The sequence below is a fragment of the Streptococcus phocae genome (assembly GCF_001302265.1).
GTDB lineage: Bacteria > Bacillota > Bacilli > Lactobacillales > Streptococcaceae > Streptococcus > Streptococcus phocae.
Genome location: NZ_LHQM01000003.1, coordinates 1 through 115,343, shown reverse-complemented (window position 1 = coordinate 115,343; position 115,343 = coordinate 1). Strand labels below are relative to the sequence as shown.

At 37.9% G+C, this 115,343-nt stretch carries 111 protein-coding genes, 7 pseudogenes and 1 riboswitch (1 of these 119 running past the window's edge); of the genes and pseudogenes, 58 read left to right on the top strand and 60 right to left on the bottom strand.

The features are described from left to right. The 4 genes from AKK44_RS08570 to AKK44_RS00840 all read left to right on the top strand — a co-directional run. Positions 1-495: the 3' end of an AAA domain-containing protein gene (locus tag AKK44_RS08570; RefSeq protein ID WP_082385487.1), read on the top strand. 1,128 nt of this gene lie to the left of the window's left edge; only the last 495 of its 1,623 coding nucleotides appear in the window; the start codon falls outside the window, past its left edge; the stop codon is at positions 493-495. 340 nt (positions 496-835) lie between these two features. Next, entirely contained in the window at positions 836-2,062 is a 1,227-nt protein-coding gene (locus AKK44_RS08565; RefSeq protein WP_330218221.1) for a DEAD/DEAH box helicase, read from the top strand. 324 nt (positions 2,063-2,386) lie between these two features. Beyond that, the gene (locus AKK44_RS00845) at positions 2,387-4,474 is read left to right on the top strand and encodes an ATP-dependent nuclease (protein WP_054278152.1); all 2,088 of its coding nucleotides are present in this window, start codon (positions 2,387-2,389) and stop codon (positions 4,472-4,474) included. After that, positions 4,461-6,278: a UvrD-helicase domain-containing protein gene (locus AKK44_RS00840; protein WP_054278109.1), complete on the top strand. Its 1,818-nt coding sequence runs from the start codon at positions 4,461-4,463 to the stop codon at positions 6,276-6,278. Before AKK44_RS00845 ends, AKK44_RS00840 begins: the two co-directional genes overlap by 14 nt. Before the next feature lie 301 nt (positions 6,279-6,579). Here the strand turns inward: AKK44_RS00840 and AKK44_RS00835 are convergent, their stop codons facing one another. The 4 genes from AKK44_RS00835 to AKK44_RS00820 all read right to left on the bottom strand — a co-directional run bounded on the left by AKK44_RS00835 (position 6,580) and on the right by AKK44_RS00820 (position 10,338). Next, positions 6,580-8,295, bottom strand: a complete 1,716-nt coding sequence (locus AKK44_RS00835; protein ID WP_054278108.1) for a phospho-sugar mutase — start codon at positions 8,293-8,295, stop codon at positions 6,580-6,582. A gap of 184 nt (positions 8,296-8,479) precedes the next feature. Next, positions 8,480-9,049, bottom strand: coding sequence for an ECF transporter S component (locus tag AKK44_RS00830; protein WP_054278107.1), 570 nt, complete (start codon positions 9,047-9,049; stop codon positions 8,480-8,482). 61 nt (positions 9,050-9,110) lie between these two features. Then, on the bottom strand, positions 9,111-9,659 hold the full coding sequence (gene coaC, locus AKK44_RS00825; protein WP_054278106.1) for a phosphopantothenoylcysteine decarboxylase: 549 nt from the start codon (positions 9,657-9,659) through the stop codon (positions 9,111-9,113). Next, complete coding sequence (locus tag AKK44_RS00820; RefSeq protein ID WP_330218220.1) at positions 9,652-10,338, bottom strand: phosphopantothenate--cysteine ligase; 687 nt, start codon at positions 10,336-10,338, stop codon at positions 9,652-9,654. Before AKK44_RS00820 ends, coaC begins: the two co-directional genes overlap by 8 nt. A gap of 125 nt (positions 10,339-10,463) precedes the next feature. Between AKK44_RS00820 and AKK44_RS00815 the strand changes: the two are divergent. The 10 genes and pseudogenes from AKK44_RS00815 to AKK44_RS00770 all read left to right on the top strand — a co-directional run. Beyond that, positions 10,464-10,949 (top strand): annotated as a pseudogene (locus AKK44_RS00815) (lipoate--protein ligase family protein); the annotation flags it as partial. Between the two features lie 11 nt (positions 10,950-10,960). Further along, positions 10,961-12,160: an NADH-dependent flavin oxidoreductase gene (locus tag AKK44_RS00810; RefSeq protein ID WP_054278103.1), complete on the top strand. Its 1,200-nt coding sequence runs from the start codon at positions 10,961-10,963 to the stop codon at positions 12,158-12,160. Next, positions 12,157-13,149: an LLM class flavin-dependent oxidoreductase gene (locus AKK44_RS00805; RefSeq protein WP_054278102.1), complete on the top strand. Its 993-nt coding sequence runs from the start codon at positions 12,157-12,159 to the stop codon at positions 13,147-13,149. Before AKK44_RS00810 ends, AKK44_RS00805 begins: the two co-directional genes overlap by 4 nt. 68 nt (positions 13,150-13,217) lie before the next feature. Then, positions 13,218-13,550: a glycine cleavage system protein H gene (locus AKK44_RS00800; protein WP_054278101.1), complete on the top strand. Its 333-nt coding sequence runs from the start codon at positions 13,218-13,220 to the stop codon at positions 13,548-13,550. After that, positions 13,543-14,346 (top strand): protein-ADP-ribose hydrolase, encoded by an 804-nt coding sequence (locus AKK44_RS00795; protein WP_054278100.1) that lies wholly within the window; start codon positions 13,543-13,545, stop codon positions 14,344-14,346. Before AKK44_RS00800 ends, AKK44_RS00795 begins: the two co-directional genes overlap by 8 nt. Further along, positions 14,343-15,230: an SIR2 family NAD-dependent protein deacylase gene (locus tag AKK44_RS00790; RefSeq protein WP_054278099.1), complete on the top strand. Its 888-nt coding sequence runs from the start codon at positions 14,343-14,345 to the stop codon at positions 15,228-15,230. Before AKK44_RS00795 ends, AKK44_RS00790 begins: the two co-directional genes overlap by 4 nt. A 29-nt stretch (positions 15,231-15,259) precedes the next feature. Beyond that, positions 15,260-16,288: a lipoate--protein ligase gene (locus tag AKK44_RS00785; protein WP_054278098.1), complete on the top strand. Its 1,029-nt coding sequence runs from the start codon at positions 15,260-15,262 to the stop codon at positions 16,286-16,288. 127 nt (positions 16,289-16,415) lie between these two features. Beyond that, positions 16,416-18,086 carry a formate--tetrahydrofolate ligase gene (locus tag AKK44_RS00780; protein WP_054278097.1) on the top strand — a complete coding sequence of 557 codons (1,671 nt, stop codon included), beginning with the start codon at positions 16,416-16,418 and terminating at the stop codon, positions 18,084-18,086. A 116-nt stretch (positions 18,087-18,202) separates the two neighbouring features. Continuing rightward, the gene (gene cls, locus AKK44_RS00775) at positions 18,203-19,786 is read left to right on the top strand and encodes a cardiolipin synthase (RefSeq protein ID WP_082385485.1); all 1,584 of its coding nucleotides are present in this window, start codon (positions 18,203-18,205) and stop codon (positions 19,784-19,786) included. A 282-nt stretch (positions 19,787-20,068) separates the two neighbouring features. Next, the gene (locus tag AKK44_RS00770; RefSeq protein WP_054278095.1) at positions 20,069-20,407 is read left to right on the top strand and encodes an ATP cone domain-containing protein; all 339 of its coding nucleotides are present in this window, start codon (positions 20,069-20,071) and stop codon (positions 20,405-20,407) included. Positions 20,408-20,421: 14 nt separating this feature from the next. Here AKK44_RS00770 and AKK44_RS00765 read toward each other — a convergent pair whose 3' ends face one another. Beyond that, positions 20,422-21,702 carry an aminotransferase-like domain-containing protein gene (locus tag AKK44_RS00765; RefSeq protein ID WP_054278094.1) on the bottom strand — a complete coding sequence of 427 codons (1,281 nt, stop codon included), beginning with the start codon at positions 21,700-21,702 and terminating at the stop codon, positions 20,422-20,424. Positions 21,703-21,792: 90 nt separating this feature from the next. Here AKK44_RS00765 and AKK44_RS00760 point away from each other — a divergent pair, with 90 nt between their 5' ends. The 4 genes from AKK44_RS00760 (at position 21,793) to AKK44_RS00745 (ending at position 25,776) form a co-directional block, all read left to right on the top strand. Beyond that, on the top strand, positions 21,793-22,662 hold the full coding sequence (locus AKK44_RS00760; RefSeq protein ID WP_054278093.1) for a pyridoxamine kinase: 870 nt from the start codon (positions 21,793-21,795) through the stop codon (positions 22,660-22,662). Then, positions 22,640-23,179, top strand: coding sequence for an ECF transporter S component (locus AKK44_RS00755; RefSeq protein ID WP_054278092.1), 540 nt, complete (start codon positions 22,640-22,642; stop codon positions 23,177-23,179). The genes AKK44_RS00760 and AKK44_RS00755 overlap by 23 nt, the downstream gene beginning before the upstream one ends. Positions 23,180-23,431: 252 nt before the next feature. Then, a complete protein-coding gene (locus tag AKK44_RS00750; RefSeq protein WP_054278091.1) occupies positions 23,432-24,976 on the top strand; it encodes an ABC-F family ATP-binding cassette domain-containing protein in 1,545 nt (514 codons plus the stop codon). Positions 24,977-25,383: 407 nt separating this feature from the next. Next, complete coding sequence (locus AKK44_RS00745) at positions 25,384-25,776, top strand: hypothetical protein (RefSeq protein WP_054278090.1); 393 nt, start codon at positions 25,384-25,386, stop codon at positions 25,774-25,776. Between the two features lie 55 nt (positions 25,777-25,831). On the opposite strand, the gene AKK44_RS00740 is transcribed toward AKK44_RS00745, so the two are convergent. The 3 genes from AKK44_RS00740 to AKK44_RS00730 form a co-directional block, all read right to left on the bottom strand. Continuing rightward, positions 25,832-26,737, bottom strand: a complete 906-nt coding sequence (locus tag AKK44_RS00740; RefSeq protein ID WP_054278089.1) for a diacylglycerol/lipid kinase family protein — start codon at positions 26,735-26,737, stop codon at positions 25,832-25,834. Between the two features lie 116 nt (positions 26,738-26,853). Then, the gene (trhA, locus tag AKK44_RS00735) at positions 26,854-27,504 is read right to left on the bottom strand and encodes a PAQR family membrane homeostasis protein TrhA (protein ID WP_054278088.1); all 651 of its coding nucleotides are present in this window, start codon (positions 27,502-27,504) and stop codon (positions 26,854-26,856) included. After that, a complete protein-coding gene (locus AKK44_RS00730) occupies positions 27,488-27,937 on the bottom strand; it encodes a DUF1836 domain-containing protein (protein WP_054278087.1) in 450 nt (149 codons plus the stop codon). The genes trhA and AKK44_RS00730 overlap by 17 nt, the downstream gene beginning before the upstream one ends. 184 nt (positions 27,938-28,121) lie before the next feature. Here AKK44_RS00730 and AKK44_RS09170 point away from each other — a divergent pair. From AKK44_RS09170 to AKK44_RS00720, 4 genes and pseudogenes are all read left to right on the top strand, one after another. Further along, a pseudogene (locus AKK44_RS09170) lies at positions 28,122-28,381 on the top strand (hypothetical protein); the annotation flags it as partial. Positions 28,382-28,393: 12 nt separating this feature from the next. Next, positions 28,394-28,522, top strand: a complete 129-nt coding sequence (locus AKK44_RS09325) for a hypothetical protein (RefSeq protein WP_269082422.1) — start codon at positions 28,394-28,396, stop codon at positions 28,520-28,522. Positions 28,523-28,525: 3 nt separating this feature from the next. Next, the gene (locus AKK44_RS00725; protein WP_082385483.1) at positions 28,526-30,085 is read left to right on the top strand and encodes an AAA family ATPase; all 1,560 of its coding nucleotides are present in this window, start codon (positions 28,526-28,528) and stop codon (positions 30,083-30,085) included. Continuing rightward, positions 30,069-30,983 carry a DUF4435 domain-containing protein gene (locus tag AKK44_RS00720; RefSeq protein WP_054278086.1) on the top strand — a complete coding sequence of 305 codons (915 nt, stop codon included), beginning with the start codon at positions 30,069-30,071 and terminating at the stop codon, positions 30,981-30,983. Before AKK44_RS00725 ends, AKK44_RS00720 begins: the two co-directional genes overlap by 17 nt. A gap of 14 nt (positions 30,984-30,997) precedes the next feature. Here the strand turns inward: AKK44_RS00720 and AKK44_RS00715 are convergent. Further along, positions 30,998-31,528 (bottom strand): annotated as a pseudogene (locus AKK44_RS00715) (relaxase/mobilization nuclease domain-containing protein); the annotation flags it as partial. A gap of 658 nt (positions 31,529-32,186) precedes the next feature. Between AKK44_RS00715 and AKK44_RS00710 the strand changes: the two are divergent. The 5 genes and pseudogenes from AKK44_RS00710 to AKK44_RS08555 form a co-directional block, all read left to right on the top strand. Then, the gene (locus AKK44_RS00710; protein ID WP_054278150.1) at positions 32,187-32,492 is read left to right on the top strand and encodes a lactococcin 972 family bacteriocin; all 306 of its coding nucleotides are present in this window, start codon (positions 32,187-32,189) and stop codon (positions 32,490-32,492) included. A gap of 59 nt (positions 32,493-32,551) precedes the next feature. Beyond that, positions 32,552-34,579, top strand: coding sequence for a DUF1430 domain-containing protein (locus AKK44_RS00705; RefSeq protein WP_054278085.1), 2,028 nt, complete (start codon positions 32,552-32,554; stop codon positions 34,577-34,579). Positions 34,580-34,581: 2 nt separating this feature from the next. Beyond that, entirely contained in the window at positions 34,582-35,223 is a 642-nt protein-coding gene (locus AKK44_RS00700) for an ABC transporter ATP-binding protein (RefSeq protein ID WP_054278084.1), read from the top strand. Further along, on the top strand, positions 35,224-35,436 hold the full coding sequence (locus tag AKK44_RS00695; protein ID WP_054278083.1) for a hypothetical protein: 213 nt from the start codon (positions 35,224-35,226) through the stop codon (positions 35,434-35,436). Between the two features lie 540 nt (positions 35,437-35,976). Further along, positions 35,977-36,084: pseudogene (locus tag AKK44_RS08555) on the top strand (IS3 family transposase); the annotation flags it as partial. A gap of 56 nt (positions 36,085-36,140) precedes the next feature. Here the strand turns inward: AKK44_RS08555 and AKK44_RS09420 are convergent. Beyond that, positions 36,141-36,245: pseudogene (locus tag AKK44_RS09420) on the bottom strand (SAG1252 family conjugative relaxosome accessory protein); the annotation flags it as partial. Between the two features lie 36 nt (positions 36,246-36,281). On the opposite strand from AKK44_RS09420, the pseudogene AKK44_RS08550 reads away from it, so the two are divergent. From AKK44_RS08550 to trmFO, 7 genes and pseudogenes are all read left to right on the top strand, one after another. Beyond that, positions 36,282-36,431, top strand: a pseudogene (locus AKK44_RS08550) (DNA-binding protein); the annotation flags it as partial. Positions 36,432-36,505: 74 nt separating this feature from the next. Next, positions 36,506-36,877 (top strand): annotated as a pseudogene (locus tag AKK44_RS08545) (tyrosine-type recombinase/integrase); the annotation flags it as partial. A 240-nt stretch (positions 36,878-37,117) separates the two neighbouring features. Continuing rightward, on the top strand, positions 37,118-37,963 hold the full coding sequence (gene ylqF / locus AKK44_RS00690) for a ribosome biogenesis GTPase YlqF (protein WP_037594386.1): 846 nt from the start codon (positions 37,118-37,120) through the stop codon (positions 37,961-37,963). Next, positions 37,956-38,738, top strand: coding sequence for a ribonuclease HII (locus tag AKK44_RS00685; protein ID WP_054278082.1), 783 nt, complete (start codon positions 37,956-37,958; stop codon positions 38,736-38,738). The genes ylqF and AKK44_RS00685 overlap by 8 nt, the downstream gene beginning before the upstream one ends. Before the next feature lie 93 nt (positions 38,739-38,831). Next, entirely contained in the window at positions 38,832-39,677 is an 846-nt protein-coding gene (gene dprA / locus AKK44_RS00680; protein ID WP_054278081.1) for a DNA-processing protein DprA, read from the top strand. Between the two features lie 98 nt (positions 39,678-39,775). Then, complete coding sequence (topA, locus tag AKK44_RS00675) at positions 39,776-41,911, top strand: type I DNA topoisomerase (RefSeq protein WP_054278080.1); 2,136 nt, start codon at positions 39,776-39,778, stop codon at positions 41,909-41,911. 188 nt (positions 41,912-42,099) lie between these two features. Continuing rightward, positions 42,100-43,434 carry a methylenetetrahydrofolate--tRNA-(uracil(54)-C(5))-methyltransferase (FADH(2)-oxidizing) TrmFO gene (trmFO, locus tag AKK44_RS00670; protein ID WP_054278079.1) on the top strand — a complete coding sequence of 445 codons (1,335 nt, stop codon included), beginning with the start codon at positions 42,100-42,102 and terminating at the stop codon, positions 43,432-43,434. 59 nt (positions 43,435-43,493) lie between these two features. Here trmFO and AKK44_RS00665 read toward each other — a convergent pair whose 3' ends face one another. Beyond that, positions 43,494-43,973, bottom strand: a complete 480-nt coding sequence (locus AKK44_RS00665; protein ID WP_054278078.1) for a PASTA domain-containing protein — start codon at positions 43,971-43,973, stop codon at positions 43,494-43,496. A gap of 200 nt (positions 43,974-44,173) precedes the next feature. On the opposite strand from AKK44_RS00665, the gene AKK44_RS00660 reads away from it, so the two are divergent. From AKK44_RS00660 to AKK44_RS00645, 4 genes are read left to right on the top strand one after another with little or no spacing between them, the layout of a single operon-like run. Next, entirely contained in the window at positions 44,174-44,926 is a 753-nt protein-coding gene (locus AKK44_RS00660; RefSeq protein ID WP_054278077.1) for an ABC transporter ATP-binding protein, read from the top strand. A gap of 1 nt (position 44,927) precedes the next feature. Further along, the gene (locus tag AKK44_RS00655; RefSeq protein WP_054278076.1) at positions 44,928-46,883 is read left to right on the top strand and encodes an ABC transporter permease; all 1,956 of its coding nucleotides are present in this window, start codon (positions 44,928-44,930) and stop codon (positions 46,881-46,883) included. A 43-nt stretch (positions 46,884-46,926) separates the two neighbouring features. Next, positions 46,927-47,592 (top strand): response regulator transcription factor, encoded by a 666-nt coding sequence (locus AKK44_RS00650; RefSeq protein ID WP_054278075.1) that lies wholly within the window; start codon positions 46,927-46,929, stop codon positions 47,590-47,592. Beyond that, entirely contained in the window at positions 47,589-48,536 is a 948-nt protein-coding gene (locus tag AKK44_RS00645) for a sensor histidine kinase (protein WP_054278074.1), read from the top strand. The genes AKK44_RS00650 and AKK44_RS00645 overlap by 4 nt, the downstream gene beginning before the upstream one ends. Before the next feature lie 16 nt (positions 48,537-48,552). Here the strand turns inward: AKK44_RS00645 and AKK44_RS00640 are convergent, their stop codons facing one another. Continuing rightward, complete coding sequence (locus AKK44_RS00640) at positions 48,553-49,101, bottom strand: Gx transporter family protein (RefSeq protein WP_054278073.1); 549 nt, start codon at positions 49,099-49,101, stop codon at positions 48,553-48,555. A 165-nt stretch (positions 49,102-49,266) separates the two neighbouring features. Here AKK44_RS00640 and AKK44_RS00635 point away from each other — a divergent pair, with 165 nt between their 5' ends. The 5 genes from AKK44_RS00635 to AKK44_RS00615 all read left to right on the top strand — a co-directional run bounded on the left by AKK44_RS00635 (position 49,267) and on the right by AKK44_RS00615 (position 54,875). Then, positions 49,267-51,150 carry an NAD(P)/FAD-dependent oxidoreductase gene (locus AKK44_RS00635; protein ID WP_054278072.1) on the top strand — a complete coding sequence of 628 codons (1,884 nt, stop codon included), beginning with the start codon at positions 49,267-49,269 and terminating at the stop codon, positions 51,148-51,150. A gap of 79 nt (positions 51,151-51,229) precedes the next feature. Then, a complete protein-coding gene (locus AKK44_RS00630; protein WP_054278071.1) occupies positions 51,230-52,228 on the top strand; it encodes a polyprenyl synthetase family protein in 999 nt (332 codons plus the stop codon). A 75-nt stretch (positions 52,229-52,303) separates the two neighbouring features. Beyond that, positions 52,304-52,816 (top strand): FMN-binding protein, encoded by a 513-nt coding sequence (locus AKK44_RS00625; RefSeq protein WP_054278070.1) that lies wholly within the window; start codon positions 52,304-52,306, stop codon positions 52,814-52,816. A 63-nt stretch (positions 52,817-52,879) separates the two neighbouring features. Next, positions 52,880-53,932: an FAD:protein FMN transferase gene (locus tag AKK44_RS00620; RefSeq protein ID WP_054278069.1), complete on the top strand. Its 1,053-nt coding sequence runs from the start codon at positions 52,880-52,882 to the stop codon at positions 53,930-53,932. After that, entirely contained in the window at positions 53,922-54,875 is a 954-nt protein-coding gene (locus tag AKK44_RS00615; protein WP_054278068.1) for a 1,4-dihydroxy-2-naphthoate polyprenyltransferase, read from the top strand. Before AKK44_RS00620 ends, AKK44_RS00615 begins: the two co-directional genes overlap by 11 nt. A gap of 44 nt (positions 54,876-54,919) precedes the next feature. Here the strand turns inward: AKK44_RS00615 and AKK44_RS00610 are convergent, their stop codons facing one another. Both AKK44_RS00610 and xerS read right to left on the bottom strand, forming a co-directional pair. Beyond that, on the bottom strand, positions 54,920-55,357 hold the full coding sequence (locus tag AKK44_RS00610) for a NusG domain II-containing protein (protein WP_054278067.1): 438 nt from the start codon (positions 55,355-55,357) through the stop codon (positions 54,920-54,922). 72 nt (positions 55,358-55,429) lie between these two features. Further along, entirely contained in the window at positions 55,430-56,500 is a 1,071-nt protein-coding gene (gene xerS / locus AKK44_RS00605) for a tyrosine recombinase XerS (RefSeq protein WP_054278066.1), read from the bottom strand. A 303-nt stretch (positions 56,501-56,803) separates the two neighbouring features. On the opposite strand from xerS, the gene AKK44_RS00600 reads away from it, so the two are divergent. Continuing rightward, positions 56,804-57,496: a LexA family transcriptional regulator gene (locus AKK44_RS00600; RefSeq protein ID WP_054278065.1), complete on the top strand. Its 693-nt coding sequence runs from the start codon at positions 56,804-56,806 to the stop codon at positions 57,494-57,496. Between the two features lie 72 nt (positions 57,497-57,568). On the opposite strand, the gene ffh is transcribed toward AKK44_RS00600, so the two are convergent. The 3 genes from ffh to AKK44_RS00585 form a co-directional block, all read right to left on the bottom strand. Next, positions 57,569-59,131: a signal recognition particle protein gene (ffh, locus tag AKK44_RS00595; protein WP_054278064.1), complete on the bottom strand. Its 1,563-nt coding sequence runs from the start codon at positions 59,129-59,131 to the stop codon at positions 57,569-57,571. 15 nt (positions 59,132-59,146) lie between these two features. Beyond that, positions 59,147-59,479, bottom strand: coding sequence for a putative DNA-binding protein (locus AKK44_RS00590; RefSeq protein ID WP_235280206.1), 333 nt, complete (start codon positions 59,477-59,479; stop codon positions 59,147-59,149). Positions 59,480-59,547: 68 nt separating this feature from the next. Beyond that, the gene (locus AKK44_RS00585) at positions 59,548-60,246 is read right to left on the bottom strand and encodes a GntR family transcriptional regulator (protein ID WP_037594528.1); all 699 of its coding nucleotides are present in this window, start codon (positions 60,244-60,246) and stop codon (positions 59,548-59,550) included. Between the two features lie 221 nt (positions 60,247-60,467). Between AKK44_RS00585 and guaA the strand changes: the two genes are divergently transcribed. Next, a complete protein-coding gene (gene guaA, locus AKK44_RS00580) occupies positions 60,468-62,030 on the top strand; it encodes a glutamine-hydrolyzing GMP synthase (RefSeq protein WP_054278063.1) in 1,563 nt (520 codons plus the stop codon). 228 nt (positions 62,031-62,258) lie between these two features. On the opposite strand, the gene AKK44_RS09365 is transcribed toward guaA, so the two are convergent. The 3 genes from AKK44_RS09365 to AKK44_RS00570 form a co-directional block, all read right to left on the bottom strand. After that, a complete protein-coding gene (locus AKK44_RS09365) occupies positions 62,259-62,336 on the bottom strand; it encodes a ribosomal protein L7/L12 (RefSeq protein ID WP_408022487.1) in 78 nt (25 codons plus the stop codon). A 29-nt stretch (positions 62,337-62,365) separates the two neighbouring features. After that, complete coding sequence (locus AKK44_RS09150) at positions 62,366-62,545, bottom strand: hypothetical protein (protein ID WP_201777498.1); 180 nt, start codon at positions 62,543-62,545, stop codon at positions 62,366-62,368. 342 nt (positions 62,546-62,887) lie between these two features. Beyond that, positions 62,888-64,111 (bottom strand): aminoacyltransferase, encoded by a 1,224-nt coding sequence (locus AKK44_RS00570; RefSeq protein ID WP_054278062.1) that lies wholly within the window; start codon positions 64,109-64,111, stop codon positions 62,888-62,890. A gap of 153 nt (positions 64,112-64,264) precedes the next feature. On the opposite strand from AKK44_RS00570, the gene AKK44_RS00565 reads away from it, so the two are divergent. Then, positions 64,265-65,743, top strand: coding sequence for a peptide MFS transporter (locus AKK44_RS00565; RefSeq protein ID WP_054278061.1), 1,479 nt, complete (start codon positions 64,265-64,267; stop codon positions 65,741-65,743). A gap of 129 nt (positions 65,744-65,872) precedes the next feature. On the opposite strand, the gene AKK44_RS00560 is transcribed toward AKK44_RS00565, so the two are convergent. The 6 genes from AKK44_RS00560 to gyrA form a co-directional block, all read right to left on the bottom strand. Beyond that, positions 65,873-66,844, bottom strand: coding sequence for a DUF1002 domain-containing protein (locus AKK44_RS00560; RefSeq protein ID WP_054278060.1), 972 nt, complete (start codon positions 66,842-66,844; stop codon positions 65,873-65,875). 171 nt (positions 66,845-67,015) lie between these two features. Continuing rightward, a complete protein-coding gene (locus AKK44_RS00555; protein WP_054278059.1) occupies positions 67,016-67,465 on the bottom strand; it encodes a pneumococcal-type histidine triad protein in 450 nt (149 codons plus the stop codon). Continuing rightward, positions 67,462-68,385, bottom strand: coding sequence for a metal ABC transporter solute-binding protein, Zn/Mn family (locus tag AKK44_RS00550; protein WP_408022486.1), 924 nt, complete (start codon positions 68,383-68,385; stop codon positions 67,462-67,464). The genes AKK44_RS00555 and AKK44_RS00550 overlap by 4 nt, the downstream gene beginning before the upstream one ends. A 121-nt stretch (positions 68,386-68,506) precedes the next feature. Further along, positions 68,507-68,920, bottom strand: coding sequence for an SMU1112c/YaeR family gloxylase I-like metalloprotein (gene gloA2 / locus AKK44_RS00545; RefSeq protein ID WP_054278057.1), 414 nt, complete (start codon positions 68,918-68,920; stop codon positions 68,507-68,509). A gap of 87 nt (positions 68,921-69,007) precedes the next feature. Further along, positions 69,008-69,757: a class A sortase gene (locus AKK44_RS00540; protein WP_054278056.1), complete on the bottom strand. Its 750-nt coding sequence runs from the start codon at positions 69,755-69,757 to the stop codon at positions 69,008-69,010. Positions 69,758-69,762: 5 nt separating this feature from the next. Beyond that, positions 69,763-72,210, bottom strand: a complete 2,448-nt coding sequence (gene gyrA / locus AKK44_RS00535; RefSeq protein ID WP_054278055.1) for a DNA gyrase subunit A — start codon at positions 72,208-72,210, stop codon at positions 69,763-69,765. A gap of 189 nt (positions 72,211-72,399) precedes the next feature. Between gyrA and AKK44_RS00530 the strand changes: the two genes are divergently transcribed. Further along, positions 72,400-73,383, top strand: a complete 984-nt coding sequence (locus tag AKK44_RS00530; RefSeq protein ID WP_054278054.1) for an L-lactate dehydrogenase — start codon at positions 72,400-72,402, stop codon at positions 73,381-73,383. A gap of 70 nt (positions 73,384-73,453) precedes the next feature. On the opposite strand, the gene AKK44_RS00525 is transcribed toward AKK44_RS00530, so the two are convergent. The 9 genes from AKK44_RS00525 to AKK44_RS00485 form a co-directional block, all read right to left on the bottom strand. Then, a complete protein-coding gene (locus tag AKK44_RS00525; protein ID WP_054278053.1) occupies positions 73,454-73,987 on the bottom strand; it encodes a dihydrofolate reductase family protein in 534 nt (177 codons plus the stop codon). A gap of 83 nt (positions 73,988-74,070) precedes the next feature. Next, on the bottom strand, positions 74,071-75,438 hold the full coding sequence (gene nox, locus AKK44_RS00520) for a H2O-forming NADH oxidase (protein WP_037594197.1): 1,368 nt from the start codon (positions 75,436-75,438) through the stop codon (positions 74,071-74,073). A 331-nt stretch (positions 75,439-75,769) separates the two neighbouring features. Beyond that, the gene (locus AKK44_RS00515) at positions 75,770-76,372 is read right to left on the bottom strand and encodes a lysozyme family protein (RefSeq protein ID WP_054278052.1); all 603 of its coding nucleotides are present in this window, start codon (positions 76,370-76,372) and stop codon (positions 75,770-75,772) included. Between the two features lies 1 nt (position 76,373). Beyond that, positions 76,374-77,351: a nucleoid-associated protein gene (locus tag AKK44_RS00510; RefSeq protein ID WP_054278051.1), complete on the bottom strand. Its 978-nt coding sequence runs from the start codon at positions 77,349-77,351 to the stop codon at positions 76,374-76,376. A gap of 2 nt (positions 77,352-77,353) precedes the next feature. Then, a complete protein-coding gene (glyA, locus tag AKK44_RS00505; RefSeq protein ID WP_054278050.1) occupies positions 77,354-78,613 on the bottom strand; it encodes a serine hydroxymethyltransferase in 1,260 nt (419 codons plus the stop codon). Positions 78,614-78,691: 78 nt separating this feature from the next. Next, positions 78,692-79,297, bottom strand: a complete 606-nt coding sequence (locus tag AKK44_RS00500; protein WP_054278049.1) for an L-threonylcarbamoyladenylate synthase — start codon at positions 79,295-79,297, stop codon at positions 78,692-78,694. Further along, positions 79,278-80,117: a peptide chain release factor N(5)-glutamine methyltransferase gene (gene prmC, locus AKK44_RS00495; protein WP_054278048.1), complete on the bottom strand. Its 840-nt coding sequence runs from the start codon at positions 80,115-80,117 to the stop codon at positions 79,278-79,280. Before prmC ends, AKK44_RS00500 begins: the two co-directional genes overlap by 20 nt. Beyond that, entirely contained in the window at positions 80,117-81,196 is a 1,080-nt protein-coding gene (gene prfA / locus AKK44_RS00490; protein WP_037594185.1) for a peptide chain release factor 1, read from the bottom strand. Before prfA ends, prmC begins: the two co-directional genes overlap by 1 nt. Then, positions 81,183-81,818, bottom strand: coding sequence for a thymidine kinase (locus AKK44_RS00485; RefSeq protein WP_037594183.1), 636 nt, complete (start codon positions 81,816-81,818; stop codon positions 81,183-81,185). The genes prfA and AKK44_RS00485 overlap by 14 nt, the downstream gene beginning before the upstream one ends. A 200-nt stretch (positions 81,819-82,018) precedes the next feature. Here AKK44_RS00485 and AKK44_RS00480 point away from each other — a divergent pair, with 200 nt between their 5' ends. Next, positions 82,019-82,201, top strand: coding sequence for a 4-oxalocrotonate tautomerase (locus tag AKK44_RS00480; RefSeq protein WP_037594181.1), 183 nt, complete (start codon positions 82,019-82,021; stop codon positions 82,199-82,201). 51 nt (positions 82,202-82,252) lie between these two features. Continuing rightward, positions 82,253-83,191, top strand: a complete 939-nt coding sequence (locus AKK44_RS00475) for an FAD:protein FMN transferase (RefSeq protein ID WP_054278047.1) — start codon at positions 82,253-82,255, stop codon at positions 83,189-83,191. 145 nt (positions 83,192-83,336) lie between these two features. Here the strand turns inward: AKK44_RS00475 and AKK44_RS00470 are convergent, their stop codons facing one another. From AKK44_RS00470 to AKK44_RS00450, 5 genes are all read right to left on the bottom strand, one after another. Beyond that, complete coding sequence (locus tag AKK44_RS00470) at positions 83,337-84,614, bottom strand: nucleobase:cation symporter-2 family protein (RefSeq protein WP_054278046.1); 1,278 nt, start codon at positions 84,612-84,614, stop codon at positions 83,337-83,339. Then, a complete protein-coding gene (locus AKK44_RS00465) occupies positions 84,614-85,195 on the bottom strand; it encodes a xanthine phosphoribosyltransferase (protein ID WP_054278045.1) in 582 nt (193 codons plus the stop codon). Before AKK44_RS00465 ends, AKK44_RS00470 begins: the two co-directional genes overlap by 1 nt. 80 nt (positions 85,196-85,275) lie before the next feature. Beyond that, positions 85,276-85,371: riboswitch (purine riboswitch) on the bottom strand. 55 nt (positions 85,372-85,426) lie between these two features. Beyond that, positions 85,427-86,410, bottom strand: coding sequence for a GMP reductase (gene guaC, locus AKK44_RS00460; RefSeq protein ID WP_054278044.1), 984 nt, complete (start codon positions 86,408-86,410; stop codon positions 85,427-85,429). A 250-nt stretch (positions 86,411-86,660) separates the two neighbouring features. Further along, a complete protein-coding gene (locus tag AKK44_RS00455) occupies positions 86,661-88,187 on the bottom strand; it encodes an ABC transporter permease/substrate-binding protein (RefSeq protein ID WP_054278043.1) in 1,527 nt (508 codons plus the stop codon). Continuing rightward, positions 88,180-88,908 (bottom strand): ABC transporter ATP-binding protein, encoded by a 729-nt coding sequence (locus AKK44_RS00450; RefSeq protein WP_037594166.1) that lies wholly within the window; start codon positions 88,906-88,908, stop codon positions 88,180-88,182. Before AKK44_RS00450 ends, AKK44_RS00455 begins: the two co-directional genes overlap by 8 nt. Positions 88,909-89,128: 220 nt before the next feature. Here AKK44_RS00450 and AKK44_RS00445 point away from each other — a divergent pair, with 220 nt between their 5' ends. Further along, the gene (locus tag AKK44_RS00445) at positions 89,129-89,812 is read left to right on the top strand and encodes a hypothetical protein (protein ID WP_054278042.1); all 684 of its coding nucleotides are present in this window, start codon (positions 89,129-89,131) and stop codon (positions 89,810-89,812) included. A gap of 87 nt (positions 89,813-89,899) precedes the next feature. Here the strand turns inward: AKK44_RS00445 and pta are convergent, their stop codons facing one another. From pta to AKK44_RS00425, 4 genes are read right to left on the bottom strand one after another with little or no spacing between them, the layout of a single operon-like run. After that, entirely contained in the window at positions 89,900-90,889 is a 990-nt protein-coding gene (gene pta, locus AKK44_RS00440; RefSeq protein WP_054278041.1) for a phosphate acetyltransferase, read from the bottom strand. Positions 90,890-90,899: 10 nt separating this feature from the next. Beyond that, the gene (locus AKK44_RS00435) at positions 90,900-91,796 is read right to left on the bottom strand and encodes an RluA family pseudouridine synthase (RefSeq protein WP_054278040.1); all 897 of its coding nucleotides are present in this window, start codon (positions 91,794-91,796) and stop codon (positions 90,900-90,902) included. Next, complete coding sequence (locus tag AKK44_RS00430; RefSeq protein WP_037594155.1) at positions 91,793-92,629, bottom strand: NAD kinase; 837 nt, start codon at positions 92,627-92,629, stop codon at positions 91,793-91,795. Before AKK44_RS00430 ends, AKK44_RS00435 begins: the two co-directional genes overlap by 4 nt. Further along, positions 92,604-93,275, bottom strand: a complete 672-nt coding sequence (locus tag AKK44_RS00425) for a GTP pyrophosphokinase (protein WP_054278039.1) — start codon at positions 93,273-93,275, stop codon at positions 92,604-92,606. The genes AKK44_RS00430 and AKK44_RS00425 overlap by 26 nt, the downstream gene beginning before the upstream one ends. Positions 93,276-93,368: 93 nt before the next feature. On the opposite strand from AKK44_RS00425, the gene AKK44_RS00420 reads away from it, so the two are divergent. The 6 genes from AKK44_RS00420 (at position 93,369) to AKK44_RS00395 (ending at position 98,223) form a co-directional block, all read left to right on the top strand. Continuing rightward, positions 93,369-93,938: a CYTH domain-containing protein gene (locus tag AKK44_RS00420; protein ID WP_054278038.1), complete on the top strand. Its 570-nt coding sequence runs from the start codon at positions 93,369-93,371 to the stop codon at positions 93,936-93,938. Positions 93,939-94,079: 141 nt separating this feature from the next. Then, positions 94,080-95,054, top strand: a complete 975-nt coding sequence (locus AKK44_RS00415) for a ribose-phosphate diphosphokinase (protein ID WP_054278037.1) — start codon at positions 94,080-94,082, stop codon at positions 95,052-95,054. A 2-nt stretch (positions 95,055-95,056) separates the two neighbouring features. Then, positions 95,057-96,184: a cysteine desulfurase family protein gene (locus tag AKK44_RS00410; protein ID WP_054278036.1), complete on the top strand. Its 1,128-nt coding sequence runs from the start codon at positions 95,057-95,059 to the stop codon at positions 96,182-96,184. Further along, the gene (locus AKK44_RS00405; protein WP_037594145.1) at positions 96,174-96,521 is read left to right on the top strand and encodes a DUF1831 domain-containing protein; all 348 of its coding nucleotides are present in this window, start codon (positions 96,174-96,176) and stop codon (positions 96,519-96,521) included. The genes AKK44_RS00410 and AKK44_RS00405 overlap by 11 nt, the downstream gene beginning before the upstream one ends. A gap of 350 nt (positions 96,522-96,871) precedes the next feature. Next, positions 96,872-97,516, top strand: coding sequence for a redox-sensing transcriptional repressor Rex (locus AKK44_RS00400; RefSeq protein ID WP_037594144.1), 645 nt, complete (start codon positions 96,872-96,874; stop codon positions 97,514-97,516). A gap of 11 nt (positions 97,517-97,527) precedes the next feature. After that, positions 97,528-98,223, top strand: coding sequence for a gamma-glutamyl-gamma-aminobutyrate hydrolase family protein (locus AKK44_RS00395; protein ID WP_054278035.1), 696 nt, complete (start codon positions 97,528-97,530; stop codon positions 98,221-98,223). Position 98,224: 1 nt separating this feature from the next. Here the strand turns inward: AKK44_RS00395 and radC are convergent, their stop codons facing one another. From radC to AKK44_RS00340, 11 genes are all read right to left on the bottom strand, one after another. After that, positions 98,225-98,905: a RadC family protein gene (gene radC / locus AKK44_RS00390; RefSeq protein ID WP_054278034.1), complete on the bottom strand. Its 681-nt coding sequence runs from the start codon at positions 98,903-98,905 to the stop codon at positions 98,225-98,227. Between the two features lie 46 nt (positions 98,906-98,951). Further along, positions 98,952-100,079 (bottom strand): AI-2E family transporter, encoded by a 1,128-nt coding sequence (locus AKK44_RS00385; protein WP_054278033.1) that lies wholly within the window; start codon positions 100,077-100,079, stop codon positions 98,952-98,954. Positions 100,080-100,148: 69 nt separating this feature from the next. Further along, positions 100,149-100,775 carry an SGNH/GDSL hydrolase family protein gene (locus AKK44_RS00380; RefSeq protein ID WP_054278149.1) on the bottom strand — a complete coding sequence of 209 codons (627 nt, stop codon included), beginning with the start codon at positions 100,773-100,775 and terminating at the stop codon, positions 100,149-100,151. A 103-nt stretch (positions 100,776-100,878) separates the two neighbouring features. Further along, entirely contained in the window at positions 100,879-101,529 is a 651-nt protein-coding gene (locus AKK44_RS00375) for an amino acid ABC transporter permease (protein ID WP_054278032.1), read from the bottom strand. Positions 101,530-101,555: 26 nt separating this feature from the next. After that, positions 101,556-102,422: a transporter substrate-binding domain-containing protein gene (locus tag AKK44_RS00370; protein WP_054278031.1), complete on the bottom strand. Its 867-nt coding sequence runs from the start codon at positions 102,420-102,422 to the stop codon at positions 101,556-101,558. 120 nt (positions 102,423-102,542) lie between these two features. After that, the gene (locus tag AKK44_RS00365) at positions 102,543-103,994 is read right to left on the bottom strand and encodes an amidase (protein ID WP_054278148.1); all 1,452 of its coding nucleotides are present in this window, start codon (positions 103,992-103,994) and stop codon (positions 102,543-102,545) included. A 184-nt stretch (positions 103,995-104,178) separates the two neighbouring features. Beyond that, positions 104,179-104,808: an orotate phosphoribosyltransferase gene (pyrE, locus tag AKK44_RS00360; protein WP_054278030.1), complete on the bottom strand. Its 630-nt coding sequence runs from the start codon at positions 104,806-104,808 to the stop codon at positions 104,179-104,181. A gap of 13 nt (positions 104,809-104,821) precedes the next feature. After that, positions 104,822-105,544 carry an orotidine-5'-phosphate decarboxylase gene (gene pyrF, locus AKK44_RS00355; protein ID WP_054278029.1) on the bottom strand — a complete coding sequence of 241 codons (723 nt, stop codon included), beginning with the start codon at positions 105,542-105,544 and terminating at the stop codon, positions 104,822-104,824. A 213-nt stretch (positions 105,545-105,757) separates the two neighbouring features. Further along, positions 105,758-106,690 (bottom strand): dihydroorotate dehydrogenase, encoded by a 933-nt coding sequence (locus tag AKK44_RS00350; RefSeq protein ID WP_054278028.1) that lies wholly within the window; start codon positions 106,688-106,690, stop codon positions 105,758-105,760. A gap of 26 nt (positions 106,691-106,716) precedes the next feature. Further along, the gene (locus AKK44_RS00345) at positions 106,717-107,490 is read right to left on the bottom strand and encodes a dihydroorotate dehydrogenase electron transfer subunit (RefSeq protein ID WP_054278027.1); all 774 of its coding nucleotides are present in this window, start codon (positions 107,488-107,490) and stop codon (positions 106,717-106,719) included. A 165-nt stretch (positions 107,491-107,655) separates the two neighbouring features. Next, positions 107,656-108,192 carry a hypothetical protein gene (locus tag AKK44_RS00340; protein ID WP_054278026.1) on the bottom strand — a complete coding sequence of 179 codons (537 nt, stop codon included), beginning with the start codon at positions 108,190-108,192 and terminating at the stop codon, positions 107,656-107,658. A gap of 164 nt (positions 108,193-108,356) precedes the next feature. On the opposite strand from AKK44_RS00340, the gene AKK44_RS00335 reads away from it, so the two are divergent. Continuing rightward, a complete protein-coding gene (locus tag AKK44_RS00335) occupies positions 108,357-109,265 on the top strand; it encodes a LysR family transcriptional regulator (protein WP_054278025.1) in 909 nt (302 codons plus the stop codon). 20 nt (positions 109,266-109,285) lie between these two features. Here AKK44_RS00335 and AKK44_RS00330 read toward each other — a convergent pair whose 3' ends face one another. From AKK44_RS00330 to rpiA, 5 genes are all read right to left on the bottom strand, one after another. After that, positions 109,286-110,083, bottom strand: coding sequence for a LytR family transcriptional regulator (locus AKK44_RS00330; RefSeq protein ID WP_054278024.1), 798 nt, complete (start codon positions 110,081-110,083; stop codon positions 109,286-109,288). Next, positions 110,076-110,789, bottom strand: a complete 714-nt coding sequence (gene deoD / locus AKK44_RS00325; RefSeq protein ID WP_037594121.1) for a purine-nucleoside phosphorylase — start codon at positions 110,787-110,789, stop codon at positions 110,076-110,078. The genes AKK44_RS00330 and deoD overlap by 8 nt, the downstream gene beginning before the upstream one ends. A 125-nt stretch (positions 110,790-110,914) precedes the next feature. Further along, positions 110,915-111,724, bottom strand: coding sequence for a purine-nucleoside phosphorylase (locus AKK44_RS00320; protein WP_054278023.1), 810 nt, complete (start codon positions 111,722-111,724; stop codon positions 110,915-110,917). A gap of 80 nt (positions 111,725-111,804) precedes the next feature. After that, positions 111,805-113,016 carry a phosphopentomutase gene (locus tag AKK44_RS00315; protein ID WP_054278022.1) on the bottom strand — a complete coding sequence of 404 codons (1,212 nt, stop codon included), beginning with the start codon at positions 113,014-113,016 and terminating at the stop codon, positions 111,805-111,807. Positions 113,017-113,078: 62 nt separating this feature from the next. Continuing rightward, positions 113,079-113,768, bottom strand: coding sequence for a ribose-5-phosphate isomerase RpiA (gene rpiA, locus AKK44_RS00310; RefSeq protein WP_054278021.1), 690 nt, complete (start codon positions 113,766-113,768; stop codon positions 113,079-113,081). Between the two features lie 164 nt (positions 113,769-113,932). Between rpiA and mnmE the strand changes: the two genes are divergently transcribed. Beyond that, positions 113,933-115,309: a tRNA uridine-5-carboxymethylaminomethyl(34) synthesis GTPase MnmE gene (gene mnmE / locus AKK44_RS00305; protein WP_054278020.1), complete on the top strand. Its 1,377-nt coding sequence runs from the start codon at positions 113,933-113,935 to the stop codon at positions 115,307-115,309. The last annotated feature ends 34 nt before the right edge of the window (positions 115,310-115,343 follow it).

Sequence of the window (115,343 nt, the reverse complement as noted above, 5' to 3'; positions counted from 1 at the left end):
AATGAACTCCCACTTTTGTCTGAAATTGATAAAGCATTTCAAACTGATATTAAAGAAGTAGATTATTTTAAAGAAATTATAAACTCAAAAATTTCGTCAGAATGGTCTAAGACTAGTAATGGTAAAACATATGAGAAATTGGAACGAGAAGCTAATCTAGAAACGGAAAAATTCTGGGGTTTAATGTCAATTGAAGGTGGTAAAAAAGAAAATCTTACCCACATTAACACTGTTTTAAAGCATGTTATCAATGATTTAGAAATGGCATATCAGTCAGATGATAAGATTTATGATGTTTTTAAAAGGCGATATGATGAACTAGCATCATATAGGGATAAAAAGCAAAAAATTTACGAAGAAATATCCAATTTAAATGCTCTGAGAGAGAAATTCGCTATTGAAAAAGCAACTTTTTCAGAAGAATTACTTGATAAAAAAGAGTCATTAAAGGCTGAAAACAAAAAAATGAGGAGACAGTTGCACAAAAGCAGTTAGAACTTTATAAACTTCAAAAGCAAGCACAAGAACTTTTGCAAGAATCCAAAGAGTTGAAGGAAAAAAATGATAGCATAAATCAGAGTATAGTTGCTTTAAATTTACAAAAACCAGGTTTCTTTTCTAGAAGAAAAATCAAAAAAACTTTAAAGAAAAGCTAGAAACCTATTCAAATCAACTTCAAGAAGTTATTTTCAGAGAAAGAGAAACTAAAGGAAAAATATCAAAAATTAATAAAAACATTGAAAAACAAAAACAGGATATAGAGAAAAATCAACAACAAATAGAGAAAAACTTTAACTCTTATCAAAATTGGCAACGAAAAGAAGAAAATAATCTTTTGCAAATAGAAACCAGTATTTTACAATCTGAACAGAAAATAGACAAGGTAGATGCTAATCCATTAGATTTTAATCAGACTTATGATTCTTTACAGCTAAGTAATCCATGGTTTGATGAAGAATACAGAATACTTCAATCTAAATTGTTTATTACAGCATTAAGGGTCAGAAAACAATTTTTATATGACAATCTTAAAAATATAAAAGCTGCACGAAGAATTTGGAAAAAGCAGAAGAATCACTTAGATAATAAAATTGTTATTTTTGAAGCTTGGAACTGGATTAACATGGTTATTCCTGTTATTGGGTCAACTTTTGCAAGTTTTTCAAGGATGTTTGCCAATTTGGATAAAGAGACTATAGGTCATTTGTTTATTGATGAGGCAGGTCAGGCATTACCTCAAGCAAGTGTAGGGGCCATTTTTAGAAGTAGATATGTTATGGCTGTAGGCGATCCCTCTCAGATAAAACCTGTTTTAACTTTAGACTCTGGTGTTTTAAACTTTTTAATTGACTATTATGGTATTTCTCAAAAGTATCTATCAGAGAATTCATCAACGCAAACTATGCTTGATGCTGTCAGCCAATATGGTTTTTATAAAGATAGCAACAAAGAAGATTGGATTGGAATTCCTCTATGGGTACATAGAAGATGTCAACATCCAATGTTTGATATCTCTAATGCTATTTCTTATGGAGGCAATATGGTTCAAGGTATAAATAAAAATGGTCATTCTCAATGGATTGATATTCCCGGATTTGCAACTGACAAATATGTTAATGAACAGGCTAAATTTCTCAAAGAGAAAATTAAAGAAATGATAAGTGAAAATCCTGATATTGTAGATAAAACGAAGAAGGATCTCATTTATGTTATTTCACCTTTTAAGAATGTTGCTAACCGTTTAGCTAATATATTAAATGATAAAGACATAAAGTTTACCCGTTTTGGTGCTAATAAAAAACCAACTAATGTAGGAACTGTACATACATTTCAAGGCAAAGAAGCTCCAATTGTGTTTTTAGTTTTAGGAGCAGACAATACAAGCAAAGGAGCTGCTAATTGGGCAATGGGAACTAATCATCCCAATATTATGAATGTTGCAGCCACACGAGCTAAAGAAGAATTTTATATTATTGGTGACAAGACATTGTATTCTGGTTTAAAAAGCGATGTAATAGATAAGACACTTAAGGTGATTAAAAATTTTAATTTGCAAAACTAAGAATGTAAGTTAGTTATGTATAGTTGCTTAATGGTATCAATGGTGTTTAGTTAAAGTAACTTCTTAAAATGTACAACTTCTTATCTAATATTATTTGTGGAAAGAATGGTTGAACACATCATTTAATCTACGAGAGTTATAAGTAATAACTCTATGCTTATATTTAAATTTATCAAAAGGAGAGAATTTTTTGATTCTGATATAGATGAAAATCCGTAGAAAATGATTTTTAAAAAATCTCTTTGGACAATGAGTAAGGTGGAGGAAATACTTAAGTAGAGAAAGATGTGAGTAAATAAATTATTTTAGGAAATGGGAGAAGAAATGAAATTAACAAAAATAATTATTAATAATTTTAGATCGTTTGGAGAAAGTCAAGTTATTAGATTCAACGATCAAACTGTATTAATTGGGAATAATAGTTCGGGAAAAACAACTTTATTACAAGCATTGAGTAAGCTGTTTTCAGACAAACAAAGTGATAGAATAATTCGAAAACATGATTTTCATCTACCAAAGGGATCAAGCCCTGGCGAAAATACTAGAACTCTTTTTATAGAAACTATTTTTGAGTTTGATGAGCTTGATGGAACTGTCGGTGGACCAGCTATCCCATTGTTTTTCGAACACTTTACAGTTTCTCAAGATGATACAAAACCTTTTCTACGAATCAGGTTAGAATCTTCTTGGGAAGATGATGGAACGGTTGAAGGAAGTGTTGATACTCAAATTTATTATATTTCATCTGATGAAGATATTATTAGAGATGAAGACAAGCATCGTGCTCCTAGAAAGGATTTGGATAAAATTAGGGTACTTTATGTACCAGCTTCAAGAACACCTGAGAAGGAGCTGAGTAATGCTTCAGGTAGTATGTTAAGTAAGCTTGTAAATAGTATAAATTGGACTGAGAATGAGATAAATAAAATTACAGATAAAATTGATGAGTTGAATAATACTTTTTTATCTGAAAATGGAGCATTAACTCAGATCAACCAAGAGATTCAGAAATCATGGGAAAGATATCATCAAGATAATCATTTTTCTCAGGCAGAGTTGACTATTAATTCTTCTGAGATGGCGGCAGCCCTCAGACAGATTGGCTTAAAATTTTCACCAACGACCACTGAAGAAGCATTTACAGTTTCAGATTTAGGAGATGGACTGAGATCTATTTTTTATTTTTCACTCGTTAATTCGATACTTGATATTGAGTTAAAGATTACAAAAAATCGTGAAGAAAATTCTAATAATCCAAGATTTAAGCTGATACCTCCAATACTAACGATCTTAGCAATAGAGGAACCAGAAAATCATATTGCTCCACATCACATTGGAAAACTGGTAAAAAGGTTTAAACAATTAAGCAATAATGACAATTCTCAAGTAATTTTAACTTCACATTCTCCAGCTATTGTAAAAAGAATTGACCCAGAAGATTTGAGGTATTTAAGAATTGAAAATAATGGCAGAGTTCTTCAAACCATTGTTTCTGATATACAGCTACCTCAAGCCATAGGTGAATCTTATAAATATATTAAGGGAGCAATTCAAGCTTATCCTGAACTATATTTTGCGAAGTTAGTAGTTCTAGGTGAAGGTGACAGCGAGGAACTGCTATTACCAAAGTTTTTTGATTTACTTGGTAAAGAGATTGATAGCTCTCAGATTTCAATTGTCCCTCTAGGGGGCAGACATGTCAATCATTTTTGGAAATTATTGAATTCTCTCAGAATTCCTCATATCACATTATTAGATTTTGATAACGAAAGATATGGAGGTGGCTGGGGAAGAGTAAAATATGTTATCCAACAGTTACTAGAAATAGGTATTGAGCGTAGTGATTTAGTGAAATTGAAAGGTGGTAGAATATTGAAAGATGAAGACATTGATAGAATTAGTTCTTGGAAGATATGTGATATCTTCTCACAATCATTGTTATCTTGGATAAATCATTTAGAAAAATTCAATATATTCTTTTCTGCACCTCTTGATATTGATTTCTTGATGTTACAACATTATAAGGAACGTTATCTGGGTACGTTATCTTTGAAAGAAGGACCAGTCGTTTCATATGCTGATTCAGATGGGAATAATAAAAAAGTAAAATTAACTGATTTGGATTGTATTGATAAATTGCAGTTAGAAGGTCTCAAAAAACGTATAGAAGAAGCAAGAAGAGCTACTTTAAAAGATAAGAGTGGTTCAGGAGATAGTTTTACTGAAGAGGAAAAGGAACTTATGATTTGGTATCAATATTTCTTTTTAGGTAGAGGAAAGCCAACAACTCACATGCAATTATTATCATCTATTAGTGATGATGAATTAACAACAAATCTACCTCCTGTATTTGAAAAAATGGTTAAACGTGCTGAAGAATTACTTGGAGATATTGAACATGATAAAGAGTGAAGAGTGGTTTCCTAAAGGAGATATCAATTTAGAAGATGCTGCATTAGGAGCCATCAAAGATGTGGATAACTGTCTAGTCATTGCTGGACCAGGTGCGGGAAAAACTGAATTACTAGCTCAAAAGTTAGACTATCTATTTTCTACAAATAAATGCGTTTCTCCGAAAAAAATTCTAGCATTAAGTTTCAAAACAGATGCTGCATCAAATTTGAAAGAAAGAGTTAAGAGACGTTATGGCGATGAATATGCTTCTCGTTTTACCTCTTTTACCTATTCGGCTTTTGAAAAGCGAATTTTAGACCAATTTAGAGATGTTCTTCCTGAGGAGATAAGACCTTCGAAGGACTATATGATTGAAGAAATGGAAGTCATAAAAGAAGTTCTTGACAGAAACGGATTCAATACTACTGGAATGGGGATGAATAGGATTAAGGATACTGCAGAAAGTATTGTTTTGAGTGAGAATGATTCAACTATAAAAAATGATCTGTTAAAGGGTACTCAGTGTAATAAGCCAGTTCTTTTTTATAGACAAATAACTAAGTTAGCTACTCGTATAATAGATAAAAACGAATATATTCGTAAAGCACTTCAAATGACATACAATTTTGTATTTCTAGATGAATTTCAGGATACGACATATGCCCAGTATAATTTATTAAAAACTTGTTTTTTAGGTTCGTCTTGCAAATTGACTGCAGTTGGAGATAATAAGCAAGCCATTATGAGATGGGCAGGTGCAAAGCCTGATATTTTTCCAGACTATATTCGAGACTTTAATTCAAATAAATATCAATTATTGATGAATCACCGCTCTGTACTTAAACTGGTAGAATTTCAAAAAGAGGTTGATCAAATCTTAAATAAAAATACCAATATTTTTCAGATAAATGATTATTCAGAATTTCAAGAGGGTGAGATAACATTATTTGAATTTGACAATGAAATTTCTGAAGCTAAGTCAATTGCAGATGATATTGAATCAAAAATTCAAGGAGGTATACGACCATCAGGAATTTGTATCCTAGCAAAACAGAAGGTTGATGATTATAGTTCAAAATTGATACCTATATTAAGTGGCAAAGGGATTAAAGCAAGAAATGAAAATGAGTATCAAAAGCTTTTAAAAGACCCTACTTGTAACCTATTATTAGATTTAATATCATGCAGTCAAGGAAAACGTGATCCTTTAATTTGGGAAAATATTAGTAATTTTTATGGAAATATCAATGGAATAGATGAATTTACAGATGAATTAACTTTGGCAAAAAACTACAGGGAGATTGATAATATAATTAGTGATGTTACTTCTCTAATTTTAAATTCGATTCCCAATGAAGACAGCATGTTAAATTTAATTGAATGTATTATTAAAAAAATAGGTGATAAAAGAATTATTTCCAGCTTTTCAATATACAATGGGAAAAGTGACCTAGATATCATTGTCAAGAAATTTTCAAAGTTATTATACAAAGAATATTCTCAAAAACAAGATGACTGGATAGATATAGTGTCTAATTTCAAGGGTGAAAACTCAATTCCCATTATGACTATCCATAAAAGCAAAGGGTTAGAATACGGGGCAGTGTATTTTCTAGGCTTGGAGGATTCTGCATTCTGGAATTTTAATGATCAACCAGAAGAAGATAAAAGTGCATTCTTCGTCGCACTTTCAAGAGCAAAAAAACACCTAATCTTTACATATTGCAAAATTAGAGATGGTCGCAAACAAAAGAATAAAAATATTAATGAGATGTATTCATTACTGACTCAATCTAGTTTAGTAGATGTTTGTAAAAGCTAATTGCTATGTCTTGTTTTATCTTTTAAAGCAGTTAAAAATGTTTCAGATATTAATGTTAAAAATAGACTTGTTGAATTTAAGAAATTATTGATATCTCAAAAAATACTCAACTAGAGTCTGATAAATTGTGTTATCAAAACAGTGATGAGGATAAAAAATTGTATCTGAATGAAGTAGACAACAAAGAAGTATGCTTTTGATGTCTCCTATACTTTCTTGAAGTTTTTTCGACCATAAAAAAACACTTCTGACTTTACTAAGTTCAGAAGTGTTTTTTGTGCGTTAATCTAGAAAGGAAGTGTTACCCAAGAAATGCGTTAATTTCAGCTTCGATAGCAGTTATTTTTGCCTCAGCATCCTCTAGGGTATCGCCAACTGTTGCAATATAAAACTTGATTTTTGGTTCTGTACCAGAAGGGCGAACAGCAAACCATGATCCATCAGCTAAGGTATATTTTAACACGTTACTTGGTGGCGTGGTGAGAGATGATTGACCTTCTTTTCTAATAGCTACTTGTTTCAGGAAGTCTTCAGTAAGAACAATTTCTGTTTGATTGATGGTTTCAGGTGCATTGTTACGGAATTTATCCATGATTTTTTTGATTTCAGCTGCGCCATCAACACCAGATAAGGTGACAGAAATCGTTTTTTCAGCGAAATAGCCATATTCTTGATAAATTTCTTCGATACCATCAGCTAAGGTTAAACCTTTTGAGCGATAATAAGCAGCAATTTCAGCGACCATTAAGACAGCTTGAATAGCATCCTTATCGCGGACAAATGGCTTGATTAAATAACCAAAGCTTTCTTCAAAACCAAAGAGATAAGTATAGTTTTCAGTTTCTTCAAACTCTTGTATCTTTTCAGCGATAAATTTGAAACCAGTTAAAACGTTGAACATGGTTGCTCCGTAACTCTCCGCAATTTTGGTAACCAGTTCAGTAGAAACAATAGATTTCGCAAGCGCAGCATTTTTTGGTAATGTGCCAGCTTGTTTATGAGCTTCTAGGATATACTTAGCAATTAAGGCACCAATTTGATTTCCTGAAAGATTTCGGTAGCTACCATCAGCTTGTCGAATCTCAACACCAAGGCGGTCGGCATCTGGGTCTGTGGCAACCAAAACGTCGGCATCCACTTGGCGTCCGAGTTCTTCGGCCATGGCGAAAGCTTCTTGGCTTTCTGGGTTAGGAGATTTGACAGTTGAAAATTCAGGATCAGGCTTTGCCTGTTCTTCAACCACTTGAACGGAGTTAAAACCTGCTTGTTTAAGAGCACGACGAGCAAGCATTTCACCTGTTCCATGAAGCGGTGTGAAGACAATCTTCATGTCATGCCCAAAGTTTTTGATAAGGTCTTGGTTAATGGTAACCTTTTTAACTTCTTTGAGATAGGCAGCATCGATGTCTTCGCCGATGACTTCAATCATTCCTTCAGCTTTAGCTGTTTCAAGATCAGCTAGAGGAATCTCAAAAGGATTATCAATAGCTCGAATATAATTCGTCAATGCGTCAGCATCAGCCGGTGGCATCTGACCACCATCTGCTCCATAAACTTTGTAACCATTAAATGGTGCCGGGTTGTGGCTAGCCGTAATCATAATTCCAGCAAAAGCACCTAAGTGACGAACAGCAAAGGAAAGTTCTGGTGTTGGACGTAAGCTCTCAAAAACATAAGCTTTGATGCCGTGAGCAGCTAGCACTTGGGCTGATTCAAATGCAAATTCTGGAGAGAAGTGACGCGAATCATAGGCAATAGCAACACCAGCTTTTTTAGCAGCTTCACCTTTTGATTCGACTAACTTCGCTAGACCTTCTGTAGCTTGACGAACGACAAAGATATTAATTCTGTTAGTGCCAGCACCGATATAACCACGCATACCAGCTGTACCAAACTCTAAATTAGTATAAAATGCATCTTCTTTTGTTTTATCATCCATGCTGAGTAGTTCGTCTTTTAAATAAACTGGAAGGTTGGGAACGTTCAGCCATTTTTGATAATTTTCTTTATAAGTCATACAAGTCTCCTTTTATATTTTTAACCGCTTTCATTATATCATGTTGAAAAGAAAAAATCACTATTTTTTTGCAATAGTTTCCAAAAGGTTTTTCAATTTTTTCAATAGCTGTAAGTACTCTTTTTTGTGCAATCAAAAAGCCTAGGAACTGTCAGTTAACAGCAACTAGGCCTAGAAAATGATCTTATTTTTTGAAAGCAGATAATCTTGGGACGATTGCAATCACGACAATGGCAGAGATTATCATTTCAGCAATCGCATTTGTTGAAATCACAGCTGCAAGAAGTGCCTTGATATTTCCTCCAAAAACTGAAGAAAAGAAGAAGAAAATACCAGATAGTACAAATAAAGTATTGGTTAAAGAACCTACGATTCCAGATAATAAAAGTCCAAATTTATTATGAATCAAGCGGTAGCAATAATATGGAGTGATACCGATTAAAATACGAGGCACTAGGGCAATGATAATAGAAGCAACATTGCCATTATCTACAAACGGTGAAAAGAGGTAACTTGTTGGTAGTAAAACGATAGTATTTGTCACCATACTGATAAGTCCCATGAGTCCGCCAAGTGTCGCTCCAATACGAGGGCCGTACATGATAGAAGCAATGATGACAGGAATATGAACAAGGGTTGGCTTAATAGGAACTGGCCAAATGGTAAATACGATGCTACTGATGATATGAATCACTAGCATGATGGCAAAAAAGATAGCAAGGCGAGAAATCTCAGATGATTTATGACGGTTCATGGTGGTCTCCAATAGTTTAATGTGATGTAGAAGCTATGTTAGTAAACGTAGCGAGTGATGGTTATTGTGTGAGGAACACTTGTTCAATTGAGGAAATAATATGTTCAAGGTCTGCTAGCGCTCCAGGGCCCGTGTCTCCACATGCAAGTAAACTGGATTTTGGCGGAATTTCCACGAACCCTAGCGGTGCTAGACGCTTGATATTTTCCTGTGTAATAGGATTCAGATACATATTAGTATTCATGGCTGGAGCAATTAGCTTAGGGGTTGACTCGGGTAAGGCTAAGGCAACGCTTGTTACAATATTATCTGCAAACCCATAGGACAGGTGAGCGATTGTGTTGGCACTAGCAGGAGCTAGGATAAATAAATCTGTTTTTTTCGCCAATTCGATATGATTGACAATTTTCACATTGTCTTCTGCCATGACATCCAAGTGAACAGTGTTTTTTGACAATACCTGAAGGGTTAAGGGGGTAATAAACGCGGTCGCTGCCTGGGTCATCAAGACAGTTACCTCGTAACCACGTTTAACCAATTGGCTGGTTAGGTCAGCTGTTTTATAGGCAGAAATACTTCCAGAGACTGCTAGGGTAATCCGTTTAGTCATTGGTTGTTATCCTTTCATATAGTAATTGCGCGATAGCTTCCTTTGTGTCTACAGTGAGAACATCCTGATCACTGACTAGTAAGGCGCGATGTTTTCCATCCTTAATCTCAGTTAAGTCATTGGCCAAGATGTAGTCCGCCTTGTTTTTTGAAAGGCTCTCTCTAGCAACTGCAATGAGCTTATCATCACTCACATCCACCAATAGTTTAAAACCGACCAGGGTAATATCAGGATTCCATTTTTTGACAAATGAAATCACTTTAGGGGTCTTTTTCAAAAACAAGACTTGATAATCTGACTGAGATGAAATTTTTGTTTCAGTGTTAGCCTGTGTCAGGAAAGAGTGGAGTGATTCTGTTTGTACTACAGTCTCAAAATCCGTCATATAAACTGGAGTATAGTCAGAAACTGCCATGCTATGAATCAAGACATCATGCTTTGGCACCAATTGTTCCAAAGTAGTCATTAAGCTGTCTACATTTGTTACCTCATGAAGTGTCAAGTTCTCAGTGATTGTTGGTTTAACAGCTCCTTTTGTGGTTACCAAGGTTACTTCATGGTTGTGTTTTAAGAAGGTTTCAGCAATGATTTTTCCGAGTTGTCCGGTAGAACGATTGGTGATGCCTCGAACAGCGTCAATAGTTTCAGTTGTTCCACCTGATGTGATTAATAGTTTCATAGGCATATTTTATCAGAAAATAAGCTAATAGTAAATCTATTGGAGGTGAAAATTAAATTTACCAAATAAGTCATCATGTTATTTGTTTGCTTCGGACTAGTTAATCAGCATAACACTGATCTGAGCGCATTAGCATCTCAAACGCTTATTTGATGATGGTTGATTTGATCAAAGCCATGTTTTCTGATTTTTACCAACAGATTGATTATTTTGAAATCAGTCAATCTTACTGTCCAGGCAACTATGATCTTAGTATCGATGGGAAAAAATTTGCCGGCATAGCACAAAGACGCATCAAAAACGGCATCGTTGTCTCCATTTACCTCAGTGTCACTGGGGACCAAGAAGCCCGTGGTGAGCTCATTGCTGAGTTTTATAAGCAAGGGTTGGGGGATCAGACGACTACGATTGCTTATCCTGATGTTGACCCTAAGTGCATGGCTAATCTTTCTGAGTTACTAGAAACCCCATTTACCGTAGCTGATGTTATTGACAGACTATCGTTAACCTTGCGGCAAATCGGGTTTACCATTGAAAACACGACAGCTAACCCTGAACTGCGTGTGGCTTTTGAACGCATCTATGAAGGCATGCAGGCACAAATTCGATAGGATGTTATTTTATGAACAATGCATTTATTCCCTTATTTTCTCCATTAACTTTGCCTAATGGCGTGGTGCTATCGAATCGATTTGTTTTGTCCCCGATGGTAACCAACTCTTCAACGGCTGATGGATTTGTCAGTCAGGATGATTTGAACTATGCCAAAAGGCGAGCAGCTTCAGCTCCACTTCAGATTACAGGTGCTGCTTATATTGATGCCCACGGGCAATTGTTTGAGTATGGGTTTAGTGTTTCTAAGGACGAAGACATTGCAGGGCTTAGTCAGTTGGCTCAAACGATGAAAGCACAAGGGGCGAAGGCTATTTTACAGTTGACTCATACTGGACGGTTTGCTAGCCATAGTTTGACGAAGTATGGCTTTGTCTATGGTCCAAGTCCTATGTCCCTAAATTCTCCTCAACCTCATGAGGTTCGCGCCTTATCCACACAACAACTAGAAGAATTGGTAGAGTCTTATGCCAAGGCGACTAGCCGAGCGGTAAAGGCTGGTTTTGATGGTGTGGAAGTGTCCTCAGCGCAACGTTTGCTGATTCAGACCTTTTTTTCGACCTTTTCAAATCATCGCCAAGACGACTATGGGGCTCAAACCCTTAAAAGTCGGTCAAAATTTGGTTTAGAGGTTTTGAGAGTTGTTCAAGACACCATTACAAGAGAAGCGCCCAACTCTTTTATTCTAGGTTTGAGAGCAACTCCAGAAGAAACAAGAGGGCATCAGATTGGTTACTCGATTGATGAATTTAGCTGTTTTATGGACTGGGCTCTTGATATTGCACAGCTGGATTATTTAGCCATTGCTAGTTGGGGACATGATGTTTTTAGAAATAAGGTGAGGGCTGCTGGTCCCCATCAAGGTCGTCTCGTCACACAGGTGATAAAAGAGCAGCTAAAAGGGCGATTGCCCATCATGGCTACTGGAGGGATCAATACCCCTGAAAAAGCAATCGAAGCGCTAGAACATGCAGATTTTGTGGGAGCATCGACCCCCTTTGTTGTTGACCCAGAGTTTGTTTTAAAAATGCAAACAGGTAATGAGGACAAGATTCGTTTAACCATTCGTTTGGAAGACCTAGAGAGCCTGGCCATTCCTAAGGCTTCGTTTAAAGATATTGTCCCTCTCATGGATTATGGTGAATCGTTGCCTTCGGAATCTCGTCAGTTGTTTCGTCAGCTAAAAGATAACTATAAGGAGAAAGAATGAAACTTAGTGTCTTGGATTATGGCCTGATTGACAAAGGGAAAACAGCTTCCCAAGCCCTCAAAGAATCCTGTCAGTTAGCAAAAAGAGCAGAAGATTTGGGATTTAACCGTTTTTGGGTAGCTGAACACCACAATATTAAAGCCCTAGCAACCAGTAGTCCAGAGGTCTTTATGATGCATCTGGCAGACCGGACCAATCGTATTAGGATTGGTTCTGGGGGCGTGATGGCCTTGCATTATAGCACGTTTAAAATCGCTGAAAACTTCCGCATGCTTGAAACCCTTCATCCTAATCGCATCGACCTTGGTATAGGCAATTCCTTAGGAACCCGTCTGGTTCAAAGTGCTTTGTCTAGCATCCATGAAAAAGATGATTATGGTCAGGTCTTAGCCCAATTACAGGGCTACTTGTCGCCAGACAAGCAGGCACCGTTGCCGCTTGACGTTAATCCTAAAAGTGCAAGCTACCCACAACTGTGGCCGCTCAGCAATAGCGAAGAAACGGCTCGCACGGCAGGACAACTCGGTCTGGGGTATACCTTTGGTATTTTTCCTTATATGCCAAAAGATCCGATAGCCTCTGCTAAACAGTCGACTCAAGCCTATCGCGATGCCTTTAGCCCTTCAGCACAACAGCAAGAGCCACAGGTCATGTTAGCTGCTTTTATTATCATTGCTGAAACAGACGATAAGGCTCAAGAACTGGCTAAATCACTAGATATATGGATGCTTGGGAATCAAGACTTCAACGAATTTGACACCTACCCAACTTATTCAGAAGCTAGCACCTATCCCTTGACTGAGAAACAAAAGCTGACTATCGCAGCCAATCGCAATCGTATGATTGTAGGGTCACCACAATTGGTGAAACAACAACTAGAGCCCTTACTTGCCGCTAGTCAAGCAACGGAACTGCTAGCCATTCCGCTAGTGCCAGATATCGCTAATCGTATCACATCTCTTGAACTTTTAGCAGATTTATATTTATAATGAAGTGTTAGATGAACTAATACGAAGCTGACAGTAACGAACTGTCTTATTTAAGAAAGGAACTGACAATGAAAAAAATTGCAAATTATCTATTAATTGAACAGCATGAAGACCATTACACCATCAGCATGACACCAGAATTGCAAGATGATATTGGTACAATTGGATACGCTGAATTCACAACAACAAAAACTGTTGCAGTTGATGACGTTCTTTTAGATTTAGAGGCTTCAAAAACCGTTATGGCAGTATTATCACCTTTGGCTGGTACAATTGTTGCACGTAATGAAGCGGCAACCATAACACCAACCTTGCTTAATTCTGAAAAAGCTGACGAAAATTGGATTGTGACCTTAACAGACGTCGATCCAGAAGCATTTGCTGCTTTAGAAGATGCTTAATCAGAGTGATTTACTGGGAGATATGATTGCGCTTTTGTTGGCGGAGCGTGGGATAGACCATGAATCTGAAACCATAGCCTCCTCACTGTCAGCAAGGCACCATCAGTGGCGCTCTCTTATCAATCAACGTCCTGCCAGTCCTATCTCAGACGCTTATTTGCACCTAGAAGACGCCTATCTAACGAAGTTTCACCAGGGGAAAAAGACTGTTTACCTAAAAGATTGCCAGCCGACGTCCTATTCCAATATTTATAGTTATCATGGCGACATTACAAGTTTAGGTGTTGATGCGATTGTCAATGCAGCCAATAGTCAAATGCTAGGGTGTTTTATCCCTAATCACCATTGTATTGACAATGCCATTCACACGTTTTCTGGTGTGCGGTTGCGTCTAGCCTGTCATGAGCTCATGTTAGCGCAAGGCAAAAAAGAAGCAATCGGACAAGCGAAACTAACAGACGCCTATCATTTACCAGCTAAATACGTCATTCATACAGTAGGACCTCAAATCACAGCAGGACAAGAGGTATCAGCGATTAGGGCAAACTTACTTGCTAAGTGTTATGAGGCTTGCTTGTCTTTGGCGCAGTCGAAACAACTTACTAGTATCGCTTTTTGCGCGATATCAACCGGAGAGTTTGGATTTCCAAAGGCAGAAGCAGCAAGCATTGCTTTTAAAACCGTTTTGAGGTGGCAACAGGACCATTCCTACCCTATAAACATTATTTTTACGACGTTTACCTCAGAAGATTACCACCTTTATCAACAATTATTTAAGAAAGAAGGTTTATCATGACAGTTTGGCAAGCTTATCCTAGCCAGGGACTTGCTCAGGCAGAGCAGTTAGCACAGCTATTGACAGAAGCAGATGCTGTCGTTGTTGGTATTGGTGCCGGGATGTCAGCAGCGGATGGTTTTACTTATATTGGTTCTCGTTTTGAGGAGGCGTTTCCTGATTTTATTTTAAAATATCAGTTTTTAGACATGTTGCAGGCCAGTTTGTTTCAGTTTGAAGATTGGGAAGAGTATTGGGCATTTCAAAGCCGTTTTGTGGCTTTGAACTATTTAGATCAGCCAGTTGGGCAGTCTTATGTCGATTTGTTGCAGATACTCGGTACAAAACCCTACCACATCATCACAACCAATGCTGATAACGCTTTTTGGGCAGCTGGCTATCACCCAGATACGGTATTTCACATTCAAGGTGAGTATGGTCTGTGGCAGTGTAGCCAGCATTGTCATCAACAGACCTATAAAGATGATAACTTGATTCGTCGCATGATTGCAGAGCAGACACAGATGAAAATCCCGAGCCATTTGATTCCTTACTGCCCTAAATGTGGTGCCCCTTTTGAAATTAATAAGCGTAACGAAGAAAAGGGAATGGTTGAGGATGCCGATTTCCAAGCACAACACAAGCGATACGAAGATTTTTTGAGCAAACACGAAAAGGACAAGGTCCTTTATTTGGAAATTGGCGTTGGTCACACAACTCCCCAATTTATCAAGCATCCCTTTTGGAAGCGCGTGATGCAAAATCCAAACGCTTTATTTGTTAGCTTGAATCATAAGCATTATCGTATCCCAAAATCAATTCGACCACAAAGTTTGGAATTAACACAAGACATTTCGTCCTTAATTCATCAGACAAACCAACGGTATTTTTCTCATCTCAAATAGCTTGAGGGGAACAAACGAAAGGAAGCATTATGTATCTTATAGAACCTATTCGCAATGGAAAACGAATCACTGATGGCGCAGTTGCACTTGCCATGCAAGTCTATGTTCAGCAACATATTTTTTTAGACGACGATATTTTATTTCCCTATTATTGTGACCCAAAAGTTGAAATTGGCAAATTTCAAAATGCTGTGGTAGAAACCAATCAAGCTTATCTCAAGGAACACCAAATTCCTGTGGTGAGGCGTGACACTGGCGGAGGCGCTGTTTATGTGGATTCGGGAGCGGTCAATATTTGTTACCTGATCAATGATAACGGTGTCTTTGGAGACTTTAAACGAACTTATCAACCTGCAATTGAAGCCTTGCACGCTCTTGGTGCAACAGGCGTTGAGATGACTGGGCGTAATGATCTGGTCATCGATGGCAAAAAAGTCTCTGGAGCTGCAATGACAATCAGCAATGGCCGCGTTTATGGTGGGTATTCCCTTTTGTTAGACGTTGATTTTGATGCCATGGAAAAGGTATTAAATCCTAATCGGAAAAAAATAGCTTCTAAGGGGATTAAATCTGTGCGTAGCCGTGTTGGTACAATCAGAGAACACCTAGACAAACAGTATCAAGACATAACCGTTGATGAGTTTAAAGATTTGATGGTTTGCCAGTTGCTTGGCATTGAATCGATTAGCCAAGCAAAACGTTACGAATTAACAGAGGCTGACTGGGAGCAAATCGATGAATTGGCTCAAAGCAAATACAAAAGTTGGGAATGGAACTATGGCAATTCACCACAGTATAGTTACCACAGAGACGGACGTTTTACAAGTGGCACCATTGATATTCACTTAGACATTGAAAAGGGTTACATAGCAGCTTGTCGTATTTATGGTGATTTCTTTGCTAAAAAAGACATTACTGAGTTAGAGCAAATACTGATTGGCACCAAAATGGAAGAAAAAGACATATTAGCAGAACTTGAAAAAATAGACCTGACCCCTTATATTGGAAATATAAGTCCAGAGGAACTGGTTGATTTGATTTTTCATAAAAATAAATAGTATTTTCTGCTAAAAATGGTTTTATTGCGATAAATAACGAATGTTTTTAGTTATTAAACTAAATAATATACGCATTATAGCGAATATGCTATAATGTTTTTATTAAGTAAAAATTGAGGAGTTGTCCATGAAATCAGATATAGAAATCGCCCAAAGTGTCACCTTGCAACCCATAACAGAAATTGTTAAAAGCGTTGGTATTACTGCTGATGACATTGAATTGTATGGAAAATACAAGGCAAAGTTGTCATTTGAAAAAATGAAAGCTGTTGAGAGTAATGCTCCAGGCAAATTAATTTTGGTAACAGCAATCAATCCAACTCCGGCTGGAGAGGGAAAATCAACCATGTCTATCGGTCTTGCGGATGCGCTTAATAAAATAGGAAAAAAAACCATGATTGCGCTACGTGAGCCTTCTTTAGGTCCTGTTATGGGAATCAAGGGCGGCGCAGCAGGAGGTGGCTATGCTCAGGTATTGCCAATGGAGGATATCAACCTACACTTTACTGGAGATATGCATGCCATCACAACAGCAAATAATGCTTTGTCTGCTCTGATTGACAATCACCTTCAACAAGGAAACGAACTTGGAATCGATCAACGTCGCATTATCTGGAAGCGTGTGGTTGACTTAAACGACCGTGCCCTTCGTCAAGTTATTGTCGGCTTAGGTAGCCCTGTTAACGGTATTCCTCGTGAAGATGGCTTTGACATCACTGTGGCGTCTGAGATTATGGCTATTTTGTGTTTAGCGACGTCTCTAGCCGATTTGAAGGAGCGCTTAGCTAATATTGTGATTGCTTATCGCTATGACCGCACACCAGTTTATGTCCGTGATTTGAAAGTCCAAGGGGCACTAACCTTATTGCTTAAAGACGCTATCAAACCAAACCTTGTTCAAACCATCTACGGCACCCCAGCCCTAGTGCATGGTGGTCCTTTTGCCAATATTGCCCACGGTTGTAACTCTGTTTTAGCTACCTCAACAGCCCTACGTCTAGCAGACTACACCGTTACTGAGGCAGGTTTTGGTGCAGATTTAGGAGCTGAAAAGTTCCTTAACATCAAGGTACCTAACCTACCAAAAACTCCAGATGCTGTCGTGATTGTGGCAACGCTGCGCGCCCTAAAAATGCATGGTGGCGTGCCCAAGTCAGAGCTAGCTACTGAAAATGTCGATGCTGTGCGTGCCGGCTTTGCCAATCTCAAACGCCACGTCGAAAACATTCGTCAATTCAATGTGCCAACTATCGTTGCAATCAATGAATTTGTTGCTGACACAGACGCAGAAGTCTCAGCCTTAAAATCTCTCTGTGCCGAAATAGACGTCCCTGTGGAACTAGCCAGTGTTTGGGCTAATGGAGCCGAGGGTGGTGTTGAATTAGCAGAAACTGTAGCACGCGTCATTGATGCTAATAAGGCAGACTATCAGCGCCTATATTCAGACGAAGACAGTCTAGAAGACAAAGTAACAGCCATTGTGAAAAAAATCTATGGTGGTAAAGGTGTTCAGTTTGGTCCAAAAGCCAAAACACAACTGAAACAGTTTGCAGAATTTGGTTGGGATAAATTGCCTGTCTGCATGGCAAAAACACAGTACAGTTTTTCGGATAACCCAGCCCTACTCGGAGCACCGACAGATTTCGAGATTACCATTCGTGAGTTTGTGCCAAAAACAGGAGCAGGATTCATTGTTGCTCTCACAGGAGATGTGATGACTATGCCAGGACTACCTAAGGTCCCAGCTGCTATGAACATGGATGTTTCTGATGACGGTGTTGCCGTAGGACTATTTTAATCCTCTCAAAGCTAGATCTAAACGATCTAGTTTTTGACTGCTCTGAGTGCTCACAAACGACGAGTGAGCTTCTTAATCAAAGTGTCTTATGATATAATAGATAAAAAACTGGAGGACTGGTTGTCATCAAAAAGAAAGAAAAAGTGAAATACTTGCTCCACAAAAGTAAGAAGGGCTTACTTTTGAGAGGTATTTTTAGTCGAGCAACAATTATTGCAACGTTAATCTTACTGCAATTAGGATTTTTGTTTCAAACATATGCTTGGGTTGGTCAATATGGTTTTGGTGTCACCGCTATTGAGGCCATATTTGTTGTGGCTATCGTCTTATATTTGGTCAATAGCGATATGGACGCCATCTCTCGAGTGACTTGGTTGATTTTGATTATGATTGCTCCACTCTTAGGCTCTTTATTTTTGATTTATACAAAATTAGATTGGGGTTATCGTGGGCTAAAACAACGCATTAACCATTTAATCGACCAGTCTAGACCTTACCTGAGAGATGATAAGGTAATCATGGATACCTTAAAAAGCAATACCTCAACAACCTATCACTTAGTACAATACTTGGAGCGTAGCCGAGGAAATTTCCCCATTTATCAAAACACAAAAACCACCTATTTTCCAACAGGTGAATCCTTTTTTCAAGAATTAAAAGAGCAACTGGAATCAGCTCAAAAATACATTTTTTTAGAATTTTTTATTATTGCTGAAGGAGTGATGTGGGGAGAAATCCTCAGCATTCTAGAACGAAAAGCGGCTGAAGGGGTTGAAGTCAGGGTTCTCTTTGATGGCATGATTGAATTATCAACCTTATCACCTGATTATGCAGAAAGACTCAAGCAAATAGGCATTCAAGCAAAATCTTTTTCCCCGATATCTCCCTTTATTTCAACTTACTATAATTATCGTGACCATCGTAAAATTGTGGTTATTGATGGTGAGGTCGCTTTTACAGGTGGGATTAATTTGGCAGATGAATACATCAATCATATCCAACGATTTGGCCATTGGAAAGACGCAGGCCTGATGATTCAAGGGGAGGCTTGTGACAGCTTTTTAATTCTGTTTTTACAAATGTGGTCTATTACAGAAAAACAATTATTAATTGAGCCTTATTTGTCAAAACATACCAAGCCAGTTGAAACAGATGGCTATGTTATCCCTTATGGAGACTCCCCTTTAGACACAGATAAAATTGGCAAGAACGTCTATATTGATATTTTAAACCATGCTAGAGAATACGTTTATATCATGACGCCTTACCTTATTCTTGACAGTGAAACAGAGCATGCGTTGCGCTTTGCATCTGAACGTGGCGTTGATGTTCGTCTTATTTTACCAGGTATTCCGGACAAGAAAATCCCCTATGCACTAGCCAAGACCTATTACAAAGGGCTAATGGCATCTGGTGTTAAGATTTACGAATACACTCCAGGTTTTGTGCACTCCAAAGTATTTGTTTCAGATAATAGCAAAGCAGTAGTGGGGACAATCAATCTCGACTACCGAAGCCTTTATCATCACTTTGAATGCGCGACCTATCTTTATCACGTGTCAGTTATTAAAGATATTGTCAATGACTTCAAAGAAACACAAGAAAAATCAACCCTTGTTACCCGCTCTCAATTAAAAAAACGCCCATGGCATCAAAAAATCATTGGCCTTTTAGTAAAAACCATTGCACCTCTCTTGTAAAGTTAACAGTATTATGTTATTATGGGTTTATGCGATGAGTCGATTGTGATTTTTAATCACATTTGCGCTGGGGAGGTCATTAAGGCAGGAGCCGACTTTGATAAATCGTGTGAACCTTTTTATCACATTCAGTGATGAGTGCCCCGCGGAGCTGAGAATTTTCTCAGCTTTTTTTGTATGCAAAAACTCTTCTTTGGGGGAATAAGCATAAAAGCTTGACAAACACTGACAAGATTTGGATAATGTAGAAAAAGACTAACAGAAATGAAATGAGGCTCTCCCATGCAAATTACCAAACGAAATGGACAAGTAGCAGAATTTGATCCTGAAAAAATTTACCAGGCGATTATCAAAGCAGCCAGAACAGTCTATGTGATTGATGACACATGGCGACACAACCTGACTCAAGTGACGAAAAAAGTGGTCATTGACCTTGAAGAAGTGCATGCTGAACGTCCGACCATCAGCATGATTCAATCATTTGTAGAAAACCGCTTGATTGATGCTGGCTATATCAATATCGCTGAGCATTACATCTCTTATCGCCTGCAAAGAGATTTGGAGCGTAATGGTTATGGTGAACGGATTACTGTACACTTACGCTTTGAACAAACGAGTTAATCAAAAAACTAGTCCTAAATTGAAGGACTAGTTTTTTTGATGTCTTGATTTGAGTAAAGTTTTGCCAATTGAGATGCAGTTTCTGAATTAATGTCTAAACTCAGGTATTTCTCTTTGGAGTCTGTAATCAGACGTGACCGTTCTAACTTCATTGCTCGCCCCACTAGATAAGGACTATCTAAGCTGACAATCAATTCCTTAGGAGTGAGGCGATAGGTTAAGCCAGGAGCTAGGCTTTGCATATCTGACTTCAACTCATCTTCTCTTTTTTTAAAGAATTGCTTGATTTGTTTTAAATTTTTTTGGAACATGCCATTATCAAGGTACAGCGACAATGCTTTTTGCATCATCAGATTCGTATCTAAATCAATCATTGATTTATGGTGCAAAAAATTATCTTTTAGGGGCTCTGGTAAAACTAAGGCTCCCAAGCGCAGAGCTGGAAAGACACTCATAGAAAACGATTTTAAATAAATTACTTGGTGATGAGTATCATAGTAATGCAAAGGCGGCTCACTGCTTTTGGCAAAATCTCCGAGATAATCGTCTTCTAATAAGTAGACGCCGTATTGCTGTGCTAATTCAATGAGCTTTTCTTTTTCTTTATTGTTATAAGATAATCCTAGAGGATTTGAAAAGCGAGATATGGTATAAAAAAATTTAATAGACCCTGTCTTAAAAATCTGCTCTAATTCTTGAAAATCAAGTCCCTGAGTACCACGACCTATAGTTTTGAAAGGAATATTTAAAGAGCTAACCAAGCTCTCCATTCGGTGATAGGTTGGTTTTTCTAACAAGACCTCTTTACGACCATTTGGAAAAGGCATTTGAGATAAAATATAGAGTGCTTGTTGGGTACCTGCGGTGACAATGAGTTGACTTTGTGTCGTGTAGATGCCATGATCTGCTAAGTGAGGTAATAAAGACAGTAATAAGTCTTCTAAACCTTCGCCCTGATGATAGTAATTGAAGAGGTAGGCCTCTTTTCCAGCCAGGGCTTCATTAAGACAAAGGCGAAACTCTTCGTAAGCCATATTGTTGTAATCTTTTAGACTAACGGTTGATTGAAGATGGTCATCACCGACCTTACCTAAAATATAGTAGCCACTTTTTGGAACAGAATAAATCAATCGACGATATTTCAATTCTAGTAAGGCGCGTTGAACAGTATCTTTGCTGCAACGATATTGTTGGCTCAAGTGTCGGATAGAGGGTAATTTTTGCCCTTGCTTCAAGACATGTTCTTGGATGTCTCGTTCGATATCAGTGATAATTTGGTGGTATTTACTTGTCATTTTTGTCCCCATACAGTTTAAACTTATCTCTATTGTACTTGAAGATGTTTTTTCTTACAATAGTAAAAACAGGATTAAGGAGATTATCTTATTTTAAAACGTGTAATTATAGCTAATGATATTGTTGGCGTTGGTAAAGTGGCCCTTTCAGCAAGTATTCCGATAATGGCTGTTTGTCAAGTGGAACAAGCTATTTTGCCGACCTGCTTATTGTCACGGCATACTGGAGGAGACCACCCACCTTACCGTCAACATTTTTCAAAAGGCTTACTTAACTTTCTCAACGATTGGGAGTCTGCTCAGATAAACTTTGACGGCTTTTTTGTGGGCTATCTTGATCAGCCTAGCGACGCTCTGCCCATAATAGACTTTATTGAAAAACATAAGCTTCCCTTGGTGCTAGACCCGATAATGGCTGATAATGGTAAATTATATGCCTCTTTAGGTCTCGAGCATCTACAGGCTATGAAAACATTGGCTAAAAAGGCTCAACTGATTTTGCCTAACCTAACAGAAGCCTGCCTCTTGGCAGATTACCCATTGCTAAAAGCCCCCTATACGCCACAAAACATTGAAGGATTGCTCACGGCCTTGGCTAAACTAGGTCCACAAGACATTGTTTTGACTGGTGTTTCTTTTTCTGACAACCAGATTGGCTTTGCTTATTATTCAGAGACATCTGATCAGATTAGCTACCATATGGTACAGCACCATCCGCATCATTTCTATGGGACAGGGGATGTGGTTTCTGCCATTGTCACAGCAGGTTATATGCAGGGCATTAGCATTCACAAACTATTACCACTCTCACTTGAGTTTTTACAGCAATCACTAGTCACAACACTGCATCTAAATAGAGAGTTGTCGCTTGGCATCTGCTTTGAACCTCATCTAGGTGATTTGATCACCTCATTTAAAACATTATTGGAGACATCACATGACATCACAAAAACTTGCTAATCAAATCGAACTTAGCCTTTTTGCAGCTTTGATTTTTATATCCGTAGAATTACTTAGAATACCTGTCGGACCTCAATTTATCCATTTGGGAAATGCTTTAGTTGTGATAGCTGTTTTACTATACGGGTCGAAAAAGGGAGCTTTAGTAGCCACTATCGGTTTAGGCATTTTTGATGTGATGAATGGCTATGCCGCAGTTGCTTGGATAACCATATTAGAGTCTTTGATGATTTGTTACCTTTTGCATCTTTTTTATGAAAAATGGTTACGTTCAAATGACAAAACTAGCAATATTATTTCTGTTGGAATCATCGCTGCAGTCGCTAAATTGTTGATTAATCTTATCAAATACACCCTCATCGGTTATTTAGGAGGAAATCTGCCTGTCCAAATAGCCTTAGCGACAGCTATTGGGAAAATTGGAGGTAGCTTTGGAAGCTCTCTAGCAACTGCCATAGCTGTTCCTATCTTATACCCTATCTTTAAACAACTCAAACGACGCAGAGCTTTTAAGTAGACCGTCAGATTTATCTTATTTTTAATCTATGATAAATTAAATTTTTGTTTTATGTTGGGGTTTTATAGGAGCTAGTGAGAGTTAGAACTGTAGAAAATCTTATTGCTTAAATTGATAAGATATCGATTAATCTCAAACTCAAACACGGACCCAATCCAAAGAGAATTGACAAAAGGTGACATTTTTGCCATAATTGATAAGAAGTATAAGCCGTTTTTAACGGCTTTTTTGATGATAATTAAGGAAGTAATCATGAGTATATTAGAAGTGAAACAGCTAAGTCACGGTTTTGGTGACCGTGCGATTTTTGAAAACGTCTCTTTTCGCCTGTTAAAAGGAGAACATATAGGACTCGTTGGAGCTAACGGTGAAGGAAAATCAACCTTTATGAGTATTGTTACCGGACAATTGCAGCCGGATGAAGGGAAGGTTGAATGGTCAAAATATGTCACAGCAGGCTATTTAGATCAGCATACTGTCTTGGAAGCAGGGCAAACCATTCGTGATGTCCTCAGAACGGCTTTTGATGAGCTCTTTAAGACAGAACAACGCATCAATGAGATATATTCCTCTATGGCTGATGAGGGAGCTGATATCGATGCTTTGATGGAAGAAGTCGGAGAGTTGCAAGACCGTCTTGAAAGTCGTGATTTTTACACTCTAGATGCAAAGATTGACGAAGTGGCACGTGCTCTTGGGGTAATGGCATTTGGGATGGACACACCAGTCACAGAATTATCTGGTGGCCAACGTACAAAGATTCTATTAGCCAAGTTGTTACTTGAAAAACCAGATATTTTACTACTTGACGAACCTACCAACTACCTTGATGCTGAGCATATCGATTGGCTTAAACGCTATTTACAAAACTATGAGAACGCCTTTGTCTTGATTTCACACGATATTCCTTTCTTAAATGATGTTATTAACATTGTCTATCATGTTGAAAATCAAGATTTAGTGAGGTATTCTGGAGATTATTATCAGTTTCGTGATGTTTATGAAATGAAAAAATCACAACTAGAGGCAGCTTATGAGCGTCAACAAAAAGAAATAGCTGACTTACAAGACTTTGTTAATCGTAATAAGGCTAGAGTAGCTACACGAAACATGGCCATGTCACGTCAGAAAAAGTTAGATAAAATGGACATTATCGAACTACAATCTGAAAAACCAAAGCCAAGTTTTTCATTTAAAGAATCTAGAACACCGAGTCGTTTTATTTTCCAGACAAGAGATTTGGTGATAGGTTATGACAAACCTCTGACTAAAAATCCCTTGAACCTCACTTTTGAACGCAATCAAAAAATTGCAATCATCGGTGCTAATGGTATTGGGAAATCAACCCTTCTCAAAAGTTTGCTAGGAATTGTCCAGCCACTTGAAGGAGAGGTCGAAAAAGGAGATTTTATTGACCTAGGTTACTTTGAACAAGAAGTTCCTGGAGGTAATCGAAAAACGCCTTTAGAGGCTGTTTGGGATACTTTTCCTTCCTTGAATCAAGCAGAAGTTCGTGCCGCACTAGCACGCTGCGGATTGACCTCAAAACATATTGAAAGTCAAATTCAAGTATTGTCTGGAGGCGAACAAGCCAAAGTACGTTTCTGTCTACTGATGAGTCAAGAACACAATGTTTTGGTGCTTGATGAGCCTACAAACCATTTAGATGTCGATGCCAAAGAAGAATTACAAAGAGCTTTGAAAGCCTTTAAAGGTTCTATTCTTATGGTCTGTCACGAACCTGAATTTTATGATGGGTGGGTCACTGATATTTGGGATTTTAACACCTTAGCCTAATGTATTATCCAAGGATTTCTTCCTTGGATTTTTTGCACACATGCAAAAAACTTGACGAGAACTCAATAAGATAGTATAATGACAATATAAGTTGATACATGTGTTGTCACTTTAAAATCCCTTATCTAAAGCTTATTTTGATGATTTATTCTAAAAGTGGCTATAATAGATTTATGACAACCCTTTTTTAAAAAAGTGTCGTCACTTTACAAGAAGAGTCACGAAAATACCTAGCCTTAGTTCGTAGAGGAGTGTTTGGTTTCACCAAAATAAAAAAGGAGTGAATGTGTAATGAAAAAAACAAAAACAAACTATATGGACGTGTTACAACTTGTTTTACTTGTTGTACCAGCAGTAAAATTAGCTAAAAAAATAATGAAAGATCGTAAAGGAAAGTAGGTTATCTCATGGGACAAAAAAAACACGGATTACTATTAGGTTTAGTTCTGGGAACAACTGCCGCAACAGTAGCTTATTTAAGTTTATCATCGTCTAAAAAAGATCAGTTATTAAAAGAGAGTGCTCAAAAGATTGATGAGCTGAATGCTTATATTCAAACTAAGAGCAAGAAAGTTCTAGATACTGTATCTGATAAAGTTCAAGAATCTAAGGATGCAGTTGAGGTTTACGGTGGCATTGCTGCTGAAACAGTTGGTGAAAAATGGCAAGAAGCCAAAGATACCGTAGAGGTCTATGGTGGTATTGCTGCTGAAACAGTTGGTGAATCCATCGGACAAGCTAAAGAAACCGTAGAGTCAGTAGCAGATGACTTGGTTACAAAAAAAGATAATGATGCATAAGTTCAGTTTAAGCAACAAAAAAAACAATGGTATTTTACCATTGTTTTTTTGTTACCTAATTAGCTACAATAATCGAAACCGCTTTTGGAATCACGGTTAATGTGATTGGCAAATAGTCGCTTTTATCACCGTCTACACGGCTTCTCGGAACAGCAGATTTACGCTTATGACGTGGCAACAGTTTCAAACTAGCCGTCTGAAAATGACTAATGTCATCTACTTTTGAAAAATCCCCTCTCCTAAAATCATTGATGTGCCGTAAAAATGTGACAAAAGAGAGTTTTTTGAGTGTGTACACTTGGAAAAGGCCATCATCAGGTTGAGCGTTAGGAGAAAAAGAGGGAAAGCCAGCAATAGAGTTTGTCATCGTAATTAATAAAAACTTGGTTTTGAGGGTCAACGTATTTTCGGGACTTTGCAAGCTAATCTCATAACTCTTGTTTCGTTTTAGTATGCTAAAGCTGTCTTTTAAGAAAGCCAGGGGCCCTAATTTTCGCTTTTCTTCTGCAGTGACATTAGCTGCAATATCAGCAAGTAATCCCAAGGTGAGGCTAGAAATCATGTAAGAGTCATTAGCCTTACAGATATCGACTTGTTTGAGATGTCCAGCTAAAATAGTCTCCAACGCCTCGGTAACATCGAGTGGAGTGTTCAGAGCCTTGGCAAAATTATTTACCGTGCCAGATGGCACCAAACCAATCACCGAATGACTCCCGCCTTCATAAATCCCACCAATCACCTTGTTCAAAGTACCATCCCCACCAAGAGGAATAATAAGGTCAATCTTTTCTTGAGAGGCTTTTTTAGCCAGAGCAAAAGCGTCCTTGGCATCTTTAGGAGTGATAATCGTAACAGCTTCTGGAGAAAAACCATGTTGAAGGAAATAATCTTTTACATCTGTTGATAATTGATCTTCTTTTTTTCCTGAGTGAGGGTTATAAAAAATATGGACTGTTTTCATGGGCTGTCTTCTCGCTTCTAGAATAATCAATACTATTATTATAGCACTTATCAAAAGATGTGTCTCCAATGCAAGCAAAAGAAAGCATATAAAAAGTAGTCGTAGCTACTCAGTAATCATAACATGTAAAAAACAATTGCCATAAATTGCAAAGCTGAAGCCAGTAGGATAAAAAGGTGCCAAATCATGTGATAAAATGGTTTTTTCTTAGCATAAAAACCAGCTCCAACAGTATAAGCCACTCCTCCTAAAAGCATCAAACTACCGAATGGAAGACTTGTCTTCTGGATAATCACAGGCAAAATCAAAATCACTAGCCACCCCATAACGATATATAAAGCAAGGCTAAATTTCTCATTAATGGTTTTGGCAAAAATTTTATAAAGGATACCAAAGATGGTTATGCCCCACTGAAGAATGATAATGGTGTAACCTAGCCAGCCACCAACCAAGGATAAAGCAACAGGAGTGTAGCTACCTGCAATAGCAATATAAATCATACTATGGTCAATAATTCGCAAAATGTATTTATGAGGTGTTCCTGGTGCCATGGCATGATAAATCGTTGAGGATAAAAACATCAGAAAAAGGCTAATGATAAAAATAGAAACACCAGTAGCAGCTTTGGCATCGTGTACTTGATAGGTATATATCGCAGAAATAGGCAAGAGCACAAGCATCGCGAGAGCCCCTATAGCATGGGTGACACTATTTGCAACTTCTTCAACGAAGGATAAAGGGAAGTTTTGTTTAAAGGTTTGATTCATGATAAAGCATCTCCTGAGATAAATCCATGGTTAAGTGATAACATTTTATGGTCTGACAAGCATAACTAATCAGATTGATAGGCAAAGCCGTTGATTCTACGTTCCAATAGTGAACAAATGTATTGTAGAGCGTCTCGGAATCAGATGCATCCTGTAGATTAGCTAGGACACGGCTGATATCTTGAATGGAAAAAGAATGCTTTAAGATACTGATTGCAATCAACCGAGCAATATGTTTTTTGTGATATTTTTTTTTGTAGGGTTTTTCAATGTAGCCATGCTTAACATAATTATTAATCATTGATGCCGTGAGCAACTTAGCGTCACTAGTGTCCTTGAACCGAGTGACTTGATTAACATAGAGTAAAACTTGATCCAAATACAACTCTAAATCTGGTAGTTGGTCCCAAGGAGGGAGTTTAGGAAATTCCATTTATAGATACCTCTATATCTAGTCTTGATAACTAGATTATATCTTTAATAAAATAAAAAAGCAATTAAAAAGTAAATTGATCACTCTAAAAGTTAATTCTATAGGCAACGAGAAAAAGTTTTTATCATGTGAAAATATTCACTTTTTGTTTATTGTATGCTATTATAATGTCCAGAGATTGCTCGAAGCAAGGGCAATCCTCAAAGAACATCATGATACGATGTCGAGTATTTGGCTGATAATCTAAGGGAGTTAGAAAACGATAATCTTTTTGACCAAATTCAAATTTATCAAAGAGACAGAAGTTACATCTTTGATTCTTAAACTAATGAAGGTTCATCGGCTGATGTTCTACAAGGATACCTCTTCAGGAAATGGTGCATGGTAGAAGAAGAGATGTTGAAGATGGAGCAGAAACGATTTAGGAAGCTATATGATAAGTAAAAGGAAAAACTTATGGAAATTAAAAAAATTTATGTTCAAAATTATCGTTTATTGAAAGATTTTGCCTTAGAGCTGAAAAGTGGTTGGTGGATGATGAAAATAATTGATTATGTAATAGAATCGATAAAAGTAAAGGAGTAAAAAATGAAATTTGAAAAATATACTAAGATAGATGATTTATCTAGACAATTTGCTTTGACAAATGAACAATTGCTGGAATATTTATTTTTAAATGATATTGAAATATTCAGCGAAAATGATGATATAGATTTATCGGACCAAAAAATAAAAGAACTTCTTAAAAGACTTAATGCTACAAAGAAAAAAAATCACAACAACAAATCTGGACTTAAATCTATAAAAATAGAAGGGTTATTTGGCAAATATGACTATAGTCTTGATTTTAGAAATGATATAGCAATATGGATTTCTGAAAATGGAGTTGGTAAAACAACAATATTAACTATAATAGTTGCTATTTTAACAGGAGATGCAAGAACCTTATATGATATTAATTTTAAAAAAATTTCAGTTAATATATCAAATAATAACTATATTATTGATAAACAAAAGCCTACTTCATCATTCAAAGATAAAGATAGCATTGAATATATAAATCGACATATGATGTATTTATTAGAGGATTTGGATAGGTATCTTCCTAGAAATTTTTCTCTAAAAATTAGAAATGAGATAATACATAATAGATATATTGATCCATCTATGTTGGATGAAATAATCTCTAGGCTGCCATATGATGAAAGATTCAATAATGATAGGTTAGATCAAATCATACATAAGATTAAAGATTTACAGTATAGTGATTTGTATGATGAGATTTATAGAATTAAAGATATATTAAGGGAAGAAATTGTTTTTTATCCTACATACAGGCGAGTGGAAGTTGGCTTTGAAAAAGTATTTTCTACTAATCCAAAAAAATATGTAAACAGAGAGTTAACTACTAAATACATGGGATTTGGAATGAGTGATGTGAAAAACAGGATAAGAAATCTGTTAGAGAAATTGCGTAAAGATGCAAATGCAGCATATATAGAGATGAATGCGAATATTATTAGTGAATTGTTAGCAGATCGCATAGGTAATTATATAGATGATTTTGGAAATATTGATATGCACAAAGTAGATGTAGTTATTAAAAGGATAGGTGAAGAGAGGATAGACAATATTGATAAGCTCAGACCATTTTTAACATCTAAAAAATTTAATGAAAATAATTCTAATATAGAATTTTTGATTTATTATTTGCAAAAGCTAGTGAATATATATAATTCACAGGAGGCTATTGATAAAAAATTAAGTAAGTTTGCTCAGGTTTGTTCTAAATATCTTTCTGGGAAAAAAATAGAGTATGATGAAACAATGCTGACTATGAATGTATTTGATAATGATGGATTAAAAATTGATTTTGATGATCTTTCATCCGGAGAAAAGCAAATAGTTTCAATATTTTCTAAAGTTTACTTAGATGTCACATCTCCTTGTATTTTTATAATCGATGAACCTGAAATTTCATTATCTATCGAATGGCAAAAAGAATTTTTAAAAGATATATATGATTCAGAAAAGATAGCGTTACTTATAGCGACTACTCACTCTCCATTTATATTCAAAAACGAATATTTAGAGTATGTAACAGAATTAGAAATGTATAAGGAGAAGTATAATGTCAAGAAGAGATAAAATGAGAGAGGAGTCTGACTGTGTAGAGGCGATTCTTTTGAGTTATATTAATACAAAATCATATCAATCAATGTACCTGTTTTTTGAAGGAAAAGATGATTTTAAATATTATTGCCCAAGAGTATTTAATATTTTTCATATGGAAGAGTATGAAAAATATGATTGTAATGGAAAAGAAAATGTTATCAAAATACATGATTTAATTAAAAAGAAGACCTCAGATGATCATAAAATTGTAAAAATGTTTTTTGTAGATAAAGATTTTGATGATAATTCTTTATTGGATGATGATATTTATGTAACACCAACATATTCAATTGAAAATTTATATTTCACAGATTACGCCATAAAAAATATGATTAAAGGAGAAATGGGTTTATCTAGTCATTCTAAAGAAGATGAGGCGGATTTTCATGTGGCATTTAATTATCTTAGAAAATGTCGATATGAGATTATTAATAACATTATTTATGGTAATGCTTATTATTCATTACAAATAAAAAAAGCATACATTTTAGGTGTCGATAAACCTAATTTAGTTCCAATTAAAAAATATGATGCAATAAAAAATATTTTAAGTGTAGAAGATGTTAAAGATAAAGTTAAAAACTGCATTGAAATAACAGAAGATGAAATAAAAATGGAATGTTCAAGATTGAAGAGTGAGCCAGTTAAACTTTTACGTGGTAAATATCTTCTAGAGAAAATGCCAAAATATATAAATAAAATAGTTGAAGAATCAAATAAAGGGATAAAGTGTGCAGATCATATGTTTTCAAAAAAACGACATATGTGTTTAAATACCTCAGAATCAACATTAATTTCAGATTTATCAAATTATGCAGAAACTCCGACATGTCTAATTAATTATATACAAGAAAGATGCTCTGTTATATAGAGGAGATAAAAAGATTATCTCTCCATATCCTTGCCCATGTAAATTCCATAGTTCTTTCGTATTTGATACAGCTCGTCCATTGTAGTTTTTGAGGAAGAATACTCTTGCATCAGAGTATTCTTTTTTTTTTGCAGTTTATCAAGTTTATCTAAAATATCCTTTGAATTCGGTAGCTTTGAATAGGATTTTTTTAGCTTAGATAGAGCAATTTTATAGCGGGTAATTTCAGCTTTATGCTCTTCAAAAAATGCCTTGTCAGACGGATTTGCCCTATATTCTTTATAGTAGGCTCGATACTTTTTAACAGTATGAACTTGCTCCATAGTATCAGAAAGCAGTTGCATATCCTTGTCAAATTCTTTAATTTTATCTTGTAAGTTCTGTCTTTCTTCAGCACTTTTTTGAATATGTTCATCAAGTTGTTTAATGGATTTAATGCCATGTTCTCTGATGAAAATAACTGACTCAGCCATTGTGTTTAAGTTATGTTTGGTTGCCCAATACTCATAACCTTTGCTCTCTTTCACCTTGGCATTGGTATTCATAAGATTGAGATTGTTTGGAAATTTGATGGATAGGATTTTTGAACATATAATAGTAACATACGGAGCAAATATTATTGGATAAAAAATGAAAAATTATGTATCCAATACTTGACACAAGGGTGTCAAGTATTCTATAAATGTAGTCTCGATTTTCTTTAATTTCATAATGTAAGGTTTTGATAAAAATAATAGGCTTAGTGAAATTAATTGTTTCAATATTTTTTTGATTTTATTTTACTTCATGACCATTTAATTTTTCTCTTTCTAGACTACATTTTTTAATACTTTTTGTATTAGAGCTTTATAAAAAACGTGACTGTTTAGATTTTACCAACAGTTACCATCCATTTAACAAGATAAAGATTAGTTTTGTTAAATTGCAAAAAAATAAAAAATGAATAATAATACAAATAACATTGACAGGTATAACTTAAAATGATAAAATAAACTCAACAAATTAAAGGGTTACAAAAAAAAGATGTTTTATAACTAATTATCATCAATTACTCAATAGATTAAATATTTGGAGGTGGAATTATGGATTTTTTCTTATACTATTTCTCGCTATTAATTTAATTAGCGAGAAGTTATTCAAATTTTCATGCTAGCAGAATTTGAAAAATTGTTTTTTATCACACTTAATAAAGGGGGGAAGTCTATGAAAACTTCATTAACGAAAAAAATTAAATCACTTACAGTTGCAGCCGCAATTCTTACAACAGTAGCAACTGCTGCTGGAGCAGCTGCCGCTACTCAGTATCCTGGTGGTGGTGTATGGACATACGGAGCAGCAAATGGCGGTGCATATTCTAATTACTATCATGGTTCTAAACATCATAGTTCAACTGTAGTTAGCCGTAAAACGGGTGCATCTAGCAAAGGATATGCTGATGCAGGTCAAACATCTCGAGCTTGGATTAAAACAAGCTGGGGAGAGAGAGCAGCATTTTACTATAATTATTAGTTTTGAAACTAAATTAGGCTGATAGCAGATATCAGCCTAATTTTTATAGGAGGATATGTATGAAGCGTATATTCGTTTGGGTGTCTACTGTTTTAATATCATTGTTTTTATTATTAACAATTTACACTAATAAACACGTTATTATTTTTTCAAGTTATGAATCAGTCAATATTGTTGGTAAAAGGGATGATATGAGAATAATTTCTAGGGAAACTTTCACATCTACTTTGAATGAACTGGCTGAAAAATCAGAAAGTATCATTGCTAGGAGGATTGTAGAGCCACAGCGAGATGGTAAAACTCGGTTTGCATATGACATCTATGGTGAGGGGGAGTTACCTAAAGAAATTCAAGTTGCTTCAGAACAAACATCTTTGACAAGTGATTTAGTTAGTAGTTACCTTATATTAGTTCCTGGCTCATTGTCTAGTCAGAAATTATCAACCGACATTTATGAACTGGGTTTTAAAAATGTTATTTTCCCTTCCGAATCCCCAATTAAAGCATTGATATCAGTTTCAGTTAACGAAACATCTATTATTGGATTGGTTTTGTTACTTTTAACCTGGATTTCAATAGTGCTTATTTATAGTATTAAAGATCTTAGGGCAGCAGGAATTCGTTATATTTCGGGATGGGATTATTATAAGATTTTGTCTCATGCTATAACATCTGATATTCAACTAATTTTTATAGCGAGTGCAGTCTCAAGTTTACTTGGTGTTTTTACTTTTATCATTACAAATAATTTTCAGCTTCACATGATGGCAATATTTCTCCTAGGAATACTCGCTTATGCGGTTTTGTTAGTTTTACTTTCTGTAGTGCTAAGTTTAATCTACATCATTAATTTGAAAGGATCAAATCTTGTAGAAATTTTAAAAGGAAAACTACCATTAAAACGATTATTGTTTTTACTCTTGATTGGGCAATTATCTTCTACCGTTGCTGTAGGTTGGACATTTAATAGTTTATTAAATCATCATAAAGAGATAGCAATAAAAGAAAAGGCTGCGAGAGATTGGGAAAGAAATAAGGATTACTTTCAGTTAACATTTAGCTATAGTGCAGCAATGGGCGGGGAAAAAGCAGAGCAGAAACTGACTAAAAAGTGGTATGACTTTGCTCGTGAAACGATAGATAAGGATAATTCACTATTTATTTATTCGGCTATTGAACAGTTATATTATGAAAATATTTTTAACAAAGAACAATCTGTAAATTCTCATCAAGATGACCCAATTATTTTTGTTACTCCAAATTATTTAAACGAAGCCAAAAGTAATTTTAATGAATCTTTTATACAAAAAATGAACAAACTTTCTCTGGGAGAATTTGGACTTGTTATTCCTGAGCGATTGAGTAGTCACAAAGCTGATATAGAAAAACTTGTTGAAAAAAGAATGTCTGGATTTGCAAGTGTAGATTTGTTTCCTGAACATGAACATTTATTTAATGTAGAAGCAATAACAACTATAGCAAAGAAATCAAGAAATTATTTTATCTACAATACCAGTCAAAGTGTAAGTACTCAATATTTAGAAGATCCTATTATTATTGTGACAACACCACAAGCAATGGGAGATACTCCAAGTAGTCATCTTTTTTGGGGTGCTAACATTGCAACTTCATTACATATGAAAAATTATGACAGAATTGAGGAAAAACTTAAAGAGTCGGGACTTTATCAGTCAGTAGCCTATATTTTAAATGACCGCCTATCTTACCTAACAGTATTGAATGATAATCGTTTAGCATTTGCAATACTAACTGTAGGTACACTATTAGGTTTTTTAACATCAATTTTACTCTTCGATACAATGCATTTACTATATTTTGAACAGTTTAGAAGGGATATCTTAATTAAACGCTTAGCAGGTTTAACTTTTGGAGAAATTCATAAGAATTATTTGCTGTTACAAACAATAACACTTTTTATTGGTGGAGTAATACTATCTTTTATTTCACGTCAAATAATTATTGGGACCTTGGTTCCTTCACTATTTGTGCTTAATACTATCTTAATTCTTTATGTTAAGAGTATACGTGAAAATAAAGTAGCTATTACTGTTTTGAAAGGAAAGTAAAAATGTTAGAAGTTAAAGAAGTAAAAAAATCATTCTCGGATAGAATTATTTTAAATAATATAAGTGTTAACTTTGAAGAAGGTAAGGTTTATGCTCTTACTGGCGAGAGTGGTAGTGGTAAAACAACGTTGCTTAATTTGTTAGGAAAACTTGAAGAAAGCGATTCTGGACAGATATTATATAACAGTCAGGACATACAGACCTTATCATCTCATAAGTTCTATAAAGAATATCTTGGTTATTTATTCCAAAATTTTGGTCTTATGGAAAGTCATAGTATTGATGAAAATTTAAATTTAGGTTTGGTTGGCAAAAAAATATCCAAAGAGGACAAAAAACGAGTGAAATTAGAAGCACTTAGAAAAGTTAATTTATCACACCTATCATTAAAACAGCCGATATTTGAATTATCAGGAGGTGAGGCGCAACGGGTGGCTCTTGCCAAAATAATACTGAAAAACCCCCCCATTATTCTAGCTGATGAACCAACAGCTGCACTAGATCCTAGAAATTCTGAAGAAGTTATGGAAATCCTATTGTCTTTAAAGAGTCAAAATAGAATTATTATCATAGCTACCCATAATCCCATTATTTGGGAAAAAGCTGATGTTGTTATTAAAATGGACGATTTATTAGAGGTATAAATGGGAAAGTTTAACTATTATAGAATAAAACGACCACAGAAAACAGATAAAGATGAAGAAGTTATAATTTTTGAGAATTTAATAGATGATATTCAGGCAGTCCAGATATTAGTAAGAAATCAAATAATTGACTTAGTAATACTTCATCCATTTCAAAAATTTTATTATTCAATTCCTGATAATTATCTTGGTGAAAAATTAATAGTTCTATAAAAATTTTCTAAAACATAAGTTTATTGAGTTTTATTAAATGGATGAAAAATCGTACATTTTAAGATATTTACTTGTAAAATGATTACGAGCTTGCTATAATAAAGTTAATATAGCGACTAGTGTCGTGACATTTTTCTGATTTTTAAAGTAGCTTTTATTTGCTTTAGCAAATAGAAAGAGGAGTTGTTTAGAATGAATAAAACAAAACTAATTTCGTTAGTCGTAACAACAGGATTCCTTATGGTGTCAATATCTAATTTTTTTAGAGAGTTATCACCGATACTCTTCACGTTGAATATTATTGGATTTTCTTGCTTCCTATTATTGCTATCAGTCACTATTAAGCGCCTCATTTTAGAGAAGTGATTTATCGACACCAGTTTTGGCTGGTGTTTTTTTCTGTGGTAAAATCCTAAACTGTCAGATGGTATGCTTAGGTTATGCCGCAAAAAAGGGTAACACGCATGATTGATAAAACCAAAAAACTTACTCTCATGGCAATGGATTTTAGTTTAGGGCGACAGAGTGGTATCGAAAATCTTCCACTCGCTGGAAGACCTAAGTCTTAAAATCAAGAACGATATCCACTGGTGGAATCATCACCGAATTCATAGCAGTATCAACTACCAAACACCAATGACTAAGTGAGTCATCGATTAACAAAAACACTCTATAAAATTTGTATAGAAAAGTAAAGACTACTCAATCAAAACCTCATGCATATCTCGACTAATCTGCTCAAACTTTTGAGATTGCCAAAGGGAGAACCACTTTGTGGCAGCTAGCTGTTTATCATCAGTCATGATTATTAGCTATAAAATAGAGTGGTACTCTATCTGCCATGATCACAATATACACTGAATAGATGGTTAGGTGAAATGAGAGATAATAAGCAGTTTTAAGATTATGTGATTAGCCCAACTTATAAATTGGTCTTTGTTAATTTAGAAGGATTTGAAGGGTTTTTAAGATGGAAGCAAAGAGCGGTAAAATAAAGAGAATCATGATATAATATAGAATGGTTATATTTCTATGATTGATTTTTCATTCCAAGTTTAAGGAAACCAAAATGTACTATAGAACAAAAACTAATTCAAAAGGAATTAGTCGATATGAGGTTGTAGATAAACATAAGGATTACTAACTGGCATGTAGAAGACAGCTGTTGTAAGTTATCATAAAAACACGAGTCGCGCTCGAAGATAAAATTGAGATATTAATTAATAGCAGTGAAGCCCAATTTAATTCCCAGTTGATAAGAATTTTCGGAGAGTTAAAGATGAGTTGGCTAGAAACCTGGTCAGTATCTGTCAAGCCTCAGACAGTAAAAAGAGAATTCCTTGTGATAGAACGTCTTGGTGAAATTATTGGTGGTGATTATTTACTCAAACGTCTAACAGCGTTGTTGATGAAAAAGTGTTTGACTACCTATAGGGAGAAAAGCATTAGATAAATTTATTGATAGGAATCATTTTAGATTTGAAACATTAAAAGCTTGGTCTAGTAAATATTCCAAAATATTAAAATAGAAAATAATTTTGATTCAAAAATACTTGAATTTTCTTTAGCTGATTTTAGAGAAAAACTTGGTGAATACAAAATCTTGGTGCCTGTTTGGTGCCTAGTAGACAACAGGCAGGTTTTAAGTATAAAAAACTGCTACGAAAGGAATTATAAACTTATGGCTACTATTCAGTGGTTTCCTGGACACATGTCCAAAGCAAGAAGACAAGTACAAGAAAATATTAAACATGTTGATTTTGTAACTATCTTAGTAGATGCTCGTTTGCCTTTATCAAGTCAAAACCCTATGTTGACTAAAATTGTTGGCGATAAGCCAAAACTCATGATTTTAAACAAGGCTGATTTAGCAGACAGTACAATAACAAAAGAGTGGACAGATTACTACGAGAGTAAAGGAATCAAAACACTTGCCATTAACTCTAAGGAGCAATCTACGGTTAAAAAAGTGACTGAAGCTGCAAAGATATTGATGGCTGACAAAATTACGAGACTACGAGAACGTGGGATCAATAAAGAGACCCTTAGAACAATGATTATTGGTATCCCAAATGCTGGGAAATCAACTCTCATGAATCGTCTAGCTGGTAAAAAAATTGCCGTTGTCGGCAATAAACCTGGCGTGACTAAAGGGCAACAATGGCTAAAATCAAATAAAGAACTTGAAATTTTAGATACTCCAGGAATTTTATGGCCTAAGTTTGAGGATGAGTTGGTCGGTTTAAAATTAGCATTGACCGGCGCTATTAAAGATCAATTGTTACCGATGGATGAAGTGACTATTTTTGGCTTAAATTATTTCAAAAAACATTACCCAAACAGGCTTCAAAAACGATTTAAAATGCTTTCTCTGGACGAAGATGCTCCAGACAATATTATTAATATGACGCGTCAGTTAGGGTTTAAAGAAGACTATGATCGATTTTATGATTTATTTGTCAAGGAAGTTCGTGATGGTAAATTAGGGCAATACAGTTTAGACCGTATTGAGGATATGAATGACTAATAGTATTAAAGACATTAAAGCACAGCTAGATAAGATTACTAAACCAGATGATCCTTTTTTAACAGAGCTAGCATCTGATGCTCGAATCGGTGTGCAAAAAGCCCTCATAAGACAAAAAAAGATTATCGCAGCGGCCATAGCTGAAGAAGCAAGGCTTGAGCGTTTATTAACCTACGAGAGACAACTCTACCAAGAAGGCTTTAAAGCTATCGCAGGTATTGATGAAGTTGGGCGTGGCCCTTTGGCAGGACCGGTTGTCGCAGCCTGTGTTGTTCTCCCTCAAAACTGTAAAATTAAAGGGCTAGACGACTCTAAAAAAATACCAAAATCAAAGCATGATGCCATTTACCAGGCTGTTTTAGAAAAAGCAAAAGGAGTAGGTGTCGGGATCATTGATCATGATACCATTGATCGTGTTAATATTTATGAGGCAACTAAATTAGCTATGATTGCTGCGACCGACCACTTAAAGGGTGAGGTTTCTCAGCCGGATTATCTTTTGATTGATGCCATGTCGCTCAATCTGCCGATTCCTCAGCAATCTATTATTAAGGGAGATGCTAACTCATTATCAATTGCTGCAGCATCTATTGTCGCCAAGGTCACCAGAGACCATTTGATGGCTGATTATGATAAACAATTTCCTGGTTATGACTTTGCTCAAAATGCTGGCTATGGGACCAAAAACCATTTGTGTGCCATACAAACTCTAGGTGTCTCTCCGATTCATCGAAAGAGTTTTGAGCCGATAAAATCATTCATAAGTAAGGATTAATTCTAGAATCTTATCAAACCTTTTTTAACGATTGAAAACAAAAAATTCTGATTTTCAGAATTTTTTCGAATAATCAGTTAGAGAGGTAGATGAATGAATAATTTTGAATTGTATAAATTAAAAAGAGCTGGTCTAACAAATCTGAACATCCTCAATATTATTGACTATCAAAAATCCAACCAAAAGTCTTTGTCTCTAAGAGATATGGCAGTGGTGTCTGGATGCCGAAAACCAGCGCAATTTATTGAGAATTACAAGCAACTAAATCTTAAAACCTTACGAGAACAATTTAGAAAATACCCAACTGTGTCAATTTTAGAAACGTCCTATCCTTTAGCTTTAAAAACAATCTATAACCCACCTGTTTTACTTTTTTACCAAGGTGATTTATCGTTACTAGAAAAACCCAAATTGGCTGTGATTGGCTCGAGAAAATCTAGTGATATCGGCACCCAATCCGTCACTAAGATTATCAAAGAGCTCAATAATCACTATGTTATTGTTAGTGGTTTGGCCAGAGGAATAGACACTAGCGCTCATCTTTCTTGTCTTAGAAACGGCGGGCAAACCATTGCTATCATCGGAACTGGATTGGATAGGTACTATCCAAAAGAAAATCAAAAAATACAAGACTATCTCGGTAAAAATCACCTCGTTATCACTGAGTATGGTCCAGGAGAAGAAGCCTTGGCTTATCATTTTCCAGAAAGAAATCGTATTATTGCTGGCTTGAGCCGCGGAGTCGTTGTGGTTGAGGCTAAAAAGCGATCAGGATCTTTGATCACATGTCAATTAGCTATGGAAGAAGGGCGAGACGTTTTCGCCATTCCAGGAAATATCATTGACGGAAAATCAGAAGGCTGTCTGCAATTAATCCAAGAAGGTGCAAACTGCATCACAAGCGGTCATGAAATCCTTTTAGAATACCAAAATTATTAATCTTTCTTCCTATTATAGATTTTTTTATTGACAGTTCCTAAAAAATGGGATATTATTCTATAAGCTTTAACCATTACTGTTATAGGAAGTGTGTCGAATTGGTAACAAAAACTACAACTAAGCCAAAAAAAGGGACCAAAAAGTCCCCAACAAAAAAGAAAACTAGTGCAACTAAAAAAAATCTAGTAATTGTTGAGTCTCCTGCCAAAGCTAAAACGATTGAAAAATACTTGGGACGCAATTACAAAGTCGTGGCCTCAGTTGGTCATATCCGTGATTTGAAAAAATCATCAATGTCTATTGACTTTGATAATAATTATGAACCCAATTACATCAATATCCGTGGTAAAGGTCCTCTCATCAACTCGTTAAAAAAAGAGGCTAAAAAATCTGCTAAAGTCTTTCTTGCAAGTGACCCAGATAGAGAAGGGGAAGCAATTGCTTGGCACTTATCACATATTTTAGGGCTAGATGAAGAAGACAACAACCGTGTTGTCTTCAATGAAATTACAAAAGATGCCGTAAAAAATGCTTTTGTAGAGCCTCGAAAAATTGATATGGACTTGGTGGATTCTCAGCAAGCACGTCGTGTTTTAGACCGTATCGTTGGGTACTCGATTTCACCTATTTTATGGAAAAAGGTGAAAAAAGGCCTTTCAGCAGGTCGTGTGCAATCTGTTGCACTGAAATTAATCATCGACAGAGAAAATGAAATAAAAGCTTTTGTTCCTGAAGAATACTGGTCTATTGATGGTTTCTTTAAAAAAGGGAACAAGAAGTTTCAAGCAAGTTTCTATGGCCTTGATGGCAAAAAAATGAAGCTTGAAACAAATGATGATGTTAAACTAGTTCTTTCTAGAATCACTCATGATGAGTTTTCCGTGAATAAAGTTGAAAAGAAAGAGCGTCGTCGTAATGCACCAATGCCTTATACAACCTCTTCGTTGCAGCAAGATGCCGCCAATAAAATTAATTTTAGAACACGTAAAACCATGATGGTTGCCCAACAACTCTACGAGGGGATTAATTTAGGTTCTAATGGCACACAAGGTTTAATTACCTACATGCGTACCGACTCTACACGTATCAGTCCGGTTGCTCAAAATGATGCTGCTCAGTTTATTAGCGAGAAATTTGGCACCAACTATTCAAAACATGGTAATCGTGTTAAAAATGTCAGCGGGGCTCAGGATGCCCATGAGGCTATTAGACCCTCCAGTGTTCAGCATACTCCTGAATCCATTGCAGCATTTTTAAACAAAGATCAGTTAAAATTGTACACACTAATCTGGAATCGCTTTGTAGCTAGTCAGATGACCCCTGCGGTTTTTGACACTGTAAAGGTAACCTTAGAGCAAAATCAAGTGACGTTTATTGCTAATGGTAGTCAAATGAAGTTTGATGGCTATATGGCAGTTTACAATGATTCTGATAAAAACAAGATGCTTCCCGACATGGAAGAAGGGGAAGTGGTCAAAAAGGTCTCAACCTCTCCAGAACAGCATTTCACACAACCACCAGCACGCTATTCAGAAGCTACTTTAATCAAAACCCTAGAAGAAAATGGTGTTGGCAGGCCCTCAACCTATGCACCAACTCTTGAGGTTATTCAAAAACGTTACTATGTTAAATTAGCTGCTAAACGTTTTGAACCAACAGAACTAGGTGATATTGTCAATCAATTGATTGTGAATTTCTTCCCTGATATTGTTGACGTTAAGTTTACCGCTGAAATGGAAAACAAACTTGACCAGGTAGAAATCGGGAAAGAAAAATGGCAAAAGGTTATTGATGAGTTTTACAAACCATTCACCAAAGAATTAACTAAAGCAGAAGCTGAAATTGAAAAAATTCAAATTAAAGATGAACCTGCTGGTTTTGATTGTGACCTATGTGGTCATCCGATGGTTATCAAATTAGGCCGCTATGGGAAGTTTTATGCTTGCAGTAATTTCCCTGAATGCCGAAACACAAAAGCCATCACCAAAGAAATTGGAGTTACCTGTCCGATTTGTCAAAAAGGACAAGTCATCGAACGCAAAACCAAACGAAACCGTATTTTTTATGGATGTGATCGTTACCCTGAATGTGAATTTACCTCATGGGATTTGCCAGTCGGACGATTCTGTCCTAAATCTGAGGATTACCTCGTTGAGAAAAAAGTACGCGGCGGTGGCAAACAAGTCATTTGTAGCAATGAAAATTGTGATTATAAAGAAGAAAAAATAAAATAGTTTTACGACATGATAGAGCCAACGAAAGCAAAAAGACATTTTTGATTTTGTTGGCTTTTTGAGAGTTTTTTATCAGATGTATTCTTTTGCTTTATGCTGATTTTTGATATAATAGTCAAAATAAAATATATTAGAAAGATTTGTGAGTATGGGAGCTACATCGCCATTCTCAAAGAGGTATTAGTCTATTGTCTCAATCTTATATTAATGTTATTGGTGCAGGTCTTGCAGGATCTGAGGCTGCTTATCAAATTGCTAAGCGTGGTATTCCAGTCAAGCTATATGAAATGCGAGGAAAAAAAGCAACCCCTCAGCACAAGACAACCCATTTTGCTGAATTAGTCTGTTCAAACTCATTTCGAGGGGACAGCTTAACAAATGCTGTCGGACTTTTAAAAGAAGAAATGCGTCGCTTAGATTCATTGATTATGCGAGCAGGTGAAGCTCACCGTGTGCCAGCAGGTGGTGCTATGGCAGTTGATCGCGATGGGTATGCAGAGGCTGTTACCGCAGAAATTAGTGCGCATCCGTTGATTGAGGTCATTCGTGATGAAATCAAAGATATTCCTGATGATGCCATCACAGTCATTGCAACAGGTCCCTTGACATCAGATGCCTTGGCAGAAAAAATTCATGCTTTAAACGGTGGCGAAGGATTTTATTTTTATGATGCGGCTGCACCGATTATTGACAAATCAACCATTGACATGAATAAAGTTTATCTCAAATCACGCTATGATAAGGGAGAAGCGGCTTACTTGAATTGTCCAATGACCAAAGATGAGTTTATGGCTTTCCATGAAGCTTTAACAACTGCAGAAGAAGCCCCTTTAAATGCTTTTGAGAAAGAAAAATACTTTGAAGGTTGTATGCCTATTGAGGTCATGGCTAAACGTGGGATTAAAACCATGCTCTATGGACCGATGAAGCCTGTTGGCTTAGAATACCCTAAAGAATATGAGGGACCTCGTGACGGAGACTACAAGACGCCTTACGCAGTTGTTCAGTTGAGACAAGACAACGCTGCTGGTAGTCTCTACAATATTGTAGGTTTCCAAACGCATTTAAAATGGGGAGAACAAAAACGTGTTTTTCGCATGATTCCAGGACTTGAACAAGCAGATTTTGTTCGCTACGGAGTGATGCACCGCAATTCATACATGGATTCACCAAATCTATTAACAGAAACATTTCAATCACGCGCTAATAAGCAGCTCTTTTTTGCGGGTCAAATGACAGGAGTTGAAGGTTATGTAGAATCTGCAGCGTCTGGTTTGGTAGCAGGAATTAATGCTGCTCGTCAGTTTAAAGGGCAAGAGCAGGTCATTTTCCCCCACACAACAGCTATCGGTAGTTTGCCTTACTACGTTACTCATGCTGAAAGCAAGCACTTTCAACCAATGAACGTGAACTTTGGCATCATCAAAGAATTAGAAGGCCCACGTATTCGCGACAAAAAAGAACGCTATGAAGCCATTGCTCAGCGTGCTTTAACAGATTTAAGTGATTATTTAGAAGTGTAGCAAATGATAAAAAAGCCAGTTGAGAAATAATCTCAACCGGCTTTTTTTGATGACTCTGTTTATTTTTTAGCAAATGGTAACTTTATTTTCTTGAGGGAGTCCACAGTGTCAGCTAATTTTTGATTGCGTTCGACCGCTCGAAGGTTTTCTTGATCAAGCAGTTCCTGACTTTTTTCAATCACGTCTAGGGTGACATAGTATAACTTAACTAGACTTCCTATGCGATGTTTTCCTGACTTGGGAGACATGGCAACGACCTCATTGATATGAGCAGTTACCCATTTTTTATGTGGCTTAATCGGCAACGTTGCCACAACAAAACCTAATCGCTCTAAGTGTTCCTGTGCTTTATCGACAGGCAAATTAATCACGTCATCCAAATGAGTGATGTTCATGGTTTTTGCATGCTGATATTCCATATGTTTTTCTATAATAGGGCGAGTGTTATCAATGGTTTTTCCAATAATTTCAGTTGTATCAGGAATGAATGAAATTAATTTTCCAACAGCACCTAGTGATTTTTTGATTTTTTTTCCCATTCGTGTATCTCCTTCATGCATGTCATTGCTATTATTATACCAAAAGGATGTCAAAATCATCAGATAAAACTTACGAATCTGTAAGCTTTTTGGCGAATCTTGTAAGGTGGGAGGAGGAAGTTTGAGATATAATAGACTTATCAAAAAGGATTCCCATATTAATGCATTGATAAAGACAGAATCACGACAAAGGAGCTTATATGTTATTAGAAATCAATCACTTAGAAAAAGTATTTCGCACACGATTTTCAAAAGAAGAAACAAGAGCCTTACAAGATGTTGATTTTAAGGTCAATAAAGGAGAATTTATCGCAATAATGGGTGAATCCGGATCTGGAAAAACAACCCTTCTCAATATTTTGGCAACTTTAGAAAAACCAACAAAAGGTTCTATTCGGTTAAATGGAATTGATGTTGCAGCCATCAAAGATGGTCAGTTAGCTAAGTTTCGTCTGCAAAATCTAGGCTTTGTCTTTCAAGACTTTAACCTCCTAGATACCTTATCCATTCGTGACAATATTTTCTTGCCCTTGGTGTTAAATCGCACACCTTTGAAACAAATGGAACAGCGCTTGCAACAACTGGCATTTAAGTTACGAATTGAACCGCTATTAGATAAACGGCCATTTGAAATTTCTGGTGGGCAAAAACAAAGAGTCGCCATTGCTAGAAGCCTCATGACAAATCCTCAATTATTGCTGGCTGATGAACCAACTGCTGCACTTGACTACCGCAACTCAGAAGATTTGCTGAATCTTTTTGAATCAATCAATAAAGAAGGACAGACCATTTTGATGGTTACTCACTCTGCTAATGCAGCCAGTCATGCCAATCGTGTTCTTTTTCTCAAAGATGGCCGTATTTTCCATCAAATTTATCGAGGCAATAAATCCAACATTGAGTTCAGCAAAGATATTTCTATGGCCATGACAGGGCTTTTAGGGGGTGAGTAGCATGTTCTATTTCAAATTAGCTTGGAATAACTTGCAAAAATCGTTATCTGTTTTTGCGCCCTTTTTAATGGCTAGCACTGTGTTATTTATGTTGAATTGTATTGTTTTCATCATTGTAAAAAGCCCAGCCGTGGCTAATATGCGATGGGAAAAAATACTTTTAGAATTCTCCAGTATTGTTCTGATTTTATTTTCAATTATCATGGAAATATATAGTTATCGATTCTTACTCACACAACGGACTCGTGAATTGGGGCTTTATAATATTTTAGGAATGAACAAAAAACAAATTACTGGTATAGCCACACTTGAGCTATTGATGATGTTTATAGGGACACTTATTATAGGAAGCCTCTTTTCAGCAATATTTTCACATGTGTTTTACCTTGTATTTATAAACATTTCGCATATCGAAATCTTTGAATTATCATTCAGCTTGGCACCGTTTCTGACAACTGGTTTGGTATTTTTAGGCATTTTTATCCTACTAGCCATAATCAGTGCCTTCAAAGTACATCAGACATCTCCTTTGATGTTGCTTCATGATCAATCTAAAGGGGAAAAAGAGCCTAAAGGAAATCTCTTATTAGCTATTTTATCTATCATAGCTCTGAGCACAGGGTACTATATTTCTCTAAGTTCATTTCATTTATCAGCCTTTGCAAGCCTTAGTCGCTTTTTTGTAGCTGTAATTTGTGTCATCTTTGGAACTTATCTCTTTTTCATCTCGTTTATGGCCTGGTACCTCAAGCGTCGTCGTCAAAATAAAGAGTACTTTTATCAGCTAAATCATTTTGTCACAACCTCACAAATGATTTTTAGGATGAAACAAAATGCGGTGGGACTTGCAAATATTACTTTGTTAGCTGTTATGGCATTTGTAGCTATTGAAACAACAACAGCCCTGTATACCAATACAGAGAGCATGGCTAATCAATTGTTTCCTAAAAACACCAAAATAATTTTTGAAAATAAACAGTTAAACCCAAATAATGACATCTTGCAGGAAACAGGACTTGATAAATTAGAAAAACCCTTATCTGATTTCCAGATTTATAGGGATGCCATGATTACCATTAAAATACCTAACGCCTCTCGACTTAAAGTGACAAAAGATGATGTGTTAAACCCTAATATAAGTGATCTCGGTTTTGTTTATGTTGTCCCCCAAGATGATTTTAGAGCCTTAGGAAATTCCTTACCAAAACTTCAAGCTAATGAAACCGCCTTTTTTAAACTAAAAGGAGATAGCCGTTTAACGGAAATAACCCTTTTAGGGCATCGTTTTAACAATATTGCTAATTTAAAATCCGTTCGGTTTCCACCAGTAAATAATACCTACAATCCAGGTGTCTTAGTTGTTAGTGATGTTTCTGTCTTAAAATCAATTCAAAAATCGTTTACTGACATTGAAGGTGTCAATGTTGAATACTTAACTACTGTTCTTGCCGACCTCACCAAAGGAGAAATTAGCCAGATTGTCGACCAGAAGGGGACTATTAGTAAAAATGATCAGGTTATCGGTCAATTAGCGTTCAAAGAGGACTATCGCCAAGGAACCTATAGCCTCAGTGGTGTATTTCTCTTTAGTGGATTTTTCTTAGGCCTTAGTTTTATTCTCGGAGCCGCTCTCATCATTTACTACAAACAATACTCTGAAGGACAAGAAGATCAAAAATCCTATCAAATATTACAAGAAGTTGGAATGAGTAGTGACCAGGTCAAGAAAACCATTAATTCTCAAATTATGCTTGTCTTTTTCATGCCAATTATGATGGCTGTGAATCATTTTTGCTTTGCTCTTCCGATTCTCAAACAAATGTTGCTATTTTTTGCAGTAGAAAACGATAAAATGGTTTATCTCGTGAGTGCAATAACCATCAGCATTATCATTATTATTTACTTGACCATCTATAAAATAACCAGCAAAACTTACTACACTATTATTGAAAGATAAGAAAAGTGGCGATTTTTCGCCACTTTTTTGCTAAAATAACTATATGAATAATCATCAGAAAATTTATATCATTGAAGACGACGAAACCGTACTATCTCTCTTGAAAGAGTATCTCTCACAAAATTATCACATTAATACGGTTTCCAATTTCAGAGACATCAAAAAAGAAATGACCAGTTGGAAACCTGATTTGATTTTAATGGATCTTAAGCTACCATTTTTTAATGGCTTTTACTGGACTACAGAAATCAGAAAAGACTTTACAACCCCTATTATTTTTATTTCTAGTAGTAATGATGAAATGGATATGGTCATGGCACTTAACATGGGTGGCGATGATTTTATTTCAAAACCATTTTCTTTAAAACTGTTAGATGCCAAAATTACGGCTTTTTTACGGCGTTCACAACAGTTTATTAATGATGATATTATTTTAGACCAGTTTATTTTAAAGTTCGATGGCACTTTATCCAATGGTGAGGACAGCGTCATTCTTTCTCCCACAGAGCACAAAATACTAACCTTGCTCATGATGCATACGAAGCAAGTCGTTCCAAAAGAAGAAATCTTAGAAAAACTCTGGGAAGGAAACGAATTCATCGACCAAAATACTTTAAATGTTAATATGGCACGATTACGAAAAAAAACTGCTGCCATTGGGTTTCATCGCATTCATACGGTCAGAGGGGTAGGGTATCTTGTTAAATGATTAGGGCATTTTTTAAAGAGTATCGGTTATGGTATTATCAATACGCATTAGTGATGGGTCTTTATTTACTCATTTTTTGGCTCTATCATCTCCCAATCAAACGGTTTGCTGTTGCAAGTGTGTTAGCCGTTAGCCTGTTGTTTCTTTTTAGTTTATGGAAATATTATCAATTTCATCGTAAGATCAATATGTTACAGAAATTTATTTATGTAAATGAATTAGATTCATTAACCTCGCCTAGTGAACAAGCTTACCAAGCTTTAATCATGAGTTTGCAACAGGCACAGGCAAATGAGTTAGTTGTGCAAGAAAATAGACAAAAGAAACTAGAAGGTATTGTTAAAATGTGGGTTCATCAGATGAAGATTCCCCTATCAGCCATATCACTCATGACCCAGATCACTAACATAGATACAAAGGAGTATCGTTTGCAGGTCAATCGTATAGAAGATTACCTCAATAATTTACTCAATTATTTAAAATTTAGGCAATCCAAAGATGATTTTCGATTTCAAGAGTGTTCAATGAAAGAAATTGTCTTGCCAATTATCAAAAAATATAGCCATGTCTGTATCGCTAAAGGAATCAGCATCAGTGTCAAAGGAGACTGGCAGTTTAGTTCAGATAAAAAGTGGCTAGCCTTTGCCTTGACCCAACTGATTGATAACGCAGTAAAGTACTCAAAAAAAGATGGGCATATAGAAATTATTATTTCTAGAAAAAGTATTGTCATATCAGATAATGGTATCGGGATACTAAAAGAGGACTTGCCCCGTATTTTTGAAGAAGGTTTCACGGGATTTAATGGTCATGAACATCAGAAAGCAACTGGCTTGGGTTTATCCATTACTAAGGAAATTTTAGAAAATCTGCACCTATCAATTGATATTGACAGTCAGGTCGGCTTAGGGACAACGGTCCGCCTAGCCCCACTCGGTGATTAAAACGAGGCGAAGGGACTCACCTGTTGAATTGCCACTCATCTAGTAATTCTTGATGAAATTGTTTCAAAGGTTGAACTTTAACAAGTAAGTAGTTTCCTGTCAATCCAACAAAGAAACCTGAAAAAATTCCACTTAATGATAGTAAGGGAAGGTAGTTTAAAACCAACAAAGACTTAGCAATTAGTGCAAAAACAAACAACTGCCCCACATTGTGCATCATGCCACCTAGTATTGAAATACCAATCACACTAACACGTTTGGGTCCTAGTTGTTTTAAGGATAGCATTGTCGCAAAGCTCAATAGGGTGCCAGAAAAACCATATAAAAATGTGGAAAATCCACCACTGATAAGCGTCGCAATCATAAGCTTCAAAAAAACAACTTTTGAGCTATCGGCTGGTTTAAGAGTGAAAATGGCCAAAATTGTGATTAAATTTGCCAGACCAAGCTTAGCCCCTGGGACAAAGGCAAATGGTGTTGGAAGAAATCTTTCACAAAAGGAGATAACCACTGCCTGGGCAGCTAGCATGGTGATAAAAACAATTTTTTGGTGTTTCTTATGCATAGGAGATTGTCACTTTCTAAAGTACTGTCTCATTATTTTACCATAAAGAGTAGAGGAAGCTAGCTAGCACAATACTGGCAATGCTATTCCTTTGAATCTTGGTTATGTTGAGTGTCACTAGATAGTATGATATAATATTTTTGAAAACGTTAACGGAGGATACTTATGACCAAAAATATCGTTATTGTTGGAGCTGGTTTCGCAGGAATCACTTCCGCAAGGTATTTAGCAAAAACATTTAAGCGCCATAGTGATGTCACCATCACTCTTATAGATAAAAATTCATTTCAAACTTACATGACAGAGCTACACGAAGTAGCGGCTGGACGAATTGAACCTGAAGCAATCAAGTATGACTTGCAGCGGATTTTTAAGAAGTACCCAAAAGTGGACTTGGTTACAGATACCGTCATCTCTATTGACTATGATAAAAATCAAGTTATCGCTGAAAATAATACCCTTGATTTTGACTACCTTATCCTTGCAATGGGGGCAGAGGCCAATGACTTTGGAATCCCAGGCGTTATGGACAATGGCTTTACTTTATGGTCCATTGAAGCAGCTGAAAAATTGCACGACCATATCCTTGACGCTTGTTATCAAGCAATGAAAGAGCATGACCCAAAAAAACGTAAAGCACTGCTAACCTTTACAGTTATAGGAGCAGGTTTTACTGGAATTGAAATGATTGGTGAGCTCATAGACTGGATTCCTATCTTAGCCAAACAGTTTAAGCTGAATCCGAATGAGTTTTCATTAAAAGTGGTTGAAGCCTCTGACAACATCTTAAACATGGTAACAGAAAAAGAGCAAAGCAAAACCACTGCCTATTTGTCTAAAAAAGGTGTCGAATTAATCTTGTCTGATGGGGTTGAGCGAATTGAAAAAGATAGTCTATACCTCACTTCAGGTAAAACAATTCCTACCTATACCTCTATTTGGACAGCAGGGGTAAAAGCAAATAGTGATGCTAGTGATTTTGACATTGCTAAAAAACCTAATGGACGATTGAATGCTAATCAATACATGGAAACTTTAGAGCATCCAGGAGTCTATGTCGCGGGAGATCTTGTTTATTATGAAGACAGTACCCAAGGAGGAAAACCGACCCCTCAAATCGTTCAAGCTGCTGAGCAAACAGGAAAAGTCGCAGCCCAAAATATTGCCGCTGCAATTAACCAGACTGAAAAAGTCAGCTACAAAGGGAAATATGATGGATTTCTTGTGTCCATTGGAGCTAAGTATGGTGTCGCCTTTTTGATGAATAAGTTTCATCTTTCTGGATTTTTAGCCATATTAGTGAAGCATTTTACAAATATCCTATATTTCTTTACGATTCGTAGCTTCTTCAATATTGGTGCTTACGTTAAGCATGAATTTTTCGATATTAGACACGGTAGAAATATCTTTGGCAGCAATTTATCAAGTAAGGGAAATCGCTTATGGTTATTGCCTTTACGTTTATTCTATGGTACATTATGGTTATATGAAGGCGTCAAAAAAGCATTTGGACTTTTTGGCACTGAATCATGGTTTGGAGACAAGGTAGTATTCCCATTCCCTTGGTTACATCAAACAGCAGAGGTTACTTCTGGAGCTTCTGAGACTGCTGCAGGAGCTGGAAATGAAGCTGCCAAACAACTATTTAGCTTAAGTTATACTTATGGCGAAGAGCCTATGCAGGTCTTTAAGGAAATGCCCCATTGGTTTGAAGCAATCATGAGGTTTTTGATGCCAACACAAGATGTTGCCCTGTTTATGCAAAAAATGATGACCTGTATCGAAATTGCTATAGGTCTAGCACTTATTGTAGGTGCCTTTGTTTGGTTGGTAAGCGCAGCTACAGCGGCTATGGTCGTTATGTTTAGCTTATCTGGCATGTTTTTCTGGGTTAATATATGGTTTGTCCCAGTTGCTATCGCTTTGATGTCTGGTGCTGGTCGAACATTTGGGTTAGATTATTGGATCATGCCTTGGCTGGGTAGAACATTGGATAAATGGCTTTATGGAAGGCCTAAACACCTTTACCTGAAAAAAAGAGACTCATAAAAAGCAAGCGCTGTGTATGGTAAATAGTTAATGATTTACGATATGCAGCTTCTTTTTATCTAAAAAGGAGAAAATATTTTTGGTACACGCTATTTGGAAACGACACGATGACCTTGATGCTGCTTTGTTGGCTGTCAAGAAAATCATGATGTCTGAACTATCCACCATACATCCCGATGTCAAACAAAAAATAATAGACTATATTAATGCTCCTGGCAAATACCTTAGAGCAGGGCTTTGCCTTTACTTAGCAAAGGAAGTAGAAGGTCATATCTCGAAAGGCAAACTATATCTGGCTGCTTCTATTGAAGTGCTACACCTAGCAACTTTGATTCATGATGATGTTATTGATGAGGCGGATTTAAGAAGGACGCTTGAGCCTTTTCACAAAACCCATACCAATAAAATTGCCATCTATGCTGGCGACTACCTGTTAGCCTATGCTGGTAGACTATCAAACAAAGGCTATCGACTCCTTGAGCCAGCAAATACAAAAAGCATGGACATGATGCAGTACCAATTGATTGAACGCATCTTAGTTGGTGAATTAACCCAGTTAATGAATCAAAACAACCTATCTATGACAATGAAAAGCTACCTGAAACAAATCAAGGGTAAAACGGCTTTTTTATTCGGCATGGCTTGTCAGCTAGGCGCCTGGAATCCAAGGCTCTCTAAAAAAGAATTGCAAGCAGCACGTCGTATCGGTATTTATCTTGGCATGGCTTTTCAACTGTCTGATGATTTGATTGACTTTCGTAGTCCTAAAAAACAATCAGGAAAACCTCGTATGCAAGACATCCAAAATGGCATTTATACCGCCCCAACGATTATTGCGATGCAAGAATCATCAGAGGTTCGAACCTTACTAGGTACTAAGCAAAATAAGCAGTGGGAGCAGTGGGAGCTAGATGCTTTCTATGATCATTTAGTAAGTCTTAACAGTTTTCATAGAACAGAAACCTTACTTGAAAAGTACATTGATAAAATTCAACATAACGTCCATCTTTTGCCAGTCAAAAACCCTGAACCTTTCCTGGCTTTTATTAAAAACATCTTGATTGGCAAAACATCATGAAGGTTTTCAGGCATTAGACAAGTCTATTAGCTTGTGATATAATAATTTTGTAATTTAGAATGGAGGTTCTTTTTGATGAAAAAGAAAATGTTAACAGGTTCACTGTTAGTAGCATCGCTCATAACACTTGCTGCTTGTGGCAACAAGGCTAATGATAAAAAATCCTCTTCTTCAGAAGCAAAAACTGAAAAAGTTTCTAAATCGACTGAAGAAAAAGTAACCCTTAAAGATGGCAACTACAAGGCTGAATCAGAATTTGATAAGCATGGTTGGAAAGTTGTTCATACCATCACTGTGACAGATGGACTCATCACAGCATCGGATTTTAACTACGAAAACAAAGATGGAAAATATAAAGCTGACGATGACGAGTACAATAAAAAGATGAAGGCAAAATCAGGTACATCGTCTAAAGAAGCAACCGAAAAATTAAATGATCAATTGGTTAAAAAACAAACTATTGATGATGTCGAAGTTGTGTCAGGTGCCACACACACCTCTGCTAATTTCAAAGCATCTGCTAAGGCACTCTTAAAAGCAGCCAGCAAAGGACAAACTGAGACTATTTTAATTGATTTACCAAAATAAAGCTGTGGGTATCATAGAGAGTTGAGTTTGGCTTAACTCTCTATTTTACATCAAGGAGCATTTATGAAATACCTAAACTATTTATTGGTGTCGATGTTGTGTCTTGTTTTGTACGGTTGTCACCATACCTCTCGGAACACTTCCCTTGAAGTGACCAACCAACCACTGGTTCGTAGCGAATCGTTACTACATACCGTTGTGCAACTAAGCATTTACCACAAACATCAAGAAAAAACTATGGAACAAGCCATTTCCTACATCAAAGAGATGGAACAATTGCTCTCGACAAATCTCAAAGGTTCTGACGTCTATCGAATCAATAAAAGCGCTGGAAAAAAAGCAGTAACTGTTGATCCAAGGACCTTTAAAATCATCAAAGAAGCTCAAAAAATATCAAGAGCTAGCCATGGCAAGTTCGATATCACAATTGGAGCCATTACTAACCTATGGCGTATCGGAGACAAAGAAGCCCGAAGACCTGATGACTTAAGCATTCAACAAGCATTGCCGCATATTGATTTCCGAAAAATTCATTTAGATAAAAAGAAATCAACGGTTTTGATTGAAAAAGGCATGACCTTAGAGTTGGGAGGGATTTCCAAAGGTTTTATTGCCGACGAGGTAAAGCAAATCTTTTTGAAAAATAAGATTAACACGGCAATTATCAATCTTGGCGGTAATGTTGTTGTTCTTGGAACATCACCAAACCACAAAGAAGGATGGAATGTTGGGGTACAAAACCCTGATGACGTCAGAGGAGATACGGTCGGCACCGTCAGGTTGAAAAACCAATCTATCGTAACCTCGGGAATTTACGAGCGTTATCTCGAAGTAGATGGTATCAAATACCACCATATTATGGACCCAAAAACAGGTTATCCTGTCGATAATAATATTTCAGGGGTAACGGTATTTAGCAGAACGTCTTTGGAAGGAGATGCTCTATCCACGGCTGTTTTTTCACTAGGCATCGAAGAAGGACTGGCTTATATCAATCAAATGGATCATGTTGAAGCGGTCTTTATTGATAAAAATAAGGGAGTTCATCTGAGTAATGGGCTAAAAAACACATTTCATTTAACACATAAGGAGTATCACATTACCAATGAAACATAATCCAATCACTGTCCCTATTTTTTTAGAATTTGTTGATATTAAAACAAAAGTCGCTAGTGTATTTCCTATGCTGATTGGTTTTGTTTGGGCACAGCTCCATTATCACAATTTTAACGTCGCAAATAGCATTTTGTTTGTCATAGCTGTTATATCCTTTGACATGTGTACCACAGCCATTAATAATGCTATGGACTTTGCTAAAGCTTACGACACTACCTACCAAACTCAAAGTAATGTCATTGGCAAATACCAGCTAGACTATCAGACAATGCTAAAAATTATTTATGGCCTATTAATATTTTCATCACTCATATCGCTAATTCTGGTTTTTAAGACTGATATCTTATTATTGCCGATTGGAATTATTTGCTTTTTAATTGGTATTTTTTACACCTTTGGTCCATTACCCTTATCAAGACTGCCTTTAGGTGAGATTTTTTCAGGAATCACTATGGGATTTGGTATTTTTTTCTTAGCCGTCTATGTTCAAGATCCTCAACGATTACTTTATTCTCAGTGGAGTGGAGATAGTTTTTTAATTACAGCTAAACTGTTGGAAATTGTCAAAATTGCTATCATGTCAGTTCCTTTGATGGCACTGATCGCAAATATCATGCTAGCCAATAACATTTGCGATTACCCCCAAGATATTCTCAATAAGCGCTATACCCTGGTTCACTATATTGGAAATAAAGCAAGTCTGAATTTATATGCTTTCTTGCATACCATCGCCTGGGGCATGCTTATTGTCTACGTGATGCTAGGCTGGTTACCTTTAGCAACTTTAGCCCTGTTTATCGCTTATCCTATTAGCTTAAAAGGCCTATTAGCATTTCTGAAGCAACAAACAAAAGAAGGTACTTTTCTTGAGTCTGTAAAAAACTTTATTCTCTTTAATGGTCTGTACTTATTGTTACTGAGCTTTTTAGCTATTTATCATTAAAAATAGAAAAACCCATTGCTGGATATCATATCCAACGATGGGTTTTATAATGGAAGAATCAGGTCATCTTCTTGTTTGGGAGATTTTTGAGGACGATTGGTTCCCTGTATTTCAATGATCAATTGATGCGGTAAACAAACAGACAATTGACCAGGGGTATCAATCCATCCTGTTTTAACAGCAATTTGATCAGGGCTGTTATCTTCTTTGACTCTAATCTGATTACCTTTAACCTCTATGATATTATAATGCCCTTTTTGAGGGTAATAAGTTTTTTCGATATGGGGACCATCTGTCTGTAATGAAAAGCGATCAACAATTTTCCCGTTGATTTTAACAATCGCAACAGTAGCATCCGTCACGCTAGAACCTTTGTAGGACGTTATAATGAGTGGTAAGCAAGAGATAACAATCGAAAGAAGAAGAAAGATGTAGTCATAAGGTTTGAAATAAGAGATTATTTTTTTAAATGTCGTTTTCACAGTATTATTTTAATGAATTCTTTCTAATTTGTAAACCACTATAATATTTACGTAAATATATTTATGTAAATATTATAGCTTATCCAGAGCATTTTTTTGCTCATCATTAACGATATGAGTATAGAGATCCGTGACTTGGGTAGAAGCGTGTCCTAATTGATGACTAACCAAGACTTGTGATTTAGAAGCGTCGTATAATCTAGTTGCTAAGGTGTGACGTAATTTATGGGGGGTCACTCGAATCTTGAAGCCTTCTGAATATTTGGCGACCATTTTTTCAATGCTGGAAGCATCTATTCGATTTGGAAGACCTCGATAATCTGTTAAAAAGAAAGCCAAATCTTGCTTTTCAGCCTTGTAACGTTCTTTGCGAATCGCTAAATAGTTCTCCAAATAAGGCTTAGCAAAAGAAGCAATATTCACAGCATCTCTTTTGCCACCTTTTCGAGTTACTTCAATCATCATCATCTTAACATTGACGTCTTTAAGGTCAAGGTTAACCGCCTCAGATAAACGTATCCCAGAAGCAAGTAGTAGGGCTATGATGGCTAAGTCCCTTTCCTTATTTTTTTGAAAAGATACTTTTGCACGATTAGATAGTTTTCCAACATAGCTGTTTTCAATATAGTCTAAAAAACCAAGTGTTTCGTCCCCCAAAAAAAGCCTTTGCTTGATGTTTTCTGCCCTAGATGCCAGGGTTTCTTTTTTCTTTTTTGTAGCTACTTTTTTCATGACATTTCGGTAGAAATATGGCTCGCCCACCTCATTTTCAACCTCTTCTGTCAGGTATTTATACAAACTGGATAAGGCTGACAGGGTACGATTAATTGTTGTCTGAGAAACCCCCTCTTTATTGGAGTAAGTGTTTAGAGATGGGCGTTCCCTGAGATATAAAATAAAGGACTCCATATCTTTTTTACTCAGTTTCTCCAAGGTTGTCAGCTCAATGTTAGCAATGGACGAAGCTGTTGTGAGATCAGCATCTATAAGCCAATCAAAAAAACGTTTGTACTCTTTTAGATACTCATAAAGCGTTGTAAAACTATAAGGTACTGATAATTTTGATTGGTAATAATCACAGACAAACCAGGGCATGATGTTTTTATAGCTTTCAATTTTTTTTAATAGTAATTCTCGTCTCATAATTATCCTCGATAGCGATTGATTTTGTTTAATAGTAGTATACCATAGCGATGTGCATCTTTCAAGAAAATTATAGTTTTTCGGAAAGATGTGAAGAAGGACTTATCGAATGGAGCATTTACGCTTTCGCAGACTCTTTGACTATTGTCTCAACATGATTTGTAACTTCTTGATTTCTATTTGCTAGTAACAACTCATTTTATTTGTGAGGTCATGTTAACTCCAAATAATAACTTGAATAACCAGATGATTTTTGTTATAATTTAGTAACGTTAAAACGTTACTAAATTTAGGAGCTAATACATGTTCGCTGGAAAACAATTGAAAAAAAGACGCTTGGCGCAAAAAATGAGCCAAGCCCAATTAGGCGCCTTGCTAGGGGTTAATAAGATGACTATCTCTCACTGGGAAAATGGGCAAAATAATCCCAGTCAAAAGCACTTTGATCAGTTACTCAAGTTATTTAATGTCTCAGCAGATTACTTTAACCCACATCATCGCCTACTACTTCCTTATCATCAATTGACCACTTTAAACCGAGAAAAAACCATTCGCTATGCTGAGGAGCTTCTCCTAGAACAATCAAATACTTCTCTTGTAACCAATAAACAACCAAAACGATACCCTTATCGTGTCTATGAAAGTCTATCTGCTGGAACTGGTTACTCTTATTTTGGAGATGGTAATTTTGATTTGGTTTTTCACGATGAGCAATTAGACTATGATTTTGCTTCTTGGGTTTTTGGAGATTCGATGGAGCCGACCTACTTAAATGGTGAAGTGGTTCTGATTAAACAGACTAATTTTGATTATGACGGCGCTATTTATGCTGTCGAGTGGGATGGGCAGACTTACATTAAAAAAGTTTACCGTGAGGAAAACGGGCTACGGCTAGTGTCTTTTAATAAAACATACTCTGATAAATTTGCCCCATTTGAAGAAAATCCTCGCATTATTGGTAAGATTATTGCCAACTTTATGCCATTAGAGATTTGATTCGTTTACCTTTTCAAATAAATGAATATAAAATTGCCTTGTCAAAACTAGCTGACAAGGCAATTGTTGTGCTTATTTTCGTTTTTTCTTTGCTTTCTTAAGTTTATTTACTTGGCGCTTCATGGCTTGTTTCATCGCAAATTGACCAACTTTTCCTTTTAAACCACCACCAAATAATTGGCTCATATCCATATCCGCTCCCAGGTCAGGCATGTTAGGAAGACCACCTTGTCCCATCATACCTTCTAAGGCAGACATGTCTGGCATACCTGCAGGCATGTTTTTTTGCAAGTTATTGGGATTAAGTCCCATTTGTTTCATCATTTTGGTCATGTCACCAGACATCATCCCTTGCATCATTGCTTTTGCCTGATTAAAGTCTTTAATAAACTTGTTTACTTCCACAAAACTATTTCCTGAACCTGCAGCAATACGACGTCTACGGCTTGGGTTTAATAATTCAGGATTTTCACGTTCAGCAGGTGTCATGGAAGACACAATAGCTCGTTTTCGAGCAATTTCTTTTTCATCAACTTTGATATTAGCTAAGGCTGGATTACCAGACATCCCTGGAATCATTTTAAGAAGATCTTCCATAGGGCCCATATTTTGAACCTGATCTAACTGATCAATGAAATCATTGAAATCAAAGGTGTTTTCTCGCATCTTCTCAGCTAGTTCTAATGATTTTTTTTCGTCATATTCTTGACTAGCTTTTTCAATGAGAGTGAGAAGATCCCCCATTCCTAAGATACGACTAGACATACGGTCTGGGTGGAAGGTCTCAATATCTGTGATTTTTTCACCTGTACCAGTAAACTTAATCGGTTTACCTGTGATTTCACTAACTGATAGAGCAGCTCCTCCGCGCGTATCACCATCAATTTTGGTTAAAACAACTCCTGTAATGCTCAACTGATGATTAAACTCATGAGCTACATTAGCTGCCTCTTGACCAATCATGCTATCAACAACTAAGAGAATTTCATGAGGTTGTGCTAATGCTTTGACATCACGAAGTTCTGCCATCAAGGCTTCGTCAATTTGCAGACGACCTGCGGTATCAATTAAGACATAGTCATTACGATTGTCACGTGCTTGCGCCAATCCTTGTCTGACAATCTCAACAGCTGAGTGGTCTGTTCCCATCTCAAACACAGGAACGTTAATTTGTTGCCCAAGTGTTTTTAACTGATCTATAGCTGCTGGACGATAAATATCTGCTGCAATCATCAGTGGTCGAGCATTGTCTTCTTTGACTAATTTATTGGCAAGTTTTCCTGCAAACGTTGTTTTACCAGCCCCTTGCAAACCTACCATCATGATAATCGTAGGAATCTTAGGTGATTTTTCAATCTCAGCTGTTTCAGCACCTAAAATGTCGGTCAGCTCTTCATTGACAATTTTTAAAATTTGCTGTGTTGGGTCAAGGGTTTCGATAATTTCATGACCGATAGCACGTTCGCGAACACGCTTAATAAAGGTTTTAACAACTGGCAAAGCAACGTCCGCCTCTAGCAAGGCTAGACGGATTTCTTTAGTGACTTCTTGTACATCAGATTCTGATAATTTTTTCTTACCACGAATGGTCTTAAACACATCTTGTAAGCGTTGGGTTAAGCTCTCAAAAGCCATAAATAGTTACTCCTCTTACTCTCTATTATCAATACTGGTTAAAATGGAAATTTTTTCTTGCAAATACTGATCATTGGGATAATTTGCTATGATTTCATCAAAAATTTCACTACGAACAATGTAATCTGAGTACATGTGTAATTTCATTTCGTAAGCTTCAAGTGTTTTTTCTGTTCGCTTAATATTATCGTAGACCGCTTGACGACTGACACCAAATTCTTCAGCAATCTCAGCCAAGCTATAATCATCAGCATAGTACAACTCAATGTAATTCATTTGTTTATCTGTTAATAGTGCGGCATAAAACTCAAACAGAGCATTCATGCGATTCGTTTTTTCAATTTCCATAACCTTAATTTTACCATAATTAAAGCTGTTTTAACAGTAGTAAAACGCTGGAATATTCCTTCAAATCATCAGTTATTTTCTAAATAAAATTCAAAGCGGTCCCCAACGTATTGGCTACGAACATATTCAAATGGCTTACCGTCGGTAAAATAAGAAACTTGCGTTAGGGCCAAAATGGCATGGCCTTTTGCAATTCCCAAATAAGAGGCGACCCGTTCACTGGCTGTTTTGGCATAAATGGTTTGTTTGCTTTTTCCAATATGGTAACCGCTAGCTGTTAACGTGTTAAAAAAATGTTCCGTGATGTCTGTTCGATCAATGGTTTTGATTAGTTTTTCTGGGATAGAGGCAGTTTCGTAGACCAGAGGAATATTGTCAGCATATCGTATCCGTTCCATGCGTATGACATAATCTGTTTTATCAAGATTTAGTTCTCTGGCTTCTGTATCACTCGCTACTTGTTTTTGGTAGGAGATTAGCTTAGACGAGGGAACTCTTCCTTGTGAGTGAACAATCTCTGTGAAACTGGTTGTCCCTCGCATCTTTTCCTGAACACGATGACTAGCAACATAGGTGCCACTTCCGACACGTCTTTCTAATAGCCCTTCTTCGACAAGCAAGGTGATGGCTTGCCTAAGCGTCATTCTACTGACAGCAAAATGGTCAGCCAAGTCTCTTTCACTAGGGAGGCGACTGCCAATGGCCCAAATACCGTCATCAATATCTTTTTTGATTGCATCGTGAATTTTTATATAAGCTGGTAGCATGCCTTACTCCTCAAGTCAATTATTAGTTTATTCTACCATATTTTCCCTAAAAAGACAGACCAGATCAACAAAAGACCTACAAGTTCGGATTAACAACACGCTATTTTCAGTACTACTTTTTCTCCTGTTTGGTCTAAAATGCTGTGCTAATTTTCCGAAAATGTGCTACAATTAGTTGAAAACTATCAACCAAAAGGTTGGTATAGAATGAAAGGATTACAATGACTGAAATTTCAATTTTGGATGATGTTCAAAAGATTATCGTTCTTGACTATGGTAGCCAATATAATCAACTTATTGCTAGACGTATTCGAGAATTTGGAATCTTCTCTGAACTAAAAAGCCATAAAATTACCGCTCAGGAGCTACGTGCCATTAATCCAATTGGTATTATTTTATCTGGTGGACCAAATTCTGTATATGCAGACAATGCTTTTGGGATTGATCCTGAAATCTTTGACCTCGGAATTCCTATTCTAGGAATCTGTTACGGCATGCAGTTAATTACCCATACCTTGGGAGGTAAAGTGCTTCCTGCTGGTCAAGCAGGAAACCGTGAGTACGGACAGTCAACCCTTCGCTTGCGCAAACAATCAGACTTGTTTGCAGGCACACCTGATGAGCAATTGGTTTTGATGAGCCATGGCGATGCAGTTACTGAAATTCCTGATGGTTTCCACTTGGTTGGTGACTCTGTTGATTGCCCTTACGCAGCTATAGAAGACACAACTAAACGCTTATACGGCATTCAATTCCACCCAGAAGTTAAGCATTCGATTTATGGCAATGACATTTTGAAAAACTTTGCTGTTAACATCTATGGGGCTCGTGGTGATTGGTCAATGGATAATTTTATTGACCTTCAGATAGAAAATATCAGAAAACAAGTCGGCGATAAAAAAGTACTTCTTGGTCTTTCTGGTGGAGTGGACTCATCAGTTGTTGGGGTCTTGCTCCAAAAAGCTATCGGAGACCAGCTAACTTGTATCTTCGTTGATCATGGTCTACTCCGTAAAAATGAGGGTGACCAGGTTATGGGCATGCTCGGTGGTAAGTTTGGTCTTAACATCATTCGAGTGGACGCTTCAAAACGCTTCCTTGACCTATTAGCTGATGTTGAAGATCCTGAGAAAAAACGTAAAATCATTGGTAATGAATTTGTCTATGTGTTTGATGACGAAGCAAGTAAGCTTAAAGGAGTAGATTTCCTTGCCCAAGGAACTCTCTATACAGATATCATTGAGTCAGGCACAGACACCGCACAAACAATCAAATCTCACCACAACGTGGGAGGATTACCTGAGGACATGCAATTTGAGTTGATTGAACCGCTCAACACTCTCTTTAAAGACGAAGTGCGTGAACTTGGCCTAGCTTTAGGCATGCCTGAGGAAATTGTTTGGCGCCAGCCTTTCCCAGGACCTGGACTAGCTATCCGTGTCATGGGAGCTATCACTGAAGAGAAATTAGAGACCGTCCGCGAGTCTGATGCTATCCTTCGCGAGGAAATCGCTAAAGCAGGCTTAGATCGCGATGTTTGGCAATATTTCACTGTCAATACAGGCGTGCGTTCTGTAGGTGTTATGGGAGACGGTCGTACCTATGATTACACCATTGCGATTCGTGCGATCACTTCTGTCGATGGAATGACTGCTGATTTTGCTCAAATACCTTGGGAAGTTCTTAAGAAAATCTCAGTTCGTATCGTCAATGAAGTTGACCATGTTAACCGTATTGTTTATGACATTACCAGCAAACCACCTGCAACAGTTGAGTGGGAATAATATATAAGAGTAACTTTGGCTAATAACCCTTGATTTAACAGCATTTTAACTACTATAAAATGAGATAAATATATTTGGATTGTCTCCAGAGTTTAACAAAAAAGAAGTTCTTTTCAGAACTTCTTTTTTGTTATATCAATTAATAACGTGATTTTTCACTTTTCTCATCAATCTGTCCATTTACATCTGTTAAAAGTGTAACTTTTCTTGATTGAAAGTGAGGTCTGTCTAAATTTTATCAAAATATTCTTTTGCTTCTTTAAGATCTAACCCTGTTAATTCCCTTATCTTTTTTATTGCTTTCACATCTTTACCGGTATTTTTAAAATGCAAAATCAACTCTTTTTCCTCCGTAGATAAATACGTGGATACAAGTTCTTTATGTCAATTAATTTACATAAATCATCTATCTGATTTTGCATCTTTTTTATCTGTTCTTTTTGTTTTGCATCATTTAATGTTCCTATAAGAAAAATTGCAAATAACATCCCTATTAAAGGATATGTCGTATCCATATATTACCTCCTAAAAATTAAAATTTACTCATTATATTATATCAAATATATCAGGACAACATAAAGTCATAACATAAAATATTATAATCTTGTACTTACTATAGCTCTATTTATCTTTTAACGTCTTGACTTTCTGGATAGACACTTCAAAAGTAACAGACCTCAATAATGGCAAGTTTGTATCATTATCTATCTTTTAATCTCCAATCTGCATTTGGAGTATACCAACTTAGTTAATCTTTAATGCCTAAGAAAGTTGAATTGGCTGACTTAGGATTGAGTGGGAATAATATCAAAAAGCCTAAAGTTCTTTAAAAAAGGATTTAGGCTTTTTTTGACTCTTTAAGACTTATGACGAAGATATTTTCTGATTTTATAAAAACTATTAGCTGCATGGTAAAAAGGACTCACTGGAATGTTGAATTCGCCAATAAATTCCTCAATGGTCGGATTAAAGTTAGCTTTAAATTTCGTTAAGCCATCGTCAAGTGTCCCTTCAACGCCTCCCATGTTTGCCCAAATGATTTGATGCTCGTGAGCGTCTTTAAAAACTGTTGGATAGAGTAAATACTGTGGATAGCATTTCTTAAAATCAGCATTCATACCAGCATATAACATTTCCATGACATTTCCATAGGATATTGATAAAATACCTGCAATTGCTACCTTATCTGGATAGGTTACTGCATAAGTCTCAAATTCTGAAATGTATTTTTGCAATGATTGTTGTTGATCTTGTAATTTAGACAACCTCTTTTTTTGATGAGGGTCTGTGCTTGCAATATCTTGCTCGATGCCTATCAATTGGCTTTTGTAGTCTGCTAATTTTTGAGAAATATTGATGGTTGCAATATGCAAATAAGCATCATCACCGTAGATATCCATGATGGATTTAAAATAAGCTTCGTTACGCAAAGAAATCTTTTGACGTTCTTCAGTCAGGCCAACTAATTTGGAGAACGTTTCAATATCAGATTGATTTCCTCGATAAGTTTCGACCCCACGGCGTTTCGCATCCTTCATTAAACGCTTGGTATGCTTTGCAAATGTGTTTTCGATATCATCTTGGGTATGAATATTCGCCTGAAATCGCGGTTGGATGCTCTCTGAAATAGCTGTCGTTAAACCTGTCCAATACGCTCCTGCTTTTTTTAGATGCTCTATGGCTTTTAGTCCGGCTGGAAGTTCACTGGATGTTTCTCCTATCTGATATTGCTTTAACAAAATAGCCGGATCACATTTGATAAAAAGTGCTTTATGACCTTTTCCATAAGTTTTTAACGTTTTAATTGTAAATTTGACCAATTCAAGATTGTCATAATCCATAACGGGTCCTCTCGGAATATAGATAAGACTGAATCCCATTGGAAGAGGTCTTATCAAGACAGACATTGAAGCTACTTGTTTGTCACCTTGGTAAATACCAATGCGCTCGTTTTGCCATTGCTTTTTAACCGATGCCCAGGCACTACTTTGCAATAGGTTAATTTGTGGGTGTTGTGTCACAAATTGATCATGCTCTTTGGCAGAGATGCCAATTTTGGCGTAAAATGTTGAGTTTGTCATTGCATATCCTCGTTCTTATTGTTGGGAAAGTCTAGATTTCTTCACTTATTTATTCGAAATTATTGTCATGATTGCCTGTAATTTCTGACAATTTGACATAATTAATTTATTAAGGTAAAATATTTTTTAGTCATTTCAAGGAGTTATGTCACAATGAAAACTAAAGAAGAAAAAACATTTTTAGGACACCCTCGTGGTCTGTCTACACTCTTTTTTGCAGAAATGTGGGAAAGATTCTCATACTATGGTATGCGAGCAATCTTGCTATACTACATGTATTATAGTGTTTCTGAGGGCGGTTTAGGGTTTGATAAAGCAACTGCTGCTTCTATTATGGCCATTTACGGTTCTTTGGTCTACTTATCCTCTGTTATTGGAGGATTTATTAGTGACCGTATCCTAGGGAGTCGCAAAACGGTTCTCTATGGTGGGATTCTAATCATGATTGGTCATATTGCACTAGCGACCCCTTTTGGTAGCACAGCCCTATTTCTTTCTATTGCACTGATTATTTTAGGAACAGGTCTTTTAAAACCAAATGTTTCGGATATGGTCGGAAGCTTGTACGAAGATAACGATCCGCGCCGGGATGCTGGATTCAGTATTTTTGTTTTTGGGATTAACTTAGGAGCCTTTATTGCGCCAGCAATAGTTGGTTACTTAGGGCAACAGGTCAATTTTCACCTAGGATTTTCACTTGCAGCTATTGGTATGTTTTTAGGATTGGTCAAATACGTGAAAGACGGAAAGAAATACCTGTCTGAACAAAGTTTAACACCAACTGATCCACTTAATGACCAAGAAAAAAGCAAGCTCCTAAAACAAATCGGAATCGTAGCATTAGCGACTGTTGCTTTACTCATTGTGCTTCATTTGGTTAATTTATTAACCATCAATAGCATTATTAATGTGTTTACCATCATCGCACTTGTAATTCCTATTTATTACTTTGTCACCATCATCTCTAGTGACAAAATCAGTAAAACTGAGCGCTCACGTGTCTGGGCCTACATCCCGCTCTTTATTGCCTCTATTTTATTTTGGTCTATTGAAGAGCAAGGTTCTGTGGTATTAGCACTATTTGCTGATGAACAAACACGTCTGTACTTTACCCTTTTTGGACACCAGATTCATTTCCCATCTAGCTATTTCCAAAGTATTAACCCACTCTTTATCATGCTTTATGTGCCATTCTTTGCATGGATTTGGTCTAAATTAGGAAATAGACAGCCATCTTCATCTAAAAAATTTGCTTATGGACTATTTGCTGCAGGGCTATCATTCTTATGGATGATGCTTCCTGGAACACTCTTTGGAGTTAACGCCAAAGTAAGTCCTTTATGGCTAATCATGAGTTGGGCTATTGTTATCGTCGGAGAGATGCTAATCTCACCTATTGGTTTGTCAGTAACCAGCAAATTAGCTCCAAAGGCTTATCAAGCACAAATGATGTCAATTTGGTTTCTAAGTAATGCTGCGGCACAAGCTATTAACGCACAAATTGTTAAATTCTACACCACTAATCATCAAGTCACTTATTATGGTGTTGTAGGAGCAACTACTATTGTATTTGGTCTCCTCTTATTGCTTTATGCACCACGTATTGAAAAATTAATGGCTGGTATTAGATAAAAAAGAGCAATTGCTCTTTTTTATCTAGCCAATCCTTGTTAGCTTTCAACGAACCTTACCATTATACCACTAAATCAAAAAAAATAGACTTAAGGATTAAGTCTATTTTTTTATTATATCCTACTTTATTTAATTTCCTTTGAGTTCATCAATAAAGCCTCTCAAAGCGTCCATTAATTGATGCCACAAGCTTTGCCCTTTTTCTAGAGCTTGATTGGCATCAAAATGCAAATCAATCCCCTTAAAAGTAGAGCCTGCCTTAGAAACAATGCTGTCTTTCAGTGAATCTAGAGTTTTGATAAAATCACCATTAAAAATCACTTTACTATTTGATAAATTGATAGCAAAATTAACAATTAGATTAATCTGGTCAGCAGTTACTGCATCTGATAATCCATAATGGTCTAAGGTTTTGTCAACAACTTCTCTTACTTGCTCTTCACTAATGTTACGGCCTTCCTTGGCGACAGCTGCCTTAATATCTGTTAGTGCAACATTTAATTTATCAGCATCATAGCCTGCTTTGCCTGTATTAGCTGCATTAATGTCTGAAAGAGCTGCTAGTTCTTCCTGTGCTAATGCTTTAGACTCTACAGGAATCGAGGCGCCATTTTCTTCGAGAGAATAGTAGATACCTGCCAAGGCTGACTCACCTGTAACAGGGATAGGTGATGCCACACTGATGTGCGCGTGCTGAATCCCAAGAGTGATGGCTGCGTTACGATACATGTCTGGTGTGACTTTAATGATGTTTTCTGGTGTTAAAATAGTGACCGCTAGGGTTTCTCTTGCCCCTAGTTTTTTAATTTTTACTGATGAATAAAGCTGTAAACTAGGATCATCTGCCACATTCATAATTTGCGCATAGGCTGTTGTATTAAGCGTTTTTAATTTAGCAGCTGAGTTTTCTTGATACCCTAATATAGATAAGGTTTGATTGCGCTGGTCTGCCGATAAAGAATAGCCCAACACATAATCAGGTTGAACATAAGTTTCATCAATCACTTTTTGAACATTGTTCGTTGCTGCATGGATTGTTTGTACAGTCGTTAGCGAAAAAAATGCTAATAACATTACTAAAATGGATTTACAATATTTCATTTTGACCTCGTTGATACTAAAATTGATTTATATCTTATTTTTAATGGTCTTATTTTAGCACGTTTTTCAAAATAAGACCATTATCTAATGTTTACTCCTACTAAAAAACATGATTCCCTGGTATTTTAAGGAAATCATGTTTTTTATAATACTCTGGTAATGTGCTTTTGATCACTCGTTTTCTTGTCTTAGATTATCCGCCTGCTCTTTATCGGTAAAATAAACATAGTAGTGATCATCTAGCTTAATCACGTAGCCGTTTTTAACATCATTGATAATATCACTCGTATTAAGCGAATAATCCTCTGGTGCTAACACCTCTGATGAAAAAATACTATCAAATGGGACATTGCCATTGTAAAAATGGTAATGGTCACCGTGAGAGGTGACAAATCCATCGTCAGAAATAGACACTACGACTTGTTCAACGTCAATGCCTTCTTCCTTATCAATTTGATCAGGTGTTTTAGTATTTGATTTGCCAGCTTTTTCTTGCTTATGGGTCGTTTTTGCAGTTTTTGAAGTGTTGTGATGGTTTGTTTTAGTTTGAGATGCTTGACAAGCTGCTAAAGCGATGACAGTTAATAGTAAACAAACAGATAAATAAGCTTTTTTAATCATTTTTCATTCTCCAATGTGCGATAAAGTGTCTTAAGGTTGGTCTCAAGATTTTCCAAATAAGATTTATCGTTGTCAGGTGCTGTTTCTAGCGGCTGCAAAACCTCGATAGCAACACCACTACTTTTAGCCAAAGTTTTTGCCAGCTTGTCCGATTGGTTATTTTCTACAAATATGGTTTTAACCCCGTATTTGTTAATAAAACGATCAATTTCTGTTAACTGACGAGGACTAGGCTCTTGTTCAGGTGATATCCCCGCAATTCCTAATTGTTTTAGCCCAAATCGCTTCGCTAAATAAGAAAAAGCGGTATGTTGGGTGACAAATGTTTTTTGGGAGACCTGTTCAAATTTTGATTTATAGTCAGTCACTAATTGCTCTGCCTTTTTGTGAAAGAGTTTGGCATTTTTTAAGTAAGTGGCTTTATTTTCTGGATCTTTTTTTGCTAAAAGCTTTGCGATACTCGTAGCTTCTTGACTGGCTAGGATGGGATCAGTCCATGTATGAGGGTCATTTAGAGAAGAGGCATCCATCCCTTTTTTGACTTTGACATGTTCTAATCCTTGAACCCTATTTAGTTTGAGATGTGATGCTCCTTCTAAAACGGTCACCTTTTTAGCTTCAAGTTGTGGTGCCAAATCCGCAGCCCAAGATTCTAAAATGTTTGAATGGTAAATAAACACATCAGCATCGTATAGGCGTGCAACTGCTGTAGGACTAGGCTCATAAGAATGGATACTAATATTTTTAGCCACCATATGCACGTCGTTTAAGTCTCCTGAAATTTCTTTAACCATGGCATAAATGGGATAAAAGCTCGTTTTAATCACTAGCCCTTTTTGTTTTGATGCAGCTCCCCCTTGGCAAGCTGATAGGACCATTAAGCTCGCTAATAAAACTAGCGACAAGAACCAATTAACTATTTTTTTATTCATGATGTCTCTCTTAATTTATTTTAATAACTGCTAAGATAACACGCTTTTCTAGCCTTGTCAACGTGCTATTTTTTTACTATTGGTCACCATTAACCTTTTAACTTTGTGGCTACTCATGTAATTCTAGCGGAAGACCGTCTGGATCAAAAAAGAATGTCATTTTTTTACCAGTATAATCATCTCGTCTAATTGGTTCGGTAAAGATTCCCAGAGCTGATAATTCCTCAACTGTTCTTTCAATGGACTCAACCTGAAAAGCTAAGTGTCTCAGACCGCAGGCCTCTCTGTCATACTCGGGTCTCCCAATGCGCTTTGGAGGAGCTTGATAGTGAGGATCAGTCGTTGAATTTCCAAAAATTTCTAGCTCAACAGAACCACATTTTAAATCTAATTTATAATCATGCCTCTCTGGTCTGTGGTTTTCACGAATAATCTCAAAACCGAGTTTATCAACGTAAAAGGCTTTTGACCGGTCATAATCTGAAACAATAATGGCGACGTGATGGATAGCGTCTAAACGCATCTTTTCTCCTTTCAAGCATAAAAAAGAACAAAAGCAAGTATCACATGATTTTGTTCTTTTTATGATGGTGTCCTGCACACAATAAACCTAGCTGGACACTTGGTTATAAGAATGATTAAATGCTTCTAACACTTTTGCAGGAGCTTTACTGAACTCGTATTCTTTTTGTAGTTGGCCCTTAACGATAATCCGCTCCGTTGCCTCAAAGTCTGTACAAGTCACTAAAGTCACTTCCTTGCGACCTGGTGTATTGTCGATAACATCAATACGATCAGGGGTAACCGTTGCAACGGTGTCAATGACATACTCATAAATACGATCCTTGTCCGTTAAATAGATTACCATACCATCTTTTGCTCTTTCTAAAGGTGAGAAGAGCATTTCAGACGAACCGACCAATCCAAAGATATGATGGCTAGCTAATGAGTAATTGTTATCGCCTCCCATGACTTGGTCTTCCTTCATGGTTCCTGCACCGTAGATTAATTCAACATTTCCTAGTCCCTTGAAAATTGGTAGGTTAATACCAAGTTCTGGTATTGCTATTCCACCGATGACTGGGAGCTGTTGTGCTGCCATTTGCGCCTGTAGCACACTTTCTGTGCTGACTGGTGCCACGGCATTGAAATCAAACGTGGATTTCGCTTCTTTATTTTTTTGGATTTGCTTTTTAGTCACCTTGCTAACTTGATATTTATTAGAATTCCAAGCAATCAAGGTGTTTCTAATCGGTTTATTAAAGAGAAGAGCCAAGCCAACAATCAGTAACATAACCACTATGGTTTTTCTGAGAACCGACATTGATCTTCTTTTCCGAGTTTTTTGACTTCTTGACATCTCGTTTACTCCTCGCTATCTTCTGCGAATTCTTCTGCTTCGACTAGAGCAAAGGTCACAATACTAGAATCAGCATCTAAGCGCATGACCTTAACACCTAAGGTTGCACGGCCTGTTTGAGAAATATTAGTAACATTAGTACGAATAATCACGCCTTTATCAGTGATAACCATGATATCTTCTGTGCCATCTACTGTCATAAGCCCCGCCAGTTGACCATTTTTAGCGGTGATATTAGCGGTTTTAATCCCTTTTCCACCTCTACCTTTTGTCGGGTATTCAACCGCACTAGTACGCTTGCCGTAGCCATTTTCAGTGATAATCAGAACTTCTTGGTTGTCCTGGATGCGAGAAGCTCCCACAACCACATCGCCATCACGAAGTCTCACCCCACGAACTCCCGCAGCTGAGCGTCCCATGTGACGAATGGTGTCTTCCTTGAAACGAACGGAGTAAGCTAAGCGTGTACCAATAATAATGTCTTCTGTGCCATCTGTGAGCAACACATTAATCAACTCGTCTCCGTCTTTAAGCGTTATCGCCCGTAATCCGTTTTGACGGATATTGTGGAATTCTGTAACACTTGTTCGTTTGACCACACCTTGTTTTGTGGTAAAAAAGAAGAATTTATCTAAGACGTCTTGTTTTCTAGCATTGATAATGGTTTGAATGGTTTCACCGTCATCTAATTTTAACAAGTTGACAATTGGTAGTCCTTTGGCGGTACGTCCATATTCAGGAATCTCATAAGCTTTTAGGCGATAGACACGGCCAAAATTTGTGAAAAACAGTAGCGTATCGTGAGTACTAGTTGAGACCAGTTCACGAACAAAGTCATCATCGTTGACGCCTGTTCCTTGAATACCACGTCCTCCACGTTTTTGAGCACGAAACTCATCTTGCGCAAGACGCTTTATGTAGCCTTTATTTGAGAGAGTGATTAAAACATCTTCTTCTTCAATAAGGTCTTCATCTTCTAGTGAGATAATTTCTCCAACCATTAGCTCTGTACGACGAGGATTTGCATATTTGCGCTTAATTTCATTCATTTCTTCTTGAATGATAGTTTTAACACGTTCTGGTTTAGCTAAAATATCCATCAAGTCTGAAATCAAAGCAATTAAATCATCATATTCTGATTGGATTTTATCTCTTTCCAAACCTGTTAGACGGCGTAAACGCATGTCTAAAATGGCTTGGCTCTGACGCTCTGACAGGTCAAAGCGAGTCATTAACTCACCTTGAGCGATGACATCTGTCTGGCTATTACGAATAATCGCAATCACTTCGTCGAGATGGTCAAGTGCAATCAGCAAACCTTCTAAGATATGAGCTCTTGCTTCTGCTCTGTCCTTATCGAACTGTGTGCGACGTGTGATAACTTCTTTTTGATGCAGAATATAGTTGTCAATAATTTGTCTGAGTGAGAGAATTTTTGGCACGCCATTTTCAATGGCGAGCATGTTAAAGCTAAAATTAGTTTGTAAACTAGTTAGTTTAAACAGATTGTTCAAGATAACATTTGCTGAAGCGTCACGTCTCACCTCAATAACAAAACGAATCCCTTCACGGTTAGATTCATCTCGAACAGCTGTAATACCTTCGATCCGTTTTTCTTGAGCCAAACGAACGATGTGCTCGTGAACCTTTGTTTTATTGACACCGTATGGAAATTCTGTGACAACAATGCGTTCACGCCCGTTTTTTTCGGTTTCAATCTCCGTACGCGAACGCACAACTATTGACCCTTTTCCTGTGTCATAGGCTCTGTAGATTCCTGAGCGTCCCATAACCATGGCTCCTGTTGGAAAGTCAGGTCCTGGAATGACTTCCATTAGGTCTCTCGTTGTACACTCAGGATTGTCCATAACAAGCTTAACCGCATCAATGGACTCTGCTAAGTTATGGGGTGGAATATTGGTAGCCATACCCACAGCTATCCCTGTTGCACCATTAACTAATAGATTAGGAAAACGAGCTGGTAAAACTAAGGGCTCTCTTTCGTTACCATCATAGTTATCTTGGAAATCAACAGTATTTTTGTTAATATCTCTCAGGAGTTCAAGAGCGATTTTGCTCATGCGGGCTTCTGTATACCGCTGCGCCGCAGCTCCATCACCATCCATAGAACCGAAGTTTCCATGTCCGTCAACAAGCATGTGGCGATAACTCCACCATTGTGCCATACGAACCATAGCTTCGTAAATTGAGGAGTCCCCATGAGGATGGTATTTACCCATAACATCACCAGTGATACGGGCTGATTTTTTATGTGGTTTGTCCGGAGTGACTCCGAGCTCATTCATCCCATAAAGAATACGGCGATGTACTGGTTTTAAACCATCACGCACATCTGGAAGCGCCCTTGCTACAATAACACTCATAGCATAGTCAATGAAACTTGTCTTCATTTCGCTTGTCAGATTAACGTCAATTAAATTTCTATCTTGCATTTAAGGAATGCTCCTTTTCTAGTCAAAACTCATTACAATTATACCACAAATCCCTTATTTTTTCCTTTTTTACAGCGCTACCAAAAACTATTTTTATTATTTTGTATAATTCCATGACAAAAAAATCACAATGTGGTAAAATAAAATCGTAAGGGCTTTGCCCTAATAAATATAAGGAGATGTTTAGACATGACTGCAACTAAACAACACAAAAAAGTTATCTTGGTCGGCGATGGTGCCGTAGGTTCATCTTATGCATTTGCATTGGTAACCCAAAATATTGCGCAAGAACTTGGTATCATCGATATCTTCAAGGACAAAACCCAAGGGGATGCTGAAGATTTGAGCCACGCACTCGCTTTTACATCACCTAAAAAGATTTATGCAGCTGAATACTCAGACTGTCATGATGCTGATTTAGTTGTTTTAACAGCTGGTGCACCACAAAAACCAGGTGAAACTCGTCTTGACCTTGTTGAGAAAAACCTTCGCATTAACAAAGAAGTTGTAACACAAATCGTAGCTTCAGGCTTTAAAGGTATTTTCCTTGTTGCTGCTAACCCTGTTGATGTCTTGACATACTCAACATGGAAATTCTCAGGTTTCCCTCAAGAACGTGTTATTGGATCAGGAACTTCTCTTGACTCAGCTCGTTTCCGCCAAGCTCTAGCTGAAAAAGTTGGTGTTGATGCGCGTTCTATTCATGCCTACATCATGGGTGAGCATGGAGATTCTGAATTTGCTGTATGGTCTCATGCTAACTTTGGTGGTATTAAACTTGATGACTGGTTGAAAGAAAACCGTAACATGAGCGACGAAGACTTGAACGACCTCTTTGTATCAGTTCGTGATGCTGCTTACTCAATCATCAACAAAAAAGGTGCAACCTTCTATGGTATCGCTGTTTCTCTAGCTCGTATCACAAAAGCTATTCTTAATGACGAAAATGCAGTTCTACCTGTATCTGTTCTTCAAGAAGGTCAATACGAAGGCGTTACAGACTGCTACATTGGTCAACCTGCAATCATTAATGCTTATGGTATCGTAAGTCCAGTTAACATACCATTGAACGAATTAGAAACAAAACAAATGCAAGCATCTGCTAACCAATTAAAAGCTATCATTGATGAAGCATTTGCAAAAGAAGAGTTTGCTTCTGCAGTTAAAAACTAAAGTTATCTCTTCTTATCAAATATAAATAAAAACCCTTTATTTCCTGAAACAGGAAATAAAGGGTTTTTGATTACTCTCTAGGGTCATACCTTAACATTGCAATGCCGTCCAATGCTGTTGACTCAACAAGCTTTAGCTCAATTGATTTTAACATTGTTGAAAATAGGGGTTTTCCCTGTCCTAGTAAAATAGGAATAATCCCGATGATATAATGATCTATCATGCGATACTCTAAAATGGTTTGCACTAACTGGCCACCACCAAACAACCAAATCAGTCCTTCTTCTTTTTTTAACTGTTTAATTAGCCTGATTGGGTCTTTCTCAAGAGTAACAAAGCTGGGAAGGTCGTGGTTTTGCCATTTTCTACTGATAACATAAACTTTTTTGGTTTTAAAATAATCGATTTCATCAATCGCACAAGCTTCAAAAGCCTTTCTTCCCATAACAACAGTATCACAACTGTCAAGAAATGCTTGATTATCAAATTGTAAATCTGTGTCATAGACGGCCGTTCCATGCCCTCTAATCCAATCGTAACTGTCATCTTCTCTAGCGATAAAACCATCTAAACTCATTGCAATATTCAATACTAATTTGGCCATGCCTTCTCCTTATCAAAAAAGAGTGATTAACCACTCAAGTGGCATCACTCTTTTTCGTTATTTAATCTTTATTTCACAACTGATTATTCTGCACCTAGAGCAGCCATTGTGATGTAGTTGTATGGTTTATTGAAATGTGGTAAGAAGAAAATGTCAGTTAGGGCTAATTTTTCAATAGTAACCCCTTCTTGGATAGCAAGTGAAAACATGTGAATACCCATTGAGATATCTTCACGAGACACCATTTGTGCACCAAGGATACGACGTGATTCTTTATCGTAAACAATCTTAATTGTAACTTCAAAGTTGCCATGCTCAATAAACTCTGGTTTTTGATTGTCAGTATACTCAGTAACAGCTGCATCAAATCCTAGACGTTTTGCTTTTTCAAGTGTCAAACCAGTTGATACCATGTGTAGGCCATAAATTGAAATACCGTTAGACCCTTGAACACCGATACCTTCTAGATCTGTACCACATGCGTTATGAGCCGCTACGATACCTGTACGAACTGCGTTTGATGCTAAAGCGATGTAGCTTGTGTCGCGAGTTGCATTGTCATAGATTGTTGCACAGTCACCAATAGCGTAAACACCTGGCATTGATGTTTCTTGATGTTTATTAACCACGAATGCACCATTACGGAAGAGTTCTAATTTGCCGCCACCAAGCGCTGTGTTTGGACGGAAACCAACTGCAAGGATAACCATGTCAACATCGTATTCATTTTTATCAGTAATGATTTTTTCAACTTTGCCATCACCAGCAACTTCTTGAACAGTTTCACCAAATGCCAATTGAATGCCGTTGTCTTCCATGTTTTTAGCCATCATTTCAGTCAAGTCACGGTCATAGTAGCCTGCAAGACATGTTTCAGCAACATCGATAAGAACAACTTCTTTACCTTTACGTTGGAAAGCTTCTGCTAATTCTACACCAATGTAGCCTGCACCGACAACTGCTACACGGTTAACATCTTTGTTTTTCAATCTCTCAATAACGTCTTGTGAGTTTTGATACAATTTAACGAATTGAAGGTTTTCAAGTGTTGCTTCAAACTCTAAAGAACCTTCTTTGATAGCAGCACCTTTGATTGGAGGCAAGATTGGTTGTGAACCAGTCGCAAAGATTAATTTGTCATATGATTCAGTATGTTCTTTGCCTTCTACAAGAGCAGTAACTGTTTTGGCATCATAATCAATAGATTGAACTGGAGACTGCATGTAAATTTTAGCACCGAGTGACTCTAACTCTTCTTTGTTTGAGTAGAATAGCCCTTCAGGACCAGCAATTTGCTCACCAATCCAAAGTGCCATACCACAGCCTAAAAATGAGATATTTGAGTTTTGGTCAAATACAACAATTTCGTTAGCATCACCATAGTTTGTTAGCATCGTTTTAATACAAGCTGTACCGGCGTGATTTGCACCAACAACAACAATCTTACTCATATTTCGTTCCTCTTTTCACATTATTTATATTAGGACTCTATTATATCACATATGAAAAGCGCTTCCAAATATATTGCTTCGTTTTTAATAGATTTATTTTTTAAAAAAATTCTATTTCTTTGAACTAAAAAACTATTGTTCCTAAATAACTCATGAATTATGAGTATTTAACAACAATAGTTAGTAATTTTTGGATTTAGAAGAGCTTCTAAATATATTTTATCGAAAAATAACGACTTTTTCCTGAATTTTTAAAAAATGTTCTAAAAGTAATCAATGTAGCTTATTATTCTTTTATTTGCCGTTTTTTGGCTCCAAACGACCTAATTACTCAAAAAAGGCTCATGAGTTCAATCAAATAAAGATTAAAGTGCACTTCTCTTGAGTAATAAATATTACCACCATTTTTATAGAGTTTTCCACCGGATACTAGGGCTAAGGGGTGATAATAAAAATACGTTTCTCCGGAATGGTTCCCCAAACTAGGAGCAACAACATCTTTTGAGTAAGTTTTCGCCAGTTCCAAAGTGTTTTCACCACCATTATTAGCCACGTAATTAATATAAGCAGTCCCGAAGTTGTATGCTTGGACCGCTGTCCAAGAGTCGACTCCTGCTTCTTGTGCTAAAACTAAATTATGAGACAGTAAAGCGACCCCTGATTCAATACTTGATTGGCTATCGGTGATTGATCCGGTTTCCCCTGATTCGCTTTCACTCGATTGCATCACATCTACTTGACCGCCCTTGGTCTCTGTATAAATCATGGCTAGAACAAGATCCACATTTCCTCTGATATGACTCTCTGATAGTGAGTGCTCCACCATTTGCTTATACTGTAAGACTCGGTGGACACTTTCTCGGATAGTCATCACTTGATGAATTGCAAAGACCAAACCAGCTAACAAGATGATACGCTTTATCCATTTTAACATGTTATTTATTCTTAATATCCTCTATGTTCTTGATTAATATAGAATAAGTGCCATTATCATTAAGAATGAACTCAACTGACTCCGCATCTTGGTAAATAGCATTTGGAACGATTAATTCAATGCCATTTGACAGTGATAATTTTTGGTTTTCTCGCTTTTTAATCTGCCTAGAGTGATCAATATCACTGACTGAAATAGGTTCAGGAATGACTTCTTTAACTTGATCTACAAAAGATAAGCGGGCTGTCAGGTTATTATCGAATAATTGATCAGCCAGCTTTTCAGGAGACAACTGCGCATCTTCATCTAAATGTTTGCAAATAGCAGTTTTCATTTTGGATTGAAATGCAAAATCGTCTTGATTGAAATTATCGGCGATTTTTTGAGCTGTTTGCTCAATCATTGTGATGCTTTTTTTAACAGATTGCTCTGGAGAAACCTTGAGTAGGTTTTCCGAAAAATAATTGGCAAAGCTCCCGTTATGTTTGATACGTTTCTCGATGAGGTAATAGTGTCTGTTACTCAAATGCACCACCAAGGCTTCATCAGGACTCTGTGAAGGGCTTGGAAGATTGTTTTGAGTCATGGTTATTGGATTTTCATGATCATTGGGTAAATGTGCAAAGTTTTCTTTGAGTGACAATCTCAAAAAAGCCAGATAGGACTCGCCATCTTTATCAAACTGAATAAAGACGAGATCATTTGTCTTTTGATCTTCTGAAATCACAAATTCCTTTTGCCATAAGCCAGCTATTGTCTTAGAAACTGGCAAAAGGTCTCCTGTCAAAGAGTTAAAGAAAGCATTGTCTGTTTCAAATTGTCCACGTTTAGCCTCATCAGAAAAAACTTTAGCCAGCTTTTTCCTAAAATAGTCATCAATTCTTGGTGTAATGGTGACTAGGCTATCTGACAAAATCAATGAGGTATCGCTAGGAGTAAATTGGTGAATGACCAATTGTCTAATATAAATGTCTAACATAGTTATTTCTTTTGATATAAAGGAAAGGCGTCCGTGATGGCACGAACATCTTGACGAATGCTCTCAAGGATAAGATGATCATCATGGTGCACCAAAGCTTTTATGATCAAATGAGCAATAGCTTTACTTTGTTCAACACCCATGCCACGGCTCGTAATTGCTGCGCAACCAATACGAATGCCAGATGTTTTAAAAGGAGACAGGGTTTCAAAAGGGATAGAATTTTTGTTTAAAGTGATATTGACATCATCAAGTAACTGTTGAGCTGACTTACCGCTTTCAATCACTCCAGTAACATCCACCAGAAACACATGATTATCTGTCCCGCCTGAAATTAAGCGAAAACGGCTATCTTTCGCAAAAACCTCTGCCATTGCTGCTGTATTTTCCAAGACCTTGTTTACATACGTTTTGAAGGCTGGGTCTAGAGCTTCTTTGAATGAAATGGCTTTTGCCGCAATCACATGCTCCAAAGGACCACCTTGTAGTCCTGGAAAAACAGCAGAATTGATTTTTTTAGCAAGAGCTTCATCATTTGTTAAAATCAAGCCACCACGTGGTCCACGAAGGGTTTTATGGGTCGTTGACGTGGTAACATCTGCATAAGGGATAGGATTTGGATGTAGCCCAGCGGCTACAAGACCTGCAATGTGTGCCATGTCTACCATCAAGTATGCCCCAACTTGGTCTGCAATCTCACGGAACCGTTTAAAATCGATGGTGCGCGAATAAGCTGAAGCTCCTGCCACAATTAGCTTAGGTTGGACCATTTTAGCTTGCTCTAGGATAGCGTCGTAATCTAACATTTCAGTGTCTTTATCGACTGAATAAGCCACAAAATTGTAGGTTTTCCCAGAAAAATTGACTGAAGATCCGTGGGTTAGGTGCCCCCCTGCAGCCAAATCCATGCCTAAAACAGTATCTCCAGGCTCAATCAAAGCCCAATAAGCCGCCGCGTTTGCTTGACTTCCTGAGTGGGCTTGTACGTTAGCATATTTAGCGCCAAATAGTTCCTTAGCACGGTCAATAGCTAGATTTTCAATAATATCAACGCATTCTGTACCACCGTAGTAGCGTTTTCCAGGGTAACCTTCTGCATATTTATTGGTTAATACAGAGCCTTGTGCTTGCATAACAGCTTGTGACACAATATTTTCAGAAGCAATGAGCTCTATGGTGTGCTCTTGTCTTTCTTCTTCAGCATAAATAGCATCCCAGAGTTCTTTGTCGTATTGTTTATAGTTTTCATTGTTAAAAGTCATTATTTTCTCCTTTTTCCCTCGGGGAATGGAACCTGGTCCCTGCTATATTGCCTGATAATTCGTTGCCTATCAACTGAATCAGCTATTATCAGCAAATGGTATCTCTGGCACTTTTGCCAGTAAATCGTCTTTGGTCAAGCTGCCTTGCCTTAAAATTTTAGCCACATCTCCTGATAGGTCTAAAATAGTTGAATCTTGTCCCAAAAGGAACTGGTCATCCTCATAGCCAATAACTTGATGATGAAAATCGACCAAAATGTCTTTTAGCTGTTTTCCACTATCCTTTCCTGAAATATTTGCCGAAGGGCCAATCAATGGTCCTGTCTGCTTAATAATATTTACAGTGGCTGGATGGTTGGGCAAGCGAAACCCAACTGTTGACATGCCTGAATTAATCCACTCAGGCACCTTGTCATTTGCTTTTAAAATAATGGTTAGGGGTCCTGGTAAAAACGCATCATAAAGTTTTTTTAGATATGCCGGTTGGTCTTTTGAAAAGGTCAAAATGCTGTCAAAATCTGCTACATTTAAATTCATAGCCTTGACGCGTGACCTTTGTTTGAGTTGGTAAACATGATCAACGGCTTTTTCATTGAGAGCTTGTGCAAATAAACCATAGACGGTCTCTGTTGGCAACACAACTGAACCTCCTGATTTAATGGTTTCAATCAGTTCTTGGATCATCTGCGACCACCATCCTTTCTTTACCAAAAAAATCTGTCAAAATACGAACCCTTTTTTGCGGGAATGATTGATTAATAAGATGCTTAATGTCAAGTCCTTGCTTGTAACCAATCTCAAAATACAGTTTTCCATTTGGTGCGAGATAAGAATGGGCTGTTTCGATAATCTGACGATAAATGGCTAAGCCGTTCTCATCTGCAAATAATGCCAAATGTGGCTCTGAATGATAAACATTCAATCCCACTTCTTTTTGATCTTGGTGAGCAATATAGGGGGGATTAGAGACGATTATATCAAACTGTCCTGAAATGTGTTCAAAGACATCCGATTGGATAAAGGTCACATCAACTTGTTGAGCTACCGCATTTTTCCGAGCAACTGCTAGCGCATCTGTAGAAATATCAGAAGCCGTAACCTTCCAATCAGGTCTTTCTTTTTTGAGTGCAATGGCAATCGCACCGCTCCCTGTACCAATATCTAACACTCTGACAAAACGTGATTTATTTTCTGCTAAAATATGCTCCACGAGCTCTTCTGTCTCTGGTCTAGGAATCAACACACGGTCATCAACGGCTAGTATCAGGTCTCTAAAATAAGCTCTGCCTGTAATATACTGCGGTGACTTGTGCTGACTTAGAGCTGAAAATATTTGTTCTAGCTTTTCAAGATCTTCAGCTGTCACGGGTTGATTTTGGTGCAAAAGGAAATCCAGACTAGTCCACTGTTTGAGTTCTTTAAAAACATAGGCGAGGTTTTCTTTGTCCTCACCTAGTTGTTCCAATTTGTCTTCGTAGAAACGGATTTGTTTGGCGTAATTCATTAGTTATTTAGTGATTCTAATTTTTGTGTTTGGTCATACATGATAAGAGCATCGACAATTTCATCCATCTTACCTGATAAAATCGTGTCTAATTTTTGCAGGGTTAGACCGATACGGTGATCGGTGACACGGTTTTGTGGAAAATTATAGGTGCGAATTCGCTCAGAACGGTCACCTGTACCGATGGTGGATTTACGCTCAGCATCTTGTTCGTCTTGGGCGATTTGTGCAAAGTGGTCAGCCACGCGCGCTCGGATGATTTTCATAGCCTTATCTCTATTTTTTTGCTGAGTCCGTTCTTCTTGCATTTCAACTTTTATATTGGTTGGAATATGAACGATACGAACAGCTGTTGCAACCTTATTGACGTTTTGTCCGCCGGCACCTGACGCGTGGTAGATATCAATGCGCAAGTCTTTAGGATCAATATCGTATTCAACATCCTCGACTTCTGGCATGATCAAAACTGTCGCCGTAGAGGTGTGAACTCGCCCTTGGCTTTCTGTGACAGGAACACGCTGAACCCGGTGCGCTCCTGATTCATACTTCAATTTTGAATAAACGGCTTGTCCTGAAACCATTGCCACCACTTCTTTGATGCCGCCAACGCCATTATACGAAGCTTCCATGACTTCAAAGCGCCAGCCTTGGCTCTCTGCAAATTTTTGGTACATGCCCAATAAATCTCCTGCAAAAAGTGCAGCCTCATCACCACCTGCTGCCCCACGAATTTCCAAGATAATATTTTTGTCATCGTTGGGATCTTTTGGCAATAATAGAATTTTTAATTTGTCTTCGTACTCTTCTTTAGCTGCTTTTGACTCTTTGAGTTCTTCTTTAGCCATCTCTTCAATTTCAGGATCGCCGCCAGACTCTTTAATCATCTCCTCAGCATCTGAAATAGATTGGATAATGTCCTTGTATTTACGATAAGCAGCCACTGTTTCGCGTGTGCTTGCTTCTTCTTTTGACAGGGTCATAAAGCGCTTGGTATCTGAAACAACTGCTGGGTCACTAAGCAGTTCCCCTAACTCCTCATAGCGATCCTCAACAGATTGTAATTGATCATAAATACTCATTATTAGTGTGCTTCTCCTCTTCTATTTTTAATGATGTTCCTTGCATGCTAGTTAATGCAGGTGGATGGAAATAGTGCTTGCGACAAACTGAAATATAGGTCTCGTTACCACCAATTTGAATTTGTGCACCCTCATAGACAGGTTTTCCATTATCTGTTCTTAAAACCATTGTAGCTTTTTTGCTACAATACTGACAGATGGTCTTTATTTCTTCGATTTTATCAGCTAAGAGCAACAAATACTTAGAGCCCTCAAATAGTTCGTTTTGAAAATCATTTTTCAAGCCAAAAGCCATTACTGGCACCTCTAACTCGTCTACAACACGTGCCAATTCATAAACGTTTTGCTTACTTAAAAACTGGCTTTCATCAATCAAAACACAATAAGGCAATGGATTTATCTGAGCTACATAATCAAAAATATCCATATCGTGTGTGACTGGGACAGCCTCACGACGCATACCAATTCGGCTCGAAACCACACCAAAACCATCTCGAGTGTCAAGCGCACTAGTCATAATAACGACTGGCTTTCCTTGTTCCTCGTAGTTATAAGCTACCTTCAATATTTCAATGGTTTTGCCTGAATTCATTGTCCCATATTTATAATAGAGTTGAGCCAAAATGGAGAACCTACCTTCTAGTTTTATCCTATCCATTCTATCATATTTGTCATTATTTGGCGATTACTGCACTTGAAAATATAGCATATCATTTTCAAGTTTTTTGACATAACTGCTGTCATTTTGGGAAAACGGGTTTCCTCATAGTCATTTCAGGATGAACATGATAAAATAGAATTATCAAAAAAAGGAGAATGCACATGCCGTTTATTAAAATCGATTTGTTTGAAGGACGTAGCCAAGAGCAAAAAGTAGAACTTGCTCGCGAAGTCACTGAAGTGGTTTCTCGCATTGCTAAAGCACCTAAAGAAAACATTCACGTTTTCATCAATGACCTTCCAGAAGGGACTTATTTCCCACATGGTGAGATGAAAACCAAATAATTATCTTTTCCCACTATTTTGGTGGGTTTTTTATGTCTCTTTGGAGGAAATATGTTTGTCACTGATCAAATAAAATTAATGGGAACTGTTATTGATATTCAGATAATGTCCCAAAGAGCTCCGCAGCAATTAATCAAGGTCCGGGACTTGTTAACGCTCTATAAAAATCGATTTTCTGCTAACGATGCTACCTCGGAGTTAATGGCAATCAATCAGGCAGCGGGCATTAAGCCAATCACCGTACACCCTGATTTATTTGTCCTAATCAGCCTTGGGAAAAAGCACAGTCTAGCAGACTTTAGTAATCTAAACATCGCTATTGGTCCACTGGTTCAAACTTGGCGGATTGGTTTCTCAGATGCTAAGGTCCCTAGTCAAGATGTCATCTCGAAACAATTGGCATTGACTGATCCTAGCCAAATTTTGTTGAATAAAAAGCAACAAAGTGTCTATCTGAGACAAAAGGGAATGGCTCTTGATTTGGGGGCCTTAGCTAAGGGGTATATTGCAGATCAAGTCATGACTTACCTTATTGAGGATGGTATTGATGCTGCCATGATTAATTTAGGGGGAAATGTTCTCACTCATGGGCTAAATCCTAAAAGAACGGACGGTCTTTTTTATATCGGCATCCAAAAACCGAATGCCGAAAGAGGCAAACACCTTGGTATTCTTAAAACAAACAATCAATCAGTTGTAACTTCTGGCATCTACGAGAGGCATTTTCACGTTCAAGGCAAGAATTATCATCACCTGTTAGACCCTCATACAGGCTATCCCATCAAAACAGATATGGCAAGTTTGACAATTGTTGCGCCATCAGCTACCGAAAGCGATACTTGGGCAACACGTTTATTTGGTCTCGATACCAGACTTGTTTTGTCCTTTTTAAATAATCGTGATGACTTAGGTGGCATTATCATCACTAGAAATCATCAAATACTGGTTTCTGATGGCCTACAAAAACAATTCCGACTGCTTTACAGCTAAACCTAACAATTTCTATTCACAAAAAATATGATATGCTTTGTGACAACACCTGTTTTTTTTACAAACAAAAATGACCTAGCTCTGTATAAAGCTAGGTCATTTTTCGTACAACTTTTTGAGTCAATCTATTGACTTATGAATGAGATTAGGACTTGTCTTTGCCATTTAGGATAAGGTTTAAGGTGACAGAGGTCAATGTCGCTATCACAATACCATTTGTTAGAAACATTTGAGCTGTTGCTGGCAAACTTGCAAAGAGATTCGTGCCGTTAAACCCTAATCCTGCAGAAATGGAAACCGCAGCAATAATAAAATTGTGTTCGTTATGTTGAAAATCAACGCGATTGAGCATTTGCATCCCTTGTAGGGCTACCATTCCAAACAATACCAACATAGCACCACCAAGAACAGGACTCGGAATCATTTGAGCCATGGCACCAAATTTTGGCAATAATCCAATAACCACTAAGATAGCTGCTGCATAGTAGATGGGACGACGCGTTTTAATCCCAGAAATCTGCACCAGGCCAACATTTTGTGAAAATCCGGTATATGGAAAAGTGTTAAATAAGCCACCGAGTAATACGGCAATCCCCTCAGAGCGATACCCGTTGCGTAAACGTGTTTCATTTAATGGGTCTTGTGTCAAATCAGAAAGTGCCAAATAAACACCGGTTGACTCAACCATGGAAACTGTCGCAATAATACACATCATCACAATCGAAGTGATTTCAAACGTTGGCATGCCAAAATAAAATGGTGTTGGAATATGAATCCAAGTCGCTTGAATAACTGGTGTGGTGTCAACCAATCCCATAAAGGCAGCAATAACAGTTCCTACAACTAGTCCAATGAGGATAGAAATGGATTTGACAAACCCTTTGGTAAACTTTTGAACCAATAAAATCACTAAGATGGTAAGCAAGGACAGTACCATGCTTTGAGCACTTGGTGATTCGGCATTATCTCCCATATTGCCCATCGCTACGCCTACCAAGCTTAGTCCAATTACAGTAATAACTGATCCTGTGACAATAGGAGGGAAAAAGCGAGCAATTTTTGAGAAAATACCAGCTACAAGGATAACGTAAATCCCTGAGGCAATTAAGGCACCAAACATGGCACCAGAGCCCTGTTGGGCTCCAATAATTGATAATGGAGCCACAGACTGGAAAGCACATCCTAATACAACAGGCAATCCTACACCAGTGTGTTTTGTGAGTTTGAGTTGTAGCAAGGTCGCAATCCCACACATGAAAATATCAGTTGAAATCAGATAGGTTAGCTCTTTTGCTGAGTAACCCAAAGCCCCTGCAATCATGATTGGCACAAGTATGGATCCTGCATACATAGACAACACATGTTGCAAACCAAGAACTGCTGACTGTGAATGTGAATGATCTTGTTTAATGGAATGTGTCATTAGGCATCAGCTTCCATGAACTTTAATGTTCCTTGTTCAAATGACTTGATGCGCGCTAATGATGTGACCTCAACTCCCATATCTTCGAGCAATTGACGACCATCTTGGAATGATTTTTCAATGACAATACCCACTCCAACTACTTGGGCACCCGCTTGATGAATAATCTCTATCAACCCTTTTGCTGCCTGACCATTGGCCAGGAAATCATCAACAATTAAGACCCTGTCTTCTTGTGATAAAAACTTACCTGCAATAGAAACGGTGCTGGTCACTTGTTTCGTAAAAGAGTACACTTCTGCTGTCAAGATACCTTCAGTCATGGTGATGTTTTTGTGTTTTTTAGCAAAAATCATCGGCACTTCTAAAGCTTCTGCTGTATAAACTGCAGGTGCAATTCCTGAAGCCTCAATCGTCACTACCTTGGTAATACCAGCATCAGCATAACGCTCAGCAAAAACGTTGCCGATTTCTTTCATCAGTCGGTAATCAACCTGGTGAGTTAAAAAATTATCTACCTTCAAGATGTTGTCTCCTAAAATATTGCCATCAGTTAAGATGCGTTCTTCAAGTAATTTCATAAGTCTCCTTTGATAAAATAGAAAAAAGCTTGCCGCAAAGCGATATCCAAAGATATCTGCTTTGCAAGGTTAATACCAAGCAAGCTTAAAAGCTTACTTATTGTTAGACATTAAGGTGTCTTGTAGAGACGCTGCGCCAATTCACAGCATAAATAAGTAGTCGTTATTCAATTTATTGTGATAACAATGTTAATATTGTATCACGATTATGATTTTTTTCAATAGGAAATCTTAAATCGTATCACCATTCCAAATAGAGTTTTTCACTACCACATAGTTAACATGGCGCAGACTCTCTAGTTCTTTGCCCCCTGCGTAAGAGATAGCAGACTGCAGGTCTTGTTGCATTTCTTGTAGGGTGTCTGCCAAATGCCCCTTAACTGGGAGCAAAATCTTTTTACCCTCGACATTTTTATGCTCCCCTTTTTGATACTCAGAAGCTGAGCCATAGTATTCTTTAAAGGACTGGCCATCACTTTCAACCAGTTTTCCAGGACTCTCTATGTGCCCAGCAAAGAGCGAGCCAATCATGACCATACTAGCTCCAAAGCGAATAGATTTGGCAATATCCCCATGAGTTCGAATCCCACCATCGGCGATGATTGGTTTACGAGCCGCTTTGGCGCACCAGCGTAGGGCTGCTAGCTGCCAACCGCCTGTCCCAAAACCTGTTTTAACCTTAGTGATGCAAACCTTTCCTGGCCCAATGCCAACCTTGGTAGCATCTGCACCTGCATTTTCCAACTCACGTACGGCTTCGGGAGTGCCTACATTTCCTGCAATTACAAAGGTATCAGGCAAAACTGCTTTGATGTGCTGAATCATCTCGATAACACTTGTCGCATGACCGTGAGCAATATCGATGGTGATAAACTCTGGCGCATCATCTGCTAACGATGATACAAAATCATATTCTGCTCGTTTAACCCCTACTGAAATAGAAGCAATCAACCCCTGCGCGTGCATCCGTTTAATAAACGGTTTGCGACTCGCTTCATCAAAGCGGTGCATGATGTAAAAATATCCCGATTTTGCCAGTTGCTCTGCAAGAGCCTCATCAATAATAGTTTGCATATTTGCAGGAATTACCGGTAATTTAAAGGTGTGCCCTCCTAAGGTCACTGTCGTATCTGCTTGCGACCGACTGGTGATAATGCACTTGTTTGGAATTAACTGAATATCCTCATAATCAAATACGGGCATGTCATTAAACATTTCTGTTCTCTTTTTCGTCGTCTGCAATACTTTAAACGACTGTATCTGTAATGACCTTCCTATAACCTCTAATAAAAGAGGCATCGCTAGATAAAACTTATCTTTCCATTTTAATTTTATGATTTTGTTTACATATTGTCAAAAAATGATTTAAAATTCAAAAAAATGTTCGTTTTTTATGCAAAAAACCTCACCCTGAATCAGGGGGAGGTTTAACGCATCATATGAAAACATTGCCACCAATTTCCTTTTAATCGGAAATCAGCTTTTCCTTTTGCAAATATTCACGCGCCACATTTTTAGCAGATTCTCCCTTAACAGAGACTCTATAATTCATGTCTTGCATCTCTTGTTCTGTGATTTTACCTGCCAATTGGTTTAAAATCGCCTTTAACTCAGGATGTTTTTTGATTAACGTCTCTCTCATTAATGGAGCACCTTGATAGGGCGGAAAGAGTTGTTGATCATCCTCTAAAACTTGCAAGTCATATTTTTTGAGCTCTGCATCTGTAGAGTAGGCATCCATGATTTGAATGTCACCAGACTGTATGGCTTGGTAGCGAAGAGCAGGCTCCATGGTAACAACTGATAAGTCTAACCCATAAGCTTCTTTCATGCCCCTGTAACCATCTTTGCGGTCCTTAAATTCAAGGGTAAAGCCAGCTTTAAGTTTATTACTATGAGATTTTAAATCAGAAATTGTCACGATGCCATAATCGCTAGCTAATTGTTTAGGCATGGCAACAGCATAAGTGTTTTGATACCCAAAAGGTTTTAATAACACCAACTGATCTTGTTGTGCAACACCTTTTTTAGCGTCTTGATAAACTTTCTCAGCGCCCTTTGACAAACCTGGTTTATCTTTTAGTAAGCTTGATACGATAGTTCCTGTAAATTCAGGGTATAAATCAATATCGCCTGACTTTAGAGCTTCGTATAAAAAACTGGTTTTTCCGAAATTGGATTTTAAGGTCACTTGTATGTCCGATTTTTCTTCAATTAATTCCTTATACAGATTAATCAAAATATCAGGCTCTGCTCCCAATTTTCCTGCAATCACAATAGTGTCTGTTTTAGCCATCATTTGCTTATGGATAACAGGGAAATAAGAAGCTAGTAGCCCCAGTAAAATCAAACAAAAAGAAGCAACAATGCGTTTTAAAGACGCTTTTTCCAAATAATGTAGGAGACTGTTGAAAAAAATGGCCAGTAAGGCTGATGAAATCGCTCCTATTAAGATTAAATCCGCATTATTGCGATCAATGCCTAATAAAATAAATGAGCCCAAACCACCAGCTCCAATTAGAGATGCCAAGGTGGCCGTCCCAATAATCATGACTGCAGATGTCCTTACTCCAGACATGATAACAGGCATGGCAATTGGTATTTCAAAGGTTTTTAGCCGTTCCCACTTGTTCATGCCAAAAGCTATCCCTGCTTCAACTAAACTAGAGTCTATTCCATTTAAACCAGTAATGGTGTTTTGTAAAATTGGAAAAATCGCATAAATGACGAGAGCTGTTACAGCAGGTATGGTCCCGATTCCCATCAGTGGAATGAACAATCCTAGTAAGGCTAATGAGGGAATGGTCTGAAAAACGCCTGTGAGTTGCAAAACAATATCTGACCATCGTTTGCTTTTACTCAATAAAATAGCCAACGTAATACCGATAAACAAGGCAATCAGCAAAGAAAGCAAGGAAATTTGCAAATGCTCTCCAAGAGCTCTAAGCCACTCGCTAAACCGTTCTTGAAAGGTTGTAAATATACTAGGCATGATTGGCACCTCCAAACAAGCTAGCTACAAAATCATTAGCAGGATGTGCCATAATAGTTTCAGGCTGATCTAACTGGACAATTTGACCCTCATTCAACACCGCCACACGGTCCCCAAGTTTTATAGCTTCGTCAATATCATGCGTGACAAAAACAATGGTCATGTCAAATTCTTGATGCAAGCATAACATCAAGTCTTGTAATTGCTTGCGTGAAATCGGATCTAAGGCTGAAAAAGGCTCATCCATTAATAAAATCTTTGGATGAGAAATAATGGCTCTGACAATTCCCACTCGCTGTTGCTCCCCACCTGACAAGTCACTTGGATAGCGGTTGAGATAGTCTTGTGAAGGCAAACCAACTTTATCTAGAAGCTCCTTGGTTTTCTTCAGAATGTCTGATTTTGACCAGTTTTTCATCTCTGGAATAATCGCTATATTTTCTGCCACAGTCAGATTAGGAAAAAGAGCAATTTGTTGAAGCACGTAACCAATTGATAATCGCATTTTTCGCAGAGGTAATTGACTCTGTGGCTCATTATTAAGTAAAATCTCGCCAGAACTTGGCTTAATGAGGCAATTAATCATCTTGAGTAGAGTTGTTTTGCCTGAACCGCTTGGCCCAACGAGGACAAAAAACTCGCGCTCTCTAATTTGAAAGGTTTGTTCCTGAAGCACTTTGGTTTGTCCAAATGTTTTAGAAACGTTATTAAACTGTATCATAGTTTCTCCAATAGTTTGGTGTGAAGATGCAACTGAGTAGTAGAATGAACCAGCTTTTAGCACAATAACATCTGAAATATCGTTTGTTTTATTATAGAAAGTTTATAACCATAAGTCAAACACCTTGGCTGTTTTAGCTAGCGTCGATTCGGTTTGACGCTAGATTGGTAGGACAATCATAATCATTGCCAAACCTAAAAAAGATAAGTATGATAGACTTATGAAAAAATCGCTTTATATTTTAGCACTGATTGAGTCAGGCAATGCCCATCAACAAACTTTTTTTAACAGTTTATCTCATCATTTTGATAACCTATTTCATATAGAAATAAGTGACCAACTAGAAAGTCATGCACTTGAACAGGCTGATGCCATATTTTCTTTTGAAAGTCTTTCAATCCAACTCCCAATATTGTATTTTAGTGAGACTGGGCAGACAAAAGGTTTTGACACTAGTGGCCCATTAATGATAGACAGTCATAGACTGTTAAAACTGACCAAATACCTGACTGTTTTTTACCAATCGCTAGAGACTAATTTTCTCCGCTACCTCCCCTTACAAGTTCGGTTAGCTGATTCTAGCGGTGAAATCCTTTGGACCAACAACCAGTTTGATGGTACTTTTTTCTCAGAAGACACGTCTAAAATCGAAGACTGGGTCATCCAAGACTTAAAAGAAACCCCTCATGGTAGCCGAGTATTCTTTTTACCGTCTGGGTCCTTAGACCACATTTATGTACAGCATTATCAAGCGCTACACGGGCCTTCTGATCAATTCTTAGGGGTTTATGACCAAACCTTAGACTTCAAACCCCTCCTAAAGCATTATCTAGAAGAAACTGGACAAGCTATTGTGGGCTGGTCTGATGTCACCTCAGGACCATCTATTAGTAATGACGATTAAAAAAAGCAAGCTAGGGCATGCCCTAACTTGCTTTTTTTGCGCACTAATCACGAGGCTCGGTCTAAAATGGCTAGACTCCTGTCACAATTAGTTTTCTAACGCTTGCGCTGCTGTAATGATTGCTAGTTTGTAGATATCTTCTGCACTTGAACCACGAGACAAGTCGTTAACTGGTTTATTCAAGCCCTGAAGGATTGGTCCAATGGCATCAAACATTCCTAGACGTTGAGCAATCTTATATCCAATATTTCCAGATTGCAAGTCAGGGAAAACAAATGTGTTAGCTTTACCTGCAACACTTGAATCTGGTGCTTTAATAGCTGCTGTTTCTGGTACAAAGGCTGCATCAAACTGTAACTCGCCATCTAAATTCAGCTCAGGGTTAAGAGTTTTCGCAATTTGAGTTGCTTCGGCAACTTTGTCAACTTGAGGTGCTTTTCCTGAACCTTTTGTTGAAAAGCTTAACATTGCAATTCTAGGATCGATATCAAAGATTTTAGCTGTTTCTGCAGTATTGACCGCAATTTCTGCTAACTCTTGAGCGTTAGGGTCAATGTTGATTGCACAGTCGGCAAAAACATAGCGTTCACTCGTGTTTTCACGGTTCATCAAGAAAACACCTGAAGTTCTTGAAATACCTGGTTTGGTTTTAATGATTTGCAAAGCAGGACGAACAGTATCAGCTGTTGAGTGAATTGCTCCTGAAACCATACCGTCAGCCAATCCCATTTTGACCAACATAACACCAAAATAGTTGACATCTCTAAGGATTTTATCCGCATCTTCAAGAGTTGATTTGCCTTTACGAATTTCAACGAACATTTCTTTCATTGCTTCGAATTCTGCGTAATCATTTGGATTGATGATTTTATAGTCTTGATCAGCAAACCCAAGTTTTGTCAGAAGGCTGCGAATGCTTTCTGCTTGTCCTAAGATGATCGGCTCAACAAGTCCTTCAAATTTCAAACGCGCTGCGGCACGAACCACACGCTCATCGTTTCCTTCTGGAAAAACAATCTTCATGTTTTTGCCAACAACTTTTTCTCTTAAGCTACCGAATAAGTTACGAATACCCATTATTTAACCTCTATCTATTTTTCTCTAAATCTATGATAACGCTATCAAAGTCATCTGTCAAGTTTATTGTGTGATGACTTTGACGTTCTGTAAATGGGTGTTTGAAGCTAATATAATGGCAATGCAACGCCTGACGGGTAATTCCAAGATCCATACGCCCACCATATAAATCGTCTCCCAGCAGTGGGAATCCTATATGAGAAAAGTGCACTCTAATTTGATGGGTCCGTCCTGTGTGTAAGCGAATATCTACCAAGTGGACGTTTTCAGCATAGCGGCCAACAACCTTATAGCTGGTTCTGGCATATTTCCCCATGGGGTCAACAGTCCTTGTGATAATACTGTCTGCGGATCTTCCTATCGGAGCGATAATCTCGCCTTCGTCAGGTAAGTTACCTGATCCTGCGACTAGCGCGTAATATCGTTTTTCAATAGCTTTTTGTTGAAGTTGCTTATCTAAACGAGCATGAGCATAGCCGTGCTTGGCAAATAGCATCAGTCCACTGGTATCACGATCTAACCGTGTGACGATGTGAACCTGTTGATCAGGATAATTTTTATTAACATAATAAGCCTTGATAAAATTGGCAATAGTGTTGGAATGGATGGCACTCGGAATGCTAGCATATCCTACAGGTTTATTGAGTAGTAAAAAATGGTCGTCTTCGTATACAATATCAAGGTCATGGCTGATAGCCTCTAACTTTTCAAAAGGCTCTTCATTAGGAATGTCTATCGTCACCACATCACCAACGTCTAATAAATAAATGGCATTTTGTTCAATGCCATTTACTAATATATTGCCGCCTTTATACTTGATTTTAGCAAGTAAACCTTTTGAGACATCGTGTCCTTTTAATAAGGTTTTGACCTTCGTTCTACGGTCTGCTGTAAATTGAAATCTCATGATTCTATTTCTCCAATAAAGGCATCTTTAACCCTCTCCCAAAAACTCGTGTGGCTTGGCGAGGACACAAAATGAATCTTTTCATCATCGATGAAATACTCCACTTTGACCACATTTTTAAGGTTATACGTTTTGTTGTCAATAGAAATGGTATAAATGCCCAGTCTCTTTGGCACTAGTTCAATCTTATCTTTTTTAGGGATAATCACTGATGAGCCAAGCGTGCGAAACACACGGTTGTTTAAACTTGAAATCTCTGTTAGCTGAAGCGCTTCTATAGTGGGATGTAAAACAGCGCCCCCTAAAGACTTATTATAGGCAGTGCTGCCTGTCGGAGTTGAAACTGAGATGCCATCACCTCGAAAACTTTCAAACTTCACACGATTAATAATAACATCTGCGACCATTGTTTTCTCAATACGCTTAACAGTAGCTTCATTTAATGCTTTAGCTTTGATTACTCTGCCACTATCTAGTGTAATTTCAACTTTTAAAATTGGATAAGAAATTTGCTCTCCTCGGTCATTTCTCAAATTATCGATTAATTTATCAACCTCAAAATCTCGATAATCCGTGTAAAAACCAAGATGGCCCGTATGAATACCAACAAAACGGACCTTATCTAATTCTTTTTCATACATGTGAAAGGCTGACAAAAGCATGCCATCGCCTCCTATTGAAATAACAATATCTGGATTTTTCTTTGAAAGGTAGAAATCAGGATCATCCTTAAATACGGCAAAAAGCTTAGAGGCAACCCTTTTGCTCTGATATTTACCATTGGTAATAATAGCTACTCGCTTTGCCTTATCTGTATAATTCATCTGTGTCATCACTGTTTCCTACACCATCACTTAAATTACGATTTATGGGATCAAATAATAATTGAGCCTCTCGAATGTCTTCTCTAATTTTACGCATTTCCTCATCAAGGTCAAACGCAATTTTGGCTGTTGACTCTAGCCTTTTTCTAATTTCTTCTGGGAAATCACCGCCATACTTATAGTTTAAAGAATGCTCAATGGTTGCCCAAAAATTCATCGCCAAGGTTCTAATCTGAATCTCTGCTAGTACCTTTTTTTGACCTTCAATCGTGTCAACGGGATACTCCACCACAACATGGTAAGAACGATAGCCACTTGATTTCATGTTTCTGATATAGTCTCTCTCATAGACAATTGTCATGTCTTGTCGCTGGCGCAACAAGGTCAAAACGTCTTCAACATCATCTACAAACTGGACCATAATCCTAAGTCCTGCAATATCTTGAATGTCTTGTGCGATGTTTTCTTCTAAAACACCTCGCAAAGCCATTTTTTCTTTGATGCTCTCAATCGATTTCACTCTACCTGTCACAAACTCAATAGGAGAATATCGGTTTTGCTTGCGAAATTGCTTGCGGATGCCCCGCAACTTTATTTTTAATTCACCTACAGTTTGTATATAAGGATCCAAAAACTCTTCCCAATCTAAAGTCATATTACTTCTCCTTTCTTGTCAAACCCAGGATATTAATATAAAATTGAAATAACAATTTATTATAGCATAAAATGATTTTAAAAGGAATTCCATATGACCGACCTAGAAATTGAATACAAGACCCTACTTACCAAGGATGAATACAGTCGACTCCTATCCCAATTATCACACGTTACTCCGGTCACACAAACTAATTACTACATCGATACCGAAAACTTTGAGCTTAAAGCGAATAAAATGTCTCTTCGGGTTCGCACCTTTGTAAACAGTGCAGAGTTGACTTTGAAAGTTCCAGAAGAGGTTGGTAACCGTGAGTACAATGTATCACTTGACCTACAACAAGCCAAAACTATTATCAAATACGGTCAGTTACCTGACTCGCCTGCTCTTGATATTATAAAACAAACTGGCATAAACTTAAATCATCTGAAAACTTTCGGAAATCTCACAACCATTCGTCGCGAAACCGACACACCAATCGGCAAACTAGCGCTCGACTACAACCAATATGCAAGCATTAAAGATTATGAATTAGAGCTAGAAGTGACCGACCCTGTTCAGGGCAAGATTGACTTTGACCACTTTTTAGCGCAGCATAATATCGCCTTTAAATATGCTAAAAGTAAGGTGGCTCGTTTTAGCAAGACGCTAAAAAAAAGCTAACCCACTCATAGACACAACAGAATGCATTTTTTCTGTTTTTTTGTTAGAATAAGAATATCAATTCATAACCCCGAATAGACTGGAACATTCTTTCCAAAATTTATTCTCTGTTCAACCTAATAATAAGGAGCTAAAACTATCATGACTGAACGATATGCTGACAAGCAAATCAAACTGTTCTCACTTACTTCAAATCTGCCAATTGCGGAAAAAATTTCCGAAGCTGCTGGTATCCCTCTCGGGAAGCTGTCATCTCGCCAATTCTCCGACGGTGAAATCATGATTAACATTGAAGAAACAGTTCGTGGTGATGATATTTATATCATTCAATCTACCAGTTTTCCTGTGAATGATAACCTTTGGGAACTACTCATTATGATTGATGCTTGTAAGCGTGCAAGTGCCAACTCTGTTAATATTGTCCTGCCTTACTTTGGCTACTCTCGACAAGACCGTGTTGCGAAACCACGTGAGCCAATCACTGCTAAATTAGTCGCAAACATGCTAACAAAAGCTGGCATTGACCGTGTTGTAACGCTTGATTTACACGCTGTTCAAGTACAAGGTTTCTTTGATATTCCAGTAGATAACTTGTTTACAATCCCTCTTTTTGCAAAGAACTACTGCCCACTTGGTTTGTCTGGAGCAGACACTGTTGTGGTTAGCCCTAAAAATTCTGGCATTAAACGTGCTAGGCATTTAGCCGAGTATTTAGACTCACCAATTGCCATTATCGATTATGCACAGGATGATGCTGATCGTGAAGAAGGCTATGTGATTGGTGATGTTGTTGGCAAGAAAGCTATTCTCATCGATGATATTTTAAATACTGGAAAAACATTCGCTGAAGCCGCTAAAATATTAGAACGTGCTGGTGCAACTGAAATCTATGCCGTAGCAAGCCATGGGCTTTTTGCCGGAGGGGCTGCAGATGTTTTAGAAACAGCTCCTATCAAAGAAATTATCGTGACCGATTCTGTTCAAACTAAAAATCGTGTCCCTGCCAATGTTAGGTACGTTAGTGCCAGCGAGCTAATCGCCGAAGCTATTATCCGTATACACGAAAGAAAACCATTAAGCCCTCTGTTTTCATACACCCCTAAAGGCAATAACTAACAATGATTTATTTTGACAATGCAGCGACAACTCCGCTTAGTTCCTCTGTAATTAGTACGATTACAGAAAGCATGCAAACTTATTTTGGAAACCCTTCTAGTATTCATTCTTATGGGCGTGACGCAAACAAGTGCCTCAGAAATTGTCGGCTATCCATTGCCAAACATCTGGACATCCAAGAGCGTCATATTGTGTTTACCTCTGGTGGAACTGAAAGTAATAACCACGCCATCAAAGGCTATGCCCTTGCCAATCAAGCTAAGGGAAAGCATTTGATCACTACAGCTATTGAGCATCACTCGGTGCTTCACACCATGAGCTACCTTGAGCAACGATTTGGCTTTGAAGTCACCTACCTTGCGGTAAAAGATGGTCAGATAGACTTGGATCAATTAAAGGCTGCCTTAAGAGAGGACACCATTTTAGTAAGTGTCATGTTTGCTAATAATGAGACTGGAGATCTTCTTCCTATTAAAGAGATTGGCGATATCCTCCGTAATCATCAAGCAGTTTTTCACGTTGATGCGGTACAAGCCATCGGAAAAGTCCCTCTTCACCCTGAGGACCTTGGCATTGATTTACTATCTGCGTCAGCTCACAAATTCCATGGCCCCAAAGGCGTTGGTTTTCTCTATCAGAAAGACTTGAAGCTTGATGCACTGCTACACGGCGGTGAACAAGAAGAAAAACGTCGGGCTAGCACCGAAAATCTTTTGGGTATTGTCGGAATGGCAAAAGCTTTAGATGAGGCAATGTCCAATATGTCTCAAAATAATGAGCATGTCCAATACTTATATCAACTCTTACTAGATCATTTGTCTGGCCTTGATTTTTATATTAATAAAGGCAAACACACACTTCCCTACATCTTAAACATTGGCTTTCCAAATCAACAAAATAGCATCTTGCTAACCAAACTTGATTTAGCAGGTTTTGCGGTATCAACTGGTTCTGCTTGTACTGCTGGTACGGTTGAGCCGAGCCATGTTTTAGAAGCTTATTTTGGAAAAAATTCCTATCACTTGTCAGAATCCATTCGCATCAGTTTTTCTGAGCAGAACACTCCTGACGAAGTGAAGGCATTAGCAAAAAAACTGAAAGAAATCTTAGGAGGATCTTATGGCATTTGAAAAAGAAATCGCCCTTAAGGACTGTAAATATAGTTATCACATTAGCCCTAATATCAAAAAGTACACTTTGCGAGATACAACCTTTAGCCAAACTGCCATTGGGCATTATCAACTAACGCGCTTATTGGAAAAAGTTCCTAATTCTGGCGATGGTTTTCCTCTTAAAATAACTGTTCATAAAAACCTAGATGCTTTTAAACTAGCCATCACTGACCAAACTGGTCTACGTTTGGTTAATATTTTCAAATCTGAAGATAACCATATTTTACAAGAGAAATTTTATTTCTTGATGGATAGTCTAGTAGAAAGAGATATTTTTATCAAAAAAGAGCGTTAATCAAATGAACTAAATCGTTAACGTCTCAAACTGATTTAAATCAACAGCACATTACCTAAGCTAAACAAGATAGGGTTCAACTGCCTTGTCGTAATGATGTTACTCTTTACAGAATACGTCAGCCCCTGCTTTGGGTAAATTTGTATGTTCTACGACTTTCTTTAAAAGAAGACTTAAGCCTATTACTAATGGCATAAGCTAGGAAATCATAGCCTAGCTTATTTTTTTATCTGTTGCAAAAGTCATCAAGAGATGATAAACTAATCAAAAAACTACATATTTCACAAAGTATTTGTTACAATAGTAACAATATAAATTTAAGAAACATATTATTACAAGGAGCTACTCAAGTGGTTATCGACAAATCTATTCCCAAAGCGACTGCTAAGCGCTTATCATTATATTACCGTATTTTTAAAAGATTTCATGCAGATCAGGTTGAAAAAGCCAGTTCCAAACAAATTGCTGATGCCATGGGCATTGATTCGGCTACCGTCAGACGTGATTTTTCCTATTTTGGGGAACTCGGCAGACGAGGATTTGGCTATGACGTCTCTAAGCTAATGAATTTTTTTGCTGACTTGCTAAACGATCATTCCACAACTAATGTTATCCTAGTCGGATGTGGAAATATCGGACGCGCCCTGCTTCGTTATCGTTTCCATGACAGCAATAAAATGCGAATCACCATGGGCTTTGACCTCGATGATAATCCAATCGTCGGCACAAAAACTCAAGATGGGATTCCCATCTATGGGACATCAACTCTCAAAAGTCGTTTAGAGTCTGAAAACATAGACACTGCAATTTTAACCGTTCCAGGCACTCATGCCCAAGAGGTTGCTGAGCAACTGATTGATGCTGGTATTCGTGGTATTCTCAGCTTTGCCCCAGTTCATTTGCAAGTCCCTAAAGGAATCATTGTGCAATCCGTTGACTTAAGCAGTGAGCTACAAACATTATTATACTTTATGAACCAAAATCAACTAGATTAAGGGAGGATATCATGTCCAAACCAATTATTGGAATAACTGCCAACCAAAGATTAAACATCACTTTAGATAATTTACCTTGGTCCTATGTTCCTGCTGGATTTGTCCACGGAGTAACAGAAACAGGTGGTCTTCCCCTACTTTTGCCCATTGGAGATGAGGCAGCGGCAAAACGTTATGTCTCCATGGTAGATAAAATCATCCTCATTGGAGGACAAAATGTCCATCCTCAATATTATCACGAGGAAAAAAACGCTTTTGACGACGATTTTTCTCCAGAACGCGATGCTTTTGAACTAGCTGTCATCAAGGAAGCCATTTCTCAAAACAAACCCCTTCTTGGGATTTGTCGAGGCACCCAATTAATGAACGTTGCTCTAGGTGGAACTTTGCATCAAAAAATCGAAAACCATTGGCAAGAAGAGCCCTCTGATTTTCTCTCGCATGAAATGGTGGTTGACGAAGAGTCTGTCTTGTACCCCATCTATGGCAACAAATCTCTCATTAACTCGTTCCATCGTCAAAGTTTAAAAGAGGTCGCAGAAGATTTAACGGTTATTGCCCGTGATCCTAAGGATGGGACTATTGAGGCTGTGGTATCACATAATCCCGCCATCAAGTTTCTCGGCGTCCAGTGGCACCCAGAGTTACTACAAGCCAGTCGTCAAGAAGATTTAGAGCTTTTTCGTTTTTTTGTGAATCATTTTTAAATTAAAAAATATCTGATTTTTCACGAAAACTATAATACCCAATATGACTAACGATAATGTGATCTAGGCAAACCAAGCCTAGGTAATCACAGGATCGTTTTATTTTTTCCGTAAACTGATAGTCATTTGGACTGGGTTCTGTCACCCCAGAAGGATGATTATGCACTACAATCAAACTAGTTGCCATATTTTTACAGGCATAATAAAGGATTTCACGCGGCTCTGCGATAGACCTGCGAACAGTTCCTATAAAAATTGTTCTTTCTTCGATGATGCGATTTTGACTATCAAGATAAAGGGCAACGAGATGCTCTTGCTTTTTATCACCAAGTGTCAGCATCATTTTTTCAGCAACTTGTGCGCTTGATAAAACACGATCAGTCATCACGTGCTCTGCTTGTTGGATACGATTAGCTAACTCTAACATGGCTTTGATTTCTACTGCCTTAACTTTGCCAATACCTGCTAAGGTTTGCAACTCCTGTAAAGATAATTTTTTTAAGTCTGATAAGCTCTCTAATGTCTCTAAAAGGTAGGCAGATAACTCTAACACATGCTTGTCCTTATTACCAGTTCTGAGTAAAATAGCTAGTAATTCCTGGTTGCTTAGGCTATCTGCACCAAACCTTGTGAGCCGTTCTCTTGGCATCAATTTACTGTCATCAGATGTGATTGAATACATATAAGACCCTCCATCACATGTATTCGATAAAAAAACCAGTTTCTGATTAAGAAACTGGTTCTTTTTGTATGGCTTGTTTTTTACGCACATGATCTTTAACCATTTGATACAGTGTTGCGGCTAATGGTACAGCAATAATCATCCCAACAATACCTCGTAAGGATGCTCCGATGGTGATTGCCATCAAAACCCACATGGCTGGTAAGCCAATAGAGCCTCCAACAACCTTAGGATAAATCAGATTTCCTTCAATTTGCTGTAAAATAATCAAAAAAATGATAAAGACAATCGCTTGCGACATTGATTGCGTCATAATTAAGACAAAGCCGACTGCTGCGCCAATAGAGGCTCCAACTACAGGAATCAAGGCGGTAAAAGCGACTAAAACTCCTATTGTCCCTGCAAATGGCAACTGCAATAAAAACATGCCAATGGCTGTCAAAGATCCTAAAATCATGGCTTCCAGAGTTTGACTCACAAAGAAACCTCTGAAACGATGGTGTAATAACTCAACCACATAATGAATCTTTCTAGCGTATTGTCCTGTATAGGTGTTAATTAAGGTATTGACTTGTTTCCCTAAGTCTTCTTTGCTAGCAAGTACGTATAGTGAAAAGACAAAACTAATGAAAACGTTAATGATTGCTGAAGCAACGGCTGTTACAGAGGTCAAAATATTAGTTAAAATGCCCAAAAATTGTCGTAGCAATTGCTGACTGTAGTTAGTGATGGTCTCTGTTAATTTGGCATCACCACCAATATAATCAATCGACCGAGCTAGTAATTTGTTATGATTCAAATCATGAATGACTTGTTTAATTGCTGTCGTGTCAAATTTTGTCAGGGTGCTAATGCTTGCAATCAAATCTGGTATCACAATCGAAATAATCCAGATAATGAGCGCAATAAAGGTCAAGTAGGCTAGAAGCATACAAATGCCTCGCTTGGCTTTTAACGCCAATGAAGACCGTTTGAAAACATAGCTATAAGCTTTTTCATAGGCACTCATCACAATATTGATGATATAAGCTAATGCTGCACCATAAAGAAAGGGCAGACTCGTTTTATAAATCGTGGTTACAATGCTCGTTCCATTCTCCCAATTTGCTTGGATAGCGTAGCAAAGTATAAAGGCTAGAACGACATAAAAGACTTGTTTTTTTTCAAATTTCATAAAAACTCCTTCTTATCTATTATACACTAAAAAGGTTAGGATGATTCCTTCTTTTCATATTTTATCTGATTAGCCTAATGTTGAAAATGATTGCCTCAAGCGCTTAGAAATAATTTCATAGGCAAGGCCATTAAGGTGTAGGCCATCTAATGTATAGTGGTCTGCCAAGCCACCATTCTCATCTTTTAACATGCTGTTAAGGTCTATAAAATCAACAGCTGGAATCATCGCTAACTCCTGATTAATGGCATCAATCACCTCGTTCGTACGTAATTTCACTGTCTGTTGGTATTGAGGATTTTTAGAAACAGGTAAGAGGGATAACAGATGGATAGTGGTATAAATAGAATGGCTACGAATACGATTAATGAGGTCAACGATGGTTTTAACAATATGAGAAAGCTCAAAACCTAATCCAATATCGTTACACCCAATCAAGATAAACACTTGATCTGGCTCTAGCGCATTAACCTGAGTATCACAATGGTCGTATAACCACTGACTATCGGTACCTGCAATTCCTCTATTATGAAGAGGGAGTTTGGTCCCAAAGTACTTTGTTAACGGGTAAAACTCAATTAAGGAATCGCCTGTAAAAACAATGCCTCCCTTACTAGCGCGTGCATTTTTTTGTTCATACTCGGCCAGTTTTTTGTAGTGGTACTGCCGCAACTCTTCTGAAATAACTTCTAACATGTTCGTTTCCTTTCCATTATCTTTTATCATATAAAAAATCATTACCAAATCCTTGATATTAAAATCTTGAAACAGTAAAAAAGTGACCATTAAAGTCACCTTTTTATTGGTATTGTAGTTTCTTCTCCAATACGCCTTGAGCTCGTTCTAATACAAAAGCTATTGTCCAGTAAATCAGAGCAACTAGGACATACATTGACATGTAATCCCACTCTCTGCCTCCGATGATTTTAGCATTTTGAAAAATATCTGGAACGGTAATCATGGCTGCCAGAGACGAACTCTTAACCATATCAATCACCACATTCCCCAGTGGAGGAACGGCTATTCGAAAGGCTTGGGGCAAGATAATCTTTGTCGTAATACTAGAATAAGATACCCCCAAGGCCTTGGCAGCTTCCCACTGCCCCTTATCAATAGCATCAATAGAGGACCGAAATATCTCTGCAATATAGGCTGCACTGACCAGTGAAAAACCGATGTAGGCACAAAGCAAAGCTGGTAACTCTAATCCATAATAGGGAAGTCCAAAATACAAAACAAATAGCACGACTATCATCGGCACGCCACGCATGACCGAAATATAAGCCCGAACCAGGTGGTTGATAAGTTGATTTTTGCCTCTTGAAACCAAGGCCAAACACAAGCCTATTAACAGACCTGATACAAAACTTAGACCTGAAATGCCTAAAGTATAAGGTAACCCTGCTAAAACAAAGCTTAAACTATCAGCTATCAGCTTAAGGTTAATCATAGCTGCATTGCTCCTTTGCTAAGTGGTTACTCCACATCACTGGTGTCAATAACAGGGAGTTTCTTTGCTTTGTCAAAAGGCACTGTCAAATCTTGACCAGCATAATAGGCTTTTGAAATTTTGGCTAGGCTACCATCTTTTTTCATGTCTTTGATGATGGCATCAATCTTTTGTTTCAAAACTTTATTTGATTTTGACATGACAATGCCTTGCTCTGTTGGATTGTACTGGATATCACTCATCTTGACATTCATGTCGGGATTTTTCGACTTGATGTAATCCACAAATAATTTTTGAGCTGGAAAATCATTTGGAATAAAGTCTGTTCTACCATTGGCAACATCATTGAGGTAAACATCACCTGTGACATTGTCATAAGTTACTAACTCTGCCCCTTGCTTTTTAGCAATCTTCATAAATTCTGTCCCAGAAGCGCCAGCAGCTTTTTTGCCTTTCCAGTCACTCAAATCTGCTTTTGAGATGTTGGAACTGCCATCCGCTCGGACAATCATACCACCAACACCATATTTATAAGGGATTGAGAGGTTGTATTTTTTTTGACGCTTAGGAGTAATGTCAAAGTTATTTAGCGATAGGTCAACGCGTCCACTATCAACAGAGGTAAACGCCTGGTCGTAACCTATTTCAATGAATTTCACTTTGACGTCTAAACGCTTGCCAATTTCTTTGACCATGTCAATTTCATAGCCAACCAATTCATTTTTATCGTTATAATATGATGTCGGTTGATAAGTTGCCGGTGTCGCAACCTTTAAGACACCTTTTTCTTTGATTTTATCCCAGCCAGTATCCTGGGCTGATTTTTGTGGTGAACAGGCAGTTAATAATAGACCTGCAAGTCCGATAGAAAGCAAAGCAATTTGTTTTTTCATAAAAACTCCTTTTTTCTTAATAGACCTAGTATAACACTAGAGTGAAGAAATTCTGTCTGGAAACGCTCACACTTTTTGAAAAGTTACTGTATAATAGATGAACTGTTTTATAACATGATTCTAGGGCATCTGAAACAGTCCTGAGCGCTCAAATTGTTCTGCTACTGCTAAGAGCAAATCTTCTCTTCCTTTACTGGCCATAAACTGAATCCCCATCGGGAGACCTTGGGCCGTTTGATAAGTTGGCAAACTGATGGCTGGTTGTCCTGTTAGGTTGGCTAGGGCGGTATAGGGATTAATTCCTAAACTCTTTTCAAACATGGTCTCAACCAGTTCCAACTGTTCCTGAGAAGGCAAGGTCTCAGCCTGTGCCAGTTTTGATAACAACTCTGAACTAGGTGTTAAATCACCATGTTTGGGGGCTGGGGTATTAGTTGTAAAGGTCAAGAGCAAGTCATATGTATCATGGTAGCGTGCCATCTGAACAGCGTATTGATCCCATTTTTGCAAGACCTGAGAATAGGTCGTAGCCATTACTTTTTTTCCTGCCTGATAAATGGCCCAGGTCATGATTTCCATGTCTTTTTTTGTCATCACACGTTTCATTGACGCTTCAATGGTTGCAAACATGGCTGCTGTCTCAACACTGTTCATGATATAGTAATCACGAATCACTTGTGACATGTCAACAGGAAACTGCTCTAACCTAAAAACGTCATGCCCCATATCAATCAACTGCTGGCAGGCTTGCTCCAGAGCCTGACTAGCATCTTTTGAAATAGGACTGCCATCGATTAACCGATCGTAAACGGCTATTTTTAAAGAGCGCTTATTGGGAGTAAAAAGTTCCTGGGCAGAAAGTTTCGATAAAGGGAAGGGGCTTTCTAGCTGATAGGTCTGTAAATGATAGAGGAGTTGTTTGGTATCTCGAACTGATTTTGTCAGAGCAAAATGAACAGAAGCTCCTTGCCAACCACGGTAAGAGCCAGGCCCAACAGGTACTCTTCCCCGACTCGGTTTTAAGCCAATCAGGCCATTAAAAGAGGCTGGAATCCGAATGGAACCTCCCCCATCACTGGCTGGGGATAATTGGGTTATCCCTGCAGAAAGTAATGCCGCTGCGCCACCAGAAGACCCTCCTGCATTTCGCTTCACGTCTTGGGGCAGATTGACCGGTCCATGTAACTGACTATCACTAATATTTTTAAAGCCAAACTCTGGGGTATTGCTGCGACCTAAAATAATAAATCCCAGCTCTTTGAGACGTTGGACATAATGGTCTGTTTTTGTCGCACGATAGTGCTCAAATAATTTAGACCCAGAGGTTGATAATTGGCCTAACTGTTCTTGACCTAAATTCTTTAAAAAAATGGGTACTCCCACAAAAGGTTGGTCTGTGACTACCATGTGCTTGGCTTCGTGCAATGCCTCTTGGAAGCGTTCTGAAGTAACAGCATTAATAATCGGGTTGATGGCTTGAGTTTTTTTTATGGTTTCAGAGACTAATTCAAAAGGTGTTACTTGGCTTGTTTTGACTGCCTGAGACATTGCTGTTGCATCTTTAAAATCAATCATATCAATACTTTCTAATCACGCGCTAGATTTATAAGGTAACCTGCTAACCGTTAGTTGAGACAAACTCAAATCGGTTTTTTAGGCGAGATAGTTTTCTTTTATTTAATCATAAAAGAGCTAAAATATCGAATGAGAAAGCTTTTTGCTAACCAAAAATTGTACGCTCCTGGTTGCTGGCTTACTACTGTTGCCAGTCAGCTTGATTTTCTTTAAACTTTTGCAACAAGGTCAATCCATCATCATCAATATAGCCTTGGGCTTTAGCCACGGTGATTAGGGTCGAGTAATCGGTTAACGTGTGCAAGGTGACATCAGCGTTTTCAAAATTAGACAGAGCCTGTGGCAATTCATAGGTGAAAATAGCTACTACCCCAAGGACCTCTGCCCCCTCTCGTCTAGCTGCTGAAGCTGCTGCAAGTACAGAACCTCCTGTGGAGATTAAATCCTCAACGATAACCATTTTTTGTCCCTTGAGCACACGCCCTTCTATTTGGTTACCAGCTCCGTGGTCTTTTGGCTTGCTACGGATATAAGCAAATGGCAAAGCCATCTTATCAGCTATAATAGCCCCATGGGGAATACCTGCTGTTGCTGTTCCTGCAATCACCTCAACTTCTGGGAAACTTGACTGTATGAGCTCAACAAATCCATTTTCAATAAGTGTTCTTGTCTTAGGATAAGACAAGGTGATCCGATTATCTGTATATATGGGAGACTGAATCCCTGACGCCCAAGTAAATGGAGCTTCTGGTTTTAAGTAAACAGCCTGAATGTCTAGTAAATCTGATGCAATGTGTTTGGCTAAAGTCATAGGAAACCTCTCTTTATTTCTGTGATAGGGTGTGTTGGGTAGGGGATGCATTCCATTCTGCCTTAATGGCTTGGTAGGCTGACAACGGATCAAGTGCTTGTGTGATAGGGCGACCAACAACAATGTAATCACTCCCAATTGCCCTAGCCTGACTAGGGCTCATCACACGCTTTTGGTCGCCAACTGCTGTGCCTTTTGGGCGAATACCTGGTGTTAAGCAGACAAAGTCAGAAGAGGTTGCTAGTTTGATGGCTTCTACTTCTTGGGCTGAGCACACCACGCCATCTAAGCCAGCCTCGACAGCACATTTAGCATAATGCACGACGGATTCTAAAAGGGTGGACTGGATATTTTGTTCCTTTTGCATCTGCTCTTGGCTAGTTGAGGTTAGCTGGGTCACCGCAATCAAGGTGGGACCATTTCCGAGACCTTGTCGCGCCGCCTTCATCATATCGATACCTCCTGCCGCCTGAACAGTGGTCATGTCAATGCCCAATCTCCCTAAAACGTTCATGGCTGAAGCAACGGTATTGGGAATATCATGCAGTTTCAAGTCTAAAAAGATCTGATGCCCTAATGACTTGACATACTGCACGATGCTTGGACCTTCTGAATAATAGAGTTCCATCCCAATTTTGACATACAAGGATTCGGTCTCTGGAAATCGTGCTAAAAACGTCTTGACATCAGCTGCTGATGGAAAATCTAAAGCAATAATTGGCCTTGGTTCACGCATAATCAATCCTTTCTCATTTGGCTTAGAAATAAGCGTCTAAGCAACTAAAAAACCCCACTTCCAAAGAAGCGAGGCTACACGAAATTAAGAGGGCATTCCCCTCTACTTTACTTGCGGACCTTGTTCGCCTCTCTGGACTCACTTAAAGGTAACTAAATTTTAACCATTATAACTTTTTTTATGGACCGTGTCAAAGGCTTTCTTTCAAGAAGGCTACAAATGGCAACGAACGTCTTGACTTAATGCCGAAAGGGTCGACACACCGTACTGATCCATAACATGAGGAAGTTCAGCAATGATGTTCGGACAAGCTAATGGATTTGTGAAGTTAGCTGTCCCTACACCCACCGCCTGCGCGCCAGCTAATATCATTTCAAGGGCAGCTTCTGCTGAATCGACACCGCCCATTCCAATAATTGGTAATCGACTAGTTTGTGCAACCTGATGAATAAGCCTTAGTGCGACTGGAAAAATAGCGGGGCCACTCATGCCACCAACCCCATTTGCAAGAATTGGTTTTTTCGTTTTCAAATCAATCCGCATGCCTACCAAGGTGTTAATCATGGTAAAGCCAGCAGCTCCAGCAGTCTCTACAACTTTGGCAATGCTAGTAATATCAGAATCACTAGGAGTTAACTTGACATAGACTGGGACTTGTGACTGCCTAACACTGGCTTTCACAGCCTCATAAGTTAAATCAGGTACTTGCCCAATTAACAGACCAGCATTGCCGTGATCGACATTTGGACAAGAAATATTAAGCTCAATTGCCGCCACGTTAGGAGCTTTTGATAAGTGATGAGAAAGGTAGCCATACTCTTCATTTGAAAAACCTGCGACATTGGCAATAATGGGCAGTTCTGGATAATGCTGCGCTAACCAAGGGAGCTTTTCGGACAAAACCACGTCTAAACCTGGGTTTTGTAAGCCGATAGCATTAAGCATGCCCGAGGGGGTTTCAGCCACTCGAGGCGTCTCATTGCCATAGCGAGGCTGTCGGGTAGTCGCTTTTATCATAATAGCCCCTAATTGATTTAAATCATAGTACTTGGCGTACTCTTGACCAAAACCAAAGCAGCCCGAAGCAGGTATGATGGGATTTTTCAACTTTAGCCCAGGCAAGGTAACCGCTAATCGATTGCTCATATTTTCTTCCTTTCTCTCAATGCAACTCACAACACGATACGCCCTGTCTTAAAGACTGGACCATCTTCACAAACCCTTAAACTGGCAGCATGGTCTTGATTTTTCAAGTGTACAACACAGGCATAACAAGCTCCCATGCCACATGCCATGCGACTCTCTGTAGAGAGGTAGGCATGTGGATGATCTGCAAAGCATCGGTCAATATAGGTTAACATCCCCTTGGAACCACAAGCGTAAACAGCTGACCAGCTAGCATCAAAAGACTCAATAATCTTTGAAACAGTTCCTTTTGTCCCATAACTACCATCATCTGTGCTGACGTCAACCCTGCCAAATTTCAGAAAATCATCAACCAAAATGACTGCCTCTTTATTGCTAAACCCTAAAACAGTTCTTATCTCCATCCCTTTACGAGCCAAGTCTTCAGCTAGAGCTAGCAATGGAGGGGTGCCGATACCACCACCAACGAGGAGAACTTTTTGCCCTTTCTTGAGAAAATCGGTGTCAAATCCATTCCCCTGAGGCCCCATGACGCTAAGAGTGGCGCCTTGTTTCAGTTGAGAAAAAATCTTGGTTCCTTGTCCTTCTACACGGTAAATCAATGTCACGTGATGTCTTTGACGATTGATTTTCGCAATCGAGAGTGGCCGACGTAGCAATCGACTCGAATCGGGTACCAATAAATGCAAAAATTGCCCTGCCTTAAGTTGGGACACTAGCTGTCCTTGCAAGGTCATTTGAAAAACACCTTTTGCCAACTCCGTCTGATTAACCATCACCATCTGTTCAACACTTGCCATAGACCCTCCAAAAAAACCTCACCCAAAGAGGGTGAGGTACGACAAAATATAGGCAGAATGATTCACACCTTTTTTGGAACACCCTTTTTAGCCTCTCTGGACTCAATTAAAGGTTTTATTTTTTTGATTTTCATTTTACTCTTTTTAAGGACCGCTGTCAATGGTCTAAATAGAATCTAGGGAGGCTTTTTTCATCTCATTGTACTGTACCATGAAGGATTCTTCCTCAGCATTTACCTTATCAATATGATGAGATAGCGTTTTTGGAAGCGGCATTTCTTTCAATGACATGACAATGATTTTTAATGACGAAAAGACATCAATCAAAACACCAAACACACGAATTCTTTTATCTCCTAAAATGGCTTGGAACACTTCTTTTGACTGGCAAAGCAAAATCAGGTCATCGACCCCTTTGATCCAGTTGTCCACAATATTCAAGGTTTTATTCATGAGTTTAAAGGCCGACTCCTCATACCAAAAGGTCGATTCAATCAGGCGTTGTTGCTTGTGCAAGGCATCAACCATCTCGACCATATCTGTCAGCTCTATCTGTACCAAATGAGCAGGAAAATCACTCCCTAAAATAGACGGAGTTTTCTCAACGAGCACCAACTCATTTCTAAATAAGGTCAAATAGTGAATACTGACTAATAATTTCTGGATTAATTTTTGATGACTACTTTTTTCAGCGACATTCACGCGACCACCACCTTTTGTTTCACTCTATTCATATCTACACATACTACTAATATAGCACAAGAAAATTAAAAGGGCAATCAAATGCAACAATTCTCTCATCAATAAAAAAAGCCTTATCACAGAAGATACTTGATTCTTTGGACTGTTTGGGATAGACTGTGGGTATGAGAATTCAACAACTACAGTACCTGATTAAAATCGTCGAATGCGGCTCCATGAATGAAGCTGCTAAGCAGTTATTCATCACACAACCCAGCCTGTCCAATGCCGTGAAGGATTTGGAAAAAGAGATGGGCATTACTATTTTTAACCGCAATCCTAAAGGCATCACACTAACCAAGGATGGGGTCGAATTTTTATCCTATGCTCGGCAAATCATCGAACAAACCTCGCTTTTAGAAGACCGCTATAAAAACAACAATGCCAGTCGTGAGCTGTTTAGCGTCTCCTCACAACACTATGCTTTTGTGGTAAATTCCTTTGTATCATTGCTTAAACGAACAGATATGACACAGTACGAGCTATTTTTGCGCGAGACAAGGACCTGGGAAATCATTGATGACGTCAAAAATTTTCGCTCAGAAATTGGGGTGCTCTTTATTAATGACTATAATCGTGACGTGCTAACAAAACTATTTGAAGACAGCCACCTGACTGCCACTACTCTGTTTAAGACCCACCCTCATATCTTTGTGAGCAAATCTAATCCTCTGGCTTCCAAAGAAAAATTGTCCTTAGAAGATTTGATTGATTTTCCATACCTAAGCTATGACCAAGGCATTCACAATTCTTTTTATTTCTCTGAGGAGATGATTTCTCACATTCCACACCACAAATCCATTGTGGTCAGCGACCGTGCCACCTTGTTTAATTTGATGATTGGTTTAGATGGTTATACTGTTGCTAGTGGGGTTTTAAACAGTAATCTCAATGGTGATCACATTGTTTCCATTCCACTGGATGTTCCTGATGAGATTGAGATTGTTTACCTCAAGCATGATAAAGCTAATTTGTCTAAAATGGGAGAGCGTTTCATCAAGTACCTGGGTGAAGAAATTGCCTTTAATCACTAAAAAACATGGAGAGGCCTAGCCTACTCCATGTTTTTAGTTGTCTTAACAAGTGACATTTGATGCTCGATGATGGTATTGATTTGATCAAAGTAAAACGGTTCTCTGCTGTAAGCAACCCCAGAATAAGTTGCTAAGCCAATGAGGCTTTCTAAAAAAGCTTGAGAAGAGAAATGCGTTGTCCGATGTAGTTCTTCCTCATCAAAGGGCTTGATAAGGTGAGCGAGTGGATTGCGAACCGATTTTTCAAACTGTCGTAGTGACACCACCAAGTCCTTAATCTCTTGAGGAAGGTCTGACAAAACCAGTAATTCTGCCAAACTTCCCGTTGTGACATAGCGAGACTGCCGTTTTGACAGGTATGCGTTGAAAATAGGATTGTTTGCCTGTGTCATGGCAGGGAAATTCCAGGTGTCATATCGGTCATTTTTGGAATCGTGCACATAGGTCTCAAATGAGGTTATCTGTCCTTTGATCAATCTCAAAAAAAGGCGATACAATAAGGGCGAAACTGATCGTACAAAATCAATAATTTCACCATTTTTAACCTTGACCTCTAAATCCAACAAGTAATTGGCGATTTGTTCGTCAGCTTTAACCTCATTTAGTAATAAGTTGACCTGATACTCTTCCTCAATTGGGCGACTCTGTTCTTGACGTTCAAATAGAAACGTCACATTTAATTCACGTCTTTCTTTCAATGCTTCAATCAAGTACAGAGCCTTTGGCGGAAAGTCTGGCAAATCTTTAGAAATCTTATAGGCGTGATTATAAGCATAGACATCCAAAAGGATGTCTATTGTTTTTTCAATGCTAGGCATCAGCAATCAAAGTTTCCAGTCCGACCTTCATCATATCTGTGAAAGTGGTTTGGCGCTCTTCTGCTGTGGTATCTTCTGTTGGATCGTTTAAATTATCAGAAATTGTCATGATTCCAAGAGCCTTAACCTGGTGCTGGGCAGCTAAATAATAAAGAGCAGCTGCTTCCATCTCGATAGCCTTGACTCCTAAGCGTCCCAAAGCCATGTTACGTTCTGGCATGTTTGAATAAAAAACATCAGAAGATAACACACTACCGACATGAGTCGTAACACCCATTTCTTTTGCGATATGGTAAGCCTTATCTAACAAGCCAAAGTCCGCAATTTGTGGGAAGTCAAATTCCGGGAAATCATTACGGATAATATTTGAATTGGTGGCTGCTGCCTGTGCTAAGACAAGCTCACGCACGTGCACATCAGGATCAATAGCCCCAGCTGTTCCTACACGAATCAAGGTCTTAACCCCATATTCAACAATGAGTTCACGAGCATAAATAGAAATCGATGGCATGCCCATACCAGTCCCCATAACTGAGACACGGTGTCCCTTGTAAGTTCCTGTATAGCCAAGCATGCCTCTGATGTCGTTAAAGCAAACGGCATCTTCTAGGAAGTTTTCTGCGATAAACTTGGCGCGTAATGGATCGCCCGGAAGCAAGATTTTATCAGCGATTTGACCTTGCTGAGCAGCAATATGAATAGACATAATTAAATACTACAGAGAGTCCCAAAGGCATGGAAACGATGTTCCATAGCCTTTTGCCATTGGTGACAGTTGAGGACTCTTCTGCCCTTTCTGTTTTGTTTTGAGCATTTAGTCTAACGACTAGGTTACAGTTCTGCAAGAATGGCTTTGATAAGCCCTTTAAAGTTTCCTTTGATCTGTTGCGTCACTTCGACCACTTCTTCATGGTTTAACTCTGACTGGAAACCAGCCGCAAAGTTTGTGATGGCTGAAATACCAAGTACTTTAAGACCTGAATGGGCTGCCACAATGACCTCGGGTACTGTTGACATCCCTACAGCATGCGCACCCATGGTTTGGAAGGCACGAATCTCAGCTGGAGTCTCATATGTTGGTCCTGTGACACCAATATAAACACCATCTTCTAGCTTGATGCCTAATTTATCTGCTACAGCATGCGCAACTGATCGGTAATCTGCGGTATAAGCATTTGACATATCTGGGAAACGTGGGCCAAATTCCTCTAGATTTTCACCAATCAGTGGGTTTTGACCAGTCATGTTAATATGGTCAGTGATAGCCATTAACGTGCCTGGGCCATAACCAATCCCACCTGCAGCATTAGTTACTAGAACACCTTGACAGCCTAGGGCTTTCATGACACGAACTGGGAAAGTCACCACTTCAAGAGGGTTACCTTCGTAAAAATGGAAACGACCTTGCAAAGCCATTACCTTGCGACCTGCTAAATCACCATAGACCAGTTTGCCAGCGTGACCAACAACGGTTGATTGCCCCCAATTTGGGATATCTGCATAGTCGATTACAATAGCGTTTTCAACTTCTTCGGCTAACTCTCCTAAACCTGAACCAAGAATCAATCCAAATTCAGGTTGAGTAATGCCTTTTGATGCGAGGAAGTCTTTTGTTTCCGTAATTTTAGTCATTAATGACATGAATATCTCTCCTTTTACTTACACTGATGAACTGTTTTATTGCTTTTAGAAAATACTGATGAGCTCATCTACTAGCTAACTTAACGTAATTGGCTTAAGAATGATTGACCAATCATTGCTGTTTCTACACCAAAGTTTTCTGCAATAGTTGCTGAAATGTCAGCAAAATGCCCGACTGGAATCACACCACTGCCTGTAAAAGAAGGTGAGTAAGCTAATAATGGGATGTACTCGCGCGTGTGGTCTGTTCCAACGTAAGTTGGGTCGTTACCATGGTCTGCGGTGATTAATAACAAGTCATCTGACTTCAGGTTGGCAATGATTTCTGGTAAGCGTTGGTCAAATTCGTGCAAGCAATCACGATACCCTTCTGTATCACGGCGATGACCAAAGTTAGCATCAAAGTCAACAAGGTTTGTGAAAGATAACCCCTTGGTAAATTCTGGAAGTTGCAATGTTTTTAACAGAGTATCGACACCATGGCTGTTGGACTTGTTGTGACCCATGTCGTTAGTAATGCCTGAGCCGTTAAAAATATCATTAATTTTACCAACACCGTAAGTTGAAATGCCAGCCTTAGCCAGATTGTTTAGAACGGTATCTTGGAAAGGTGACAAGGCGTAGTCATGACGATTTGAAGTACGAGTAAAGTTCCCTGGCTCACCGACATAGGGACGAGCAATAATACGACCAAGAAGAGCTGGACGTTCCATGGTAATAGAACGCGCATACTCACAAATTCGGTACAATTCCTCTAAAGGAATAACGTCCTCATGCGCTGCGATTTGAAGCACTGGGTCAGCTGAAGTGTAAACGATTAATTCGCCAGTTTCCATTTGACGTGGACCAAAGTCTGCGATAACTGCTGTACCAGAATACGGCTTATTAGCTTCACGAATGACTTTGCGCCCTGAAAATTCTTCAATTTTCGTAATGATTTCTTCAGGAAAACCATCCCAGAAAGTATCAAATGGCTCGGTAATCTTCAAGCCCATAATTTCCCAGTGACCCGTCATGGTATCCTTACCTAGGGATACTTCTTCGAGTTTAGTGACATAACCTGTTGGGTTCTCTTCTTTTGGAACAGTCTTTAGTGGTACTGGACGTGGAATGTTGCCAAGTCCGATTTTTGCCATATTCGGAACAGTTAATCCAACGGTTTCTGAAATATGGCCCAGTGTGTCAGAATCTGTATCGGCTACACCAGCGTTAAAGAACTCATTAGCGTCTGGTGCTGCTCCGATTCCAACTGAGTCTAAAACAACTAAGTGAATACGATTAAATGTTGACATAATGTCTCCAATCTAAGGGAGGTTACGGTTGGCTCCCTAAAACCTATATAATAATGTTAGTGCTAGAAATGTTTTGATTTTGCTGATTCAAGGACTTTGACCCCGTCTTTACCAGCAACAATCACCTTATCAACCATGCCATTAAAAAGACCGTGCTCAACAACGCCGACGGTTTCATCAAGCATCTGTGCAAACTCAACGGGCTTTTCAATACAGCCTAAATCGAGGTCAATGATAAAGTTTTTCATGTCAGTAACCAGCTTTTGGCCATTTGCCATTCGAAACGATGGCTTATAGCCTGCCTTGTCAAAGACGCGGAGTAATCTTTCGGCACCGTATTGGACAACCTCGACAGGTAACTTAAATGCGCCTAGGTGCTCAACCAGTTTGGACTCGTCTACCACCCAGATGTATTCTTTAGTTGGTGTGGCAACAATTTTTTCCATCAGCAAGGCTGCGCCTCCACCTTTGATGCCATTAAAGGCTTGGTCAACCTCATCAGCACCATCAACGGTCAGATCAATACTATCGATGTCATCGACAGATTTTAGCGGAATCCCCAAGCTTTGCGCTTGCTTACTTGTCACACTAGATGTTGTCACACCAACGACTTGTAGGCCTTCTTCGGCTATCCGACGGCCGATTTCTTCGACAAAATAATAGGCTGTTGAGCCAGTCCCAAGTCCGATGGTCATCCCATTTGTTACGTATTGCGCAGCAGTTACGCCGGCAAGTTTTTTAAGTGCTTCCATGATGCCTCCTGTAATAATAGTGATTCCTAGCACCTTATTATACCATGAAAGCGCCCACTTGTTAATGAAAATATCTTACTTCTCAAAGGAATTCGCCCAGTAGAAGCTCGGTTTGAAATGGTAATGCCTTGCTTTATCACTTAACTTATTCTAAAATAGAGGACATGAGTATAACTAAAGAATTTGATACTATTGCTGCCATCTCAACCCCTCTCGGTGAAGGGGCTATCGGCATTGTTCGTTTATCTGGAACAGATGCAATCCCCATTGCCCAATCTATTTTTAAAGGAAAAAATCTCAGCCAGGTCGCTTCACACACCATTAATTACGGTCATATCATCGACCCTAAAACCCAAAATATCGTTGACGAAGTCATGGTGTCTGTGATGCTAGCACCAAAAACATTTACCAGAGAAAACGTGGTTGAAATCAACACGCATGGTGGTATCGCTGTCACTAATGACATTTTACAACGTCTCCTGAAACAAGGTGCCCGTATGGCGGAACCTGGTGAATTTACCAAGCGTGCTTTTTTAAATGGCCGTGTGGATTTGACCCAGGCTGAAGCCGTCATGGACTTGATTCGTGCAAAAACAGATAAAGCCATGAATATCGCTGTTAAACAGCTCGAGGGATCTTTGTCTCAACTGATTAACAATACCCGTCAGGAAATACTAAAAACACTGGCTCAAGTTGAGGTCAATATCGACTACCCTGAATATGATGATGTGGAAGAAATGACCACCGCTCTGATGCGAGAAAAAACAATCGAGTTTCAAAGCCTGCTAGAAACCCTCCTAAAAACAGCCAAACGTGGTAAAATTTTACGTGACGGTCTCTCAACAGCCATTATTGGCCGCCCTAATGTTGGAAAATCAAGCTTGCTAAACAACCTCCTAAGAGAGGAAAAAGCCATCGTCACAGACATCGCTGGCACAACGCGTGATGTCATTGAAGAATACGTCAACATCAATGGCGTTCCTCTAAAACTTGTCGACACTGCTGGTATTCGTGATACGGATGACGTGGTTGAAAAAATTGGTGTTGAGCGCTCTAAAAAGGCTCTCCAAGAAGCTGATTTGGTACTGCTTGTGCTCAATGCTTCTGAAAAATTAACGGAACAAGATCGCACCCTACTGACACTCAGCCAAGCAAGCAATCGCATCATCTTGCTCAATAAAACAGACTTGGAACAAGTCATAGAACGTGAACAACTACCTGACGATGTGATTCCTATCTCTGTCTTGCACAATCAAAACATCGACCTCATCGAGGACCGTATCAATCAACTCTTTTTTGATAACGCTGGTCTTGTGGAGCAAGATGCTACCTATTTGTCAAACAGTCGACACATCGCTTTAATTGAAAAAGCTGTGCAAAGTCTACAAGCTGTTAATGAAGGACTAGAACTAGGCATGCCAGTTGATTTGCTTCAAGTTGATTTAACCAGAACTTGGGAAATTCTAGGAGAAATCACAGGTGATGCTGCTCCTGATGAATTGATTACACAACTCTTTAGCCAATTTTGCCTTGGAAAATAAGCATCAAGCATTAGCAATAATTAAAAAAAAGAAA

Coding starts and splice junctions, on each gene's coding strand:
- AKK44_RS00695 (WP_054278083.1), top strand. CDS start 35,224: ATGGGAAAGTTTAACTATTATAGAATAAAACGACCACAGAAAACAGAT.
- gloA2 (WP_054278057.1), bottom strand. CDS start 68,920: ATGCGTTTAGACGCTATCCATCACGTCGCCATTATTGTTTCAGATTAT.
- AKK44_RS00845 (WP_054278152.1), top strand. CDS start 2,387: ATGAAATTAACAAAAATAATTATTAATAATTTTAGATCGTTTGGAGAA.
- AKK44_RS00420 (WP_054278038.1), top strand. CDS start 93,369: ATGACCGACCTAGAAATTGAATACAAGACCCTACTTACCAAGGATGAA.
- AKK44_RS00640 (WP_054278073.1), bottom strand. CDS start 49,101: ATGCATAAGAAACACCAAAAAATTGTTTTTATCACCATGCTAGCTGCC.
- glyA (WP_054278050.1), bottom strand. CDS start 78,613: ATGACTTTTAACAATGAAAACTATAAACAATACGACAAAGAACTCTGG.
- AKK44_RS09150 (WP_201777498.1), bottom strand. CDS start 62,545: ATGGATACGACATATCCTTTAATAGGGATGTTATTTGCAATTTTTCTT.
- AKK44_RS00625 (WP_054278070.1), top strand. CDS start 52,304: ATGAAAAAGAAAATGTTAACAGGTTCACTGTTAGTAGCATCGCTCATA.
- AKK44_RS00385 (WP_054278033.1), bottom strand. CDS start 100,079: ATGAAATTTGAAAAAAAACAAGTCTTTTATGTCGTTCTAGCCTTTATA.
- trhA (WP_054278088.1), bottom strand. CDS start 27,504: ATGAATCAAACCTTTAAACAAAACTTCCCTTTATCCTTCGTTGAAGAA.
- mnmE (WP_054278020.1), top strand. CDS start 113,933: ATGAGTATAACTAAAGAATTTGATACTATTGCTGCCATCTCAACCCCT.
- rpiA (WP_054278021.1), bottom strand. CDS start 113,768: ATGGAAGCACTTAAAAAACTTGCCGGCGTAACTGCTGCGCAATACGTA.
- AKK44_RS00705 (WP_054278085.1), top strand. CDS start 32,552: ATGAAGCGTATATTCGTTTGGGTGTCTACTGTTTTAATATCATTGTTT.
- coaC (WP_054278106.1), bottom strand. CDS start 9,659: ATGACTAAACGGATTACCCTAGCAGTCTCTGGAAGTATTTCTGCCTAT.
- AKK44_RS00415 (WP_054278037.1), top strand. CDS start 94,080: ATGACTGAACGATATGCTGACAAGCAAATCAAACTGTTCTCACTTACT.
- deoD (WP_037594121.1), bottom strand. CDS start 110,789: ATGTCTATTCATATTGCTGCTCAGCAAGGTCAAATCGCTGATAAAATC.
- AKK44_RS00475 (WP_054278047.1), top strand. CDS start 82,253: ATGTTTGTCACTGATCAAATAAAATTAATGGGAACTGTTATTGATATT.
- AKK44_RS00555 (WP_054278059.1), bottom strand. CDS start 67,465: ATGATTAAAAAAGCTTATTTATCTGTTTGTTTACTATTAACTGTCATC.
- AKK44_RS00740 (WP_054278089.1), bottom strand. CDS start 26,737: ATGAAAACAGTCCATATTTTTTATAACCCTCACTCAGGAAAAAAAGAA.
- guaC (WP_054278044.1), bottom strand. CDS start 86,410: ATGTTTAATGACATGCCCGTATTTGATTATGAGGATATTCAGTTAATT.
- AKK44_RS00810 (WP_054278103.1), top strand. CDS start 10,961: ATGAACAATGCATTTATTCCCTTATTTTCTCCATTAACTTTGCCTAAT.
- AKK44_RS00840 (WP_054278109.1), top strand. CDS start 4,461: ATGATAAAGAGTGAAGAGTGGTTTCCTAAAGGAGATATCAATTTAGAA.
- AKK44_RS00345 (WP_054278027.1), bottom strand. CDS start 107,490: ATGGCAAGTGTTGAACAGATGGTGATGGTTAATCAGACGGAGTTGGCA.
- AKK44_RS00620 (WP_054278069.1), top strand. CDS start 52,880: ATGAAATACCTAAACTATTTATTGGTGTCGATGTTGTGTCTTGTTTTG.
- AKK44_RS00685 (WP_054278082.1), top strand. CDS start 37,956: ATGACTAATAGTATTAAAGACATTAAAGCACAGCTAGATAAGATTACT.
- AKK44_RS00410 (WP_054278036.1), top strand. CDS start 95,057: ATGATTTATTTTGACAATGCAGCGACAACTCCGCTTAGTTCCTCTGTA.
- AKK44_RS00380 (WP_054278149.1), bottom strand. CDS start 100,775: ATGTTAGAAGTTATTTCAGAAGAGTTGCGGCAGTACCACTACAAAAAA.
- AKK44_RS00790 (WP_054278099.1), top strand. CDS start 14,343: ATGACAGTTTGGCAAGCTTATCCTAGCCAGGGACTTGCTCAGGCAGAG.
- AKK44_RS00805 (WP_054278102.1), top strand. CDS start 12,157: ATGAAACTTAGTGTCTTGGATTATGGCCTGATTGACAAAGGGAAAACA.
- AKK44_RS00530 (WP_054278054.1), top strand. CDS start 72,400: ATGACTGCAACTAAACAACACAAAAAAGTTATCTTGGTCGGCGATGGT.
- AKK44_RS00455 (WP_054278043.1), bottom strand. CDS start 88,187: ATGCCTAGTATATTTACAACCTTTCAAGAACGGTTTAGCGAGTGGCTT.
- AKK44_RS00320 (WP_054278023.1), bottom strand. CDS start 111,724: ATGTCATTAATGACTAAAATTACGGAAACAAAAGACTTCCTCGCATCA.
- guaA (WP_054278063.1), top strand. CDS start 60,468: ATGACTGAAATTTCAATTTTGGATGATGTTCAAAAGATTATCGTTCTT.
- AKK44_RS00565 (WP_054278061.1), top strand. CDS start 64,265: ATGAAAACTAAAGAAGAAAAAACATTTTTAGGACACCCTCGTGGTCTG.
- AKK44_RS00770 (WP_054278095.1), top strand. CDS start 20,069: ATGCAAATTACCAAACGAAATGGACAAGTAGCAGAATTTGATCCTGAA.
- AKK44_RS00435 (WP_054278040.1), bottom strand. CDS start 91,796: ATGAGATTTCAATTTACAGCAGACCGTAGAACGAAGGTCAAAACCTTA.
- AKK44_RS00665 (WP_054278078.1), bottom strand. CDS start 43,973: ATGGGAAAAAAAATCAAAAAATCACTAGGTGCTGTTGGAAAATTAATT.
- prmC (WP_054278048.1), bottom strand. CDS start 80,117: ATGAATTACGCCAAACAAATCCGTTTCTACGAAGACAAATTGGAACAA.
- AKK44_RS00710 (WP_054278150.1), top strand. CDS start 32,187: ATGAAAACTTCATTAACGAAAAAAATTAAATCACTTACAGTTGCAGCC.
- AKK44_RS00445 (WP_054278042.1), top strand. CDS start 89,129: ATGAAAAAATCGCTTTATATTTTAGCACTGATTGAGTCAGGCAATGCC.
- AKK44_RS00755 (WP_054278092.1), top strand. CDS start 22,640: ATGACATCACAAAAACTTGCTAATCAAATCGAACTTAGCCTTTTTGCA.
- AKK44_RS00820 (WP_330218220.1), bottom strand. CDS start 10,338: ATGAAACTATTAATCACATCAGGTGGAACAACTGAAACTATTGACGCT.
- AKK44_RS00500 (WP_054278049.1), bottom strand. CDS start 79,297: ATGATCCAAGAACTGATTGAAACCATTAAATCAGGAGGTTCAGTTGTG.
- AKK44_RS00450 (WP_037594166.1), bottom strand. CDS start 88,908: ATGATACAGTTTAATAACGTTTCTAAAACATTTGGACAAACCAAAGTG.
- AKK44_RS00660 (WP_054278077.1), top strand. CDS start 44,174: ATGTTATTAGAAATCAATCACTTAGAAAAAGTATTTCGCACACGATTT.
- AKK44_RS00330 (WP_054278024.1), bottom strand. CDS start 110,083: ATGCCTAGCATTGAAAAAACAATAGACATCCTTTTGGATGTCTATGCT.
- ylqF (WP_037594386.1), top strand. CDS start 37,118: ATGGCTACTATTCAGTGGTTTCCTGGACACATGTCCAAAGCAAGAAGA.
- nox (WP_037594197.1), bottom strand. CDS start 75,438: ATGAGTAAGATTGTTGTTGTTGGTGCAAATCACGCCGGTACAGCTTGT.
- AKK44_RS00835 (WP_054278108.1), bottom strand. CDS start 8,295: ATGACTTATAAAGAAAATTATCAAAAATGGCTGAACGTTCCCAACCTT.
- AKK44_RS00785 (WP_054278098.1), top strand. CDS start 15,260: ATGTATCTTATAGAACCTATTCGCAATGGAAAACGAATCACTGATGGC.
- AKK44_RS00405 (WP_037594145.1), top strand. CDS start 96,174: ATGGCATTTGAAAAAGAAATCGCCCTTAAGGACTGTAAATATAGTTAT.
- AKK44_RS00700 (WP_054278084.1), top strand. CDS start 34,582: ATGTTAGAAGTTAAAGAAGTAAAAAAATCATTCTCGGATAGAATTATT.
- AKK44_RS00315 (WP_054278022.1), bottom strand. CDS start 113,016: ATGTCAACATTTAATCGTATTCACTTAGTTGTTTTAGACTCAGTTGGA.
- AKK44_RS00645 (WP_054278074.1), top strand. CDS start 47,589: ATGATTAGGGCATTTTTTAAAGAGTATCGGTTATGGTATTATCAATAC.
- pyrF (WP_054278029.1), bottom strand. CDS start 105,544: ATGCGTGAACCAAGGCCAATTATTGCTTTAGATTTTCCATCAGCAGCT.
- AKK44_RS00585 (WP_037594528.1), bottom strand. CDS start 60,246: ATGCTACCAGCTTATATAAAAATTCACGATGCAATCAAAAAAGATATT.
- AKK44_RS00765 (WP_054278094.1), bottom strand. CDS start 21,702: ATGACAAGTAAATACCACCAAATTATCACTGATATCGAACGAGACATC.
- AKK44_RS00560 (WP_054278060.1), bottom strand. CDS start 66,844: ATGAAATATTGTAAATCCATTTTAGTAATGTTATTAGCATTTTTTTCG.
- AKK44_RS00510 (WP_054278051.1), bottom strand. CDS start 77,351: ATGTTAGACATTTATATTAGACAATTGGTCATTCACCAATTTACTCCT.
- AKK44_RS00465 (WP_054278045.1), bottom strand. CDS start 85,195: ATGAAATTACTTGAAGAACGCATCTTAACTGATGGCAATATTTTAGGA.
- AKK44_RS00570 (WP_054278062.1), bottom strand. CDS start 64,111: ATGACAAACTCAACATTTTACGCCAAAATTGGCATCTCTGCCAAAGAG.
- AKK44_RS00745 (WP_054278090.1), top strand. CDS start 25,384: ATGGGACAAAAAAAACACGGATTACTATTAGGTTTAGTTCTGGGAACA.
- ffh (WP_054278064.1), bottom strand. CDS start 59,131: ATGGCTTTTGAGAGCTTAACCCAACGCTTACAAGATGTGTTTAAGACC.
- AKK44_RS00750 (WP_054278091.1), top strand. CDS start 23,432: ATGAGTATATTAGAAGTGAAACAGCTAAGTCACGGTTTTGGTGACCGT.
- AKK44_RS00395 (WP_054278035.1), top strand. CDS start 97,528: ATGTCCAAACCAATTATTGGAATAACTGCCAACCAAAGATTAAACATC.
- AKK44_RS00635 (WP_054278072.1), top strand. CDS start 49,267: ATGACCAAAAATATCGTTATTGTTGGAGCTGGTTTCGCAGGAATCACT.
- AKK44_RS00480 (WP_037594181.1), top strand. CDS start 82,019: ATGCCGTTTATTAAAATCGATTTGTTTGAAGGACGTAGCCAAGAGCAA.
- AKK44_RS00350 (WP_054278028.1), bottom strand. CDS start 106,690: ATGAGCAATCGATTAGCGGTTACCTTGCCTGGGCTAAAGTTGAAAAAT.
- AKK44_RS00615 (WP_054278068.1), top strand. CDS start 53,922: ATGAAACATAATCCAATCACTGTCCCTATTTTTTTAGAATTTGTTGAT.
- AKK44_RS00370 (WP_054278031.1), bottom strand. CDS start 102,422: ATGAAAAAACAAATTGCTTTGCTTTCTATCGGACTTGCAGGTCTATTA.
- AKK44_RS00830 (WP_054278107.1), bottom strand. CDS start 9,049: ATGAACCGTCATAAATCATCTGAGATTTCTCGCCTTGCTATCTTTTTT.
- AKK44_RS00515 (WP_054278052.1), bottom strand. CDS start 76,372: ATGTTAAAATGGATAAAGCGTATCATCTTGTTAGCTGGTTTGGTCTTT.
- AKK44_RS00730 (WP_054278087.1), bottom strand. CDS start 27,937: ATGGAATTTCCTAAACTCCCTCCTTGGGACCAACTACCAGATTTAGAG.
- prfA (WP_037594185.1), bottom strand. CDS start 81,196: ATGAGTATTTATGATCAATTACAATCTGTTGAGGATCGCTATGAGGAG.
- AKK44_RS00800 (WP_054278101.1), top strand. CDS start 13,218: ATGAAAAAAATTGCAAATTATCTATTAATTGAACAGCATGAAGACCAT.
- AKK44_RS00795 (WP_054278100.1), top strand. CDS start 13,543: ATGCTTAATCAGAGTGATTTACTGGGAGATATGATTGCGCTTTTGTTG.
- AKK44_RS09325 (WP_269082422.1), top strand. CDS start 28,394: ATGGAAATTAAAAAAATTTATGTTCAAAATTATCGTTTATTGAAAGAT.
- AKK44_RS00335 (WP_054278025.1), top strand. CDS start 108,357: ATGAGAATTCAACAACTACAGTACCTGATTAAAATCGTCGAATGCGGC.
- AKK44_RS00470 (WP_054278046.1), bottom strand. CDS start 84,614: ATGACACATTCCATTAAACAAGATCATTCACATTCACAGTCAGCAGTT.
- AKK44_RS00375 (WP_054278032.1), bottom strand. CDS start 101,529: ATGATTAACCTTAAGCTGATAGCTGATAGTTTAAGCTTTGTTTTAGCA.
- AKK44_RS00590 (WP_235280206.1), bottom strand. CDS start 59,479: ATGGAAATTGAAAAAACGAATCGCATGAATGCTCTGTTTGAGTTTTAT.
- AKK44_RS00780 (WP_054278097.1), top strand. CDS start 16,416: ATGAAATCAGATATAGAAATCGCCCAAAGTGTCACCTTGCAACCCATA.
- AKK44_RS00540 (WP_054278056.1), bottom strand. CDS start 69,757: ATGTCAAGAAGTCAAAAAACTCGGAAAAGAAGATCAATGTCGGTTCTC.
- xerS (WP_054278066.1), bottom strand. CDS start 56,500: ATGAGACGAGAATTACTATTAAAAAAAATTGAAAGCTATAAAAACATC.
- radC (WP_054278034.1), bottom strand. CDS start 98,905: ATGTATTCAATCACATCTGATGACAGTAAATTGATGCCAAGAGAACGG.
- AKK44_RS00650 (WP_054278075.1), top strand. CDS start 46,927: ATGAATAATCATCAGAAAATTTATATCATTGAAGACGACGAAACCGTA.
- gyrA (WP_054278055.1), bottom strand. CDS start 72,210: ATGCAAGATAGAAATTTAATTGACGTTAATCTGACAAGCGAAATGAAG.
- dprA (WP_054278081.1), top strand. CDS start 38,832: ATGAATAATTTTGAATTGTATAAATTAAAAAGAGCTGGTCTAACAAAT.
- AKK44_RS00655 (WP_054278076.1), top strand. CDS start 44,928: ATGTTCTATTTCAAATTAGCTTGGAATAACTTGCAAAAATCGTTATCT.
- AKK44_RS00720 (WP_054278086.1), top strand. CDS start 30,069: ATGTCAAGAAGAGATAAAATGAGAGAGGAGTCTGACTGTGTAGAGGCG.
- pyrE (WP_054278030.1), bottom strand. CDS start 104,808: ATGACTTTAGCCAAACACATTGCATCAGATTTACTAGACATTCAGGCT.
- AKK44_RS00525 (WP_054278053.1), bottom strand. CDS start 73,987: ATGGCCAAATTAGTATTGAATATTGCAATGAGTTTAGATGGTTTTATC.
- AKK44_RS00725 (WP_082385483.1), top strand. CDS start 28,526: ATGAAATTTGAAAAATATACTAAGATAGATGATTTATCTAGACAATTT.
- AKK44_RS00600 (WP_054278065.1), top strand. CDS start 56,804: ATGTTCGCTGGAAAACAATTGAAAAAAAGACGCTTGGCGCAAAAAATG.
- pta (WP_054278041.1), bottom strand. CDS start 90,889: ATGGGTATTCGTAACTTATTCGGTAGCTTAAGAGAAAAAGTTGTTGGC.
- AKK44_RS00430 (WP_037594155.1), bottom strand. CDS start 92,629: ATGACACAGATGAATTATACAGATAAGGCAAAGCGAGTAGCTATTATT.
- AKK44_RS00425 (WP_054278039.1), bottom strand. CDS start 93,275: ATGACTTTAGATTGGGAAGAGTTTTTGGATCCTTATATACAAACTGTA.